121 protein-coding genes, 1 tRNA gene, 2 pseudogenes, 2 riboswitches and 1 other annotated feature (2 of these 127 cut by a window edge) are annotated in these 115,343 nt (G+C 38.9%); of the genes and pseudogenes, 19 read left to right on the plus strand and 105 right to left on the minus strand.

The features are described from left to right. The 3 genes in view from ACVIJU_RS13525 to lpdA are tightly spaced (at most 17 nt apart) and all read right to left on the minus strand, a layout consistent with a single transcriptional unit that may run on beyond the window. On the minus strand, positions 1–110 hold the beginning of the coding sequence (locus tag ACVIJU_RS13525) for an alpha-ketoacid dehydrogenase subunit beta (RefSeq protein ID WP_063388139.1). The gene continues 874 nt to the left of window position 1, outside the view; the window shows 110 of its 984 coding nt (coding positions 1–110); its start codon is at positions 108–110; its stop codon lies off the left edge, out of view. A 13-nt stretch (positions 111–123) separates the two neighbouring features. Next, a complete protein-coding gene (locus ACVIJU_RS13530; protein WP_063388138.1) occupies positions 124–1,116 on the minus strand; it encodes a thiamine pyrophosphate-dependent dehydrogenase E1 component subunit alpha in 993 nt (330 codons plus the stop codon). A gap of 17 nt (positions 1,117–1,133) precedes the next feature. Next, positions 1,134–2,555 carry a dihydrolipoyl dehydrogenase gene (gene lpdA / locus ACVIJU_RS13535; RefSeq protein WP_456687682.1) on the minus strand — a complete coding sequence of 474 codons (1,422 nt, stop codon included), beginning with the start codon at positions 2,553–2,555 and terminating at the stop codon, positions 1,134–1,136. Between the two features lie 211 nt (positions 2,556–2,766). Between lpdA and ACVIJU_RS13540 the strand changes: the two genes are divergently transcribed. Beyond that, positions 2,767–3,015 (plus strand): DUF2627 domain-containing protein, encoded by a 249-nt coding sequence (locus ACVIJU_RS13540; RefSeq protein ID WP_063388136.1) that lies wholly within the window; start codon positions 2,767–2,769, stop codon positions 3,013–3,015. Between the two features lie 19 nt (positions 3,016–3,034). Here the strand turns inward: ACVIJU_RS13540 and spo0A are convergent, their stop codons facing one another. The 27 genes from spo0A to ACVIJU_RS13675 all read right to left on the minus strand — a co-directional run bounded on the left by spo0A (position 3,035) and on the right by ACVIJU_RS13675 (position 26,788). Next, positions 3,035–3,829, minus strand: a complete 795-nt coding sequence (spo0A, locus tag ACVIJU_RS13545) for a sporulation transcription factor Spo0A (RefSeq protein WP_063388135.1) — start codon at positions 3,827–3,829, stop codon at positions 3,035–3,037. Positions 3,830–4,211: 382 nt separating this feature from the next. Next, positions 4,212–5,501: a SpoIVB peptidase gene (gene spoIVB, locus ACVIJU_RS13550; RefSeq protein ID WP_456687683.1), complete on the minus strand. Its 1,290-nt coding sequence runs from the start codon at positions 5,499–5,501 to the stop codon at positions 4,212–4,214. 115 nt (positions 5,502–5,616) lie between these two features. Next, entirely contained in the window at positions 5,617–7,341 is a 1,725-nt protein-coding gene (gene recN / locus ACVIJU_RS13555) for a DNA repair protein RecN (protein ID WP_063388133.1), read from the minus strand. Between the two features lie 21 nt (positions 7,342–7,362). Further along, positions 7,363–7,812 (minus strand): transcriptional regulator AhrC/ArgR, encoded by a 450-nt coding sequence (ahrC, locus tag ACVIJU_RS13560; RefSeq protein WP_063388132.1) that lies wholly within the window; start codon positions 7,810–7,812, stop codon positions 7,363–7,365. A 67-nt stretch (positions 7,813–7,879) separates the two neighbouring features. Next, positions 7,880–8,713, minus strand: coding sequence for a TlyA family RNA methyltransferase (locus ACVIJU_RS13565; protein WP_063388131.1), 834 nt, complete (start codon positions 8,711–8,713; stop codon positions 7,880–7,882). Further along, positions 8,706–10,607, minus strand: a complete 1,902-nt coding sequence (dxs, locus tag ACVIJU_RS13570; RefSeq protein ID WP_063388130.1) for a 1-deoxy-D-xylulose-5-phosphate synthase — start codon at positions 10,605–10,607, stop codon at positions 8,706–8,708. Before dxs ends, ACVIJU_RS13565 begins: the two co-directional genes overlap by 8 nt. A 10-nt stretch (positions 10,608–10,617) precedes the next feature. Beyond that, complete coding sequence (locus ACVIJU_RS13575; protein WP_063388177.1) at positions 10,618–11,238, minus strand: CNNM metal transporter family protein; 621 nt, start codon at positions 11,236–11,238, stop codon at positions 10,618–10,620. A 763-nt stretch (positions 11,239–12,001) separates the two neighbouring features. Continuing rightward, on the minus strand, positions 12,002–12,880 hold the full coding sequence (locus ACVIJU_RS13580) for a polyprenyl synthetase family protein (RefSeq protein ID WP_063388129.1): 879 nt from the start codon (positions 12,878–12,880) through the stop codon (positions 12,002–12,004). Next, the gene (locus tag ACVIJU_RS13585) at positions 12,880–13,119 is read right to left on the minus strand and encodes an exodeoxyribonuclease VII small subunit (protein WP_063388128.1); all 240 of its coding nucleotides are present in this window, start codon (positions 13,117–13,119) and stop codon (positions 12,880–12,882) included. Before ACVIJU_RS13585 ends, ACVIJU_RS13580 begins: the two co-directional genes overlap by 1 nt. Beyond that, a complete protein-coding gene (gene xseA, locus ACVIJU_RS13590; protein ID WP_063388127.1) occupies positions 13,116–14,462 on the minus strand; it encodes an exodeoxyribonuclease VII large subunit in 1,347 nt (448 codons plus the stop codon). The genes ACVIJU_RS13585 and xseA overlap by 4 nt, the downstream gene beginning before the upstream one ends. 22 nt (positions 14,463–14,484) lie before the next feature. Further along, positions 14,485–15,339 (minus strand): bifunctional methylenetetrahydrofolate dehydrogenase/methenyltetrahydrofolate cyclohydrolase FolD, encoded by an 855-nt coding sequence (folD, locus tag ACVIJU_RS13595; protein WP_066247612.1) that lies wholly within the window; start codon positions 15,337–15,339, stop codon positions 14,485–14,487. Between the two features lie 10 nt (positions 15,340–15,349). Continuing rightward, positions 15,350–15,748: a transcription antitermination factor NusB gene (nusB, locus tag ACVIJU_RS13600; RefSeq protein WP_063388125.1), complete on the minus strand. Its 399-nt coding sequence runs from the start codon at positions 15,746–15,748 to the stop codon at positions 15,350–15,352. A gap of 158 nt (positions 15,749–15,906) precedes the next feature. Then, on the minus strand, positions 15,907–16,308 hold the full coding sequence (locus ACVIJU_RS13605; protein ID WP_063388124.1) for an Asp23/Gls24 family envelope stress response protein: 402 nt from the start codon (positions 16,306–16,308) through the stop codon (positions 15,907–15,909). Positions 16,309–16,325: 17 nt separating this feature from the next. Next, complete coding sequence (gene accC, locus ACVIJU_RS13610) at positions 16,326–17,675, minus strand: acetyl-CoA carboxylase biotin carboxylase subunit (RefSeq protein WP_063388123.1); 1,350 nt, start codon at positions 17,673–17,675, stop codon at positions 16,326–16,328. 10 nt (positions 17,676–17,685) lie between these two features. After that, on the minus strand, positions 17,686–18,177 hold the full coding sequence (accB, locus tag ACVIJU_RS13615; RefSeq protein ID WP_094246189.1) for an acetyl-CoA carboxylase biotin carboxyl carrier protein: 492 nt from the start codon (positions 18,175–18,177) through the stop codon (positions 17,686–17,688). A gap of 185 nt (positions 18,178–18,362) precedes the next feature. Continuing rightward, a complete protein-coding gene (locus tag ACVIJU_RS13620) occupies positions 18,363–18,983 on the minus strand; it encodes a SpoIIIAH-like family protein (RefSeq protein WP_066247608.1) in 621 nt (206 codons plus the stop codon). A 15-nt stretch (positions 18,984–18,998) separates the two neighbouring features. Then, positions 18,999–19,634 carry a stage III sporulation protein AG gene (spoIIIAG, locus tag ACVIJU_RS13625; RefSeq protein WP_232515569.1) on the minus strand — a complete coding sequence of 212 codons (636 nt, stop codon included), beginning with the start codon at positions 19,632–19,634 and terminating at the stop codon, positions 18,999–19,001. Then, complete coding sequence (gene spoIIIAF / locus ACVIJU_RS13630) at positions 19,627–20,244, minus strand: stage III sporulation protein AF (RefSeq protein ID WP_130156385.1); 618 nt, start codon at positions 20,242–20,244, stop codon at positions 19,627–19,629. Before spoIIIAF ends, spoIIIAG begins: the two co-directional genes overlap by 8 nt. 12 nt (positions 20,245–20,256) lie before the next feature. Then, positions 20,257–21,474 (minus strand): stage III sporulation protein AE, encoded by a 1,218-nt coding sequence (spoIIIAE, locus tag ACVIJU_RS13635; protein WP_063388119.1) that lies wholly within the window; start codon positions 21,472–21,474, stop codon positions 20,257–20,259. A gap of 13 nt (positions 21,475–21,487) precedes the next feature. Beyond that, the gene (gene spoIIIAD / locus ACVIJU_RS13640; protein ID WP_094246193.1) at positions 21,488–21,886 is read right to left on the minus strand and encodes a stage III sporulation protein AD; all 399 of its coding nucleotides are present in this window, start codon (positions 21,884–21,886) and stop codon (positions 21,488–21,490) included. Positions 21,887–21,892: 6 nt separating this feature from the next. Next, a complete protein-coding gene (gene spoIIIAC / locus ACVIJU_RS13645; RefSeq protein WP_063388118.1) occupies positions 21,893–22,099 on the minus strand; it encodes a stage III sporulation protein AC in 207 nt (68 codons plus the stop codon). Positions 22,100–22,126: 27 nt separating this feature from the next. Then, positions 22,127–22,639 (minus strand): stage III sporulation protein SpoIIIAB, encoded by a 513-nt coding sequence (gene spoIIIAB / locus ACVIJU_RS13650; protein WP_063388117.1) that lies wholly within the window; start codon positions 22,637–22,639, stop codon positions 22,127–22,129. Between the two features lie 2 nt (positions 22,640–22,641). After that, on the minus strand, positions 22,642–23,559 hold the full coding sequence (gene spoIIIAA, locus ACVIJU_RS13655; protein WP_327873846.1) for a stage III sporulation protein AA: 918 nt from the start codon (positions 23,557–23,559) through the stop codon (positions 22,642–22,644). A gap of 482 nt (positions 23,560–24,041) precedes the next feature. Then, positions 24,042–24,599 (minus strand): elongation factor P, encoded by a 558-nt coding sequence (gene efp, locus ACVIJU_RS13660; RefSeq protein WP_063388115.1) that lies wholly within the window; start codon positions 24,597–24,599, stop codon positions 24,042–24,044. Positions 24,600–24,649: 50 nt separating this feature from the next. Continuing rightward, positions 24,650–25,711, minus strand: a complete 1,062-nt coding sequence (locus tag ACVIJU_RS13665) for a M24 family metallopeptidase (protein ID WP_094246194.1) — start codon at positions 25,709–25,711, stop codon at positions 24,650–24,652. Further along, a complete protein-coding gene (gene aroQ / locus ACVIJU_RS13670) occupies positions 25,701–26,153 on the minus strand; it encodes a type II 3-dehydroquinate dehydratase (RefSeq protein ID WP_063388113.1) in 453 nt (150 codons plus the stop codon). Before aroQ ends, ACVIJU_RS13665 begins: the two co-directional genes overlap by 11 nt. Before the next feature lie 140 nt (positions 26,154–26,293). Continuing rightward, complete coding sequence (locus tag ACVIJU_RS13675) at positions 26,294–26,788, minus strand: YqhR family membrane protein (protein WP_340733988.1); 495 nt, start codon at positions 26,786–26,788, stop codon at positions 26,294–26,296. Between the two features lie 243 nt (positions 26,789–27,031). On the opposite strand from ACVIJU_RS13675, the gene ACVIJU_RS13680 reads away from it, so the two are divergent. Both ACVIJU_RS13680 and ACVIJU_RS13685 read left to right on the plus strand, forming a co-directional pair. After that, the gene (locus ACVIJU_RS13680; RefSeq protein WP_066247604.1) at positions 27,032–27,970 is read left to right on the plus strand and encodes a DUF1385 domain-containing protein; all 939 of its coding nucleotides are present in this window, start codon (positions 27,032–27,034) and stop codon (positions 27,968–27,970) included. Positions 27,971–28,027: 57 nt separating this feature from the next. After that, positions 28,028–28,399: an SA1362 family protein gene (locus ACVIJU_RS13685; RefSeq protein WP_456687684.1), complete on the plus strand. Its 372-nt coding sequence runs from the start codon at positions 28,028–28,030 to the stop codon at positions 28,397–28,399. Here ACVIJU_RS13685 and ACVIJU_RS13690 read toward each other — a convergent pair. The 3 genes from ACVIJU_RS13690 to ACVIJU_RS13700 all read right to left on the minus strand — a co-directional run bounded on the left by ACVIJU_RS13690 (position 28,396) and on the right by ACVIJU_RS13700 (position 33,206). Continuing rightward, a complete protein-coding gene (locus tag ACVIJU_RS13690; RefSeq protein ID WP_063388109.1) occupies positions 28,396–29,274 on the minus strand; it encodes a patatin-like phospholipase family protein in 879 nt (292 codons plus the stop codon). The genes ACVIJU_RS13685 and ACVIJU_RS13690 overlap by 4 nt on opposite strands. A 210-nt stretch (positions 29,275–29,484) precedes the next feature. Then, positions 29,485–32,046, minus strand: coding sequence for a vitamin B12-dependent ribonucleotide reductase (locus tag ACVIJU_RS13695; protein WP_063388108.1), 2,562 nt, complete (start codon positions 32,044–32,046; stop codon positions 29,485–29,487). A gap of 323 nt (positions 32,047–32,369) precedes the next feature. Next, complete coding sequence (locus ACVIJU_RS13700) at positions 32,370–33,206, minus strand: lipoate--protein ligase family protein (RefSeq protein ID WP_063388107.1); 837 nt, start codon at positions 33,204–33,206, stop codon at positions 32,370–32,372. Positions 33,207–33,399: 193 nt separating this feature from the next. Between ACVIJU_RS13700 and ACVIJU_RS13705 the strand changes: the two genes are divergently transcribed. After that, the gene (locus ACVIJU_RS13705) at positions 33,400–33,774 is read left to right on the plus strand and encodes a rhodanese-like domain-containing protein (protein WP_063388106.1); all 375 of its coding nucleotides are present in this window, start codon (positions 33,400–33,402) and stop codon (positions 33,772–33,774) included. A gap of 40 nt (positions 33,775–33,814) precedes the next feature. Here ACVIJU_RS13705 and gcvPB read toward each other — a convergent pair whose 3' ends face one another. The 3 genes from gcvPB to gcvT are packed head-to-tail and all read right to left on the minus strand — an operon-like array spanning position 33,815 to position 37,743. Then, entirely contained in the window at positions 33,815–35,275 is a 1,461-nt protein-coding gene (gcvPB, locus tag ACVIJU_RS13710) for an aminomethyl-transferring glycine dehydrogenase subunit GcvPB (protein WP_130156377.1), read from the minus strand. Continuing rightward, the gene (gene gcvPA, locus ACVIJU_RS13715; RefSeq protein WP_456687685.1) at positions 35,266–36,609 is read right to left on the minus strand and encodes an aminomethyl-transferring glycine dehydrogenase subunit GcvPA; all 1,344 of its coding nucleotides are present in this window, start codon (positions 36,607–36,609) and stop codon (positions 35,266–35,268) included. The genes gcvPB and gcvPA overlap by 10 nt, the downstream gene beginning before the upstream one ends. Positions 36,610–36,627: 18 nt before the next feature. After that, entirely contained in the window at positions 36,628–37,743 is a 1,116-nt protein-coding gene (gene gcvT, locus ACVIJU_RS13720; protein ID WP_082829399.1) for a glycine cleavage system aminomethyltransferase GcvT, read from the minus strand. 213 nt (positions 37,744–37,956) lie between these two features. Continuing rightward, positions 37,957–38,044: riboswitch (glycine riboswitch) on the minus strand. 284 nt (positions 38,045–38,328) lie between these two features. On the opposite strand from gcvT, the gene ACVIJU_RS13725 reads away from it, so the two are divergent. Both ACVIJU_RS13725 and ACVIJU_RS13730 read left to right on the plus strand, forming a co-directional pair. After that, the gene (locus ACVIJU_RS13725) at positions 38,329–39,996 is read left to right on the plus strand and encodes a DEAD/DEAH box helicase (RefSeq protein ID WP_456687686.1); all 1,668 of its coding nucleotides are present in this window, start codon (positions 38,329–38,331) and stop codon (positions 39,994–39,996) included. Positions 39,997–40,046: 50 nt separating this feature from the next. Next, positions 40,047–40,844 carry a YqhG family protein gene (locus tag ACVIJU_RS13730; RefSeq protein WP_327874155.1) on the plus strand — a complete coding sequence of 266 codons (798 nt, stop codon included), beginning with the start codon at positions 40,047–40,049 and terminating at the stop codon, positions 40,842–40,844. A 90-nt stretch (positions 40,845–40,934) separates the two neighbouring features. Here the strand turns inward: ACVIJU_RS13730 and ACVIJU_RS13735 are convergent, their stop codons facing one another. The 8 genes from ACVIJU_RS13735 to comGA all read right to left on the minus strand — a co-directional run bounded on the left by ACVIJU_RS13735 (position 40,935) and on the right by comGA (position 45,170). After that, positions 40,935–41,114 carry a YqzE family protein gene (locus tag ACVIJU_RS13735; protein ID WP_130156369.1) on the minus strand — a complete coding sequence of 60 codons (180 nt, stop codon included), beginning with the start codon at positions 41,112–41,114 and terminating at the stop codon, positions 40,935–40,937. Positions 41,115–41,233: 119 nt separating this feature from the next. Beyond that, a complete protein-coding gene (comGG, locus tag ACVIJU_RS13740; RefSeq protein ID WP_327874156.1) occupies positions 41,234–41,605 on the minus strand; it encodes a competence type IV pilus minor pilin ComGG in 372 nt (123 codons plus the stop codon). Then, the gene (comGF, locus tag ACVIJU_RS13745) at positions 41,602–42,093 is read right to left on the minus strand and encodes a competence type IV pilus minor pilin ComGF (protein ID WP_133309105.1); all 492 of its coding nucleotides are present in this window, start codon (positions 42,091–42,093) and stop codon (positions 41,602–41,604) included. The genes comGG and comGF overlap by 4 nt, the downstream gene beginning before the upstream one ends. Next, positions 42,023–42,349, minus strand: coding sequence for a hypothetical protein (locus tag ACVIJU_RS13750; protein ID WP_063388097.1), 327 nt, complete (start codon positions 42,347–42,349; stop codon positions 42,023–42,025). Before ACVIJU_RS13750 ends, comGF begins: the two co-directional genes overlap by 71 nt. Beyond that, the gene (gene comGD / locus ACVIJU_RS13755) at positions 42,333–42,794 is read right to left on the minus strand and encodes a competence type IV pilus minor pilin ComGD (protein WP_066247587.1); all 462 of its coding nucleotides are present in this window, start codon (positions 42,792–42,794) and stop codon (positions 42,333–42,335) included. Before comGD ends, ACVIJU_RS13750 begins: the two co-directional genes overlap by 17 nt. Beyond that, a complete protein-coding gene (gene comGC, locus ACVIJU_RS13760; protein WP_063388095.1) occupies positions 42,763–43,074 on the minus strand; it encodes a competence type IV pilus major pilin ComGC in 312 nt (103 codons plus the stop codon). The genes comGD and comGC overlap by 32 nt, the downstream gene beginning before the upstream one ends. Positions 43,075–43,078: 4 nt before the next feature. Further along, a complete protein-coding gene (gene comGB, locus ACVIJU_RS13765; RefSeq protein WP_456687687.1) occupies positions 43,079–44,110 on the minus strand; it encodes a competence type IV pilus assembly protein ComGB in 1,032 nt (343 codons plus the stop codon). Further along, positions 44,103–45,170: a competence type IV pilus ATPase ComGA gene (comGA, locus tag ACVIJU_RS13770; RefSeq protein ID WP_066247583.1), complete on the minus strand. Its 1,068-nt coding sequence runs from the start codon at positions 45,168–45,170 to the stop codon at positions 44,103–44,105. The genes comGB and comGA overlap by 8 nt, the downstream gene beginning before the upstream one ends. A gap of 316 nt (positions 45,171–45,486) precedes the next feature. Between comGA and ACVIJU_RS13775 the strand changes: the two genes are divergently transcribed. After that, complete coding sequence (locus tag ACVIJU_RS13775; protein WP_456687688.1) at positions 45,487–45,732, plus strand: DUF2626 domain-containing protein; 246 nt, start codon at positions 45,487–45,489, stop codon at positions 45,730–45,732. 54 nt (positions 45,733–45,786) lie between these two features. Here ACVIJU_RS13775 and ACVIJU_RS13780 read toward each other — a convergent pair whose 3' ends face one another. Beyond that, positions 45,787–46,431: an MBL fold metallo-hydrolase gene (locus ACVIJU_RS13780; RefSeq protein WP_327863174.1), complete on the minus strand. Its 645-nt coding sequence runs from the start codon at positions 46,429–46,431 to the stop codon at positions 45,787–45,789. Positions 46,432–46,677: 246 nt separating this feature from the next. Between ACVIJU_RS13780 and ACVIJU_RS13785 the strand changes: the two genes are divergently transcribed. Next, complete coding sequence (locus ACVIJU_RS13785) at positions 46,678–46,851, plus strand: DUF2759 domain-containing protein (RefSeq protein ID WP_065095533.1); 174 nt, start codon at positions 46,678–46,680, stop codon at positions 46,849–46,851. A gap of 116 nt (positions 46,852–46,967) precedes the next feature. Here the strand turns inward: ACVIJU_RS13785 and ACVIJU_RS13790 are convergent, their stop codons facing one another. The 9 genes from ACVIJU_RS13790 to rpmG form a co-directional block, all read right to left on the minus strand. After that, positions 46,968–48,086 (minus strand): YqgU-like beta propeller domain-containing protein, encoded by a 1,119-nt coding sequence (locus tag ACVIJU_RS13790; RefSeq protein ID WP_456687689.1) that lies wholly within the window; start codon positions 48,084–48,086, stop codon positions 46,968–46,970. A 70-nt stretch (positions 48,087–48,156) separates the two neighbouring features. Then, entirely contained in the window at positions 48,157–49,278 is a 1,122-nt protein-coding gene (locus ACVIJU_RS13795; protein ID WP_094246210.1) for a M14 family metallopeptidase, read from the minus strand. A gap of 109 nt (positions 49,279–49,387) precedes the next feature. After that, complete coding sequence (locus ACVIJU_RS13800; RefSeq protein WP_066247574.1) at positions 49,388–51,298, minus strand: LTA synthase family protein; 1,911 nt, start codon at positions 51,296–51,298, stop codon at positions 49,388–49,390. 494 nt (positions 51,299–51,792) lie between these two features. Next, positions 51,793–52,761 (minus strand): ROK family glucokinase, encoded by a 969-nt coding sequence (locus ACVIJU_RS13805; RefSeq protein WP_063388087.1) that lies wholly within the window; start codon positions 52,759–52,761, stop codon positions 51,793–51,795. Continuing rightward, positions 52,751–52,981, minus strand: coding sequence for a YqgQ family protein (locus ACVIJU_RS13810; protein WP_066247571.1), 231 nt, complete (start codon positions 52,979–52,981; stop codon positions 52,751–52,753). Before ACVIJU_RS13810 ends, ACVIJU_RS13805 begins: the two co-directional genes overlap by 11 nt. Positions 52,982–53,067: 86 nt before the next feature. Next, on the minus strand, positions 53,068–54,597 hold the full coding sequence (locus ACVIJU_RS13815; RefSeq protein ID WP_456687690.1) for a rhomboid family intramembrane serine protease: 1,530 nt from the start codon (positions 54,595–54,597) through the stop codon (positions 53,068–53,070). Between the two features lie 310 nt (positions 54,598–54,907). After that, positions 54,908–55,699 (minus strand): DUF92 domain-containing protein, encoded by a 792-nt coding sequence (locus ACVIJU_RS13820; RefSeq protein WP_327856458.1) that lies wholly within the window; start codon positions 55,697–55,699, stop codon positions 54,908–54,910. Next, on the minus strand, positions 55,696–56,265 hold the full coding sequence (locus ACVIJU_RS13825; RefSeq protein WP_240326721.1) for a 5-formyltetrahydrofolate cyclo-ligase: 570 nt from the start codon (positions 56,263–56,265) through the stop codon (positions 55,696–55,698). The genes ACVIJU_RS13820 and ACVIJU_RS13825 overlap by 4 nt, the downstream gene beginning before the upstream one ends. Before the next feature lie 67 nt (positions 56,266–56,332). Continuing rightward, entirely contained in the window at positions 56,333–56,482 is a 150-nt protein-coding gene (gene rpmG / locus ACVIJU_RS13830; RefSeq protein WP_063388082.1) for a 50S ribosomal protein L33, read from the minus strand. 219 nt (positions 56,483–56,701) lie between these two features. Between rpmG and ACVIJU_RS13835 the strand changes: the two genes are divergently transcribed. Continuing rightward, a complete protein-coding gene (locus tag ACVIJU_RS13835; protein WP_063388081.1) occupies positions 56,702–57,067 on the plus strand; it encodes a DUF6115 domain-containing protein in 366 nt (121 codons plus the stop codon). Then, entirely contained in the window at positions 57,064–57,594 is a 531-nt protein-coding gene (locus ACVIJU_RS13840) for an endolytic transglycosylase MltG (protein WP_063388080.1), read from the plus strand. The genes ACVIJU_RS13835 and ACVIJU_RS13840 overlap by 4 nt, the downstream gene beginning before the upstream one ends. 543 nt (positions 57,595–58,137) lie before the next feature. Here the strand turns inward: ACVIJU_RS13840 and phoU are convergent. From phoU to ACVIJU_RS13890, 10 genes and pseudogenes are all read right to left on the minus strand, one after another. Continuing rightward, positions 58,138–58,791, minus strand: a complete 654-nt coding sequence (phoU, locus tag ACVIJU_RS13845) for a phosphate signaling complex protein PhoU (protein WP_063388079.1) — start codon at positions 58,789–58,791, stop codon at positions 58,138–58,140. 41 nt (positions 58,792–58,832) lie between these two features. Next, on the minus strand, positions 58,833–59,624 hold the full coding sequence (pstB, locus tag ACVIJU_RS13850; protein WP_269467022.1) for a phosphate ABC transporter ATP-binding protein PstB: 792 nt from the start codon (positions 59,622–59,624) through the stop codon (positions 58,833–58,835). An 84-nt stretch (positions 59,625–59,708) separates the two neighbouring features. Continuing rightward, the gene (pstA, locus tag ACVIJU_RS13855) at positions 59,709–60,587 is read right to left on the minus strand and encodes a phosphate ABC transporter permease PstA (protein WP_063388078.1); all 879 of its coding nucleotides are present in this window, start codon (positions 60,585–60,587) and stop codon (positions 59,709–59,711) included. A 1-nt stretch (position 60,588) separates the two neighbouring features. Continuing rightward, positions 60,589–61,531: pseudogene (pstC, locus tag ACVIJU_RS13860) on the minus strand (phosphate ABC transporter permease subunit PstC). Positions 61,532–61,604: 73 nt separating this feature from the next. After that, complete coding sequence (locus ACVIJU_RS13865) at positions 61,605–62,591, minus strand: PstS family phosphate ABC transporter substrate-binding protein (RefSeq protein WP_063388076.1); 987 nt, start codon at positions 62,589–62,591, stop codon at positions 61,605–61,607. A 161-nt stretch (positions 62,592–62,752) separates the two neighbouring features. After that, positions 62,753–64,033 (minus strand): MFS transporter, encoded by a 1,281-nt coding sequence (locus tag ACVIJU_RS13870; protein ID WP_429652709.1) that lies wholly within the window; start codon positions 64,031–64,033, stop codon positions 62,753–62,755. Positions 64,034–64,437: 404 nt separating this feature from the next. Beyond that, positions 64,438–65,046, minus strand: coding sequence for a superoxide dismutase SodA (sodA, locus tag ACVIJU_RS13875; protein ID WP_063388074.1), 609 nt, complete (start codon positions 65,044–65,046; stop codon positions 64,438–64,440). Between the two features lie 138 nt (positions 65,047–65,184). Beyond that, a tRNA-Ile gene (locus ACVIJU_RS13880) sits at positions 65,185–65,258 on the minus strand. 56 nt (positions 65,259–65,314) lie between these two features. Continuing rightward, on the minus strand, positions 65,315–65,797 hold the full coding sequence (locus tag ACVIJU_RS13885; protein WP_063388073.1) for a DUF456 domain-containing protein: 483 nt from the start codon (positions 65,795–65,797) through the stop codon (positions 65,315–65,317). A 56-nt stretch (positions 65,798–65,853) separates the two neighbouring features. Further along, a complete protein-coding gene (locus tag ACVIJU_RS13890; protein ID WP_339210114.1) occupies positions 65,854–67,485 on the minus strand; it encodes a Na/Pi cotransporter family protein in 1,632 nt (543 codons plus the stop codon). Positions 67,486–67,846: 361 nt separating this feature from the next. Between ACVIJU_RS13890 and ACVIJU_RS13895 the strand changes: the two genes are divergently transcribed. Continuing rightward, positions 67,847–68,629 (plus strand): DUF1189 domain-containing protein, encoded by a 783-nt coding sequence (locus tag ACVIJU_RS13895; RefSeq protein ID WP_094246219.1) that lies wholly within the window; start codon positions 67,847–67,849, stop codon positions 68,627–68,629. 52 nt (positions 68,630–68,681) lie between these two features. Here the strand turns inward: ACVIJU_RS13895 and ACVIJU_RS13900 are convergent, their stop codons facing one another. Then, positions 68,682–70,379 carry a methyl-accepting chemotaxis protein gene (locus ACVIJU_RS13900; protein ID WP_456687691.1) on the minus strand — a complete coding sequence of 566 codons (1,698 nt, stop codon included), beginning with the start codon at positions 70,377–70,379 and terminating at the stop codon, positions 68,682–68,684. A 77-nt stretch (positions 70,380–70,456) separates the two neighbouring features. Further along, the gene (locus tag ACVIJU_RS13905; protein ID WP_456687692.1) at positions 70,457–71,671 is read right to left on the minus strand and encodes an MFS transporter; all 1,215 of its coding nucleotides are present in this window, start codon (positions 71,669–71,671) and stop codon (positions 70,457–70,459) included. Between the two features lie 490 nt (positions 71,672–72,161). On the opposite strand from ACVIJU_RS13905, the gene ACVIJU_RS13910 reads away from it, so the two are divergent. Together ACVIJU_RS13910 and ispG are read left to right on the plus strand one after the other, a co-directional pair. Further along, the gene (locus ACVIJU_RS13910) at positions 72,162–72,464 is read left to right on the plus strand and encodes a hypothetical protein (RefSeq protein ID WP_063388069.1); all 303 of its coding nucleotides are present in this window, start codon (positions 72,162–72,164) and stop codon (positions 72,462–72,464) included. Positions 72,465–72,559: 95 nt separating this feature from the next. Continuing rightward, the gene (gene ispG / locus ACVIJU_RS13915) at positions 72,560–73,666 is read left to right on the plus strand and encodes a flavodoxin-dependent (E)-4-hydroxy-3-methylbut-2-enyl-diphosphate synthase (RefSeq protein WP_094246222.1); all 1,107 of its coding nucleotides are present in this window, start codon (positions 72,560–72,562) and stop codon (positions 73,664–73,666) included. Between the two features lie 35 nt (positions 73,667–73,701). On the opposite strand, the gene ACVIJU_RS13920 is transcribed toward ispG, so the two are convergent. The 5 genes from ACVIJU_RS13920 to ACVIJU_RS13940 all read right to left on the minus strand — a co-directional run bounded on the left by ACVIJU_RS13920 (position 73,702) and on the right by ACVIJU_RS13940 (position 77,358). Further along, on the minus strand, positions 73,702–74,088 hold the full coding sequence (locus ACVIJU_RS13920; RefSeq protein WP_063388067.1) for a hypothetical protein: 387 nt from the start codon (positions 74,086–74,088) through the stop codon (positions 73,702–73,704). A 241-nt stretch (positions 74,089–74,329) separates the two neighbouring features. Then, positions 74,330–74,752, minus strand: a complete 423-nt coding sequence (locus tag ACVIJU_RS13925) for a Fur family transcriptional regulator (protein ID WP_063388066.1) — start codon at positions 74,750–74,752, stop codon at positions 74,330–74,332. Continuing rightward, positions 74,749–75,588 carry a metal ABC transporter permease gene (locus ACVIJU_RS13930; RefSeq protein ID WP_063388065.1) on the minus strand — a complete coding sequence of 280 codons (840 nt, stop codon included), beginning with the start codon at positions 75,586–75,588 and terminating at the stop codon, positions 74,749–74,751. Before ACVIJU_RS13930 ends, ACVIJU_RS13925 begins: the two co-directional genes overlap by 4 nt. A 15-nt stretch (positions 75,589–75,603) precedes the next feature. Beyond that, complete coding sequence (locus tag ACVIJU_RS13935; RefSeq protein ID WP_066247563.1) at positions 75,604–76,362, minus strand: metal ABC transporter ATP-binding protein; 759 nt, start codon at positions 76,360–76,362, stop codon at positions 75,604–75,606. 114 nt (positions 76,363–76,476) lie between these two features. Continuing rightward, positions 76,477–77,358 carry a YitT family protein gene (locus tag ACVIJU_RS13940; RefSeq protein WP_063388063.1) on the minus strand — a complete coding sequence of 294 codons (882 nt, stop codon included), beginning with the start codon at positions 77,356–77,358 and terminating at the stop codon, positions 76,477–76,479. Between the two features lie 145 nt (positions 77,359–77,503). Between ACVIJU_RS13940 and ACVIJU_RS13945 the strand changes: the two genes are divergently transcribed. Then, complete coding sequence (locus ACVIJU_RS13945) at positions 77,504–77,770, plus strand: DUF2624 domain-containing protein (RefSeq protein ID WP_063388062.1); 267 nt, start codon at positions 77,504–77,506, stop codon at positions 77,768–77,770. Between the two features lie 38 nt (positions 77,771–77,808). On the opposite strand, the gene ACVIJU_RS13950 is transcribed toward ACVIJU_RS13945, so the two are convergent. Both ACVIJU_RS13950 and ACVIJU_RS13955 read right to left on the minus strand, forming a co-directional pair. Continuing rightward, on the minus strand, positions 77,809–78,702 hold the full coding sequence (locus ACVIJU_RS13950) for a deoxyribonuclease IV (protein WP_063388061.1): 894 nt from the start codon (positions 78,700–78,702) through the stop codon (positions 77,809–77,811). Positions 78,703–78,725: 23 nt separating this feature from the next. Continuing rightward, the gene (locus ACVIJU_RS13955; RefSeq protein ID WP_063388060.1) at positions 78,726–80,027 is read right to left on the minus strand and encodes a DEAD/DEAH box helicase; all 1,302 of its coding nucleotides are present in this window, start codon (positions 80,025–80,027) and stop codon (positions 78,726–78,728) included. 123 nt (positions 80,028–80,150) lie between these two features. On the opposite strand from ACVIJU_RS13955, the pseudogene vrrA reads away from it, so the two are divergent. Together vrrA and ACVIJU_RS13965 are read left to right on the plus strand one after the other, a co-directional pair. Next, a pseudogene (vrrA, locus tag ACVIJU_RS13960) lies at positions 80,151–80,666 on the plus strand (VrrA/YqfQ family protein); the annotation flags it as partial. Between the two features lie 104 nt (positions 80,667–80,770). After that, positions 80,771–81,733 (plus strand): 4-hydroxy-3-methylbut-2-enyl diphosphate reductase, encoded by a 963-nt coding sequence (locus ACVIJU_RS13965; RefSeq protein ID WP_063388058.1) that lies wholly within the window; start codon positions 80,771–80,773, stop codon positions 81,731–81,733. Positions 81,734–81,780: 47 nt separating this feature from the next. Here the strand turns inward: ACVIJU_RS13965 and ACVIJU_RS13970 are convergent, their stop codons facing one another. The 23 genes from ACVIJU_RS13970 to ACVIJU_RS14080 all read right to left on the minus strand — a co-directional run bounded on the left by ACVIJU_RS13970 (position 81,781) and on the right by ACVIJU_RS14080 (position 103,690). Continuing rightward, positions 81,781–82,902: a Nif3-like dinuclear metal center hexameric protein gene (locus tag ACVIJU_RS13970; RefSeq protein ID WP_063388057.1), complete on the minus strand. Its 1,122-nt coding sequence runs from the start codon at positions 82,900–82,902 to the stop codon at positions 81,781–81,783. Next, positions 82,903–83,613 (minus strand): tRNA (adenine(22)-N(1))-methyltransferase, encoded by a 711-nt coding sequence (locus tag ACVIJU_RS13975; RefSeq protein WP_063388056.1) that lies wholly within the window; start codon positions 83,611–83,613, stop codon positions 82,903–82,905. 89 nt (positions 83,614–83,702) lie between these two features. After that, the gene (gene cccA / locus ACVIJU_RS13980; RefSeq protein WP_063388055.1) at positions 83,703–84,068 is read right to left on the minus strand and encodes a cytochrome c550; all 366 of its coding nucleotides are present in this window, start codon (positions 84,066–84,068) and stop codon (positions 83,703–83,705) included. Positions 84,069–84,389: 321 nt separating this feature from the next. Continuing rightward, complete coding sequence (rpoD, locus tag ACVIJU_RS13985; protein ID WP_063388054.1) at positions 84,390–85,517, minus strand: RNA polymerase sigma factor RpoD; 1,128 nt, start codon at positions 85,515–85,517, stop codon at positions 84,390–84,392. A 32-nt stretch (positions 85,518–85,549) separates the two neighbouring features. Next, positions 85,550–87,346 (minus strand): DNA primase, encoded by a 1,797-nt coding sequence (gene dnaG, locus ACVIJU_RS13990; protein WP_063388053.1) that lies wholly within the window; start codon positions 87,344–87,346, stop codon positions 85,550–85,552. Between the two features lie 24 nt (positions 87,347–87,370). Beyond that, positions 87,371–87,859 (minus strand): YaiI/YqxD family protein, encoded by a 489-nt coding sequence (locus tag ACVIJU_RS13995; RefSeq protein ID WP_063388052.1) that lies wholly within the window; start codon positions 87,857–87,859, stop codon positions 87,371–87,373. A gap of 260 nt (positions 87,860–88,119) precedes the next feature. Beyond that, positions 88,120–88,929, minus strand: a complete 810-nt coding sequence (locus tag ACVIJU_RS14000) for a pyruvate, water dikinase regulatory protein (RefSeq protein ID WP_063388051.1) — start codon at positions 88,927–88,929, stop codon at positions 88,120–88,122. A gap of 15 nt (positions 88,930–88,944) precedes the next feature. Then, positions 88,945–89,583: a helix-turn-helix transcriptional regulator gene (locus ACVIJU_RS14005; RefSeq protein ID WP_094246231.1), complete on the minus strand. Its 639-nt coding sequence runs from the start codon at positions 89,581–89,583 to the stop codon at positions 88,945–88,947. 125 nt (positions 89,584–89,708) lie between these two features. Continuing rightward, positions 89,709–91,772 carry a glycine--tRNA ligase subunit beta gene (gene glyS / locus ACVIJU_RS14010; RefSeq protein ID WP_144596771.1) on the minus strand — a complete coding sequence of 688 codons (2,064 nt, stop codon included), beginning with the start codon at positions 91,770–91,772 and terminating at the stop codon, positions 89,709–89,711. Beyond that, entirely contained in the window at positions 91,765–92,655 is an 891-nt protein-coding gene (glyQ, locus tag ACVIJU_RS14015) for a glycine--tRNA ligase subunit alpha (RefSeq protein WP_456687693.1), read from the minus strand. Before glyQ ends, glyS begins: the two co-directional genes overlap by 8 nt. 69 nt (positions 92,656–92,724) lie before the next feature. Then, positions 92,725–92,898: a binding site (T-box leader), on the minus strand. Positions 92,899–93,014: 116 nt separating this feature from the next. Further along, complete coding sequence (recO, locus tag ACVIJU_RS14020; protein ID WP_066247548.1) at positions 93,015–93,767, minus strand: DNA repair protein RecO; 753 nt, start codon at positions 93,765–93,767, stop codon at positions 93,015–93,017. Between the two features lie 30 nt (positions 93,768–93,797). Next, positions 93,798–93,938, minus strand: coding sequence for a YqzL family protein (locus ACVIJU_RS14025; protein ID WP_065095532.1), 141 nt, complete (start codon positions 93,936–93,938; stop codon positions 93,798–93,800). Between the two features lie 112 nt (positions 93,939–94,050). Then, a complete protein-coding gene (era, locus tag ACVIJU_RS14030; protein ID WP_063388046.1) occupies positions 94,051–94,956 on the minus strand; it encodes a GTPase Era in 906 nt (301 codons plus the stop codon). Then, on the minus strand, positions 94,949–95,347 hold the full coding sequence (locus ACVIJU_RS14035; RefSeq protein WP_063388045.1) for a cytidine deaminase: 399 nt from the start codon (positions 95,345–95,347) through the stop codon (positions 94,949–94,951). Before ACVIJU_RS14035 ends, era begins: the two co-directional genes overlap by 8 nt. 98 nt (positions 95,348–95,445) lie before the next feature. Then, complete coding sequence (locus ACVIJU_RS14040; protein WP_066247547.1) at positions 95,446–95,805, minus strand: diacylglycerol kinase family protein; 360 nt, start codon at positions 95,803–95,805, stop codon at positions 95,446–95,448. Between the two features lie 2 nt (positions 95,806–95,807). After that, positions 95,808–96,284 carry an rRNA maturation RNase YbeY gene (gene ybeY / locus ACVIJU_RS14045; protein ID WP_066247546.1) on the minus strand — a complete coding sequence of 159 codons (477 nt, stop codon included), beginning with the start codon at positions 96,282–96,284 and terminating at the stop codon, positions 95,808–95,810. Next, positions 96,281–98,413 carry an HD family phosphohydrolase gene (locus ACVIJU_RS14050; RefSeq protein WP_063388042.1) on the minus strand — a complete coding sequence of 711 codons (2,133 nt, stop codon included), beginning with the start codon at positions 98,411–98,413 and terminating at the stop codon, positions 96,281–96,283. Before ACVIJU_RS14050 ends, ybeY begins: the two co-directional genes overlap by 4 nt. Before the next feature lie 60 nt (positions 98,414–98,473). After that, positions 98,474–99,436: a PhoH family protein gene (locus ACVIJU_RS14055; protein WP_063388041.1), complete on the minus strand. Its 963-nt coding sequence runs from the start codon at positions 99,434–99,436 to the stop codon at positions 98,474–98,476. Between the two features lie 3 nt (positions 99,437–99,439). Continuing rightward, the gene (gene yqfD, locus ACVIJU_RS14060; RefSeq protein ID WP_063388040.1) at positions 99,440–100,633 is read right to left on the minus strand and encodes a sporulation protein YqfD; all 1,194 of its coding nucleotides are present in this window, start codon (positions 100,631–100,633) and stop codon (positions 99,440–99,442) included. A gap of 10 nt (positions 100,634–100,643) precedes the next feature. Then, on the minus strand, positions 100,644–100,928 hold the full coding sequence (gene yqfC / locus ACVIJU_RS14065) for a sporulation protein YqfC (RefSeq protein ID WP_456687694.1): 285 nt from the start codon (positions 100,926–100,928) through the stop codon (positions 100,644–100,646). A 63-nt stretch (positions 100,929–100,991) separates the two neighbouring features. After that, the gene (locus tag ACVIJU_RS14070; RefSeq protein WP_144596765.1) at positions 100,992–101,369 is read right to left on the minus strand and encodes a hypothetical protein; all 378 of its coding nucleotides are present in this window, start codon (positions 101,367–101,369) and stop codon (positions 100,992–100,994) included. A 28-nt stretch (positions 101,370–101,397) separates the two neighbouring features. Beyond that, on the minus strand, positions 101,398–102,390 hold the full coding sequence (floA, locus tag ACVIJU_RS14075; protein ID WP_066247540.1) for a flotillin-like protein FloA: 993 nt from the start codon (positions 102,388–102,390) through the stop codon (positions 101,398–101,400). A 16-nt stretch (positions 102,391–102,406) separates the two neighbouring features. Further along, on the minus strand, positions 102,407–103,690 hold the full coding sequence (locus ACVIJU_RS14080) for an NfeD family protein (protein ID WP_456687695.1): 1,284 nt from the start codon (positions 103,688–103,690) through the stop codon (positions 102,407–102,409). A gap of 192 nt (positions 103,691–103,882) precedes the next feature. Continuing rightward, positions 103,883–103,998, plus strand: a riboswitch (TPP riboswitch). Between the two features lie 135 nt (positions 103,999–104,133). On the opposite strand from ACVIJU_RS14080, the gene thiC reads away from it, so the two are divergent. Next, a complete protein-coding gene (gene thiC / locus ACVIJU_RS14085) occupies positions 104,134–105,876 on the plus strand; it encodes a phosphomethylpyrimidine synthase ThiC (protein ID WP_063388035.1) in 1,743 nt (580 codons plus the stop codon). A 47-nt stretch (positions 105,877–105,923) separates the two neighbouring features. Here the strand turns inward: thiC and ACVIJU_RS14090 are convergent, their stop codons facing one another. After that, positions 105,924–107,033, minus strand: a complete 1,110-nt coding sequence (locus tag ACVIJU_RS14090) for an MGDG synthase family glycosyltransferase (protein ID WP_144596761.1) — start codon at positions 107,031–107,033, stop codon at positions 105,924–105,926. 142 nt (positions 107,034–107,175) lie between these two features. Here ACVIJU_RS14090 and ACVIJU_RS14095 point away from each other — a divergent pair, with 142 nt between their 5' ends. Continuing rightward, positions 107,176–107,730, plus strand: a complete 555-nt coding sequence (locus tag ACVIJU_RS14095) for a YkoP family protein (RefSeq protein ID WP_094246242.1) — start codon at positions 107,176–107,178, stop codon at positions 107,728–107,730. 478 nt (positions 107,731–108,208) lie between these two features. On the opposite strand, the gene ACVIJU_RS14100 is transcribed toward ACVIJU_RS14095, so the two are convergent. Next, positions 108,209–108,655, minus strand: a complete 447-nt coding sequence (locus ACVIJU_RS14100; RefSeq protein ID WP_063388172.1) for a GatB/YqeY domain-containing protein — start codon at positions 108,653–108,655, stop codon at positions 108,209–108,211. 19 nt (positions 108,656–108,674) lie between these two features. Then, on the minus strand, positions 108,675–108,848 hold the full coding sequence (gene rpsU / locus ACVIJU_RS14105; protein ID WP_063388032.1) for a 30S ribosomal protein S21: 174 nt from the start codon (positions 108,846–108,848) through the stop codon (positions 108,675–108,677). 342 nt (positions 108,849–109,190) lie between these two features. On the opposite strand from rpsU, the gene ACVIJU_RS14110 reads away from it, so the two are divergent. Beyond that, positions 109,191–110,138, plus strand: coding sequence for a Na/Pi symporter (locus ACVIJU_RS14110; protein ID WP_456687696.1), 948 nt, complete (start codon positions 109,191–109,193; stop codon positions 110,136–110,138). Positions 110,139–110,212: 74 nt separating this feature from the next. Here the strand turns inward: ACVIJU_RS14110 and deoC are convergent, their stop codons facing one another. The 6 genes from deoC to dnaK all read right to left on the minus strand — a co-directional run. Next, a complete protein-coding gene (gene deoC, locus ACVIJU_RS14115) occupies positions 110,213–110,872 on the minus strand; it encodes a deoxyribose-phosphate aldolase (RefSeq protein ID WP_063388030.1) in 660 nt (219 codons plus the stop codon). Positions 110,873–110,941: 69 nt separating this feature from the next. Continuing rightward, positions 110,942–112,288: a tRNA (N(6)-L-threonylcarbamoyladenosine(37)-C(2))-methylthiotransferase MtaB gene (gene mtaB / locus ACVIJU_RS14120; RefSeq protein WP_063388029.1), complete on the minus strand. Its 1,347-nt coding sequence runs from the start codon at positions 112,286–112,288 to the stop codon at positions 110,942–110,944. A gap of 5 nt (positions 112,289–112,293) precedes the next feature. Continuing rightward, complete coding sequence (locus ACVIJU_RS14125; RefSeq protein ID WP_066250567.1) at positions 112,294–113,049, minus strand: 16S rRNA (uracil(1498)-N(3))-methyltransferase; 756 nt, start codon at positions 113,047–113,049, stop codon at positions 112,294–112,296. 11 nt (positions 113,050–113,060) lie between these two features. Beyond that, positions 113,061–113,996: a 50S ribosomal protein L11 methyltransferase gene (prmA, locus tag ACVIJU_RS14130; RefSeq protein ID WP_063388027.1), complete on the minus strand. Its 936-nt coding sequence runs from the start codon at positions 113,994–113,996 to the stop codon at positions 113,061–113,063. A gap of 18 nt (positions 113,997–114,014) precedes the next feature. Beyond that, positions 114,015–115,145, minus strand: a complete 1,131-nt coding sequence (gene dnaJ / locus ACVIJU_RS14135) for a molecular chaperone DnaJ (RefSeq protein WP_063388026.1) — start codon at positions 115,143–115,145, stop codon at positions 114,015–114,017. Positions 115,146–115,287: 142 nt separating this feature from the next. Further along, on the minus strand, positions 115,288–115,343 hold the final stretch of the coding sequence (gene dnaK / locus ACVIJU_RS14140; RefSeq protein WP_063388025.1) for a molecular chaperone DnaK. 1,777 nt of this gene lie beyond the right edge of the window; 56 of the gene's 1,833 nt are visible here — the last part of the coding sequence; its start codon lies off the right edge, out of view — the gene reads right to left on this strand; the stop codon is at positions 115,288–115,290.

A 115,343-nucleotide genomic window follows, 5' to 3' on the forward strand; every position in this document is an offset into this window, starting at 1 on the left:
ACTCCTCCTTTTTTCCCGACATCTTCTCCTAGTAGAAATACTTTTTCATCTCGCTCCATTTCCTCACGAAGTGCAGCTGTAACTGCTTCGATATATGACATAATTGGCATCTTTTTTCCTCCTTCAGTTTCCATACACATGTTTCAGTGCATGTTCCGGAGCCGCATAAGGCGCATTTTCTGCATAATCAGTTGCTTCATCGATTATGCTTGCAATTTTCGTCTGCATATTTTGTTCCAATTCCTCTGTTAACAATCCAATTTCTTTTAAATAGGATGCAAACGTATAAATCGGATCTTTTTTCTTAGCTTCTTCGATTTCTTCTTTTGTCCGGTAGCTCCGATCATCATCATCGCTCGAATGGGGTGTAAGGCGGTGCACAAGCGTTTCAACCAATGTCGGTCCCTCTCCTCGGACAGCTCTTTCTCTCGCTTCCTTCACAACTTTATACACTTCAAGAGGATCGTTTCCATCTACAGTCACCCCGTGCATGCCGTACCCTGCTGCTCTGTCTGACACTTTTTCGCAAGCTAATTGCTTTTGAATCGGAACGCTGATGGCGTATTGGTTATTTTCACACATCAAAATGACAGGTAATTTATGTACTCCAGCAAAATTCGCCCCTTCATGAAAATCTCCTTGGTTCGATGATCCTTCCCCAAAGGAAACAAATGTGACAAAATCCTTTTTATCGATTTTTCCTGCTAAGGCGATCCCAGCTGCATGAGGAACTTGAGTTGTAACAGGGGATGAACCAGTTACAATCCGATTTTTCTTTTGGCCGAAATGTCCTGGCATTTGCCTGCCCCCGGAATTCGGGTCTTCCGCTTTTGCAAATGCTGATAGCATTAATTCTTTTACGGTCATTCCAAAGTGCAGGACAACGCCTACATCACGGTAGTAAGGCAAGATATAATCCTTTGTTTTGTCCAAGGCAAAGGCTGCACCAACTTGAGCGCCTTCATGCCCTTGACATGAGATGACAAATGGGATTTTTCCTGCTCGGTTTAAAAGCCACATCCGTTCGTCCACTTTTCTTGCAAGAAGCATCGTTTCATACATGTTTAATACGTCCTGATCCGTTAAACCTAAAGACTGATGACGATTTTTGGGCATGACAAGACCTCCCTAGCTTATATATGTATTGCTTTGCCATTTACCGCAAGAGCCGCTTCCATTATCCCTTCTGACAATGTTGGATGGGCATGAATCGTACGGGAGAGTTCCCAAGAGCTTGCATCGAGAAAGCTTGCTAAACTTCCTTCAGAAATCAGCTCTGTTGCATTTGGTCCGATAATATGAATTCCTAAAAGATCATCGGTCTTTTCATCTGCGACAATTTTGACAAACCCTTGCGGTTCTCCATAAATGAGCGCTTTTCCAACTCCTTGAAAAGGAAATTTTCCGATTTTGATGGTATAGCCTTTTTCCCTCGCTTCTTGTTCTGTTAAACCGATACTTGCAGCTGCAGGATTCGAATAAATACATTTAGGGACTTTTTTGTAGTCAATTGGCAAAACATTCTCTCCTGCAATATGTTCTACGGCGCGTATTCCTTCTTGCGATGCGACATAGGCAAGCTGAAGACCGCCGATGACATCACCGACTGCATAGATGTTTGATTCCTTTGTTTGATAAAACTCGTTTGTCACAATATAGCCATTATGGATTTCAATTTCGGTATTTTCCAATCCAATTCCTTCTGTGTTCCCTTTTCTCCCTATTGACAACAGCAGTTTTTCACTGTGCAAACTGATTTCTTGTCCATCCTGTTCGATGAACACTGTGATTCCGTTTTGTATTTCTGTTTTTTCAGGCAAAATCGATATATTCGTAAAAATGCGGACTCCTTTTTTCCTCATTAGCCGTTCCATTTCTTTACTTATTTCAATATCTTCTGACGGCAAAATTCGATCCGCCATTTCAAGGATCGTGACTTCAACTCCGAAATCAGAGAGCATAGATGCCCATTCCATTCCAATCACTCCGCCGCCCACAATGATCATAGATGAAGGAAGGCGTTGTAATTGCAATGCTTCATCTGACGTCAAAATAGTCTCGCCGTCAATCGTTAATCCAGGCAATTCACGAGGGCGCGATCCAGTTGCAATAATAACGTATTTCGGAAGTAAAATTTGGTTTTCCTCCCCGTTTTCCATCTCTACAGAAACTGTTCCTGGCTGCGGAGAAAAGATGGACGCACCTAAAATTCGTCCGATGCCATGAAACACATCGATCTTTCCCTTTTTGACTAATTGCCTGACCCCTTGATAAAGTTGAGAAACTATCTTTTCCTTCCGCTCCTGCACTTTATCAAAATTGACTTGAACATTGGACAGCTCGATTCCAAAGTCGCTGCTTTTTTTTGATTGAGCAAATATTTCAGCGCTTCGCAATAAAACTTTGCTCGGGATGCAGCCCGAATGCAAACAGGTCCCTCCAAGCTTTGATTTTTCAACAATAGCTGTTTTCATTCCGAGCTGGGATGCCCGGATCGCTGTAACATATCCTGCCGTTCCTCCTCCTAAAATCACTACATCATATTCTTTGGCCATGAAACTCTCCTTCCTTCATCTCTTCTATGTATGCTAAAAAACCGATTTTTAAAAATATTTATATAGAAAAGACGTATGCTCCTTGTCCATTCATCGTTAATAAAATGGCATATCTTCATCATAACATGTTTATTTGTATTGACAAATTGTAATATGATCGTAAAAATGAAATTGATTCGCTCTATTTTAACAGAAAGGGATATAAAGTCAAATGATAAGGCTTATTGCATTGTTGATTATGGTGATTCCAGGGATCCTGGCGGTTTACGGAATTAAATTAATGAGAGACATGCTTTTTGGCATTTTACAGCCCCCGTTTCCTTACTTATGGCTGCAATTTTTAATGGGTTTATTATTTTTCCTAGCAGGATTGTTCTTTATAGGAGGATTTATTTTGCATAGAGATAGAAAACGCAATCGAGTTCAGCCGCGTTTTCAGAAAAAAAGTAACCGCCGTTAGGCTCAGCGGTTACTTTTTTTCAGGAGGCCTTATGCTCCAATCTCAATTTATCTGCCACCATTGCAATAAATTCCGAGTTCGTCGGTTTGGCTTTTGACATGCTGACTGTGTAGCCAAACAGCGATGAGATAGATTCAATGTTGCCGCGGCTCCATGCTACTTCAATAGCATGGCGGATAGCACGTTCCACACGGCTTGCCGTTGTGTTAAATTTTTTCGCAATATCTGGATAAAGCACTTTTGTAATCGATCCTAACAGCTCGATATCATTATAAACCATGGAAATCGCTTCTCTTAAATATAAATATCCTTTGATGTGCGCAGGAACCCCGATTTCATGAATAATGCTTGTAATACTAGCGTCTAGATTGTCATTTTTATTTTCAGAAACAGCAGAGCCAGATTTATGTAAAGATATATTTTTCATTAGAGGCGAAGGCTTTCCACTCACTTGACGAATATTTCCAGCCAGCTGTTCCATATCGAACGGTTTTAAAATAAAATAAGCAGCCCCTAGGTCGACCGCTTTTTTCGTTACATCCTCCTGGCCAAAAGCAGTTAACATGATTACGTTCGGCTTTTTCGCTTTGTTTAGCTCCTTGAGCTTTTGCAGTACTGCTAATCCATCTAAATGGGGCATAATGATATCCAAAACAAGGACGTCCGGGCTTTTTTCATTCAAAATATTTAAACATTCCTGACCATTGTAAGCAACGCCGATTACTTCCATATCCTCCTGGCTGGATAAATATTCATCCAAAAGGGCAACAAGCTCTCGATTATCATCAACGATACATACTTTAATTTTTTCCACACGCACTCCTCCCAATCCTCTTTACAAAATTATACATTGTTTGATCTACAAGATATTTTCGACAACTTTACAGAGAATCCTTTTCCTTTTTTAAAAAAAGTGAAAAATTATGTGTTTTTTCAAAGTTCTTCTTATTATGAATAAAGTTTTCGATTTCAAGCAAAATTCTCCTCTAACAAACATAAACAGCGTTTTTGTAATAAATATGTATGTCGAATTAAATAAGTTTATACATAAATTTTCGCTTGATTGAGCCAGTACACTTCCCTTGCTTTTAAAGCAAACAGCCCACTTCACAAAATTCCTTTATGTGAACGTGACGTTTTTCGCAAAAGGATTTATGTCAGAACGCTGCATCATGTAATAAGAAAAAGCGAGTGCGTTAACTCGCTTTTTGCTGCTTTTCGTCAATACTAATCCCTGCGTCTTGCAGCATCCATTCAATGTGAACACCGTAACCAGATGTCGGATCATTGACAAATACATGAGTCACAGCGCCAACCAGCTTTCCATCTTGAATGATTGGACTGCCGCTCATTCCTTGAACAATGCCTCCTGTTTTCTTAAGCAATTCCTTATCTGTCACTTTTATGACCATACCTTTTGTTGCAGGAAACTTTTGATTAACGGTACTGACAATTTCTACATCAAATGCTTCCACTTTATTTTGATCTACCACTGTTAAAATTTGTGCAGGACCTTCTTTCACTTGATGTGAAAAAGCAACTGGTATCGGTTTGTCCATAATTCCGTTTTTCACTTCTTGATTCAGCCTGCCAAATATGCCGAATGGACTGTTTTTTGAAATAGAGCCGATCACTTCATGTTTTTCTGAAAATCTTGCTAATTTTTCACCTGGACTTCCGCCTCTTCCTTTTTCAATCGACGTTACCGTAGACCGGACAATTTTTCCGTTTTCAACCACAATCGGTTTTTTTGTATCCATATCTGATATAACGTGCCCAAGAGCACCGTATTTTTTTGATTTCGGATCATAAAACGTCATCGTTCCAATGCCTGCTGCAGAATCCCGTATATAGAGACCGATACGATACGTTTTGTCGCTTTTGTCTTTGACTGGTGTCAATTTCGTGTTGAGAACTTTGTTGTTGCGTTTTACTTCGATCGCTAAAGGGCGGCCTGTTCTTCCTGCTTCTTGTATAAATGGAATAATATCACTCAATTTTTCTATTTTTGTCCCATTAATTTTTGTTATCATATCGCCGACTTCTACACCTGCCGATTCACCCGGTGATTTTTTTCCGGCTTCAGTTTCAATTTGGTGAAAGCCGACTACTAAAACACCAAGTGTATTTAACTTAACACCGATCGATTGGCCTCCAGGAATTACCTTTAATTCCGGGAGAACTTTGACATTCACGTTTTTAACCGGCATGCCTTTTATTTCATAGAGAATTTGTCCATCTCCAGATTTCGTGCCTTTTAGCTGCAATTCGTCCCCGCTTTCCGACACTTTGAAAGCGTTTTGAACATCCTGAACTTGAGCTTGAGCTGGAATAACATTTTTTTCTATTGTATAAACGTCATTTTCAAAAATGGTGATTGTTTTCGGAATGTGTAAATATTGTCGCACCTCTTTTGAAAAGCCTAAACTGATTAAAGAAACAAGGAGAATCGTACCAATTATTTTTCTGATGTATTCTAAAGTCATTTCTTCACTCTCCTCGCTCCTAACCCACACCATATGACTATTTCACATGGCTACATCTAATAATTTTTCCTTGAGCGAGGTCATTTATAACTTTTTCTTAAAGAAATTATTTCCGCTAGGAGGATTTCACCGATATAGCCAGATCCAACAGCTCTTTTGCATGCTGCTTCGACAATTCCGTCACTTCTGCTCCAGCAATCATCCGGCCGATTTCTGCAATTTTTTCTTTTTCAGAAAGCGGAATAACCTTTGTTTTCGTTCTTCCCTCTTTGCTTACTTCCTTAGCAATTAATAGATGGTTGTCAGCCATCGCTGCAACTTGAGGAAGATGCGTGATGCATAGCACTTGAGAGTTAATCGACACCTGATAAATTTTTTCTCCGATCGCTTGGGCGACACGGCCGCTTACACCAGTATCCACCTCGTCAAATATGATGGAAGTAATTCCTTGATGCTTGGAAAAAATCGTTTTTAAGGCAAGCATGATTCTTGATAATTCCCCGCCGGAAGCAATTTTCGCAAGAGGCTTAAGAGGTTCGCCTGGATTGGTGGAAATGTAAAATTCCACAAAATCCATGCCGTCACTTCCAAATTTCGCTGGAATTCCATCGATCAAAGCGGAATCTTGGGCCTCTTTCTGCGAAAATTGAACCTTAAATGTAGTTTTATCCATGTACAGCTGTTTTAATTCAGATGTGATTTGAGCAGTTAGCTTGTTTGCATATTTTTTTCTTATTGCCGTTAAATGTTGGGATTTTGTCAGCAGTTCTTCGACGACAGATTTAAGCTCATTTCTAAGCGTTTGAATATGGCTATCACGGTTTTCAATCGTATCGATCTCTTTTTCAATTTCATCTCTATATTGCAAAATGTCTTTGATTGTTTGCCCGTACTTTCGTTTTAACCGATGAATGACATGGAGGCGGTCCTCTATCATATTTAACCGATCAGGATTAAATTCCATGCGTTCTAATTCATTTCTAAGCTGAAACGTTAAATCCTCTACAACGTAAAAACTGTTCGACAGCGTTTCGGACATTTCTTTTAACTGTTTATTAAATTCTGCTGCTTCTTCTAAATGATTCATGGCAAGTCGTAAAAAATCAAGCCCACGCTGCTCTCCTTGCAGCGATTCATAGCTATTTTTCAAGGCTTCATAAATTTTTTCAAAATTTAACATTTCCTGCCGTTCTTCCTGAAGCTTTATATCTTCATCCATTTTTAAATCGGCATCGTCAATTTCCTTTAATTGAAACTTCAATAAATCCAATCGATGCGCCATCTGCTGCTCATTTTCTGAAAGGGCTTTTAACCGCTTTGTTAAGTCCGCGTATTTTTTATAAAGCTTTACGTATGCATCCTTTGCTTTTTTCACTTCTTCGCCGCCATATTCGTCGAGAAGATGAAGATGCTTTTGCTCGTCCATCAGCTCTTGATGATCGTGCTGTCCGTGTATATCGACTAATGTGCTCCCAATATCCCGGAGAATTCCGATTGTGACAAGCTTTCCATTAATTCTGCAAATGCTTTTTCCGTTAGCGGAGATATTCCGGTTTAAAACAATCATGCCTTCACTAGCATCTATTCCTAATTCATGGCACTTTTTCAAGCACGGATGGTCCTCTTCTTCCAATATAAACAACCCTTCCAATTCAGCGCGCTTTTCACCGGCTCGGACAAATTCAGAAGAACCGCGTCCTCCTACAAGAAGAGATATAGCATCAATAATGATCGATTTCCCAGCACCTGTTTCTCCCGTCAGCACTGTCAGCCCTTTTTCAAAAGAAAGAGATAGGGATTCAATAATGGCAAAATTTTTAATCGACAATTCCGCTAACATCGCATTTTCACCCCAAACTTGTTAAAGCATGTCCAAAAATTTTTCCGTCAACGTTTTGGTGTCTTCATTCTTCCTGCATATAATTAAAATCGTGTCATCGCCGCAAATTGTCCCTAATATTTCTTCCCAGTCCAAATTATCAATTAATGCACCGATTGCATGAGCATTTCCCGGCATTGTTTTCATCACAAGCAAATGTCCGGCAGAATCGATTTTAACAAATGCATCCATCAATGCTCTTTTCAGCTTTTGATGGGGATTGAAGCGCTGATCTGCGGGCAGGCTGTATTTATAACGTCCATCAGATGTCGGAACCTTCACTAAATGGAGCTCTTTGATGTCGCGGGATACGGTTGCTTGGGTGACATTAAAACCTAAATTTTTCAGCATTTCAACTAGTTCATCCTGCGTTTCGATTTCGTAATTTGTGACAAGCTCTCTAATTTTAATAAGACGCTGTCCTTTTGTCATTAGCGACCACCCCTATTCTCTTTCCTGTTATGATATCTCATAGAAAAACAGGAATAACTTGTATTCGTTATCCCTGTCTCTTTATTTTTAACGTCGAATGAGCGTTTTTCACAATTTCTTCAATTGTTTCCGTAAATTTTATGTCACCTTTTTCTTTTGCCCCTCCCCAATACAAATGGAGCAAAAACTCTATATTCCCGTTGCTGCCAGTGATCGGAGAGTACGATAAATGTAAGCAATCAAATCCTTCACTGATTGCAAAGGCCGTTATGTCATGCAAAACTTCCTCATGAACCCGAGCATCCTTCACAATTCCTTTTTTCCCGACTTTTTCTTTTCCTGCTTCAAATTGCGGCTTAATTAGCGCGACGCATTCACCAGTGGGCACCAAAATGGTTTTTAAAACAGGGAGGATCAATTTTAAAGAGATAAACGATACATCAATGGTAGCAAATTCCGGAAGCCCCTTTTGAAAATCCTCCGGCTTTACATAACGGAAGTTTGTCCGTTCCATCACGATGACACGTTCATCTTGACGCAGCTTCCAATCCAATTGATTATACCCGACATCCACCGCATAACATAATTTTGCGCCGTTCTGCAAGGCGCAGTCGGTAAATCCTCCCGTAGAAGAGCCGACATCTACCATAATTTTTCCTGCCACACTGATTTCAAATTGTTTCAATGCCTTTTCCAGCTTTAAACCGCCTCTTGAAACATAAGGGATCGCATCTCCCTTTACAGTTAACGGGATGTCGCGATCAATTTTTTCGCCAGGCTTATCCAATCGTTTTTCATTTGAATAAACAAGCCCGGCCATAACGGCCCTTTTTGCTTTTTCTCTCGTTTCTGCAAGTCCTCTTTCTACAAGCAATACATCTAAACGTTCCTTTTTACCCATATTTGATTCCTTTTTCTTTTTTTGGTATTACTTCGAGCACATTTTTTATTATTCCTTCTTTTGTTAATCCAATCTCTTCTAATAGTTTTTCCACGCTTCCATGCTCGATAAAGCGATCTGGAATTCCCATTCTTTTCATTGTAAGATTTGTAAAGCCATGCTTTTCAGCAAATTCTAATACCGAGCTGCCAAAACCGCCTTCAAGAACTGCTTCCTCTACTGTTAAAATCGGTATTCCTTCGTTGAAAATCTCAAGAAGCATTTTCTCATCAAGCGGCTTTAAAAAGCGGGCATTGACGACTCGAACGGAAACATTATTTTTGGCAAGTGCTTTCGCTGCATCCAATGCCATTTTAATCGTCGTTCCAAATGTTAAAATGACAGCATCTTTACCTTGTAAAAGAACTTCCCACGTACCGATCGGAATTTCTTTCAGCTCAGGATCAAGAGGCACACCCAATCCTGTTCCTCTCGGATAGCGAAGAGCGATCGGCCCTTCATCGTACTTCAGAGCCGTATAAACCATATGCTGTCCTTCATTTTCGTCTTTCGCCATCATTAATACAATGTTTGGTATATGGCGCAAAAAAGCGATGTCAAATACTCCCTGATGGGTTTCTCCGTCAGCTCCGACGAGTCCTGCGCGGTCAATTCCGAAAAACACATTTAAGTTTTGTCGGCAAATGTCATGAACCATTTGGTCATAACCGCGCTGCAAAAAGGTTGAATAGATTGCCAAAAACGGCTTCATATTGGCAGCAGCAAGTCCTCCTGCAAGCGTCACCGCATGCTGCTCTGCAATACCGACATCAAACATTCTGTCCGGAAATTCTTCTCGGAATTTTTCAAGTTTCGAACCAACCGGCATGGCTGGTGTAATTGCAACAATTCTTTCATCGTTTCTCGCTAATTTTCGAACTGTTTCACTTACTAATTCACTCCAAGACGGAGCCGATATTTTCGGTTTAACAAAATCGCCTGTTTCAATTTTATACGGGCCTGTTCCATGCCATGTTCCAACCTTGTCTTTTTCGGCAGGCAAATAGCCCTTTCCTTTTTTCGTGATAACATGCAGCAAAACAGGGCCTTTTGTTTTTTTGGCATAACTAATGTTTTCCATCAATGCCTGAAAATCATGTCCGTCAATCGGTCCAAAATAGGTAAAGCCAAGCTCCTCAAAAAACATGCCCGAAACGAATAAATATTTCAGACTGTCTTTAAGCCGTTCTGCTGTTGAGGCAAGCTTTCCTCCGACAGCTGGAATTTTTTTCAACAAGTATTCCAACTCTTCTTTTACCCAGTGATATTTGCCTGTTGTTCTTAATCTTCCAAGTATATGATGAAGAGCACCGACGTTTGGAGCAATAGACATTTCATTATCGTTTAACACAACAATAATATCCTTTTGTTCATGGCCGATGTGATTCAATGCTTCAAGCGCCATGCCTCCTGTTAAAGCACCGTCGCCGATAATCGGCACAATATATTCATCCGTTCCTTTTAAATCGCGGGCAATAACCATTCCCATTGCCGCAGAAAGTGAAGTTGAACTGTGCCCCGTTTCCCAAACATCGTGCTCGCTTTCTGAACGCTTCGGAAAACCGGACAATCCTTTATACTGCCTCAACGTATCAAACTCTTTCGCCCTGCCTGTCAAAATTTTATGAACGTACGCCTGGTGACCTACATCCCAAATAAATTTATCTTTCGGGCTGTCAAACATTTTATGTAAAGATATTGTCAGCTCAACTACTCCTAAATTTGGTCCAATATGTCCGCCGGTCACTGACAGCTTTTCAATTAAAAATTGGCGAATTTCCGCGCTCAATTGCTCCAGTTCTTTTATTGAAAACTTTTTCAGAAATTTTGGATTTTCGATGGACAATAGATCCAAAACGGATCACTCACTTTCGCTTTTTAGATATGCTTGCTTTTTTATGATTCTTTCCTTTTTTCTCTTTCATCAAAACAATATTAAATCTTTTTTCAAAAAAATAAAATATCTTTCCGACATAAAAAATAATCGGAGTTGAAAAACGGATTGCAAACGCCTTTCCAAACGCTTTTCCTCCGACAGTAAGAGCGGCTACAATGCTTGTGAATACGATTGAAATCGTAAACTCAAGCGCCGAAGTTTGACGGTCGGCAAACGTCACCGCCAGCTGCACTACGACAACAGCTGAAGCTGTTCCGCTGATTATGCCGGAAATATCGCCAATAACATCGTTGCAAAAGTTCGAAAAGCGATCGGCATTTCGGATAATTTGAATGGCATGCTTGGCACCGCTCACACGCTTTGACGCCATCGCATGAAACGGAACCTCATCTGCTGATGTCGCAGCAATGCCGAGCATATCAAAAAAAATGCCGATTAAAACGATCACAAAAACGATCATCATACCGGCAGCCCATCCGACGCCTTTCAGGAGAACAGTTGATACAATTGAAAAAAGAGCCGCTAACACGAATGTGATAACGGCAATTCCTAAACTCCATCGTATTGAATATCGAATTAGCTCTTTCATCATGAAATGCATAACACCTGATTTCTATGTAAAAACTATATATAACGAAATGGAGTGGTCATATATAGAGTAAACATTACGGCTTAGGTCCAGTAGGTTTTCCCAGTCAAGTACCAGGCGTTGCCGCCCCGGCGGTTTCCCTTTAAACCTGACTTAGCGCTGTCGCCAAACGCTAGACTGGATTGCCACTTAGTCCGTACTACAATCCTCTATATATGTCATGTGAACAGTCTAGGAGTTTTCCTCAAACAGCCTTTAGCCGGTTCCTAGCCTCTTTTGCAGAGCCGATTTCATATGTCACATAAGAAACTCTTTCATTGGCCATATGAAAAAGTTCCTTGTTTCCATAATCCCCTCGGCCTCCACTCAAGGCAGGCTACGCTGTCCGCGCCTCATTGCACTATGAAGCGCGTAGACAGGTTCATACCCATTTTGCACATAAAATGGGCCTCCGCGGAAAGAGGGTCAACGCCCACATGCCATTGTGGATCGCCCTCTAACCTTAACCCCCAGCATCAACCCAAGGCTGGGCGCCTCAAGCCAACACCAGGAACTTCATCGATGTGCCCTTTAGCGGATTTTTAGGCCCGCCTTCAGAACCGGAGGGCTGACTAGAATACTGCACCACTCCATCATGTTTTCTGACAGAATTATATCATATAGGAGTGTTTTCCTCAACTTGTTGGAGAATGCACACATTCAAATGCGAATCCCGTTCCTCACATTTTGTCGACCCGTTGGAGGTGCACCGAATTTTCATCGTTTAATGTTCGCGCTCCCCAATTAAATCACAAAACGATAATAGAAGCTCATTGTTTATGGAACATGTTTGCAAAATAGCCTTTGATGTTTCAATATGCTCCGACAATTTTTCCTTTGCGCCTTCCAAAGACAGTACGGACAAATACGTTGTTTTTTTATTCTCTTCATCGGAACCAACAGGCTTTCCGATCTTTTCTTCGTCTCCTTCAACATCTAATATGTCATCTTTAATTTGGAAGGCAATGCCTATATGGTATGCGAATTCCTTTAATTTATTTATTTCTTCAATCGACGCCTCAGCAATGATGGCACCTGCAATAATACTGAAAGCCAGAAGCTTTGCTGTTTTATGCTCATGAATATATTCAAGCTGTTTTAAAGTTAATTGTTTGTTTTCTCCTTCCATGTCGGCAACTTGTCCGCCAACCATTCCTTCTGCACCAGCCGCCTTTGAAAGCTCTGAAATGAGCGTCAATTTTACGCGATCTGAAAGCTCTTCAGCATCAGCAATCAGCCGAAAGCTTTCAGTCAGTAATCCGTCACCTGCCAGCACGGCTATGGCTTCTCCATATACTTTATGATTGGTCGGCTTTCCTCTTCTAAAATCATCATTGTCCATGCATGGAAGGTCATCATGAATGAGCGAATACGTATGAATCAATTCCACCGCACATGCGACCGGGTAACCAATTTTCTCTTCTTTTCCATACGAATGGAGAACGGCAAGCAAGAGCATAGGGCGCAGACGTTTCCCGCCGGCATTTAAGGAATAAAGCATCGATTCTTTAATAATTTTCGGGGCATTTAATCTTTCAATATATGTGGGAAGAACGGAATCAATGGCAGCTTTGCGCGTTTTTAAGTATTCCGGAAAAGACATCACTTTTGTTCTTCCTCCTGTGCTTGGAAAGGTTTGATCGTTCCATCTTCATCAAGAATAAAATCCAATTGCTTTTCAGCTTGCGTTAATTTTTCATGGCAAAGCTTTGAAAGCTTCATTCCTTCTTGAAAATATTGGATTGCCTGTTCTAATGGAACATCCCCGTCTTCTAATTTTAAAACAATTGCTTCCAGCTCTTTCATTGCTTCTTCAAACGTTAATTCTTTTTGATCATTCATGATCTTCTCTCCTCAATTTCAGATACTTCACAATGGATGGTCCCGTCCTGCAATTTAATTTGAATAAAATCCCCTTCAGCCGTTTGTTTTACGCTCTTTACCAGCTTATCTTGTTTATACACAAGGCTGTATCCACGTTCCATAATCTTTAATGGGCTGAGTGCATCAAGTTTAGAAGCCAATGCTTGAAAGCGATTCAGCTTCTGTTGATATAAAGCTGTCATCTCGCGCAGCATTTTTTTGTCCAGATCCTTCATTCTTGTCTTCGCCCGCTCAATTTGGTCATATGGAAGTTCGTTTTTAAGACGATTCGTCAATAACAAGTATCGGTTCGTTTGATCGCTTAAGTAACGTTTTCCTGCTTTTTTAAACCTTTCGAATAAAATGTCCAGCTCCTGTTCCTTTTGCATATAAAGCTTTTTCGGATATTTGAATGCATATGAGTTGGTTAAGCGGAAAAGCTTGAGCTTTTCCTTTTTGATCCGTTCCTTTAAAGCGTTCGTCATTCTAATGTTCCGTTCCCGGATCTTTTCGATTAAATCCGTTATATTAGGAACAGCCAGCTCTGCTGCTCCGGTTGGAGTCGGCGCCCGAAGATCGGCGACAAAATCTGCGATTGTATAATCTGTTTCATGGCCTACAGCAGATATAACGGGTATTTTTGATTTAAAAATTTCCCTTGCCACCATCTCTTCATTGAAAGCCCACAACTCTTCAATCGATCCGCCTCCTCTTCCAACAATGAGGACATCGAAATAACCGAGGGAGTTGGCAAGCTGTATTTTATTCACAATCGATTTTCCCGCTTGTACACCTTGAACAATTGCGGGAATAACCACCACTTTTGCCACAGGGTATCTTCGTTTGATCGTTGTGATGATATCCCTGACGGCTGCACCTGTCGGCGATGTGATCACACCGATCGTCTTTGGAAAGGCAGGAATCGTTTTTTTATGCTTGACATCGAACAGCCCTTCTTGCTCCAATTTTTTTTTCAGCTGCTCGAATGCAAGATAAAGCCCTCCTACTCCATCAGGCTCCATTTCCTTTGCATAAATTTGGTATATTCCTCCGGGCTGGTAAATGGTAATTTCACCGCGTACCAATACGTTCATCCCGTCCTCTGGGCGAAATGGAAGAGAACGGTTAAAACTTGAAAACATAACCGCCTGTATTCTGGCATGCTCGTCCTTTAACGTAAAATAAATATGTCCGCTGTCATGAATTTTTACGTTTGATAATTCGCCTTTTACCCAAATATCGCGCAAATGTGGATCAACATCAAATTTTCGCTTAAGGTATTTTGTTAACGCCGAAACGGTTACAAATTTTTTGTTACTCATGAACAACTCCTTTAAAGCAAGTTTATGGACGTACCCGCTTCTTTGCGGATTTAACCGTATTATAAACCAGCATCGTAATCGTCATTGGACCTACTCCGCCGGGAACAGGAGTAATGGCGCTTGCTTTTTCTTTTGCCTCATCAAATTTTACATCGCCTACAAGTTTTCCGTTCTCAAGTCTATTGACGCCAACATCTATTACGACTGCACCTTCTTTAATATGATCAGCACCTATGAAATGAGGACGCCCGACAGCAACGATTAAAATATCTCCTTGGATCGTATGCTCCCGTAAATTTTTCGTTTTCGAATGGCAATATGTAACCGTTGCATTTTCGTTTAGAAGCAATTGTCCGACCGGTTTTCCGACAATATTGCTTCTGCCAACAACGACAACATGCTTTCCGGGAATTTCGATATTTGCAGATTTGATCATTTCAACAATTCCGGCCGGTGTGCACGGCAAAAACGCATCCTGTCCCGTCATCATGCGTCCAACATTAATCGGATGAAAGCCATCCACATCTTTTTCTGGAGAAATTTTTTCAATGACTGCTGTTTCATCAATATGGTCAGGTAACGGAAGCTGAACAAGAATTCCGTCATAACGATCGTCCTGATTATATTTTTCTATCACTTCAAGCAGTTCTTCTTGTGAAATCGACTCCTCCAAATGTTCCAGCTTAAAAGAAACGCCGATTTCCTCCGAAGCTTTTTGCTTCCCCTTAATGTAAGAAAGGGAAGCAGGATTATTCCCAACTAAAATAATGGCAAGGCCGGGTGTTACCCCTTTTTCCTTTAATTGTTCCACTTCTTTCTTTAACTCGCTTCGCATTTCTTTTGCCAATTCTTTTCCGTCAATAATCGTCGCCACCATCTTTTTCCTCCTAAGCTTTTTTTTCTAACTCTTCTTTTATACTTGAGAGGACACCATTTACAAATTTGCTCGACTGAACATCTCCGAACATTTTAGCAAGTTCAATCGCTTCATCAATTGTTACATTGAACGGAATATCCGGTTCATATTTCATCTCATATACAGCTAAACGCAAAATGGCACGGTCAATGTTAGCCAACCTTTCCAATTTCCAATTGGTTAAATTCCTTTTTATCAATTCGTCAATTTCGTTTTGATGTTCAACCGTTCCGAGTACAAGCTTATTTAAAAATGGATCATGTTCATTACCGTCCAAAACATGATTGATGGCTTCCTCAGGAAGGGCTTCAGCCAAGTCAATTTGAAACAGTGCCTGCAATGCCTTTTTCCTAGCTGTTCTCCGTTTCATCTTTTTGCTCCTTTTTTCAAACTATGTCGAAATGTCATATATGAATCATATCATAACTGCCTCTTGTATCACATATGAAAGTTTATCCGAAAAGAAATTTCAGAATCTTTCTTATTATTCTTTATTTTAAACAAAAAAGGGGAGGATATCCTCCGCCTTTACATTTCCTCTTGAATTTCAGGCTCTTCCGTCTTCGTTTCAAACTGAATGCCCACTACATGAATGTTGATTTCGTTGATTTCAAGCGCCGTCATCGTTAAAAGCGTTTGACGAATGTTTTCTTGTACTTTCTGTGCAACAGCCGGAATGGAAACCCCGAAATTCATGACACAATATACATCAATGACAATGCCTTCTTCACCTAAGTCTACTTTTACGCCTTTACCATGATTTTTTTTGCCAAAGCGTTCAGCGACTCCTGAAGCGAAATTGCCGCGCATTTGGGCTACCCCTTCTATTTCAGATGCGGCAATTCCGGCGATGACTTCAATGACTTCCGGAGCGATTTCCACTTTTCCAAAGCTTGCTTCATGATTCATTTCCAATCCTGTATCTTTCAAATAGTACACCTCCAAAATTATGACATGATTTTATAATTTTCAAGAAATCTAGTGTTGAACTCCCCGCTGATAAATTTTTCATGATCCATTAATTTCAGGTGGAAAGGTATGGTTGTATGCACTCCTTCTATAACAAATTCACTTAAAGCTCTTTTCATTTTGGCTATCGCTTCTTCCCTTGTCGCTCCGTGTGTAATCAGCTTTGCGACCATTGAATCATAATATGGCGGAATGGAATAGCCAGGGTAGCAGGCAGAATCAATGCGGACACCCGGTCCGCCCGGAGGCAGGTACATTTCGATTTTACCAGCTGAAGGCATAAAATTCTTTTCTGGGTTTTCTGCGTTAATTCTACATTCGATCGCCCAGCCGTTAAATGTAATGTCTTTCTGTTCAAAGCTTAGTGGTTCGTTTGCTGCAATCTTGATCTGCTCTTTGATCAGGTCAATGCCTGTGACCATTTCAGTAACAGGATGCTCAACTTGAATGCGGGTATTCATTTCCATGAAATAAAATTGCTCATTTTTATAATCAAAAATGAATTCCACTGTACCTGCACCGGAATAACGCACCGCTTTGGCTGCTTTTACAGCCGCTTCCCCCATTTTATGTCGCATTTTATCAGATAGTGCAGGAGAAGGAGTTTCTTCCACCAGCTTTTGTAAGCGCCTTTGAATGCTGCAGTCCCTTTCACCTAAATGAACGACGTTTCCATGGTGATCGGCAAGAATTTGGATTTCAACATGGCGGAAATCTTCAATACATTTTTCAATGTAAACGCCTGGGTTTCCAAATGCTGTTTGCGCTTCCTGCTGAGTAATTTGGATCCCTTTCCGCAAGCTTTCTTCGTCATTCGCAACGCGTATTCCTTTTCCTCCGCCTCCGGCGGCTGCTTTAATAATGACTGGATAACCGATTTGATTTGCGATCTCAACTGCTTCCTCTTCGCTTTTAATGATCCCTTTTGACCCAGGCACAATCGGAACACCCGCCTGCCGCATTGTTTCCCTAGCAACATCTTTTTTTCCCATTTTTGTGATTGCTTCTGGACTAGGGCCTACAAAAACAATGTTGCAATCATTGCAAAGCTCGGCGAAATCAGCGTTTTCTGCCAAAAATCCGTAGCCTGGATGAATGGCTTCTGATCCAGTCAGCGTCGCTACACTCACGATGTTCGTAAAGTTTAAATAGCTGTCTTTAGATGCAGTCGGTCCTATGCAATACGCTTCATCTGCAAGCTGAACATGCAAGGAGTCTTTATCCGCCTCAGAATATATGGCGACTGTTTCGATCCCTAATTCCTTGCAGGCGCGTATGATTCTTACTGCAATTTCTCCTCTGTTTGCTATCAGCAATTTTTTAAACATTTTCTTTCCCTCACTCTGGTTTTACAAGGAATAATGGTTGTCCGTATTCAACAAGCTGACCGTTCTCAACTAAAATGTCGACAATTTCGCCTTTTACTTCCGCTTCAATCTCATTAAATAATTTCATTGCCTCTACAATGCAAACAACGGTATTCTCTTTTACTTTTGATCCTATTGTAACATAAGGATCTGCATCTGGGTTTGGAGCAGCATAAAATGTGCCGACCATCGGCGAAGTAATTTTATGTAAATTTTCTGTTTCCTGCTCGCTTTCTTCTTTCGGCAAATGCACCTCTTTTTTCGGCTGTTCTAAAGATTCAGCAGCTGGCTGCTTTGGCAAAGCTTGAATTTCAGAAGCATTGTTATAGACAACATGCTGATTAGCGCGAGCCGCAGTTTTTTTTAATTGGACCTTTGCCCCTTCGCTTTCATATGTAAATTCATCAATGGATGAATCATCGATCAATTTGATGATTTCCTTTATTTCCTTAAAATTTAACATGAAAAAACACTCCTTAAAATGAATTCCAATTTGCTAGATATTATCATCAAGTATTAAAAGTAACTATCATTTATGATACGATAACTTTTTGCTAAAATTCAATAACTATTAAAAATATGAGCAAACAATTCAAAGCAGCTTTTTCTTCACATGAAAAAATCCCCGATTTTTCTCGGGGAGTCATGTTACTTTGCTATTTCAAATGTTACGGCAACATCTTGCATGGACTGGATTTCATCCTTCACCAATTGAATCAGTTCGTTTGCTTGCTGCGGGGAGTGTTCTTTCGCTTTTACGGTAATTCTCACCTTGTCTCCATCAGCGCGAACTAATGCATCCTCGTAGCCTTTTGTTTTGATAAGTGTTTCTAATACCTTCTCTTTCTCTGACAGCTTGGATAATTCGCGCATCTCCTCATATGCATTGTTTTTTTCCTCAGATGAGACATCATTGGACCCAATAATTGTCTCCAGCTCCTGCTTGCGTTCACTTCTTTCATCTTCCACTTCCATTCTCAGCGCAGTAAATAAATCATCGTCCGTTATTGTGGAGACTACCGATCCATCTTCTGAGCTGGACTGCTTGCTCGATTGTTCTTTTTCTTGCTGCTTCGCATCAGTTTTTTGCTGCTCTGTTTGTTCTTTATTATTGTCATTTCCGCTTTCTTTTTCATTCGAATTCGTCTCTGTATCCGTCAACACCACATCAGGGGAAGATCCTCCTTCAGGAGATGTAATGTAATAAACGGACAGCACAACAACTAAACTTAACATGGTTAATAACCAAACAGTTTGTTTTTTTAACATGTCAAGCATCCTCCTTTACTTTTTTGGCAATACGGCTACTCTATGACTATCAACATCAAGCACCCTTGTAACTGCATCGGTGATCATTTTTTTAATTTGAACGTTTTCAGCACCTTTTGCTACTACTAACACTCCGCGTATTTTCGGCTTTTCGGTTTTTACAACGATGGGCGATTCTTGATCCCCTTTTCGAATGATTACCACTTGTTCGTCAACAGATTTATCTTCCACCTGCCGCTTTCCGCCTTCACGGTCCGTCTCATCTGTCGTTTGGTTTTGAATCGAGCGATTTTTTTCCAACACACTTTCAGATGAAGAGTCAACATTGACAATAACTTCTACCTCACCTACGCCTGAAATGGACTGAAGCGCTCCTTTTAGCTCATTTGCATACTGCTGTTCATAACGTTCAATTGTTCCTTTTTCACTTGTTGTTTGTTTAAATGCGGGCTCAACATCCTCTTCTTCTGCAGCGGTGTTTATCGTTTCTACTGTTTTGCTTTCGCCGGATAAAAAACTGCCGATCAGCATAAAAGCGATTCCAAGCGTCAAAAGTATAAGCATGAATGGATAGGTGGCTGATTTTTTGAGCATATCTCGTCCGGGAAGAAGAGAGGCTAGTCGCTGCAAAAAATTTTTCCTATCATTCACTTAGGCCGCCTCCTTCCATTTCAATCGAAATTTTTTCTTTCGATACTCCCCATGTTTCTGCAAGCTGGGCAATTATTTCGTTTTCATTTGCGAGCATTTTTTTGTCTTCTTCGTTCATGTTGATTTGAACCGGTTTAACCGTTTCAACCGTGTGGGGAAGATCTTTTTCTTCCACGAAAACTGTAACTTGCTTTAAATCGTTTTCTGATTCAATCTTCTCTTTTGTTTCATCAACCGAAAGATGAATTTTTTGAACCTTTAAACCATAGTTTTCTACCAGCTCCTCTTCCGCTAAATTTTTCATTTGGACAGCCATTTGTTCTAAAATATATGCACGGTTGTTAGCTTGTATTTCATTTTTCTTAAATTCTATTGATTTTTTTATTGAATCTTCTTTTGCTTCCGAGTTCAGCAGCTCCTCGGATAACAAGTTCGGAAAATCATAGGAAAATATTTTTAAAATCGGCGTAAGAATGACAGACACTAATAATAAACTAACAACGACTTTTACATATTTTTGCATTGCGGATCTCGGCAGCAGCATATCTAAAATAATGGCAATAAAAATAAATAATATGATATTAGTGACCCATTCGGTGATGAATGACATATACCACCACTCCTATCGAACCATCATGGTGACATTGCTCGCTGCGATAATAACTGTAATGCTTAAAAAAAACATGAACGATACAAGGATCAGTGCCGCTAGTATATAGATGATGCTCTTGGAGATGATGTCTAAACAGGAGATAATCTCTCCCGGCCCTAAAGGCTGCAAAACGGCTGCGGCAAATTTATAGATGAAGGCAATCGCCAGTACTTTCATTGCCGGAAAAATGGTGATCAAAAAGAGAATGGCAACACCAATGACGCCAATTGTGTTTTTTAACAGCATCGATGCGCTGAAGAGCGTATCAGCCGCTTCCGTAAACATTTTTCCAAGCACAGGTATAAAGTTTCCCGTTATAAACTTTGTCGTCCGCAAGGCGATCCCGTCTGTCACAGCTGCCGTCGCCCCCTGGACAGAAATCACTCCTAAAAAAATGGTTAAGAAAATGCCTAAAAGCCAGATGCTAATGCTTCTGAACAGCTGAGCTAGCTGAGTAACTTTATATTGATCCGTCATCGTGCTGATTAAAAATAACAAAGAAGACAAAAACAGCAGAGGGAGAACAATTTTTTCAATCAACAAACCGCTTCCGTTCATCAAGAAAATGGTAATGGGGTGAAAAAATGCAGCCGAAGCAACTCCTCCAGATGACGCCATTAAAGCTATTAACATCGGAATTAAGGCTAGAAGAAAGCTTGTCATCCCGTTAATCGCATTCGTTGCATAGGAAATGGCTACGTGAAAACTGTTTAAAGCTAAAATGACAAGCACCATATAAACAATGGAGTAAGCAACTTTGCTCACATTTTTTTCTTCAAAGGCGTTTTGTAAATGCTGGAGAAGAACGCTAAATATCGTTAAAATGATAATGGTTCCAAGAAGCTTTCCGTTTGCCAAGATTTCATGTAAAAGAAATTTCAAAATGCCAACGGCCCACTCTTTTATAGAAAATTGTTTTTCACCTTTAATAAAATCCATCAAGCTTCCCTTCTGGCTTTCCGGAAGAAGTCCTCCGTATGTCGTCATAATGTCATTCCAAAAATTTTTAATTTCCTCAATCCCAAGCTCGTCCATTTGTTCTGCCATATATTCTTGTTGAATCGCTTCTTCTTTTGGAGGATCTGCCGATGAATTTTGTTCTTGAGAGGCTTGTACCATGTTTGGCACAGCGAAAGCAAAAAACGCCAAAAAAAGGATGCCGCGAAAAAATGATAACTGAATCCCCATCACCCCCTAAAACTTATATATTTGGGAGAAGCTTAATCATCGTTTGTATAATCACCGTCATGATCGGAATTGCCATAGATAAGATTAAAATTTTCCCTGCCAATTCAATTTTGGATGCAATGGAGCCTTGTCCGGCATCTTTCGTAATTTGCGCACCAAATTCAGCAATATAGGCAATTCCGATGATTTTTAAAATGGTTTCGACATAAATCAAATCAATGCTTGCTTCATTCGCAATTCTTTCGACCATTCGAATCAATTCATAAATTTGATCCACTAAAAAAAGAAAAATGGAGACACCGGTAAAGACGATTAATAGAAAGGCAAAGGTCGGCTTTTGTTCTTTTATGACAAGAGCGAGCAAAGTTGCAATCAATCCTAGCCCGACAATTTGAAAAATTTCAATCTCCAAAACCTCCTATCCTTGAAAAAGAAAAACCGCTTTAATTTTTTGGAACAAATCGTTGACAATGGAAGCAACCATAAAAAGTATGTAAATAAACCCCAACAATGTAACCCATTGGGCGTACTCTTTCTTCCCCATTTGATCTAAAATGGTATGAAGAAACGCAACGATAATTCCGATTCCAGCGATTTGGAAAATTGTGTTGACGTCAACACCCATGTCCCTTTCTCCTCCCAGCTTATATCGCTACATCAAAAGAATGATAATGAGCAATCCCGCTAAAAATCCTAAGCTTTTCGTCATTTTTCCGTAATGCTCTTGATTAAACAGCGCTTCTTTTTCTTCTTTTTCCAAATGAGCCATTGTCAATTTAATATGCTTTTGCTGGCTGATTAAATCATGCTGCCCCAATGTTTCTCCAAATTGCTTTAAAACTTCCAATTCCCCTTCCTTCAGCGATGTATAAGGCCATATTTCAAGCAGGCTGCTTTCCCATGCGCTTTTCACATCAATGTCGCCTTGCGATAATTTCTCAGAAAATAATGTAAATAGATTAGAAAGCGGAGGGGCTGCCTGTTTGGCAATATGAAGCGATGCATCCTGCAATGGTGTGTGGCCGTACATGATCTCAGCTTCCAAGCTTTGCAAAGAAACCTTTAATTGCCGCAATTGTCTTGTCCGCTCTGTCAATCGTTTAGCCGAATCAAACCCAATCCATGTTGTTGCTAATAAGATGAATAAAGACCCTAGCAATTTCATCGCTATTTCACACCTGCTTTATACACAATCTCTTTTTCTTTTTTTCCAAATATACGGGAAACCGTCCCTGGAGTACCTTTTTTCTCCAATTCCATGTATCGGTCAAAAATGCCTAATTGAATAAGTTCTCTTAAGGTCGGACGGTGCAGCAAATCTTCAAAGCATTCGCCATGAGCGCTCACAAACAGCTGAACACCGCTGTTCACAGCTTCCATTAATGCATCGGTATCTTCCTTACGCCCTATTTCATCAGCAATAATGATGTCAGGGCTCATCGAACGGATCAACATCATCATCCCTTCTGCTTTCGGGCATCCGTCCAATACATCAATGCGAAGACCAAAAGTAAATTGCGGAATTCCTTTTACACTGCCGGCTATTTCTGATCTTTCATCCACAATGCCGACCTTTTGAGGCGGAATCGTTTTAACCCCAGTACTTATGATCCGGGCAAAATCGCGCAGCAGCGTCGTTTTTCCTGATTGGGGAGGTCCAAAAATAAGCGTATTTAACCATTTTTTTTCATATACATAAGGAATATATTGCTCAGCCAGGCCTATTTTCTCCCTTGCTATCCGAATATTAAAAGATGTAACGTGCCGTATGGCTTTGACATTGCCGTTTTCTGTAATCACTTTTCCAGCAAGGCCGATCCGGTGCCCTCCTCCAATCGTAATAAAACCTCTCTTTAATTCTTCCTCCAGTGTGTAAATCGAATATTGGCTGATCTTGTTTAAAATCATCATCCCGTCTTCTTTTGTCGCCTCGTAGTGAAGAAAGTGCGGTTTGCCGAAAACGATGATTTCAATCGGCTTGTACAAACGTATGCGAATTTCTTCCATCTGTTCAAAAAAAGAAGAAGGAAGCTGCTTTAATTCATTTGCAATTGTTTCGGGAAAAATTGAGATGATTTCTTTCAATCTTCCTTCCCCCTTTAATACCTTATTTATTTTCAATGTATGCAAGCTTGGCCACTTTATGACTACCGTTTCTCTTATTCCTTTTTTTGCATTTATCATTTCAATAGAATTTTGATAGAATTTTCTGATTTTAACAGTTATAATGGAGTTAGGGGGTGGTGAGTGAATGTTGGTTCAAATTTATGATGGACTTGTATGGCTTCTTGCGGCTTTTATTTATATTGTTATACCTTTTGCCGTTTTCAGTGAATTGAGGAAAAAGAAAAAAGCGTGGATGGATCATTAAAGGTGGACAAGCTGTAATTGAATCCTGTTCAAAAAAAGGCCAGGTTGGAAAGCTTGTGTATTCTGGTCTTTTATAAACGATTGCGAAAATAGCTATAAAATCTTTCTTTTCAAAAAAATAACCCACAGAAATCAGTTATGAATTCTGCGGGTCTTTTCGTTTTCTTTGACTTTTTTCATTATTTTTTTAAGAATAATTACGCACGGGAAACATAAGAACCATCAGAAGTATTGACGATAATAACGTCCCCTTCATTAACGAAAAACGGCACTTGCACGACAAGCCCTGTTTCAAGCGTAGCCGGTTTAGAGCCGCCTGATGCAGTGTCCCCTTTAATGCCAGGTTCTGTTTCCGTAACAGTTAATTCAACCGTGTTCGGAAGCTCAATTCCGATTGTTTCGCCTTGATACATCATGATGTATACTTCCATATTTTCTTTCAAAAACTTCAACTCATATTCAATTTGTTTTGAAGTAAGCTCAATTTGTTCATACGATTCTGTGTCCATGAAAACGTGCTGATCGCCATTTGCATACAAATATTGCATTTTCCGGGTGTCAATTTGAGCACGTGCTACTTTTTCGCCAGCCCGAAACGTTTTTTCTTGGATGGCACCTGTCCGAAGGTTGCGCAATTTTGAACGAACGAACGCCGCCCCTTTACCAGGCTTTACATGCTGGAATTCAAGAACGCGCCAAATCCCCCCATCGACTTCAATCGTTAAACCTGTACGAAAATCATTTACAGAAATCATATTTGGTCCTCCTATTACATTTTCTTTAACAACATTGATTGGGGCACTCGCTAGAGAATGATGAGCTCTTTCTTCGAATGAGTCAACACTTCATTTCCGTGCTCAGTGATCAAAATATCATCCTCAATTCTTACCCCGCCTTTTCCTGGAAGGTATATACCAGGTTCAACCGTGACCACCATGCCTGGCTGAAGAACGGTATCAGAGCGAGCGGACAGTGTCGGTCCTTCATGGATTTCAAGTCCGATTCCATGTCCAGTTGAATGACCGAAATATTCCCCGTATCCTTTATCCTCAATGTAGGTACGTGTGACAGCATCCGCTTCCCTTCCAGTCATTCCAGACTTGATTTCGCGCACGCCTTTCTTTTGCGCTTCAAGCACGATGTTATAAATTTCTTTCATTTCATCTCCAGGATCTCCAACAGCAATTGTCCGCGTCATATCTGAACAGTATCCTTTATAATAGGCGCCAAAGTCAAACGTTACAAGCTCTCCCTTTTCAATTGGTTTTTCACTTGCTACACCATGGGGAAGGGCTGACCGATAGCCTGACGCGACAATCGTATCGAAAGATGAGGAAGCTGCTCCTTTTTTTCGCATAAAAAATTCGAGCTCATTCGCTAGTTCAATCTCTCTCACACCTGGACGGATCATATGTAAAATGTGTGTAAAGGCAGCATCAACGATTTCAGCGGCTTCCTTTAATATCTTAATCTCTTCATCAGTCTTTATCAAGCGCAACTTTTCCACAATATTTGAGACAGGAACGAATTCAATCCCTTTTAAAACATCCTTGTACGATGTGTATGTTGAATAAGAAAGATGATCCTGCTCAAACCCGAGCGTTTTGATCCCCATTTTCTTCGCCTGCGCAGCGACTTCTTCAAAAATCGATCCTGAATGCTGCACGATTCTAAAATGCTTTACTTGTTTTTTTGACTGTTCTACATACCGGAAATCGGTAATAAAGCATGCATCCTCTTTTGCCACCAGTGCGACCCCGGCCGTACCTGTAAATCCCGTCAAATAGCGGCGGTTATATTCGTTTGTAATGAGCATGCCGTCAATATTTAACTGTTCCATTTGTGAACGAACTTTTTCAAGCTTCATGTGTTTCCTCCCTGATCAAATGTAGTAAAGATAAAGCTGCCAATTGATAGCCGTAAAACCCTAAGCCAATTATTTGCCCTTGTGTCACCGGTGCTGTGACAGAATGATGCCGGAACGGTTCCCGTTGATTTGTATTGGAGATATGGACTTCAATTACCGGTTTTGAAATGCTGGCAATTGCATCCCGTATCGCATAGCTGTAATGAGTAAAAGCTCCTGGATTTAAAATCACTCCATCAAATTGTTGATCGGCTTCATAAAGCTTATCGATAATCTCTCCTTCATGATTCGATTGAAAAAAAGAAAATTGAACTTGTTTTTTTTCACCGAGAGATTTCAATTCATTTTCCAAATCTGCCAATGTTTTTTTTCCGTAAATATGCGGCTCCCTCACGCCTAAATAATTTAAATTCGGGCCATTGATCACAAGTATTCTCTCCATCGATTACACCTTTCTATCATGTATTAAAAAAGAATGTCCAGTATTATGAACATTCTACCATAAGATTCTTGATCTCTCATCATTTAGTTTATGATTGGATCTTGTGACCCTGACACAGTTCTATAATCTCATCATTTAGTTTATGATTGACGTTCCCTATATTCGTAGGAAATGGAATACCCGACAAAAACGCCAAACAGCACATACAAGCAGATGGAGGTGACAATGGTATTTGTACCAAGCCGACCGAGCGGATCGATTTTTAGAAAAGCCGGTCCTAGCCAGCAAAAAACAACGGCCCACAGCGCGACTCCGAAAACAATGCCTCCCCATATTGACCGAACTTTTTTGAACAGAACATAATATAAAAATGCAGTAAGTATAGAAATGATGCCTATGAAGGCAGCTCCCGCAAAATGCCCAGCGACTCCGTTCTTCCAATTATCAAAGGCAAATAACATGAGAGCTCGATTTGGCCCGATTTTCGTAAAGTTCAACACATACGCTAAATATCCTATCAAACTCCATAATACTCCGCCAGTAAAACCAATGACAACAATTTTCAGAAAAAAGGATCGGAATGGTTCTTTTTTCTTTTCCTTACCAGTAGAATTCTTTTTTTCGCTGTTAAGCATCCGTCCACCTCCCTTTTTTAATATGTCCACTTTTCTTTTCTTGATGAATTTTTCATGAAAAGTTTATTTTTTGTATAAAAAAATTTATTTCATTCATACTAAATAATGATAAAGTTTTTCACGCCGCCCTATTGGAAAAAAGACACATCCAACCTAGAGGTTTCATCTAATTTTTTGTAGAATAGTAATAAATAAAACTTTTCAATAGCTTTTTTATTATATAGATAGGCAGGTTGGTGCGTCATGAAAAACGAAAAGACTATGTATGGCGGGCAAGCGGTAATTGAAGGAGTTATGTTTGGAGGGAAGCATCATTTCGTCACAGCGATCAGGAGAAAAGACAATTCAATTGATTTTTTTCAATTGCCGCGAAAAAAACATCCTATATTATCCCGCTTCAAAAAAATTCCTTTTATTCGCGGAATTGCCGCCATTATTGAAGCAAGCGCAAACGGCTCCAAGCATTTAAGCTATTCTTCAGATCGATACGATGTTGATCCAGCCGATGATGAAAAATTATTGTCAGAAGAAAAAAAAGAGTCGAAGCTTTCACTCATTTTAGGAGCTGCTGCTGTCGGAGTGCTGTCATTTTTGCTTGGCAAATTTATCTTTACTTTAATTCCAGTGTTTATCGCAGAATGGTTCAGGCCGATCATCTCATCGGATGTGGGGCAAATTTTGCTCGAAGGCTTTTTTAAGCTTTTGCTGTTGCTTGCTTATATTTATTTCATCTCGATGACTCCTTTAGTAAAGCGTGTTTTTCAATACCATGGGGCTGAGCATAAAGTGATTAACGCCTATGAAAACGGGCTCGCTTTAACTGTTGAAAATGTACAAAAACAATCAAGACTTCATTATCGATGCGGTTCCAGTTTCATTTTGTTTACGGTTATTGTTGGAGTATTTGTGTATCTGCTCGTTCCGACAGACCCGCTTTGGCTTCGCGTTGTTGACCGAATCGCTCTTATACCGGTTGTTCTCGGCATTTCATTTGAAGTATTGCAGTTTACAAATAAGCTGCGGCATAAGCCTGTTTTAAAATATCTTGGTTATCCAGGACTTTGGCTTCAGCTGCTGACGACAAAAGAACCTACAGACGATCAAGTGGAAGTAGCGATTGCAAGCTTTCAAAAGCTGCTTTTATTGGAAGAAGAGACGGAAAAAATGGAGCGTATTGGTTGATTTGATAAACGAGAGCTTTTCTTTTTCTTGAAAATGACTGATGGAGGTGGCCTTTAGATGAATCGTTTTCCCGTCCATCCCGTATTCGCCGTTATCGCTACTTTAGAAGGTTTAGGGCTTATTTATATGCTCTTTTTCAATCCAAAGACTTTTTTCAAATTGTTTATTTGGGCGGTTGTCATCGGGATCATCATCCTCATTTATCGCTTAGTGATGAAAAAACGTACAAATAATGAGTATTCACAGTTTTTAAAAGCTGCGAAAAGATCGAAAAAAAGATTTAAAGACAAAAAGATACATCATGCTCAAAAGCACGTACTCCACAAAAAAAACAAAACGGCTATCTCTGCTAAAAGGCGGAGAGAAAACAATCATTTGACAGTCATCGAAGGTAAAAAAGGAAAAAAGAAAAATAGAGCTCTTTTCTAATAGGACCATTTTTTTAAAAAGGTTTCCGTTTTTTCTTTGCCGAGCTGAATTAATTCCTGTTTCTTCTCATTCGTAATTTTAAATTCCGTCGTTAAAATATTTTCAACCGGAATAAAAACGATGCTGCGTTCATGCCTTGTGGCAATATGCCTTGCATCGTGCGCTTCCTTCATCGTTTCAAATAACGCATGAAACATTGATAAAGCGTTTTTAATTTCATTTTTTGGCCTTTCCTCTATATGCGCGCTAAGCTGAAAACCGAGGATCGGTCTTTTTTTTATTTTTCCATCAAAAAGCCAAATCGGGAAATTGCTGAGCACTCCTCCATCGACAACAATACTGACGCCATCCTTCGTCCATAGTTTGACAGGTTCAAAAAAATACGGGAGGCATGAGCTCATTCTGACTGCCTTTGCAACAGAAAATCTATTAGGATTGATTCCATATTTGCTTAAATCGTCCGGCAATACAACAATTTTTCCGTTCGTAAGGTCGGAGGCAATCACACGAAGCTTTCCTTTCGGCAAATCTGCAAATGTTGAAACTCCTTTTGCTTTTAATTTTTCTTCCATCCATTCTTCTAAAAATTGTCCTTTATATAGTCCCATCCGCCAATAAACACTGATCCATTTCATGAGCATAAATGACATAATTCCTTTTCTTTTATCTAAAAACTTTCGCAGCTCTAAGCTGTCCATCAAAGAAAGGATTTCATCACTTTTGTAGCCGGCTGCAATGAGAGCGGCAATGATCGAACCGGCGCTCGTGCCAGCAACCCTGGCGAATTCAAATCCTTTTTCCTCCAAGGCCTTGTATGCTCCAATAAAAGCGAAGCCTTTGATCCCTCCACCAGAAAAAACACCGTCAATTTTCAAAGCATTCCCTCCTTACTATTCCGTTACTACATTTTAAGAAGGGAAAACGATGTTTAGAAGTTTGTTTTCAATAAAAGAATAAAGGGGGTGTCTAATAAGTCGTTTTTACGGCTTATGGACGCCCCCATTAATGTTTTAGAAACGTTGATATATCGGTGTTTATGATTTTTTGTTTTCAATGGGGATCTGACTTTCTGGACAGCCCCTTTATTATAATCCACATTTCAATTGGGCACCACATTTTGTACAAGTATTGCAGCCGCCGATTTCTTGAACCTTCCCTTCCCGGCAAACAGGACATGTATTGCCGACTTCGTTGCCATATGTGACATCAGTTGAGCGCAAATCTTGAACAGTGTTCATTAACACAACTTTGCCTTCATTTTCTTTCGTCGATTCCGGAATGTCGTCATTCAATACATTTTCTTCCGCTTTTAATGTCAGGACTTGGGTATCACGGCTTCCGTCTACATAAACAGTTCCGCCTTTTGCTCCGCCCTTCCATAGGCGCTCATATACTTTTTGCACTTGATCAACTGTATAGCCTTTCGGCGCATTTACTGTTTTGGAAAGGCTTGAATCGACCCATCGTTGAATGATGCATTGCACATCAGCATGAGCTTCAGGCGACAAGTCCATCGCTGACACAAACCAATGCGGTAAATGATTCGGATCAGCTTCCGGATGTTCATTTAAATATTCTTGAACGATATCCGCTTTTACTTCAATAAATTTGCCAAGACGCCCGCTTCGGTAGTATGAGAAGGAGAAATATGGCTCAAGACCTGTAGAAACGCCAACCATGGTGCCAGTTGATCCTGTCGGTGCTACCGTCAGCAAATGCGAGTTGCGAATACCATATTTTAAAATGTTTTCGCGAATATCTTCCGGCATTTTTTTCATATATCCTGTATTAATGAAGGCTTGTCTTAATTTTTGCGTCTCTTCTTCCGTTTCGCCGACTAGGAACGGGAAGCTGCCTTTTTCTTTTGCCAGTTCTATTGATGCCCGGTATGCGGTCGTTGCAATTACCTTAAACACTTCATCAACAAGCTTGTTGCCGTCCTCTGCTCCATATTCTTTTTCACAGTAGATAAGCAAGTCCGCCAAACCCATAACGCCTAAGCCGATGCGCCGTTCACCCAGCGCTTGCTTTTTGTTTTCTTCGAGAAAATAAGGCGTAGCATCAATGACATTATCTTGCATTCTGACGCCGATTTCCACAGTTCGTTTGAGCTTTTCATAGTCAACAGCTTTCTTTTCCTTGTCGACCATCTTCGCCAAGTTTACTGCTGCTAAGTTGCAGACGGAATATGGTGCAAGAGGCTGTTCACCGCACGGATTTGTTGCAACAACCTTTTGTCCGTATGCTCTTGCGTTCGTCATATCATTGGCATTGTCAATGAAGAAAATACCTGGCTCCGCTGAATAGGTTGCACAAATGTTAATCAGCTTCCAAAGCTCTCTTGCGCGAATTTTGCGGTACACGCGCACGCGATGCCCCATTTTCTCCCACTCGCGCACATCGCCAACTTTATGCCATTCTTCATTGTAAATCTTCATTTCTTCATCATTGTAGCTTTCCACATCTGGGAAGCGAAGCTCATACTCCCGATCTTCTTCCACTGCTTCCATAAACTCTTTCGTCAAGCAGACAGAAATGTTAGCGCCTGTTAAAAATTCCGGATTATGAACAGTATATGTTCCTCCGACTCGAAGCTTTAATTCCGCCTCTCTAATAACAGCGTCTGAAAAGCCTCCTTTGCCCGGAACATTTTTAAAGTTGACAATTCCTTGATACATGTCGCGCTCTTGCTGTGTAAGAGGAACAAATTTGAGCTTGTCTTCAGCCGCCTTCTTAATTCCTTCATCATTTGTATTTTCAATTAAGTAGCGCAAAATGCGCGGGTTTTGCATTTTGGAAACGATAAATTCAATGATGTCAGGATGCCAGTCGGCCAGCATAATCATTTGGGCTCCTCGCCGTGAGCCACCTTGTTCAACAAGATGGGTTAATTTTGCAATGTCATCCAGCCACGACACAGATCCTGATGATTTGCCGTTTACACCACGAGCTAATGTGTTTCTTGGTCTCAATGTTGAACCGTTCGTGCCGACACCGCCTCCGCGGCTCATAATTTCCATTACTTGTTTGCGGTGTTCAGAGATCCCTTCACGGGAATCTTTTACAAAGGGCATGACATAGCAGTTAAAATACGTCACTTCGGTTCCTGCTCCAGCGCCGTAAAGAACCCGGCCAGCCGGAATAAAATGCAGATTGACGAGCTCTTGATAAAATTTTTCAAACCATTCTTTTCTTTTTTCTTCTGTTTTTTCAACAGCAGCAAGACCTGTTGCATTTCTTTTAGCAATTTGTTCATAAAAAATTTCAAGCGGTTTTTCGATGACATCTAAAGAACGAACGATGATTCCCGTCTCCCGTTCTTCAGGCTTTTCAAGAGTATGACGAAACTCTTCTTCGACCTGAACCTTTGCCTTTTTATTTTCCCAATCAATTTCTTTAATGTAGCCTAGCCCTCTTGCAGGAAATTTTGGATCTTCCTTGATCGTCAGCACTACAAAATCGCCTTCAGATAGCGTAATTTTTTCAGTGTCTTTAAATGAATACCTGTCCAGCATTACAAGGCGCGAAACACCTTTGTGCGTGATTTTCATATCTTCCGTAATCGGATGCACCTGCGGGAAAAGGCTGATATCTTTATTCAGCTTCTCCACATCAATTTTCATTTTCTCATTCAGCGCCACTGTCATATTCACAACTCCCTTAAAAATATCGTACTTGATATACGTTACCACATTTAGATGATATTATCAACGAAAAAATTACAATATATTGTGCTAAAGAACATTTGTTTGCTCTATATATTGTATGATATACGCTATATTATGAAAATGTCAAATGTAAAACTAACCAAAAAAAGAAGCAAGGAAAAGAAAATCAATGATCTTAGAATCATTCCGGCGGTATTTGAAGAAATTTGTCAGTTGCAGTTTTTGAAAACACATCGGCACCTTAATTTACAAGCAACGATCCATTTCATTTTGATCATACAAAAAACGGCATGTTCGCCGCTTTATCTTCTAAAATTCCATTCTTCTGTTTCATATTTCTCTTTAGCCAGTTTTTTCACATACTCTTCTTGTTCGCTAGACAATTGGTACGGTCTCAGCTCAATATCAAGCCCGTATTCAAACCCTTTTTTAAAGGCGCTCCATGCCTCTTCCATTGTGACGGGAGTTTCTCTAAGGTCGTTGATCGCCACCGCTTTATTTTTAAAGTTTTTCTCTAATCTTTCCCTGACTCGCTCATTAGGATATTTAAACAAGTCGAACAGCAGCTTTTCATCTAAATCTAGCAATATCGAGCCGTGCTGCAGGATAACGCCTTTCTGGCGAGTTTGGGCACTCCCGGCAACTTTTCTTCCTTCAACTACCAGCTCATACCAAGACGGTGCATCAAAGCATACAGATGACCGCGGATTTTTCAAATGCTGTTTTTCTTCATCCGTTCTTGGAATTGCAAAATGAGCGTCTAAGCCTAACAAGCGAAATCCATGCAAAATTCCTTCCGAAATTACACGATAAGCCTCTGTCACGGTTTTGGGCATTCGCGGATGATCTTCGGATACGATGACGCTATATGTAAGCTCCTTGTCATGCAGCACGCCCCTTCCGCCTGTTGGTCTTCGTACAAAGCCAAGGCCGTGCCGTCTTACAGCATCCATATCAATTTCTTTTTCAACCTTTTGAAAATAGCCGATGGATAATGTCGGCGGATTCCATCCGTAAAAACGAATCGTCGGAGCGATTTTTCCTTCACTGTGCCAGTCCAATAAAGCTTCATCAAGAGCCATATTGTAAAAAGGGGATGAAAAGCCAGAATCAATATAATTCCATATTTCTTTTCCCATATCGCAACCCTCTTTATTTTATATTTGCTTTTTTAGTCTATCAAATGAAGAGGATATTGTTAAATAAAACGCCCGAAAAGAAATGACATTTCCATTCTTGTTTTATATAATAAATGTTGTCCAACAATCGTATGTATGTTCACATGAACTTCAAACAAATAAATTCAAACAAAGAAAAAGGAGTCGAACAAGCGTGGAATGGTCATTGCTCATTCTTGCAGCTATTATCATTTATTTTTTGGCCACATTTTTATATCAAAAAAAGATTATGAAAGGATTAACGGAGGAAGAATTTAAAGCCGGCTATCGGAAAGCGCAGCTCATCGATGTGCGGGAGCCGAATGAATTTGAAGGTGGCCACATTTTAGGAGCAAGAAATATTCCCCTTTCCCAATTGAGACAGCGCTATAAAGAAATCCGCCCAGACAAACCGGTTTATTTATATTGCCAGTCAAGTGCAAGAAGCGGGCGAGCCGCACAAATGCTGAAGAAAAAAGGCTATCAGGAGCTCTATTATTTAAAGGGCGGCTTTAAAAAGTGGACTGGAAAAATTAAAAAGGGGAAATAAAATCAAGTATAAAAGATAAGGATTCGCAAAACGCGAATCCTTACTTTTTTTCATATTTTAATATCGGATTTCTTGCTGCGAGTGTTTCATCGAGCCTTTTGACGACTGTTGTATGAGGAGCTTCTTGAACGATTTCCGGTTCTTCCTCCGCTTCTTTAGCAATTTGAATCATCGCTTCGATAAAGGCATCCAATGTTTCCTTCGATTCCGTTTCAGTCGGTTCAATCATCATGCATTCTTCAACATTGAGCGGAAAATAAATTGTCGGCGGATGATACCCGAAATCGAGAAGCCTTTTTGCAATATCAAGCGCACGGACACCGAGCTTCTTTTGCCGTTTCGCAGATAAGACAAATTCGTGTTTACAAATGCGGTCATACGGCATTTCGTAATAAGGCGCTAATTTTTTCAGCATATAATTCGCATTTAATACCGCATTTTCAGAAACCGCCTTTAAACCGTCCGGACCCATGGAGCGGATGTATGTGTATGCCCGCACATTGATTCCAAAATTTCCATAAAATGATTTTACTCGTCCGATCGATTGCGGCCTGTCTTCGTCGAAACGAAATCCATTTTCATCCTTAACGAGCACAGGCTTCGGCAAAAAAGGAATTAACTCTTTTTTCACACCGACAGGTCCTGAACCGGGACCCCCTCCCCCGTGGGGGCCTGTAAACGTTTTATGAAGATTTAAATGAACGACATCAAAGCCCATATCCCCTGGTCTCGCTTTGCCTAAAATTGCATTTAAATTCGCTCCGTCATAATACAATTTTCCTCCAACTGAATGAACAATCTCCGCCATCTCTACAATATGCTCTTCAAACAAACCGAGCGTATTTGGGTTTGTTAACATAAGAGCAGCTGTATTTTCTCCTACCACTCTCTTTAAGTCGTCTAAGTCGACAAGTCCGTTTTGATCAGATCGCACCGTGACAGTTTCAAAACCGGCAACGGTCGCTGAAGCAGGATTTGTTCCATGGGCTGAATCAGGTACAATCACTTGTGTTCGATGTTTTTCTCCATTTGCCTCATGGTAGGCGCGAATCATCATGAGCCCCGTCCACTCTCCGTGCGCCCCTGCAGACGGCTGCAATGTAACAGCATCCATACCTGTAATTTCTTTTAAATGTTCTGATAAATCATACATTAATTCCATTGCTCCTTGAACCGTCGCTTCATCCTGTAATGGATGAATATAAGAAAAGCCAGTTAATCTTGCCACATTTTCATTTATTTTCGGATTATATTTCATTGTACAGGAACCAAGCGGATAAAAACCGGAATCCACACCGTGGTTCCGCTTCGACAAAGCAGTATAATGGCGCATAATGTCAAGTTCTGATACTTCCGGCAGCTCGGCATCTTCTGTCCGCAAATAGTCACTAGGAATCAGCTGATCAATATTTTCCTCCGGTACGTCTAAATCAGGCAGGCTGTATCCGATCCGTCCCGGTTTTGATATTTCAAAAATTAACGGTTGATCCTTCATTGCCATCCCTCCAACTCGTTCACAAATAAATCGATTTCTTCTTTCGAACGAAGCTCTGTTACCGCTACAAGCATATGTTTTTCAAGTTCCGGATACGTTCTGCCAAGGTCGTAGCCGCCGATGATTCCCTTTTCGAGCAGCTTTTTATTGGCCAAAGAAACTGGTTTGGACAGCTTCACGACAAACTCATTAAATATTGGACCTTGAAACGGAATGGAAAAACCTTTCTTCTCAAACATCTTTTTCGCATAGTTTGCTTTTTGGATATTTTGATAAGCCATTTCTTTTACACCTGTTTTTCCAAGAGCAGTCATGGCAACAGAAGAGGCAAGAGCATTTAACGCTTGGTTGGAGCAAATGTTTGATGTAGCTTTATCCCTTCTGATATGCTGCTCCCTTGCCTGCAGAGTGAGAACAAAGCCTCGTTTCCCCTCTTCATCTACTGTTTGACCGACGAGTCGCCCAGGAATTTTTCTCATCAGCTCTTTTTTTACGGCGAAATATCCACAAGTTGGACCGCCAAAAGACATTGGAATTCCAAACGGTTGAACATCGCCTACTACGATATCCGCACCAAATGAACCAGGCGGTGAAAGCACACCTAAAGCAAGAGGATTGCTTGAAACGATCAATAAGCTTTTCTCGGAATGGGAGATCTCTTCGATTTGGTGAAGCGGTTCAAGTTGGCCGAAAAAATTTGGATGCTGTACAATGACTGATGCTACTTCGGCGTTCATCATTTCTTTTAATGCCTCTACATCGGTCACTCCGTTTCGGTAAGGGATTTCCACTACCTCAACGTTTTGTCCTTTTGCATAAGTTTTTAGCACATCTCTCGTTTCAGGATGCACCGTTTGCGAAACGAGCACCTTTTTCTTTTTTGTTTGACCTGCAGCTAATAATGCAGCTTCTGCTAAAGCTGTCCCTCCGTCGTACATCGACGAGTTGGCGACATCCATTCCTGTCAATTCACAAATCATTGTTTGAAATTCGAATATTGCTTGGAGCTCGCCTTGAGAAATTTCTGGCTGGTATGGCGTATAAGCCGTATAAAACTCTGATCGGGAAATGACATGATCGACAATTGCCGGAATATAATGGTCATACACTCCAGCTCCCAAAAAGGAAACGTTTGTTTTTACATCTTTATTTTTGGCAGCAAGTTGAGATAGCTCGCGAAACAGCTCGGTTTCCGGTTTCGCAGCCTTTATGTTGTATTTTCCTTTAAACCGTACACTTTCTGGAATGTCGGCAAACAGGTCATCGATCGATTCGACTCCGATCGCCTCCAACATCTCTTTTCGATCAGTTTCTGTCATCGGTAAATAGCGATGCTTCATCGAAAGCTTCTCCTTTCTTTATTTTCCATTTTTTGTTGGTCGTTTATAAAATGGAGTTGGTACTACTCTTGCTTTTAATCGTTTTGTCCGAACTTCCACCTCGATTTCATTCCCGATCTCCGAAAATTCTTTCTTGACGAGAGCGATTCCAATGCTTTTATTCAAAGTAGGAGAGTGCGTCCCTGATGTAACAACTCCAATTTGTTGATTTCCAGAAAACAATTTATAGCCTGAACGGGGAATGCCTTTTTCGATCATTTCCAAGCCGACCGCCAGCCTCGATACCCCTTGTTCTTTTTGTATTTGCAATACATCTTTTCCGATAAAATTCTCTTTTTTCGTAAGCTTCACTGCAAATCCGACTCCTGCTTCTATCGGAGTAATGTCTTCCGAAAGATCTTGACCGTACAACGGCAAAGCTGCTTCCAGCCGCAAAGTATCACGAGCGCCCAATCCGCATGGAACAACTTTTTCTTTATCTCCTGCTTGCAAAATCTTCTCCCATAAATAAACGGCGTCCTCACTTTGGCAATAGATTTCAAAGCCGTCTTCCCCGGTATAACCAGTTCGGGCAATGAGCGCTTTTTTACCTGCGATCTCAGCACTTTCAATAAATTCAAAAAATTTCAACTCAGATAAGTGTACGTCTGTTAAAGTTTGCAGCACCTTTTCCGCTTTCTGGCCTTGCAATGCAAGGAGAGCACAGCTTTCAGAAATATTTTGCAATTCAACATCTCCGTGTTTTTGAGACATGAGCCATTGAAAATCTTTTTGAATATTCGCTGCATTGACTACTAAAAGATATTTTTCCTCGTTTAGCCGATAAACGATTAAATCGTCTACACAGCCTCCATCTTCATAACACATAATTGTGTATTGAGCCTTTCCATCCCGAAGCTTTGAAACATCATTAGTTAATACCTTTTGCAAAAACTGAAGACTGTCTTTCCCTTTTACAATGATTTCTCCCATATGAGAAACATCAAATAGACCTGCATTGGTGCGGACAGCGTAATGCTCCTCTTTAATGGAAGTAAATTGCACAGGTAATTCCCATCCTCCAAAATTGATCGTCTTTGCTCGATATTGTTTATACACTTCAAAAAGAGGAGTGCGTTTTAATTCATTCATCATTTCCCCTCCTGATCTATTTTTTGCATCTAGTTTCTCTCAAAATTTTTTAGCTTAAAAAGCAGAAAAAAGGACAGAAAACGGCCTAGTATCGTCTTGTCTATTCCGATCGACAAGATTTTGCTACACCGTCTCTGTCCTTGCACCTGAAAGTTTACCTTAAAAAGGCTTTCCCCTTTGGTGGTTTGCACAATATGCAAACACTCTCCAGAGCTGCGTCAAACAAGAGTCTTTTTGCCTGAGAGATTCACATATGCTTGCTCCTTCGGCGCCTCACAAAGGAGGTCTCTCCCCTTGCTCTCATCCGCACATATTTTCTTGTAAATTGTGAAAAAATAACAAATGACATATTCGACAAAAAGGAAAAAGATGAGTAGAAAACAAAAGAAAAAGACTTCAAACGTATTTTAATCGTATCATCTTTAAACGGTTTCAGCAATACCTTTCCCAAATAATTTTAAAAAATCATTGTTAATTGTTCGTGTTTATAAAAATTTATAATCAAAAAACGGGACGGTTTTTGAATTAGCGATAAAAAAAAATGAACATTTCACTTTGAATATAAAAATAAAGGATAGGGTGTGGGCAATGAATATAAACATCCGCTATAAAACAACATGGGAAGAAGAATTTTTGCAAAGATTAAAGGAAGACGGTCCGTGGGCAAACTGGGAATTATACAAATTAGCTTATGAAGTTACGAATTATTTGTCCATTCCATCATTTGAAGGTTTAGTAGCTCCTTTGCATCTTGATCATGTAACCCCTCTTCCCCACCAATTGGAGGTCGCACAAACAGTAGTAGAAAAATTAAACGGAAAAGCTATATTAGCTGATGAAGTCGGTCTCGGCAAAACAATTGAAGCCGGATTAATATTAAAAGAATATATGATTCGCGGACTTGTCAAAAAAGTGCTCATCTTAGTTCCAGCTTCACTCGTCTCCCAATGGGTGAGGGAATTAAATGAAAAATTTTACATTCCTGCCGTTGAGCAAAAGAAAAGCTATGTTTGGGAGCAATGCGATGTTGTCGTATCTTCCCTTGATACAGCAAAAAGAAGCCCCCATAAAGAAATTATTCACAGATTGGATTATGACATGGTCATCATTGATGAAGCGCATAAATTAAAAAATAACAAAACAAAAAACTATGAGTTTGTTCAAAATTTAAAGAAAAAATTTTGTTTATTATTGACGGCAACGCCTATTCAAAATCGCATTGAAGAAATTTTCAACCTTGTTTCTCTTTTAAAACCTGGACATCTCGGCAATGAACAGCTCTTTCACGATATGTTTAAGAAAAAAGGACGGAATATTCGTGACGATGAGCATTTACGAGAACTTGTCAATAAAGTTATGATACGAAACCGCCGCATTGATACAGGAATTGAATGGTCAAAAAGACATGTGGAAACGATTTGGATTCAATTTTCGGAAGCTGAAAAGGCTTTATATGATGCCATCAGTCAAATTCGGTCGTCATTCTCTATTCCGACAAGCAGTTTCTCCATTTTAACGCTTCAGCGTGAAGCATGTTCGAGCAGAGAAGCAGTGTACATAACATTAAAAAAAATGCTTGATAAAAAGGATGAAGCTCCACAATTGCCTGAAAAGATCATTCGCAATCTAATGGGCTATATCGATCAAGTAACAAAAAATTCGAAAGCAGAAAAAACGGTCGAACTCATTCAAAACATTAACGATAAAGTGATTATTTTTACCGAATACCGGGCAACACAATTATATTTACAATGGTTTTTAAAACAGCACGGCATAACATCTGTTCCGTTCCGCGGCGGATTTAAACGCGGTAAAAAGGATTGGATGAAGGATTTATTTAAAAATAGAGCGCAAGTACTGATCGCGACAGAGGCAGGAGGGGAAGGGATAAATTTGCAGTTTTGCAATCATATCATTAATTATGATCTGCCTTGGAACCCGATGCGTTTGGAGCAGCGAATCGGGCGCATCCACCGTCTCGGACAAGAACGGGATGTGTTCATTTATAACATGGCGACAAAAAATACAGTAGAGGAGCATATCTTAAAGCTATTATATGAAAAAATAAATCTGTTTGAACGTGTTATTGGGGAATTGGACAGTATTTTAGCAAAACTTGACCTCCGCAATATTCATGAACATATAGAAGATATTATGATTCAGTCGAGTTCGGAAGGAGAAATGAAAATTAAAATGGAAAATTTAGCGGCTATTCTTAACTTTGGTGAACAATTACAACAGGCCGAGAATAACTGATTTCTTTTTTTCATAGCTGCTTGCAAAATTTTTAAATAGGAGGCGGAATGATGCAGCAGGCTCAAATTTCCACATTTTTAAAACGCTTTTTTCAGGCGACCAATTGTCCAATTATTGAAGAAAAAAACGGATATTTTACCGTTCAATTAACTGTTGAAATGGATAAAGAATTAATGAATCGGCCTTTTTACTGGCATTATTTAGAAAAAACCGGCGGAACTCCAAATCCGATGAAACTTACTTTCATCACGGATTCAAAGGAGGCTCCGGAAGATGTAAAAGGTGAATGGATTCATTTCGGATCGCCGAGACTGCACCAAATTTTTGCGGCAACGAAGAAAATGTCTTCTTATATTCGGTTATATGAACAGACAGCAGCTTCCAAAGCAAACGTGCCGCTGCACCCTTGGATTGGGATGAATGTAACGATTTCGTATATTTGTGACAAAAAGAAGGATCAAACTTATTCATTAGGACTGCATTTAATCAACGGAAGGATTGTTGAAAATTTTCAGGAGCAGCTAGAAAAAATTCATTTGACACCGAAAATTCCTGATTTTTGTTTTACCATTACGCCATTAATTACACCAAAAAGCGGATTAACTCGATTGAAGCATTACGTGATAAAAAAAATTGAAGAAGATGACCATCGGTGGGCGGAAGAAGCGAAAGAACGAATGAATGCCGATTTAGCATTGTTGGAGCATTTTTATGAAGATCTAGATGAAAAACCTTCTGTTTATTGGACAGAAAAGAAGGCGATTCAAGAGCTGTATGAACCGCGCATTGAAATAGAAGTCCACAATGGAGGAATTTTTTATTTATCATCGGATTCTATAATTCATTAAAATAAAATCAAGACGCAGAAAATACGCTCGAAATTGAATGATCTCATCACTTTTCAATAAAAAAGGAGCTGGTGAACGGCTCCTTTTCCTTTATTTCTTTTTCTTGATCAAAATTAAAAACGCCATCGGCAAAAATCCAAACCATCTCATTGATAATGGAAGACGATCTTTTTTCCGTTCCTCACGCCTTTGTTTCCTTGTTTCTTTTGGGGTGTCGATAAACTTTACAAACTGTTCGGTTACATATTTCACATAATCATTACCAGACATAAGCGGGCACCTCGAAATAAAATTTTTTTATATTATTTCCTAAACTCTGTTCATTTAAACAGACATTCTGGCAAATAAACGATTGGTTGAAGCTTTGATAAGGCGCTGAACGATGAAAGCTATGAATATTCATTCCAGCTCATAATCTGTTGATTGTTCAAATCATAATGAAAGTTTGCCGTATACTCGGTTCCTTTTATCGTCTTGCATGTAATGGAAATATTGACGATTCCGTTTTCTTTTTTCGTTCGTTTATACGAAATGGTTCCATTTGGGAGTTCAAGTATTTCCTGGGTATCAGAATAGTCAGCTTTTTTCAGCGAATATTGAACACCGGCAAGCATTAACGTTTCCTGCAAATAAAACTCTTTCGCATCATGCCGAAATCTTTGCTCTTGAATATATGAGGAAGCATATGCGGTAAGAATCATTATGCAAAGCAGAAATATGCCGATCGTCATTGGAAAAATATGACCATCTTCATTTTTCAATCAGGAATCACTCCTTTCACATCGCGAATGGTTCCTTCAAACCGCTTACCTTCTAAGCTTGTGATTTCAATTTTCACACCATGTGTTATTGGAATAAAATGAGCGGCTTGAACACCGCGCAGCACAATAACATGTCCTTTTCCGTCAACCTGATAGCGCAGCAAATCATTATATTGACTGAGTGTGACTACTTCTCCTTTTTGATTTTTATATTGTAAAACATTTTGCTTCACCATTATTTGTTGAGATGTTTTGATTTCACGATGAAGCTCAATTAGAAATAAATTCCACTCGCTTGGATGTAAATCTTGCTGCCTCGTATTCAATTTGAGAAAAAATGAGAGCATGGGTGCAAAGGAAGAGATGATGATGGTTGTCGCTAGAAAGGCTATCAGCATGTTTGCTGCCGTATATCCTTTATTGTTCATAAATGTAGCCGCAAACCTTTTGTTCTGCATTTTCATCCGAAAGAACACATAATTCAGCAAATTGCCCCTCCTTTCCCCACACCAGTTCGAACATCATCCCTTGCCGCTCAACTTGGCCATTTGTTTTTTTCTTTTCAAATACAAAACGTTCAAGTTCTTCTTTGAGCAGTTGATAAGCCAGCACAGATGCTGCTGCTTCTTTTTGCTGTTTCAATAAGGCTGTTGACACAGGGACCAGCGTCAGCGAAAGCAAACACCATATGGAAAATGCTATTAATATTTCTGTGATCGTATATCCGCTATAATTTTTCCACACGGAACCTTCCTCTCCCTAAATTAAAAATGATTTTGTACGTTTTTTTATCATACGAAATGAAGATTGTTCCAGCTTGATAAAAATAGCCGGAAGGAGAGTACTCGATTGGAAATTTTATGTTTCCTGATTCGACTTTTATGTTTTGATCGTATGCTCTTTCAAACAGTTCCCCTTTAAAGCCGGATCGTTCAGCTTCGTAGTAATGTTTGTCAGGATACCAAAACAAATAAATTTTTTCTTTATTAACGAATGCGTGCTGTTGTACATATAGCAAATCTTTTTCCAGTTGAACGAAAAATTGATCGATGACTTTTTCTCTGTAAATATTTGCTGCTCCAATCCATATAAAAGAGCTGATCAATAAAAAGATCGAAAGAACAAGAAGCATCTCCAGAACAGTAAAACCACTTTGCCTAGTTGCTCTTAATGACGTTTCCATTTGCATCAATTTCAATCTCATCACCATTTGGACATTTTCCAGAATTATTCGGCAAGTACCCTTTAGTGATTAAATCATTAATTGTTGGTGTTTGATGAAACTCCATTTCATATGCGACGACTTGACCCTGCACCATATCAATTAAACCTTCGCACCCTTTATTTTGAATATTTTTATTATGAGCCATAACATTCGGAATCGTTATAATAAGCAAAATCGAGATCACTAACAGTACAACCAGCATTTCCACCAATGTAAATCCATGTTCATTTTTCACTATTTTCATCCTCCTATACTTGACCCATCATTTGGTACATTGGAAGCAAAATCGATAAATAAATGATCAATACGAAGACCCCGATCATCAGAAAAACGACCGGCTGAATATAACTAATGATTCTCATTATTTTTTGTTCCATCCGCTCCAATACGAACCGGCTGTACATATACAACTCTTTAGACAATTGACCGACGGCTTGTCCATGTTGAACAACAGAGGAAAGTTCCTGTTCAAAAAATGGACTTTCAGCAAATATTATCTCTAGCGATTCTCCTTTCTTTAATTTCTCGATAAACAGATTGGCCTCTTCCCTATAAAAATGGAGAAAATGTTGTTCTTGAAACAGAGTAAAGCATTCAAAAACGGACAATCCTCCCTTCAACAAATTGCTCATTTGCAAAGAAAAATAGTAGCTGTGAAATAACCGCAAACCTTTTGACACGATCGGAATTTTCATAAGCAGCTTCTGTTTTTCAAGCGGAGGCTTTTTTCGGAAAGAGACCCAATAGTAGAAAAAAAGGAGCAATAAGAAACTAAACAAAATGAAAAAAAACGTTTTGATCCCTTGAATGGTAAACATGACAAATGTCAGAAAGAAGGAGGCGTTCAAATCAACTGCTTCATACATATACGAAAATTGCGGGGTAACGACTGCTTGGATGACAAATAAAATAATTAAAAGAAGAGCAATTAAAAAGAGCGGATAGCGGAGAACTTGAATAAATTTTTCCAAATGGAGGAGTTGTTTTTCCAGCATTACTGAGCTTTCTTTTAAAGCAAAATGTATATCACCATGCTTTTCAGCAAAGAAAAGATAGCTTAGTACATCTTGATGAAATCCAAGCTTCTCAAAAGCCGTGTATAGCGAATTTCCTTTCGTCAACATCTGTATACAAGTCTCAATATCTTGTCGGTATTTTTCTTTTACATGAAAACTCATAAAGCGAATAGCTTCATTTAATGCATACCCTTCTGAAAGCAGCTCACTCACTTTCTTCAAAAATTGTGCCTGCATCTTTTTGTTCCATCGATGCCTATTCATATTCAAACACCCAACGATCATATATGTCCGGATATAAATACCCAAGAGCGATTCCTTTTTTAATTACATCTTTTAACTTCATATAATCTAACTCACTCTGCTCCTCTCCTTTTGCTTCCCGAATAGCGGCGGTTAAATTTTTGCCGTAAAGAAGTTCATAGACCCCAATTCTCCTAATTTCCTTTAATTTTTTGCAATAAGGCGGGCAATTCCCTTTGCAAAACGGGCATATTAAATGAACGAGACGCTGCGCAGCAACAGCGATCAAAGTTTGCTCAATTTCGGAAAAGGTTACACCAAATTCTAATAATCGATAAATAGCTCCCTTTGCATCCCGCGTATGCATGGTGGTCAGTACTAAATGTCCGCTAAGCCCAGCCCGGACCGCAATCCTTGCTGTCTCATGATCCCGAATTTCACCGACCATAATGACATCCGGATCATGTCTTAATATTGCTTTTAACCCATTTGCATACGTAATTCCAGCTTTTTCATTGATCTGCACTTGAAGCATTTCATCGCTTTTCGTTTCCACAGGATCTTCAAGTGTGATGATGTTTCTTTTAAAATGTTTTTTTGCATAATGGAGAAGCGAATAAAGAGTGGTCGTTTTTCCCGAACCGGTCGGACCGGTAAGGATCAGGAGACCGTGAGAATGCTTTAAAAATGAAAGCATTTTTTTGGATTCTGACGGGAACAATGAAAGTTTTTCAGGCGATTGAATCGATTGCTCTAGCAATATTCGGATGACTAGACTTTCATCGAATACTGTAGGCAATGTCGATAAACGAAGATGCACCTCTCCGTAAATCGTATGGAAGGAGTAAGCACCGTTTTGCGGACGCCTTTTTTCGCCAATATCCATTTGGGCCATAAATTTAAAATGAGAAATTAAGCGTTCACAAATAGCTTTAGGCAGATGAAATATTTCTTTGATGTCATCGTCAATTCGAAATTGAATAACTGCTTTTTTCTTTTTCGGAACAATATGGATGTCTGAGGCACTAAATGAACACGCCAGTTCAATCAGTTTTTCGCTAAGCTTTTCAATTTCAATCATTCCATATCCCCCCTTTCTTTTCTTAGGATTCATCTTAACGAATTGAAGAGAAAAATGCGAACGTAGATAATGGATTTTTCTTTTCCCTTTCCTTTTGCAAAATTTAATTGAACATAACCGAAAAATAACAATTGTTTGCAAAGACTGTTTAGAAAACAATTTTTTGCTATAAACTCATAATTTTTGAACATTTTTTTACAACATGTTTGAAAACAAAGTGGATACAATAACAATTGGAAACGGTATATTTACAATGTATCAAGCTGTACATTATAATATAAAAAGCGACCGATTGAGGGAAAAGGAGGGAAACACAATGGATCGCATGTTCCGTGTACTCGGTTTTTGGACAGGTATTTTTGCTGTTATGTTTTATTTAGGCGATATGAAGACGACGTCTTTACTTTTCTTTGGTCAAACTGGATTTTTTGTTTTACTATCTTATTTAAAATTAACTGAACGTATGTATATTTATATTTTCGGAGCATATTTGACCATTTTCTTCGTCGGGTTTACATATTGGACGACGTTTATGATGGTCCCTGGACAAGGCGGCCATTAATAAAAACAGGCAATTCCGCAATGGAATTGCCTGTTTTTTGACCTTCTTCAATTTTTACGAAAGCGAAAATCCATTTAAAAAAGGATTTGTTTCCATTTCTTCTATAATGGTTGTTTCTGAACCGTGGCCAGGCAACACAATGGTTTCTTCCGGCAGCACTAGCAGTTTTTCATGAATGCTTTTCAGCAGTTCTTCATGATTCCCTCCAAGCAAATCCGTACGGCCAATGCTTCCTTTAAATAATACGTCGCCTGAAAAAACAGCATTTGCTTCTTCTAAATAGTAGGAGATGCTTCCAGGAGAATGCCCCGGTGTTTCAAATAAAGAGAACTGGAAAGAACCAATTGTCAAGCTTCCTTCTTCCCGAATGATTTCGTCCGCTTCCTCTACCGTAACATTTTTTCCATTCATAAAATGACCAGATCCATTTAAAGAAGGATCGCCAAGCCATTTTTGTTCTTTTTCGTGGACATATACTGGAATATTCCAAACTTTTCGAACATCATCAATCGCTCCGATGTGATCAAAATGTGCATGTGTCAACAAAATGGCAAGGGGAGTCAACTGATGTTTGCGCAATACTTCAATTAGCTTTTCTCCTTCATCGCCTGGATCAAATAAAATACACTCATTTTTGTCATCTGTTAAAATATACGCATTTGTTTGCAGCAATCCGAGCGGGATTCTCATCCATTTCATGCTCTCACCTCAGGTCATTTTCTTTTCAATTTCCATCATACAAAACATTCTTTTTTGGCGCAAAAGGAATAGTTAGAAAATTTTTGGCCAAACCTAAAATGTGCAGGACATACCGTTCATAAAATTGACATAGTCATTTTATGCAAACGTACCGTTCCTACCTCGACAAATCTAGTAAAAGAGATTAAAATATGAAGGGGAAGATATTTGCCGCACTTCAACGTATAAAAGATTGGGGGCTATACAATGGGTACTGTCATTATCTTTACTTTAGTAACTTTGCTTGGTATCTATGCTATTTTCCGTTCTTTAAAACAAAAAAACATTTTGGGAATTTTGTTTGCGCTTGGAACAGTCGCTGTTTTTGGATGGTTTACCTATAAAACGATTGTTCACCACGGTATACCAGTGCCACACTAAAAAAGAAAGAATGGCGGGGCCATTCTTTTTTTTATGAATAAATAAACATTCAGTTGTCACACACCCGTCTTTTAACCTCCGCTTCATATTACCAAAAAAGATGCTTTCACTCCTGTTTATTTTACAATCTCCTGAATCTTTTCCTTCCTTAAATCCATGATTTTTTCCAATCTCGGCCCATACAAAGCATAATGACCTGATGGCGAAATGAGGATAGGATCGTTTGTCACGTTTTTGAAGATGGTTTCTTTTTTCTTAGTGATAAGGTTAAATCTTTGCAGTTCAAAGGAACCGTCCTGGGATTTGGCAACGGGCACAAATGTATAAAACTGCTGATTTTGAGCATTGAAGTCATAGTAGGGAAAAATCCATTGAGAGTAATCGGAAGCCAAAGGGACACGAAATGTAGACAACACTTTTTTTGATGAAGAATTTATAAAAACATATTGACCGAATCCTTTTTCCTGTTGATTTTCCTGCAAATACATGACAATCGATGAAAAATTTCCATTTCCGATGACATGATCAGCGATTTTTTTTTCGTGATGTTTCATTAAGTTCGCTTCATAAAGCGGAGCGCTTAACTCAGGCTCATCGTTATTCCATTTTACATATGTAATGCGATCTTCATCTGTCCATTGAGAAAAAGGTATTTGATAGGGACTATCCACCACTTTTTTCTCTTTCAAATCAAGCAAATAAGTCTTATATGACCAATCTTCAGCAAATGCTGTAACCATCAGCTCGTTTTCATTATAGGGATTCCATGTATATTGAAGTTCAAACGCATTGATTTCCCAATGAAATAATTCCTCTCCTTCGGTGTTTACAAATGTCAGGATGGCTTGATTGGTTTCAGGGCTTGAATGAATGAGAAAAATTGTTCGACGATCATTGGGCACTGTTTGAATAATCGGATGTTTTGTCTGAAAAAATAGTTCATCTTTTCCGATTTGAAGATCGTGACAAATAACTTCCGAACGGTCTTCAAGATTTTTAATGTAAAGCACAGCCGTTTCATGAAACCATCCAGTAATATTTTGAAAGGTATTTTCCTCTGCTTCAATCGGTTGAATGTTCTCTAAAAGATTCTGTTCTGCTTTAAAGTTTTCAAACTCATTTTCCATTTTTTTCTCTTTTGTCACTTGTTTCTTTTCATTCGTAAGCTGATGAAATTCACAAGACGACAAAAGGAGAATCGGAAAGCACATGACGAAAAAAAAGGCTGCCCTCATCACCCTCATCCTTCTCATCCAATTTTCACTTATAATTTACGAATTTTTCAAAAAAAATGTTTCAAAAAATTTATTTGCACAGCAAATAAAGCGACGCCCAAAATATTCCCTTTGCTTTCCGATAAATTTCATCAAATTGGTCAAGCGGCAAAGGGTTCCTTCCTCTGCCTAATTCAACGGTAAATCCCGGCTTTCTGTATTCTTTAATAAACCAATCGCGAAAACCGGCATGACTATCAATCATTCGGATTCCTTTATATCCGCTTAACAACTCATACTCTTTTACGATTTCTTCCGACTTCTCTGGTTCATAGTTTAAATACCCCCAATATATTTCTTCTCCTTGTGTGTGGAAGGCTACGATGAGTTCAAATTGAGACTGCTTGACTAGTTCACTCATAGCAATTGCTTCCGGCTCTGAGAGAGGATAATCACCTGGATAATCACGAGGAGCCGGGGATTTTGGGCTTTTTCTTTCTTTTTCAATTTCCCAAAAGGCAGGAAATTGATTGTTCAGATCAACGCCGCGAATATTTGCTTTCCAATCGGAAAAATCTTCACAGTTATTATTTAACTTGACGGCCTGTTCTTTCACTTGAGGATCGAACGATTCAGCTGCTAAAACAAGATTCACTCCATCCGGATTCACCATCGGAACAAACGATAAAGTAATCTGCTCATAAAGCTGTCTTACAGAAATTCCATTAATCGATTCGTTTAAAATAAGCTTCCGAACATACTCATTGAGCCATTTCATCATAATGGCTGTCGTAATCCACTCATTTGCATGAAACGAACCGTTCATATGAACTTTTTTCGTTCCGGAACCGATAAGAAGTTCAACTAAAGGATTCCCTAGAACACTGCGGCCGATAATCCTCTCTTTAATAAATGGGTAATTTTTTTTTAACACCTTAATATCGCTTGTCAAAGCAAAAAAATGATAGGGCCGTTTGGGATCAATTACAGGCCATGAAATTGGGACAGCATTGTATGTATTTTTAGTCAAGCTTGGTGAAGGATGAAACGGATTATTTTGTACGAAACCCCATCCGGGGATGACGATTTTTTCCCCTTTAAAGATTTTTTCGTTTTCGAAGAAGGGATTTGAATCCAACAACAATCGTTTCGAAAGTTGATATTTTTTTTCCAAGTACTCCAAATCCGCTGTTTCATTCATACAGATTTCCATAAAAAACCCCTCTCCCCTTTTTATTCAGTACATAACATATTATATGAACGACATCATGTTTCATTAATAAAACGTATAAAAAAAGCTCTGACCTAATGGCCAGAGCCTTTTACTGTTTTTTTGCAGCTTGCTGCTCGGTTGAATTCGGAGATGATTCATCCTCTTTGTCAAAAAACCGCAGCAGGTCACCATAAATAATTTCATCCGAATAATCAAGCTCATTTTTCGCTTTTTCCATATATGGTTCACATGCATTTTTATCCTCAACAGCTTCGCCTGTTGATTTGTCATAGCATATTCCTCTTGTATACACATATTGATCCGTAATAAAGCTGCCGTCCCTTAACACAGCAAACGGAATACGGTCTTTTGAAAAAATATCTGTACCAAATTCGATATCGTTTTTCGTATCAATGCCTAGCAGGTTTAAAATAGTTGGCTTCAAGTCAATTTGCCCGGCGACTTGATGGAACACTTTCGGATTTTTATCGGTAACCCCTGGAATATGGATAATTAACGGAACTTTTTGCAGCTGAATCGTATCAAGCGGCGTAATTTCCTCTTTCCCTAAAAATTGCGCCATCGCTTTGTTATGGTTTTCGGAAATACCGTAATGGTCGCCGTACAATATAATAATTGAATTTTCATATAGTCCAGCTTTTTTTAGATCTTCGATGAACACTTTCAAGGCTTCATCTGTATAACGAACCGTCGTAAAATAGCGATTCACGACTCCATCTTCGGAATCAAATTCATCAATCAATTTATCTTCTTCACCCAACTCAAACGGAAAATGGTTCGTTAATGTAATATATTTCGTATAAAAAGGCTGAGGAACATTTTTCAATAATTGTACCGACTGCTTAAAGAAGTCAATATCCTTCAATCCCCATCCTACCGAATTTTCTTCCGTCACATTATAATCTCTGACATCAAAGAAACGGTCGTATCCGAGAGAATTATACATCACATCGCGATTCCAGAATGTGCGGTTATTTGCATGAAATACAGCTGTGTAATAACCGTAATCCTTTAAAATTTCCGGAGTTGCATTGTACTCATTGTTCGCATTTGTAAAGAAGACTGAGCCTCTTCCCAACGGATACAAAGAATTTTCCAATAAAAATTCTGAATCTGATGTTTTGCCTTGTCCTGTTTGATGGTAAAAATTATCAAAATAGTAGCTTTGTTTAATAAAATCATTTAAAAACGGAGTAATTTCTTGTCCGTTCAATTTCTGATTGATAACAAAGTTTTGGAACGACTCCATAGAGACGATAATGACATTTCTACCCTTTGCAATTCCATTCATTTCTTTACTAGGTTCTTTTTTGTTCGCATTTAAATAATTTTGAATTTCGACCAAGTTATTGCTGTCAGCTAACGCACGTTGTGCAGACGTTTTGGACTGCAGCAAAGAATCGTAAATATGAAAATTGTATACACCAATATTTTTGACGAGCATCTCCCTGTCAAACGTTCTTGTTAAAAGCTGCGGACGCTCTGTTTCAGCCAATCCAAGATTAAAGAAAAACACAGCTGCAACCATTAAATAATATGCTGTTTTTTCTTTGCGCATTAATTTTTCCTGTTTGCGGAAAACAGGTCTCCGTGAAAGCCAAATTAAAATGGCTATATCAACAAACATTAATATATCGACAGGTTGAATCAGCTCGGTTATGCTGCTTCCCAAATCTCCCATATTGCTAGCTTGGAAGAGCACGGGAATAGTCAAAAAGTCGTTATAAAACCGATAAAAAACAACATTAGCTAATAAGAGAAAGGTCATCACAATGCTGGCACCGATCACCCAGCGATTCCGGTTTTTGTCTTTCATAAATAATCCAATACCAAAAACAAACAGCAAAAAGCTCAGCGGATTGATGAATAAAATAATCTCTTGCTTGAAATTTTCTATTTTTATATCAAAGCTAGTTTTGTAGACAATGTACGTTTTAATCCACATAAAAAATGTCGCTAATAACAAAAAAGAAATTTTTGAAAATGTGCTTTTACGCATTTTTTTACCTCCTCAAACGGTGGACCTGCGCATTTCTACACTTAAGTGTTTTTTTCCATTTTTTAGGCATCTTAGTGAATAACTAAAGATTATCTTAATACTTCTTCCAAAAAAAATCAATGTTTTTTTACAATATATTTACAATAAGATGCTAGCTTTTTATATATTATTTTATCTCAGTACCTATTATGTTTAGACGGACAAAAATTAAAAAAGTTTCATATAAACAGAATTTGTTATAATCCAAATTTAGCTGCCAAAAAAATAGCGCCTTTTTTAAAAGCGCTATCAGATTTTCTTTGCTGGACCTCGACAAGGTACATGTCGAGTTTGGGATTGTGGCTTTAGCGCACACATACTGAAAGGAGCCGGCATCCGCCAGCTACTTTCAGATGAAAATCGAACAAATATAAAAGCAAGTGGAGAGAAACACATTGTTTTTCTCCACTTGCTTCATTTTAGGGGCTTATCGGACAATTCCTTTTTAGTCTTCCTCAATTTTCAAGTATGTACGTTTTAACCAGCCATGCGCCGCCAATTACACCTGCATCATTGCCAAGCGTTGCAAGAGCAATATCTGCTGCGGAAGCTTCATGAAAAACGAACTGTTGAAAAACATTTTTAACTCTTTTTATTAAAAATTCCCCAGCCTTTGATACTCCACCGCCAATGATAATTTTGGCAGGATTTAAAGCAGTAGCCAAGTTGGCAAGAGCAAGACCAAGATGCATCGTCATGTCGTCGACAACCTGCAATGCCATCTCATCGCCGTTTTTCGCAGCATCAAACACATCTTTTGCAGTGATCGATCCTTTTCTTTCCAATTCCCGATTCAGCGTTGATCTCCCATTAAACTCTTCCATTTTGGCTATAGCCATTCGAACTATTCCAGTTGCAGAGGCGACCGTTTCCAGGCAGCCCGTTTTTCCGCAGTTGCACGGAAAACCTCCATGCAAAACGGAAGTTATATGGCCGATTTCTCCGCCTGCGCTATTTTTCCCATGGATTATTTCTCCATTTGCAATGATTCCTCCGCCGACTCCCGTTCCGAGTGTGACGCATATTAAATCCCTTTCTCCATTCCCCGCTCCTTTCCACATTTCACCAAGAGCTGCAAGGTTGGCATCATTATCAACGATTACTTGCAAACCAGTTTCTTTTTCAAGATTTTTCTTAAGCGGATAATTATTTTCCCATCCAATATTGACAGTTCTAGAAATGATTCCCTCTGTTAAATCGACAGGGCCAGGCGCCCCCATGCCGATTCCAATCAGCTTTTGCTTCGATTCACCAAGTTCTTTCAACTTTTCGTATATAGATTGAGAAATATCACTAACAATATTTTTTCCTGATTTATCGGTAGGGATTTCCCATTTTTCAATAATATCTCCATTTATATTGATAAATGCAATTTTTATCGTAGTTCCCCCTAAGTCCACACCAACTAGCCAATTATCGATCATATTTTTCATCCTTTACTCTTTTTCTCTTATCTTTTTCTATCATTATTTCTCGTCTTAACAATAGCATGGCCATTTCAAATTCTTTTGCGTCAATCAGCTGCGACTCAAACAGCTGCTTCACCTCCTCCTCCATTAATTCAAGATCAGCCACACGATCCCCGATGTATATGATAGTACCGAAACGTTTTAAAAGCTGTTGTATGTCGTAAATCGTTTTCAAAAACATCACCTTCTAAATAAAAATGCGGATAAGCTGCACATATTGCTAAAGTTCTTTTTTTGAAAACTTCCGAACAAGTCATCGAGCTATAGATTGTCAAGCTGTTGTTTTAGCTGCTGATATTCCGCTTTTCCCGGATCAAGCTTCAATGCCTTATCAATCGCTTCTTGTGCTTTCACAACATCATTCTGTTCCGCATATATTAGGCTAAGTACATAATAAGCTTGATGAAATGTCGGATCTTTTTCCAATACATTGTTTAAATATTCAATTGAGCTTGCCACATTGTTCAAACGATATTCCGTATAAGCAAGTAAATAGATGATTTCAACTTTTGCATCATCAAGCTCCTTCGCTTCCGAAAGCACTTCGGAAGCCTTTTGGAACTCCTTGTTCTCAATTAGTGCCTGCGCCCTTGCTAAAGCCATTTCCGAATTGCGCTTAGGGGCTATTTCATATCCATAATACCCAAGACCGAAAACGAAGATGATCGATAAAATAAGCCCCACTGCTCTCGTGAAAAATTTGGACATCCTTGGAATCTGAAGAACAAAAGCTGCCAGAAATCCGCCAATTAAACCGCCTATATGACCAGCGTTGTCCACATTCGGAATCGCCCAGCCAAGCATTAAGTTAATTAAAACTACAATCAAGATGTTGGGTCCTATTGTACGGAAAAACAATTTAGGGTTTAACACTCCTAAAAACAAGAGCGCACCGAACAAGCCGAATATCGCACCTGATGCACCTGCGGACAAAAAGGGGCTGAAAGCAAAGCTTGCAAGCGAACCAGTAAATCCGGCAAACAAGTATATAAGCAAAAATCGAATCGAACCATACATTTTTTCAACAGTCATTCCAATATAATAAAGGGCTAAAGAGTTCATAATCAAATGCAAAAAACCGATATGCAATAAAATTGGTGAAAAAAATCTCCACCATTCGCCATCGTAAATGGCAGGATTGTATTTCGCTCCAAATTTTATAAGAGTATCAGAATTTGTGCTTCCCCCGTACCATTCAAGAAGAAAAAACATCACAATTTGTGCTGTTAAAAAAACATATGTAAAGAAAGGCCTGCCATTTTCAAAAAAGGAGCGTTCCAGCCTTTCCTGCCTTTTTATATAAGAAAATATTTCTTCTTTTATTCGTTCAACTGATTCAAAATTTGATTCTTCTGCTGCATAATCAAGTTTTTTCAACGAAGCCGAAAGAGCATCTTCCAAATCACCTGTTTTTTCCATTATATGCTCTTGATCCAGCAGCATTGTTTTGACGACTGTTTTCCCATGCGCAAAAGGTTCTTTAATCCGAAATTCCCAATCATCAACAGGAGGAAATGTGGTCACATAAATGTTAAGAATATTTAAGTCCCTTCTCATAGATTGTTTTCGGATCGTTTCAAAAATATGCGCCGTATGTTCAATGTCTTGAGAGATCCAATTTCCCCAGTCAATATCTTTTCTGACAAATCGTACAAGCTGAAAATATTTGTTGCGAAACGGCTCAAACCAAACCTCCGAATGATCGCCGGATATATTGATTAGCCTGTAATTATGCTCCACCACAAGACTTCGCAAAATTTTCCAAAAAATAAAATCTAGCTGAGTCCCCATTTAAAATCTCTCCGCATGTTTTTCCTTTATTATACCAATGTGGAAGGGCAGTTTGAAGAAAAAAGCTGAATCAAAAACGATTCAGCTTTCCATTTCCACCTATTTAAAAGCACCTTGGAGAAATTTCCTGCCAATTAGCGGTATCTGCATTGTCAGTTGAATAAATTTCTCACGCATCCATTTGCTTTTTAGGCATACGTTCATAATTTTGTATCGATTTGAATATATGAAGAAAATGCCGAATACTAGAAGAATTCTTTTTAATCGCTTCATAATTTAATCCCTCCATTAATTAAAATAAACTTTTTGCTCAATTTTTATCCAAAATAAAATACGCAATTACTGTTGCAATGAAAATTGATAAAAAATTGACTGCGTCATTATTCATCCAGACAAAACCTTTCGTCTTTACCGTATATTCCCCGCAATGTATTCTTTTTTCCGTTTCAGCATGGCAGACGAGACATTTATTTTTTCGTTGAAAAAAGCATCCGAACAGCGTGTCAATCAAAGCTCCAATAAATCCAAATAATATAATGAAAGGCAAAATTTGAGCATCATTTTTTATAAAAAAAGAACTCCCCAGCGCAACAAACGAAGAACCGAGGATGGAAGCAAAAGTTCCGAGAACGGTAACAGCACCTGATGTTCCTTTTTCGACAAATTTTGGAGGAAATAAAAGAATCGGTTTTATTCGGCTTAAGCTGCCAATTTCGGAAGCCCATGTGTCCGCGTTGGCGCAAGCGAATGAAATGGTTAAAAGAATGAACCAAAAATTGCGGTCATCATGATCCACTATATTGAAAATGCTGATCAATACTGGAATCCCGCCATTTGCCAGCACTTGAACATAGTCGCGTCTTTCCCCTTTTTCAAGAATTGATGCCATTTGCGCTTTTCGTTCCTTCTTCCATTTACTGATCATGCTTGATGACGCAAAAAATAATCCAAGGGGGACCAGCCCTGGAAAACCAAAACTAAAATAGATGCTGGCGCCGACAAATACGGAGCTTATTGCTCCAGAAATCGACAAAGCTTTTGACTTATAGGAAATATAAGCGATAGTCGCAATAAAAATAGTGAACAATAAAGGAATGATCATTTCCTGCACTCCACCAATTCTTTTTCAGTAATGATGATATCAACCGGAATATCATGGGATTCAATCGGCACTTCCTCAACTATTTGAAAGGAAAAAGCAAGCGCAATAGTTACATTAGCGTATTTATGTAAATAACGATCAAAATAACCCCCGCCATATCCGATCCTGTGCCCACGCCGGTCGAAGCAGATGCCAGGGACGATAAGCAAGTCGATTTCTTTTGGCGTTATGAGTGTTGTTTGCTCAAAGATCGGCTCCTGTAAATCTAAATAAACATTCTCTAATTGATCAAACGATTTTATTTCCCTGAACTCCATTTCTTTTATATTTGGGTCGCATTTAGGCACAGCTGTTTTTTTCTTTTCCTGCCAGCAGCGAAAAAATAAACTTTTTGTATCGACCTCGAAGCCTTTGGATACTGTAAGGCCAATGGTATTCGCCTCCTGCCAATAGTCTGTTTCAAAAAGAGTTTCAGCAATTTTGTTTGACCATTCCGCATGCAATTCATGCCCCATGTTTTTTAACATCCGTTTCACTTCATTTCTGATTTCAAATTTTTTTTCCAACTTAAAAATTCCTCCCATTTACCTTTTTTATAATAAAAAAACAGCAGGAAATATCTTCCCACTGCTTTTACTTCGTTTCACGATGCAAAGCATGACTTTTGCATCTTGGACAATATTTTTTCAATTCGATGCGTTCTGTGTTTGTACGTTTATTTTTTGTAGAGATATAATTTCTATCGCCGCATTCTGTGCAAGCAAGAGTAATATTTACGCGCATATCTTTCCCTCCAAACTATTTCATGTTCAAATTCAGACTTTTATATAATATCATTTTTGCATTGTAAAATCTACATTATGTTTATTTTTGAACACAAAGTTTCAAGTCGTTTCAAATTACATTTTTTTTAAGTTAACATGAAATTTCGTTAAAAGCCGTTTTGTTCTATTAAAATATATGATATAACAATAAAGGGACAACTAATGGAAGGTGAGATGCATGGAAATTGTGATTATTATTCTTTTCCTTGTCAGCATTGCTTTATTAGGAATTGCTTATACTCAGCGTGACGATATAAAAGAGTTGGAACAAGAAGTTGAGCATTTATCCGTTTCTGCGATGCAAGAAATATACAAAATGAAAAAGAAAATGAGGGTATTGGAAGAAGAATTGCTGCAAGGAACAAACACAAAGCCTGTTTCGCAAGACACACAGTCCGTTATACACTTTGATTATTACACGAAAAACAAAATTCTATCAAAATATCAGCAAGGCATGTCAATTGCTGAAATTGCAAAATCGGAAAATGCCACAACCGATGAAGTAAAGCTAATAATCGAACAAAATAAGAGGGAACTATCATGAATAAACGAATTTTACAAGCATTCTCAGCAGGGATGATCGTTTCCACCTCAATTTTGACCCTCACTTTTTATTTAGGGAACTATGATCAAAAGGTTGTGGCTGAAAAAGAGTTGACGGACAAATCAGTTAACGAGTATTTAGCTCAAAATAATAAAATTGCTGTATCCAATAAAGAATATGAAGAATTTCTTTCTTACAAAGATACAAAAGTAAAAAATCTGAATAAAACACCTCAACAAAATGAACAGCAGCAGAAGCAGCAAAATCAAAATGCACAAAATCAAAACCAAGAACAAAAGAACAATAACCAACAAACTGAGGTAAAACCTGTAAAAGTAAATATTAAAGAAGGCATGACGACAAGCGACGTATCAAAAATACTTGAACAATCGGGCATTATTGATTCCGCCTCCAAATTTAATCAATACTTAATTAAACACGATTATCATAAGCGTGTACAAATTGGAACTTTTGAAGTAAAAAAAGGGATGAGCTACTACGAGATCGCAGAAGCCCTTACAAGATAAAAGGGGCTGCGATCCGTTTTTTTATAAATAAGGTTTGAAACCAGCCGTTTGTAAAAAAAGGAAGTTTTTCAAAACTCAAAATGGTGAAGTTCAGAACCACAAAAAGATTGCCCTTATCATTTTTCTCCCATTCCCGACCGTGTTGATTATTGTCATTCCAAGATCATTGTCCCAGCCTCAATTTTGTGCTTTTCTCGGCTTTTAAATTGTCTTTTTTTAATCAATAGTACTTATAAAAGCCCACCAAAATTTTATGCCTTTTCTTTCACAAAATTGCCCTATGCTCTGCCCGAAATTTTTCCATAACACTTGTCTCTTATATTTCAGACATAGACACGATATAATACTTACAATTCCATTTTATATGCGATAAACTATTTAAATCGAAAGACATAAAAAGTTCACTTCCTATTTAGATAAATTTGGGCGGCGAACCAAAATTTATTTTAGCACTAGAGGGGCTTTTTAGTATCGCGGAACCATTTACGAATAACATAGCGATTTTATTTATATAAAAAAAGTTTGCCTGAAAACGGCAAACCTTTAATCATTTAAAGCATAATGGCGGCCTTTAACTAAATATAAAACATTTTCCGCGATATTCGTTGCATGGTCAGCAGTACGTTCAATAAATCTTGCTACAAGAGAGAGCTGGGTAATTTGATTCATATACTCTAAGTTCTCAGGAATAATTTGCAAAAGCTCCTTAATTGCTTCACCATATAAATCATCTACTTCATCGTCTATTTCGGCTATTTTTCTTGCTAATGCAACATCTTCCTCATGGTAAGCTTTCAGCGATAAAGACAGCATTTCTGATGCCAGCTTGTGCATTTTTGTGATTTGTTCAAGCGGTTTTATAAGCGGTTCATTTCCAATTCGAATTGCTGATTTTGCGATGTTGACTGCGTTATCTGCCATTCGTTCGATATCAGCAGCTATTTTAATGGAAACAATGATTCTTCTTAGATCAATCGCAACGGGCTGCTGCTTTGCAATTAAAAGAATTGCAAAGTCATTAATTTCCTCTTCGAGCTGATCGACATTCACATCTTGCTCTAATACTTCAATAGCCAAATCGATATCCTGCTTTTCTAATGCGCGGATTGATTTGCCTAATGCAACTTCCGTCAAACTGCCGATTTCAATTAACTTGGTGTGTAACGTGTTCAAGTCAAGTTCGAATTTTTCTCTCATTTTTTTTCCTCCAACATGAACCGTGTTATTCAAAACAATTATTATCCGAAGCGTCCTGTAATATAATCTTCCGTCCGCTTATCTGACGGATTAGAAAAGATTTGGTCGGTTTCGCCAAATTCGATAACTTCTCCGTTTAAGAAAAAGGCAGTTTTATCAGATATACGTGCAGCTTGCTGCATGTTATGCGTTACAATAATAATGCTGTAATCTTTCTTTAATTCTTGAACCAATTCCTCAATTTTCAACGTAGAAATCGGATCAAGCGCTGACGTTGGTTCGTCCATCAAAATCACATCAGGTTCAATTGCTAAACAACGCGCAATACATAAACGCTGCTGTTGTCCTCCTGACAGGCCATACGCGTTTTCCTTCAACCGATCTTTTACTTCATCCCATATAGCCGCGCCTCTTAAACTTTTTTCGACGATTTCATCCAATATTTTTTTATCACGGATGCCGTGTATTCTCGGTCCATACGCAATATTGTCATAAATAGATTTCGGAAACGGGTTCGGCTTTTGGAAAACCATGCCGACTTGAGTGCGCAGTTCTTCAACACGATAAGATTTATCAAATATATTTTTTCCGCGATATAATATTTCACCGTTGATTCGAACGGATGGAATCAGCTCGACCATTCGATTCAATGTTTTGATATAAGTCGACTTTCCGCACCCAGAAGGACCGATGATTGCAGTTACTTCATTTTCATAAATGTCTAAATCAATGTTTTTTAGAGCTTGATCATCACCGTACCATAAATTTAAGCCGTTCGTTTTATAGACAATTTTCTTTTCATTCTTGTCTTCGCTATTTTGTTCATAAACAATTTCTTGTTCTTTTTTCAGTTCAGTTTTTTTCAATTCAGTAATTGCCAAAATAAAAACCTCCTTCATCCTTTTAGGAAAACCCATTTAATAACGCTTTTGAAATTTGTTTCGAATCAACACCGCAACCGAATTCATTACTATTAAGAAAATAAACAACACAATGATTCCGGCAGCTGCTACATTTTGAAATTCTGCTTGAGGTCGCGACGCCCAATTGTAAATTTGAATCGGCATAACCGTATAGGAGCTTAATAAATTCTCTGGTAAATAGTTAACAAATACAAATGCACCCGCCACAAGAAGAGGGGCTGTTTCTCCAATAGCTCGTGAAAAAGCTAAAATGCTTCCGGTAAGAATTCCAGGAATTGCAGCTGGAAGAACAATTCGATAAATTGTTTGCCATTTCGTTGCTCCCATTCCATAAGAAGCTTCACGTAACTCTTTCGGAACCGAACGGATCGCTTCTTGTGCCGCCACGACAATAACTGGCAATATTAATAAACTCATCGTTAAACCGCCTGCCAAAATGCTTCTGCCTAAATCCATTCCCCGAACAAATACTGTAAGCCCCAACAAACCAAAAACAATAGATGGGACACCCGCCAAATTCGAAATATTCGCCTGAATAAAATTTGTAAGTTTATTTTTTTTCGCATATTCCTCTAAATAGATAGCTGTTCCTACACCAAGCAGGAGGGAAATTGGAATGACCACTCCCATAACCCAAATTGAGCCGACCAGGGCTGCTTTTATTCCTGATGCAGAAGCTCTTCTAGAGGCAAAATTTTGGAAAAACTCCGGTGTTACATAACTAATTCCTTGAGTGAATATTCGGTATAACAGAATAGCAAGGACTACTAAAGCGAAGATGGTAGATACAAAAAACAGTGTTTGAAAAAAACGATTTTTCATGGCCCTTTTGCCCATCATTTTTCGAACAACCGTTTGATCAATGTACTTCATGTTAATATTCCTCCCTGAATCGGCGCGAGATAAATTGAGCTAATAAATTCATCAGCATTGTAAAGACAAAAAGCGTGGCCACCGACAGCATAAATGCTGTAATAGATTGTTGTTCCGTATCCCGCATCGCCCGTGCTGACTTGAACGATATAAGCCGTCATCGTTTGAATAGATTCAGTTGGATCAAACGTTAATTTTGGAGTGGCTCCTCCAGCCAATGTGACAATCATTGTTTCGCCAATCGCACGGGAAATTCCTAGTACGAACGAGGCAACGACTCCCGATGTGGCAGCAGGAAGTACTACTTTTAAAGCCACCTCAAATTTTGTCGCACCTAAAGCAAGTGCGCCTTCTCGAATGGAATTCGGAACAGAGCTCATCGCATCTTCTGAAAGGGAAGCAATCATCGGAATAATCATAATTCCAACAACAATGCCCGGGCTTAATGCATTGAAAAAGCCAATATCAGGGATCAATTTTTGCAAGAGAGGAGTAACAAACGTCAGAGCAAAAAAACCATATACAATAGTTGGAATTCCTGCCAAAACCTCTAAAATCGGTTTGATAATCCTTCTTGTCCGATCTGACGCATACTCACTCAAAAAAATAGCAGATGCAAGACCGACTGGAAGCGCAACAATCATGGCAATAACCGTTACTAAAAGCGTGCCAGAAACAAGAGCCATGATTCCATATGAGGCATCATCTTTTAAAAACGGATACCATTCTTTTTCAGTGATAAATTCAAAAAAAGAAACTCGTGAAAAAAACATGATTGTTTCTGTAGCAAGAGTAGCAATGATTCCGATAGTTGTTAAGATGGAAATAGCTGCTGCAACAAATAAAACGGCTGGGACCATTTTTTCCATAAAATCGCGCGTGGATTTTTTTGTTTTTTTCTCTTTGATCATTTCCCGAACCGATTTTCCTGCAGATAAAGCCATCATGAAAACCCCTTTCATGCCCATAGGAAGATGAGAAGCAAGGATGCTTCTCATCCAACCAGTCTATTTATTTTTATTTTAAACCTTCAAGCGTTTTTAACTGTTCATCATATTGCTCTTGCGGAAGTTTTACATAGCCAACTTCCTCTGCCAATTGCCCAGCGTTTTCCAAGGCAAACTTCACGTATTCATACACTTGCGGCTTTTCTTTTAATGATTTGTTGTTCACATAAAAGAATAGCGGACGGGAAAGCGGTTCATAAGTTCCTTTTTCAATCGTTTCATTTGTCGGCTCGACTGCTTCCCCTTTAGAGTTTACAATCGGTACAACTTTCAACTGGTCTTTATTTTCTAAATAGTATGCATAGCCGAAATAACCTATTGCATTTTTATCGTTAGCGACTCCTTTTACAAGTACGTTATCGTCTTCGGACAATGTCGCATCTTTTACAATCGGCTCACCGCCTAAAACAACTTCATCAAAATAATCATACGTACCGGAATCTGTACCAGGCGAGAAGTATTTAATTTTTTCATCCGGCCACTCAGGGTTGATGTCAGACCATTTTTTCGGCTCGCCTTTCCAAATTTTTGCTAAATCTTCGATCGTAAGTTTATCGACCCAGTCATTTTCTTTGTTTACAACAACGGATAAACCGTCAAAAGCAATTTTGAATTCTGTATATTCAATACCATTTTCTTCAGCAACTTTTTTCTCTTCGTCTTTAATTGGGCGAGATGCGTTAGAAATATCAGTTTCACCAGCTGTAAATTTTTCAAAGCCCCCGCCTGTTCCTGAAATTCCAATTGGAGCTTTTACATCAGGATGTTCTGCAGCAAATTCTTCAGAAACAGCTTCCATTATCGGACCAACAGTTGATGATCCATCAATAGCGATTTCACCTTCTAATTTTTGCTCGCTTGATCCGCTTTCTGAAGATGATTGCTGTCCGGAGTTTGAACCATTTGTGTTTGCATCATCCGAATTACCGCAGGCTGCTGCAAAAGCTAATACAGAACTGATCATAATGGATGACGCCAAAAATTTAAAATTTTTCATTCGGTTACTTCCCCCTATTATTTCGTGATCTCATCTTACGTATATAAGATTAACTTTCAAGTATTAAACAAGTTTTAATAGAATGTAAAGCTTTTGTAAAGCTTGTTTTTTGTGTGTATAAAAAACAGATGATGCTGCGTAAACGGCATTCCGCATTTATTTTATCCCTTCTCTCCATCCGCTAGATTTGGCCTGTGTATGCGCTTTTCTTGTTTTAACGGGCGGTTGCTTTCTTTCAGCCTAATTTGTTTAACAAACAGATATATGAACGCATGGCCTGAACCTATTAAGAGCAATAAAAAAGGAATGGTTTTTGTTTCATTTGTCAAAGCAACTGTAAAAATAAAAAAGAGGATCGATAGGATTCTTCCTGCATTTAGAAAAATTTCTCGAACAACAATATATTCGATCCTTGCTTGCGCAATATTCCACCCTTTTCCAATCACATCATACGTGATCGAAGAGTACGGAACAAGCAAAATTGGATAGGCAATTCCGATTGCAATAGCATATATTAACAATCTTTCATAGGAAATTTGAAATAAAATGAGAAACAAGGAAAAGTATAGCATAAGCCCGCCGGCTAGAATAGCTTTTTTCCTCATTTTTTTCGTAATCCACCGAGAAGCCACAATATAAGTGAAAAAGGCTACGAAAGAATTTAGAAAACTAAATGTACCTAAAGCCATCTCACTTTTGGTCACGATGTATACAAACACATTAATGAAAAATGTAAATGTTCCTTCACGCAATCCTTGAAACACATGAGCGTTTGTAATTAATCGCCAATTTTTATTTCTTTTTCTTTCTTGAATGATTTTCAATAAAATGTAATCTCCGTGAGCTTTTCTAGACGTAAAAAAGAAGCTCAACATGACAGCAACAGTAAATAACATTAACGAAACTGCAAAAATCACTTTATACCCAATAGTATTTGTAAGTCTTGAAATAATCAGACCGGCTAACATCGGTCCAATCATCCCTGAAAGGGAAGTTAATATCCCAAGAAAGCCATTAAAAAAGTCCCGTGTTTCCGGTTCAGTAATTTCAAATGTCAACACATTAAAGGCCAGCCAATAAAAACCGTAGCCGATGCCAATGATTGCACCTAACAAATACATGTAGTTGACAGCTTGATCTTTTAAAACTAAAACGGTTAGAAAAAATGCGGCTAAAAACGACACTCCTAGGCGAAGTACAACGACTCGATCAATTTTTTTGGATACTTTCCCAGCAATAATGAAAGCAAGCGGCTGAAAAATGACAATAAATAAATTGTATAATCCTAAATCAATCAATTCCCCTGACTGTTTCCATAAATAAACATTTACGAACGTATTCGAAAGTGCAATGCTTAATGAATAAAAACCGCCGATCATCAACAGCAGCATGAAATCATGGTCTGTTTTTCTTGATCCAATCCATTTTTTGACGTTTATCATATAAAACTCCCCTTTACTTGCTACTACTATTTTTCCTAGCTAAAGGGGAGTTATGTATTAAGAAAGGTGTTTTCGTTACCTTTCAGTGATCAACCTCAAAAAAATGCACAGAAACCGCTGAAACGCAAATTATGTCAGTCATTTCCAAAAAATAGTAGAGTAGAAAACTGATTTCAAGGGGCTGTCCAGAAAGTCAAATCCGTTTGTGTCGTCCCATAGGCTGACCAGTTTGGATTTTTCTTTGTTGATTTCAAGGTCTAGTTTCTCCACCAGTTGCCTATCAGCTACCGAGCGTCCTGGCATTTACTCGAGTTGGACTTGCACCAACTAGCAGATAACAGCTTCGCTGGGCGCGCCAAATAAAAAAAGGCTGAGATTCGAATATCTCAGCCTCTTATAACAGTTTATTTTGCAGCGCTGTAGCGTTTTGCTACTTCGTCCCAATTCACAACATTCCAAAACGCTGCAATATATTCAGGACGACGGTTTTGGTATTTTAAGTAATAAGCATGCTCCCAAACATCAAGACCTAAAATTGGAGTTTTCCCTTCCATAAGAGGATTGTCTTGGTTTGGAGTGCTTGTAATTTCAAGCTCGCCGTTGTTTACAACCAACCATGCCCAGCCGGAGCCAAAACGACCAGCAGCAGCTTTAGCAAATTCTTCTTTAAAAGCTTCAAAACTTCCAAATTTTTTGTTAATTGCTTCTGCTAATTCTCCAGTTGGCTCGCCGCCTCCATTCGGTGAGAGGATGGTCCAGAACAAGCTGTGATTTGCATGCCCTCCGCCATTATTTCGAACAGCTGTACGAACAGATTCAGGAACAGCGTCTAAATTAGAGATTAAGTCTTCTACACTTTTAGATAAAAGTTCAGTTTGACCTTCCAAAGCAGCGTTCAAGTTCGTCACATATGTGTTATGATGTTTTGTGTGGTGAATCGTCATTGTTTCTTTGTCAATATGAGGTTCCAATGCATCATAGTCGTATGGCAATTTAGGTAATTCATAAGCCATAATGAATCTCCTCCTTAATGATTAATATGTACTAAATGCTTTCTTCCTTGAAGCTTTCATATTCAGATTACCAAACTTATTAAAATGATGCAATTAATGTGCAATTAAAAAAGCGGTTACATTATTCGACTAATTTTATGGACCCTGCAGGATTCGAACCTGCGACCGGACGGTTATGAGCCGTCTGCTCTAACCAGCTGAGCTAAGGGTCCTTTTTCAAACACATAAGTAAATTATCACTAAATAGCTATTGAAGTCAATGGCTAATTTAGAATATTGTATAAAGAAAATGAATGATCATCAACAGCTGAATCAGCCCTTTTGCTACTGTGCTCGCCAACAACCCCAATAAAGAACCGACTCCAACCTTTACAGCCTCGCTAAATGTTTTGCGGTGTACGAGAAGCTCTGCCGCAACAGCCCCTAAAAAAGGTCCTAAAATAATGCCAACAAACGGGATGATAAATGGCCCGGCAATTAAACCAATCGTACTTCCCCATCCGGCTGCTTTACTTCCACCAAACCGTTTAACTCCTACCATATTTGCCAAATAATCCGATAGGAATAAAAGAATGATGAACATACTTTCAACAACCCAAAATGAAATGGTTAACTGGCTGAAGCTAAAACAAATCCCATAGATAAAAAAGGCTGCTACAATCAATAACGCTGATGGTAAAATGGGGAAAAGCAGCCCGACAAAAGATAAGATAAAAAGAGCAATGATCAAAATCCAAATGATTACATCCATTTGCTTATCCTCCTAGAAATTAGAAATCAATGAACAATTTAATTCACTTGAAACGATTATTGACGGTATCCTAAAACAGCTTCCGCAATATTCACCGAGTGGTCGCCAATTCGTTCTAAGTTGCTGATAATATCTACATATACTATTCCGCCTTGTCCGGTACAAATCCCTTCATTAATGCGGATAATATGTTTTTTGCGTAAAGTGCGTTCCATTCTATCGATTTTTTCTTCAGATCTCAATACTTTTTTTGCTAATACAACATCGTTATCATCTAAAGCGTCGATCGCATCCTTCACATTTTGCAAGGTAATTTCAAACATTTCCAATAAATCTTCCAATGCCTGCTCAGTAATGGTGACTTTATTATTATTTTTATAATCAATAAGCTCCACTATATTTTCAAAATGGTCGCCGATTCGTTCAATATCTCGAACAGTATCCATTAAAATGGAATGTCGGCGTGAATCATTTTGCGACATATCTTTTCCAGAAATCAATACGAGATAATCTGTTATTTTCCTATCTAAATTATTGATCGCCTCTTCAAGCTGCATCGCCATTTGTGCGTGCTTCTGCTGATTTGTCATCAAAAATTGTCTCGTTTCCTCTAACCCTAATGATGCATATTGACCCATCCGAATCACTTCTTCCTTCGCTTGCCCTAAAGCAATGGTTGGTGACTGTTCAATAAAAATTGGATCCAAATGCTTCGCTTTATACTCTATCGCTAAATCTTCACCAGGTATAACTTTTGTGACAAGCAGTGCAAGTGCACCGATGAACGGCGCTTGAACGATCGTATTGACAACATTAAATATTCCATGAGCAAAGGCAATGGTCATTTCAGGATTTAAATACAAATGGGCTTGCAATGATTCGATAAAATATTTGAAAATTGGTAAAATAATTAGAAAAATTGCCGTTCCGATTAAATTAAACATTACATGCGTCAAAGCAGCCCGTTTGGCAGCAATCGATGCTCCAATTGATGCCAAAACTGCTGTGATGGTTGTTCCGATATTATCACCGAATAATAAAGGCAGCGCAGCGTTGAGATCAATTAACCCTTGTGAAAACATCATTTGCAAAATCCCAATCGTCGCACTTGAACTTTGAACGATGATTGTAAAAACGGTTCCAATTACAACGCCAAGCAGCGGATTTGCACTTATGCTGACAGTCAAGTCATGAAAAATTTCTAATGATCTTAACGGCTTCATGCCGTCTCCCATCAATTCAAGCCCAAAAAACAAAGCGCCAAATCCAAAGATCACCTGCCCGATGCTGTTTATTTTTTTGTTTTTAGAAAAAAATAAAAGAACAGAACCTATAAATAAAATTGGCAAGGCATAAGCTTCGATATCGAATCCGATAATAAATGCCGTAACAGTCGTTCCGATATTTGCTCCCATGATCACGCCTATTGCTTGCTTTAAGCTCATGAAGCCGGCAGAAACGAGACCAACCGTTAAAACAGTTGTACCGCTGCTTGATTGAATTAACATTGTCACAAACATCCCAGCAAAAATACCCATAATAGGGTTTGTCGTAAACTTATCCAAAATATCTCGTAATTTATCTCCGGAGAATTTTTGCATACCTTCTCCCATACTTTTAATCGCAAATAAAAAAATTCCAATCCCGCCAAGAAATTCAAATAATATTTTTTGAACATCTACATCCACTCGTTTCACCTCCTTATTTTTCCAAATATATTAACGGTTAAATCATTTTTGAAAAAGAAACGTTTACATTTCCCATTACCAAATTCCTTCAAATCAAATTTTTTATTTTGCAATCGGTGCAGGCTCCTGCAGCTTCTATCTATAATAATGGACGAAACCGATATGCCCCGCAAATAAAATTAATTTTTAACATGTCCCTCCCACACATGTTACTTTTATATTTTAAATTTAACAAAAAAATTTTACATTTTGTTCACAATTGTTATTCTTATTGCCGAATCGCCTATATAACTTATTTTCATTATTTTTGTTTCATTGGTACAATCAAATAGAAATGTTATAAAAGGAAGTGTTTCGATCAATGAATTTATTTGTCCTCCTTTTTAAAAGCATATACTCTCCAAAAACGATCGCTCTTACAAGATTTCAAAAAATCGGCAAACCCATTCTTTATGGATTTTTATTGGCCTTTCTTGCCGCCCTGCCCAATTGCATATATTTAAACTTAGCTATTGTAAATGCTATAAACGGGCTTGACCAAACGATAAATGAAAAAATCCCTGAATTCACCATTCATAACGGAACTTTAAAATCCGAGGAAAATGCGGTTGTGAAAGCAAAGCATGATCAATATACAATTATTTTTGACCCAAAAGGAACTTTCACAAGGGATGACTTGAAATGGCAGGAAAACGTCATCGGCATCTTATCGAATGAATTTGTTTTCGTTTCCAATGGCGCAATGCAGCAGCTCGAGTATAACTTTTTTCAGGAAACAGAGATAACAAAAGAGGATTTGACATCTGCCATCAAACAGCTGTCTGAAGTTGCTCCGATTATCATTCCCGTGATATCTGTCACACTATTTGCGATGTCAGCCACTTCTAAATTTGTGGAAATTACGTTTTTAGCTATTGTCGGGCTGTTGTTTAAAAAGAGGATGGGAAAAAGATTAAATTTTAAACAGCTTTGGACTATTTCAGCCTACAGCGTCACGCTTGCAACCGTGTTTTTTGCCATTATGAACTTTTTTCTCATCGATATATCCTTTGCTCTTTATATAAACTGGTTTGTACATATAAGTGTTTTATATCTTGTATTAAAAGAAATCCCGAGCCCGAAACAGCCAGTAAAAGCTGCATAGAAAAACCCCTTAAGGCAGAATTTCCAACTCTGCCTTAAGGGGGTTATTAACACTATGATTTAAACTGAAATTTGTTTGTAGTGGACTTTAGAGATTCGGACAGTTCCATTAAAGTTAGTCCAATAGCATGGGTTTCGCGAATTTGTTCCATCTGTACTTTTGCGACAGATTGCATTTGCTCTGCACTGGCAAACGTTTCTTGAGAGACTGATAAAAAATTTTCAGCAGATTGCTCCATTTTAGGGAGCCAATCATCTAAAGTATGTAAGCTGTGTCTTGTTTCAGACAATATTTCATTCACTTTTCCAATCTCATCTACTAGTTGATCAAATGAAAGCCGCGATTTACCTGCAACTTCTAAATGGTTTTGCACAAGCTCCAAAATTAGCTTAAACTGCTGATAAGCGCTCTGAGAAATATCATCCATCATTTTTACAGACTGTGCTATGTCTTCCGTCGCTTTGGATGACTGTTCAGCCAATTTTCGGACTTCCTCAGCAACGATAGCAAATCCTTTGCCTTCTTCTCCAGCTCTTGCTGCTTCAATTGTTGCATTTAATGACAATAGCTTTGTTTTCTCAGATATTGCATATATCATTTCCACAACCTTTTCAATCGCCGTCGAATGATCTCGAACACTTTGGATCGTTTTAGACATAGTTTTGCATTCTTTTTCAAAGCGATTTAACGATTCGATCATCTGTCTCATGTTTTGTTCTCCCGTGTTGGCTGATCGGTTCATGCCCTGTACGCTTGAGAAAAGGCGCTCTATTCTCTCCAGCACAGTTTGAACTGTATTTTTCATGGAATGAAATACTTTTGCGCTTTCTTCAGAGCTTGAAGCTGTTTGCTTCGCACCGTTTTTCACCATTTCAATCGCTTCAACAAGATTCGTATGTAATGTTAATACGTCATCAGAAGAGTGTTTAAGCTTCCGGCCTGTCGAAAACAAATTTTCTGTCGTGGTATTAATCCTTTGAATCATCATCCCCAAATAGCCTGCCAATTGCTTAAAGCTTTTGATGAGCGAAAGGATTTCTGGAAGATTTGTATTTATGTTTAAATCAAGCTGAATATCTCCTTCACGCATTTTTCTCATTTTTTCCCTCAAAATCGTCAACGGTTTTGTCATACTTCTGACAGCTAAAAACAAAATTCCCATCATAAAAAGGACGCTGATTATTCCAATCCAGATTGTATTGTAAGCTAGTTCATGCACAGGCTTAATATAGCTTTCTGTCGGAACGGCAAGCAAAAAAATTCCTTTCAATTCCTGCATTTCTTTAAAGGCCAACGTATAATCTTGTCCATTGAAAGATTTATGAATAATTCCACTATTTTTTTTCGTTATTTCCTTTACAATTGCAGCTGGGATTTGAGTTTTTGTTTTAACGCTAACCGAAAATGGTGTGGCCTTTTCATTTCGAACGAAAAAAAAGTCAGCATTTAAACCGTCCTGAATCAGCTGGGAGGATTGCCTTTGAACGACTTCTTTATCAAATCTTTCGAAAAAATCATCAGAGCTATTTACATAAGCATACAGAAGATTGCTGGCAGCAATCTCTGTCATATATACTTCCCTTTTTAATCGATCCTCTATCAAATTAAAAGTTGTTTCACTTGCTTTTTGGTAAGCAGTATAACCGACAACAGTTATCGAACTAATAAGAAGTATGAGCGCAAACAAAATCAATCTTACAGATAGAGGTATTCGCTCTCCTATCGACATGTTCTTTCTCTTCTTTTTCACTATTATGATTTCCCCCTTTATAAGCTTAACAGCATTATGACAAAAGATTATTAAGGGAATTTAAAGTTTTTTTATTTTTATTGTAAATTCCTCCACATTTTGCTACATACTATTTTCCAATCATTTTTAAATACGTATAGGAGTAAACATTGAACGAGCGACAACATAAAAAATAAAAGCTTAAACAACAACTGTTCATTGCCAATCCACAAGCTAAAAACAACCGGTCCGAGCGCAACCCCTAAAAAACGCGCCATCCCGTATAAGCTAACTACAATCCCTCTTTCTGCATCATCAACACTTGATATAATCAACGAATTAATAACCGGCAGCACAAAACCTAAGCCGCCAAATGAAATAGTGATAAAAAACAAAAATAGCGAAAACTGTTGAAAAATCAAAAAACTGAAAAATGATAAAAACGTCATGAACATCCCTACCAATAAAAAAAGAAAACGTTTTTTTACATAGTCCAATCGCTTTCCTGTCCAATAAGACGATATAGATAATGCACCTAACGGAAAAGAGTATACAAATCCTTTAAAGAATCCATCGATATGATATAACTCTTCAATTAAATAGGCTAAGTAATACAGCAGCCCAAAAAGCAAAAACATACTTGTACCGCCATACAGGTAAAGAGATAACAATCGCGCTTTTTGCACCTTTAACACATCAGCTATTCTTTGCACATATTCGTGAAGCGATATTTTTTCCTCGCCTGATGGAGAAGTCTTTATAAAAAAAAGAATGAAAAAAAGCAAGAGGGTTCCAATAATAGGGAAAAGAATGAATGGAAAATACCATGCTACAAGGGCTAACAAAGCCCCTAAAATGGGAGCGGCTACTTTTGCAGTTCCGTTGAACACTTCTAAAACGGCAAGAGCTCGATCCCGTTTTTCGCCCGTAAACATGTCTCCTGCTAATGACATGGCTAGAGACGATATTCCTCCTGTGCCAAGCCCTTGCACCAAACGTCCAGCTAACAATGTCCAAAAAGCAATAGATTTGTTGACAAAACCGCTGAAAAAACAGATAGCCCCCCCTATGATCAGCAATAAAAGCGACCATAAAATAAATGTTTTTCGGCCGTAACGGTCGGAAAGGAAACCTACGATTGGGATGATGATCGCTGCAGGTATATTAAATATGCTTAAAATAAAGCTCGTCTGTGCAGCTGTAATTTCAAGCGCTTGTCCAAATTCCGGCAATATCGGGATCAGCATCGAATTTCCTAGCACCATCATAAACGGAAGCATCCCTAATAACATAATGATGATATGCTCTCTCATATTTATCTCCCTTCGTTTACTCGAATTTCGAATTGATGCATGAATTCATTGTTGACAGCAGGGAATGCGTTAAACCGAAGAATATCTTGGACGTTTTCAAAATGCTCTTCGATCGTAAAGCAGCTTCTACCCTTTAGGTTTAACTGAGCTTCCCTCTCGCATTAATTCAGGCACTGGCTTCAGCTTGAACATATTTTCGGAAAGAATAGCTGGAAAGGATCTGAATTCATAAATTTGAGCCCGCATTGCCTGAAAGTTTTAATCTGTATAAATTTTCCATTCGAGAAGGAAGAAAGATCGAAAGAAGCATCGAACTCGCTTTGCAACAGCTTCAGCAGCTTGTCTCAAGCGAGAAAAGAGATGTTGATTTCTCCCCAGGTCCTCCGAACTTGCTAACTTTTCACTTGTGTATGCCAGCAAAGACATAATTGGTATGTTTGTACATAAAAAACATATATGTTAATAAAGAACAAAACGGGGGAACATAGAGATGAAACGTTTATTTTCCGCTTTACTAGTTATCTTTTTCAGTTTTGTTATTTATTATGATTTAAAAAACGGTACATTACCTGTATCTTCCATACAAAATGAACAGCATGCTGAAGAACAATTTATGGAGGTAAAAGTGAAGGAAGGAGATACGGTTCTTTCCATTGTTGAAAAAATACACAATAAGCCTGTTCCAGCAAGCATTGAAGAGATTATTAAAGATTTTGGGGAATTAAATTCAAATGAAGATGTGTACAGTATACAAGCAGGAAAAACATACAAATTCCCCTTATATAACAATTAGTTAAAGTTTTTAATTCTTGTCATTGCTTGGCTATGATTGGTACAATATCATAGGATGGCAAATGTTCCATCAAACGTATTTATATTTAAGGAGCGATAAACGTGGGCGAAATCACACATCGTACGAAAACACGTCCAGTCAAAGTAGGCAACATTCAAATTGGCGGAAATAATGAAGTAGTCATTCAAAGCATGACCACAACGAAAACGCATGATGTTGAAGCCACAGTAAAAGAAATTCACAGACTGGAAGAAGCAGGTTGTCAAATCGTTCGTGTTGCTTGTCCTGATGAACGGGCTGCAAATGCAATTCCAGAAATCAAAAAACGCATTAACATTCCTCTAGTTGTCGATATACATTTTGATTACCGGCTCGCTTTAAAAGCGATTGAAGGCGGAGCAGATAAAATACGGATTAACCCAGGGAACATCGGGCGAAGGGAAAAAGTAGAAGCCGTTGTGAAGGCTGCGAAAGAAAGAAACATTCCAATCAGAATTGGAGTAAACGCCGGTTCACTTGAAAAAAGGATTTTAGAAAAGTACGGCTATCCTACTGCTGACGGAATGGTTGAAAGTGCATTGCATCACATAAAAATTTTAGAGGATCTTGATTTTCACGATATTATCGTTTCTTTAAAAGCGTCTGATGTACGGCTTTCAATCGAAGCATATGAAAAAGCTGCAAAAGCGTTTGATTATCCGCTCCATTTAGGGATTACCGAATCTGGCACTTTGTTTGCGGGAACAATCAAAAGCGCTGCCGGCCTTGGAGCCATTTTAAGCAAAGGCATCGGCAATACTTTGCGTATATCATTAAGCGCTGATCCCGTCGAAGAGGTGAAGGTTGCCCGGGAATTGCTGAAATCATTCGGCCTGGCTGCCAATGCAGCAACACTTATTTCATGCCCTACATGCGGAAGAATTGAAATAGATCTCATTAAAATCGCGAATGAAGTCGAAGAATATATTTCAAAAATTCGTGCGCCAATCAAAGTAGCTGTTTTAGGATGCGCAGTAAACGGTCCAGGCGAAGCGAGAGAAGCCGATATTGGAATTGCTGGTGCACGAGGCGAAGGATTGCTTTTTAGAAAAGGAAAAATTGTTCGGAAAGTTCCGGAAGAAACAATGGTCGAAGAATTAAAAAAAGAAGTGGATTTAATCGCTGAAGAATATTTCAAAAAACAAGAAAAGGAAAAAGTTTAAAGCTTGGAGCACATGCCCCAAGCTTTTTGTTTTTGTTAAAAAAACGGCAATACGAAAATTCCAAGCAGCAAGGAAACGATACCTATTCCGATCGCCCATGCTCCCAGATTTTCCGCACCGCGCCGACGGGCGATAAACCCTATAATGATACCCGATGCTCCTAATAAAACGGGCAAAACAAATAAAGAAATAATCGATAGTGCCAGCGCCAGCCATCCTAAATTGCGGCCGCCAGCTTCATCGGCGTCATTATTATAATTATATGTTTCATTTGTATTTCTAGATTCAACTGCTCCAGCTTCTGCTGCGGTTTCTTCTAGATAATCTCGGTTTTCATTATTCCGGTTTTCAAAATTTCGGTTTTCCTGAATGGCATTTATTTCAGTTGATTTGCCGGCATGTGGGAAATTTTTGTTTGCCATTGCCATATCCCTCGCTTTCAAAAGATAGGAGCATTTATAGTATAAGCAAATCAATTCCCATTATTATGGAAATGTTTTCAAATAGGATCTAATGTTGGATCAGAGGACGGGAAGCAATATGTTGATCCTTTATTTTTTTACTATTTGTGAAATTTTATTCTTTTTTTAAGAAATGACAAAACTCGAGTTCATCCCTTCTTATCACGAATTCCCATAAAAAAACAAACCTTGTGATCAAATTTCACAAGGTTTGTTCATGGCAATTCGGGCATAACCCATAAATTTCAAATTTATGTCCATTAATTTTATATCCGTCCAAATACTCCTCTATCGTATTCATTGGGCATGATTCGATCTCTTTCGTTTTTCCGCATTCCATACAAATAAAATGGTGGTGATGATGTCCTAAGTCACAATGAAAGCGAAAGTGCTTTTCACCTGAAAGCTCTGTCGTTTCCAATATACCCAACTCTGCAAACAATGATAAATTCCGGTAAATCGTATCAAAACTTAAACCGGGATAGCGCTTATTCATTTTTTCCAAAACATCTTTAGCTGTCAAATATTTATCAGAATCGGCAATTAGTTGAAGCATTTCTTTCCTTTTGGATGTATATTTATATCCCTTTTCTTTTAAATATTGTAAAGCTTGTTCGACATTCATATTTTGCCCCTCCTAGCTTTTGACAAAATAATGGAAAAAATCAAAGCCAATACCTCTAAAATGACAATTGTTCCTCCCGGAGCAATATCTAAATAATAAGATAATACTAAACCGATTAAAACGGAAGCTTCTCCTATTATAACGGAAAGAAAAATTGTCTTTTTAAAACCGGTTGCTATTCTAATACTTGCAGCAACAGGAAGGGTCATAAGCGAGGAAACTAACAAAATTCCAACAACTCTCATGGAAACGCTTATCACTAGGGCAACTGTTAAAATAAACAAAAGATGCAAGCCTTTTGCCGGCAGCCCTAAAGCAGATGCATATTCTTCATCAAACGACAGTAAAAACAATTCTTTATAAAACAATACGATCAATAAAATAACCAATGCTGCAACACCAGTAATAATATATAAATCCGTCCTGGAAACCGCACTAACACTTCCAAATAAGTAATTAAAAAGATCTGTATTAAACCCGTCTGCCAAAGAGATAAATACAACGCTAAAACCGATCCCAGCCGACATAATTATCGGAATGGCCAATTCCGCATAAAATTTATAAAAAGCTCGCAGCTTTTCAATCACAAGTGAGCCTAAAACAGAAAAACCCATTCCGACATAAATTGGATTCAATGAAGAAAAGAAGGATATTTTTGAAGATAAAAAAAGACCGCCCGCAATTCCAGCCAAGGTCACATGACTCAGTGCATCTGCAATTAGTGATAATCGTCTGACCACCACAAAAACACCTAAAAGAGGTGCGATAAAACCGATTAAAATACCTGAAAGAAATGCATTTTGCAAAAACTCAAATTGTAAAATACTGCTAAACATCTTCATTTCCTCCATCTACTCATGATCATGCGTTATTAACTGAACTGGATGCCCGTACAATGAGGTCAATTCCGTTTCTTTCAGGCGTTCAAATTCGTCTTTATTTCCATGGAAATAAAGTTGTTTGTTCAAGCAAGCAACATGCGTAACTTTATCTGTAATAGCTCCAATATCATGGGTAACAAGTATTAGTGTGATTTCCAATTCTTTATTCAAATGATGCAAAAGCTGATAAAAATGATTGACTGTCTGACTATCTACACCTACAGTTGGTTCATCTAAAATCAATAATTTAGGTTCACTGACAAGTGCACGAGCAATAAATACCCTTTGCTGCTGTCCTCCTGAAAGCTCACCAATATTTTGGTGAACTGCCTTTTCCATTCCAACTGCCCGGATCGCTTCCATTACCTTTTCCCGATCAGCTTTTTTCATTTTTTTAAACAAACCGAGTTTGGGAGTCAAGCCGCTCGCTACTACTTCAAAAACAGTAGCTGGGAACGAAGAGTTAAAGCTGTTTGCCTTTTGAGAAACGTAGCCAATTTTATGCCAATCGTTAAATTGATGAATATCTTCACCAAATAAATGAATCGTCCCTTTCTGAGGCTTTAAAAGCCCAAGCAGACATTTCAATAATGTCGATTTTCCGGAGCCGTTCGGCCCAACTAAACCTAAAAATGCTCCTTTTTCAATGGAAATATTGATATTTTCGAGCACATATTTTCTCTCATATTGAAAAAAAAGGTTCTTTACTTCTACTATTTTTTCCCCCATGCTTCTCACCTATTTAATTAGGAATCATTACGATTTATTTTTATCATTAAATTATACAGGAGAAGAGCACATTTGTAAAGAAAAATGTGTTCTCCCTCTACTTCAATGTGTTGATTAATGGATGGCAGATTTAAATTTTCCGCCTTTCGTTTCTTGTGTATTCATAATGGTAATAAACGCGTTCGGGTCAATCTCATGTACAATCGATTTTAATTTTGCCACTTCAAGCCTTGTAACAACTGCATAAATGACGTCTTTTTCCGTATCCGTGTATCCGCCTTTTCCCTTTAATTTTGTCGTTCCGCGTCCTAAGCGTGACAATATAGCATCAGACACTTCATCGTAATGATCAGATATAATGATGGCGGCCTTTGTTTCATCAAGACCTTGAACAACCGCATCAATTGTTTTAAAGGCAATATAATATGTAAAGATGGAATACATGGCTTGCTCTATCCCGAAGACAAACGCTGCGCTTCCAAAAATGAAAATATTCAAAAACATCACGATTTCGCCAACGGAAAAGGGAATTTTTTTCGTTAAAAGAATTCCTAAAATTTCTGTCCCGTCCAGAGATCCTCCGTGTCGGATGACAAGTCCCACTCCTGCACCGAGCAAAAAACCACCAAATACAGTGGCTAGTAAAGGCTCTGTAGTAAAGGCCTCAAAATCATGGGCCAGCCTTTCCGCAATGGCCAAACAAATGATGCCAAATATGGACGAAAACATAAATGTCTTCCCAATCTGCTTATAACCGGAATACATAAAAGGAAGGTTTAACACAATAACTAATGTAGCGAAATTGATGATTTTAATATGATTCGAAAATATGTGGTCTAAAATAAGCGAAATGCCGATGATACCGCCATCAATCATATGATTTGGGACTAAAAACAGCTCGATGCTTACGGCTGCCAGAACAGCTCCGATCACAATCATTAACAATCGATAAATGATGTGTCTTAAGCTTTCTTTTTTATGATGTTTTTTACTCATCTCGTCCTCCTAGTTTTTTTTAATCATATTGTATTATAAAAATTTTGCTGAGACGATATTTATGTGATTTTCTCCACCCATTTTTTTTAAAAAAAGGCAACTATCTCCCCCTCTGTTCATACGAATAAGAGGGGAGGCGAGATCTTTGATTTTATTTGAAAAAATTATTCAACAAAAAATTAACAGTTTAAAACCTGAAGAACTTGTGTCATATGCAAAGCAATATGATATATCCATTTCGATTAACGAAGCAAAACAGCTGCTTCAACTCGTACAGGGAAAAAAAATCAACGTGTTTCATGAAGAAGAAAGAATTGCTTTGTTAAAACAAATTGCCAAAATCACTTCGCCGGAAACAGCCAAAAAAGCAAATCAATTATTTTTGCAATTCTTCAATGGCAATTGGAAATAAAAAAGGCAAGTTCCCTAAAAAAGGGAGCTTGTCCTTTTTTATTGATTTGCTATTTTTTCCAAAACATTTTCATCAAACGTCTTGTTCTTCAGCATGTCAATTTCAAATTTATAAGGCGGCTTTTTATTTTTTTTGTCGTCACCGACATACGGAGTTTCTAAAATTTTTGGCAAGTCTTTTAATTGCGGATGGTGGACGATATAATTGATTGCTTTAAATCCTATGTGGCCGAATCCGATATTTTCATGACGGTCTTTTTGTGCCCCACGCGGATTTTTGCTGTCGTTTATATGAACAACTTTCAAACGGTCGATACCGATGATTTTATCAAATTGATTTAAAACCCCATCAAAATCATTGACAATATCATAACCGGCATCATGAGTATGGCAAGTGTCGAAACAAACGGATAAATGTTCATTGTAGGTAACACCATCAATGATCATCGCAAGCTCCTCAAACGTTCTTCCGCATTCTGAACCTTTGCCGGCCATCGTTTCAAGGGCGATTTGCACTTTTTGCCCCCTCTCCAGCACTTCATTTAAACCTTCAATAATTTTTTTAATTCCGGCTTCTGCACCGGCTCCAACGTGAGCTCCCGGATGGAGCACGATTTGTTTTGCACCGATTGCTTCCGTGCGCTCAATTTCCGATTTTAAAAAATCAACGCCAAGCTGGAAGGTCGCTAAATTTGTTGTATTGCCAATGTTAATAATATATGGTGCGTGAACGACAATTTCTTCGATGCCATGCTCTCTCATATGCGCCAAACCTGCTTCGATATTTAAATCTTCAATTTTTTTTCTTCTCGTGTTTTGCGGGGCTCCTGTATAAATCATAAACGTATTAGCGCCGTATGAAACTGCCTCTTCACTTGCCGCAAGCAACATTTTCTTGCCGCTCATCGATACATGCGAGCCAATTTTTAACATGTTTTTCCTCTCCTTACAACCTTTTATTTATTTTTTCTTGCTTGCTTTTTCTTTAGCTTTTCGATTTGTTCTTTCATCTTTTTTTTGTATCCTGGTTTTACCGATTTTGGCTTTTTGATGATTCCGATAAACGCGTTTGTTTCCATAGGTTGTTTTTTTCTTTTTTGTCTGCGATTTCGGTCATCGAGCGTTTTCCATATTCCGTTTTCAATATCTCGATTTTCAAAGATTATCCCCATTTTTTCAAGCTTTTGCAGCATTTGTTCATCATCGTCTTCATAGATTGTATAGGCAAATCCTGAAAAGCCAGCCCGAGCCGTTCTTCCGGTTCGGTGAATATAAAAATCTAAATCAGTCGGCAGCTCGGCATTGATTACATGGGAAACACCTTCAATATCAATTCCTCTTGCAGCTAAATCAGTTGCTACTACAACTTGATAGGCAAGATCCTTAATTTGACGCATTTCTTTTTTCCGTTCACGCGGGGTAAGACCGCCGTGGATTTGCCCAACCTTTAATCCCTTTTCGGCAAGACCGTATGCCACATCTTGGGCATTCGCTTTTGTATTCACAAAAATTAACGCTAAATAAGGGTTTAAGGAAACTACCATATTGTATAAAAGATCTATTTTGTTTCGATGCCTCAGCGGAACAAGAACATGCGTGATGTTTTTGGCATGTACTTGTTTTGGAGATACATGAACATACTCAGGATTTTCCATATATTTTTTTAAAAAAGGCTTTAATTTTTCAGGAATGGTGGCAGAAAACACAAGCATTTGCAGTTCTTTTTTCATGCGGCTAGCTATTTGGTCGACCTCATAAATAAAGCCTAAATCAAGCATTAAATCGGCTTCATCCACAACTATGCTTTTGGTCGAATATAAATCTAGCGCCCCTTCCTTGACAAGATCAAGAATTCTCCCAGGTGTTCCGATCACAAGATGGGGCTGAGTTTTTAGCTTTTCGATCGCCCGCATTTTATCTGTACCGCCAATAAAAAGTTTTGCATGTAATTCTTTTTCCGGCGGGGCAAATTTTATGATTTTTAACGCTTCTTCGTAAATTTGAGTCGCAAGCTCTCTCGTCGGTGCTAAAACAACAACTTGGACACGCTTTTCCTCTCCGCAAATACTGTTGATTAACGGTAGCAAATAAGCATGTGTTTTGCCTGTACCTGTTTGTGATTGGCCGATGGCACTTGCTCCTCTTAATATGATTGGGATCATTTGTGCTTGAATTTCAGTCGGTTCTTTAAAACCTAACGACTGAACGGCATCTATAATAAAATCTTGAAATGGAAAATCTTTAAAGTCAGCTGCCATTGCAAAACAACTCCTTCATAATCAATCAACCCATTTTTTGATTATAAACAATATAATGGAAAAACTCCAATTTTAATAAAACATTTTCCTAAAACGCCGCATAGTTTAATGTAGGTAAAACAGCAAAAGAAAGGGGAAAAGTTTATGCATCCTTATCGAGCTTTTCCTCCCTTCCGGCAGCAGCCATTGATCCGCCCTTTTTTTGGCGGAGGCTACCATCCTTTTTGGGGGCAGCCACCTGTTCAGCAATGGCCGGTTCCGCCTAGGGGAGGATTACAATCGCTTTTTTCGCGTTTTCTTCCATCGAGCACAATGCATGCAGGAAGTATACCGTCAAGCGGTGCTGTTCAAAGTTTAACAAACCCTGCCAATCTTTCAAACATGTTGACGAATGTCCAAAAAGTTCTCGGTGTCGCTCAGCAAGTCACACCGATGGTTCAGCAATACGGTCCTCTGATCCGTAATCTCCCGGCAATGTTCAAAATTTATAGAGAATTGAAAAATGCTGATACAGACAGTAGCGAAGAAGATGATATAAAAGAAAATTCGTCTTCTAAAAGATTGAAGGAACAGACAGCCGATGACAGCCCTTCAGATGAAAATACGTCGGGCGAATCAAAACCTAAGCTTTATATTTAATTGTGTTTTGTTTTCTTCCTCCATGTTAGGTATAATGATGTTAGATAGTCAAGCCGCTTGACGGCTTTTTTATTTTCCTTTACTAAATATCAGGAGGAAAAAACATGGAGGTTATTAAAATTTCCCCTCGAGGATACTGCTATGGTGTTGTTGATGCAATGGTGATAGCCAAAAATGCAGCAATGGATAAATCACTGCCTAGACCGATCTATATTTTAGGAATGATCGTTCATAATAAACATGTAACAGATGCTTTTGAAAAAGAAGGGATTATTACGTTAGACGGAAAAAATCGACTTGAGATTTTGAAAAAAGTCGATAAAGGAACCGTTATTTTCACTGCTCACGGCGTTTCGCCAGAAGTGCGCAGAATAGCGAAGGAAAAAGGGCTTGTCACGATCGATGCTACATGCCCTGACGTCACAAAAACTCATGAACTTATTAAACAAAAAAAAGAAGAAGGGTATGACGTCATTTATATTGGAAAAAAAGGGCATCCGGAACCGGAAGGAGCAGTAGGTGTAGCGCCGGATATCGTTCATTTAGTCGAGACTGTCAACGATGTTGAAGAGCTCGATATTTCCAACGACAAAATCATTGTTACGAACCAAACGACAATGAGCCAATGGGACGTAGCTGATATAATGGAAAAAGTGAAGGAAAAATATCCGCATGTCGAGTTTCATAAAGAAATTTGCCTCGCAACACAAGTTCGCCAGGAAGCTGTGGCCGAACAAGCAAAAGAAGCTGATTTAACCATTGTCGTCGGCGATCCGCGCAGCAACAATTCAAACCGGCTTGCGCAAGTATCTGAAGAGATTGCGGGCACGAAAGCTTATCGTGTGGCGAATGTAAGTGAAATCAAACTGGAATGGCTTAAAGACGTTAAAAAAGTTGCCGTTACAGCCGGTGCATCAACCCCAACGCCGATTGTCAAAGAGGTCATTCGATTTTTGGAGAATTATGATCCAGAAAATCCAGAAACATGGGATTTAACTTCAAATGTCCCTCTTGAAAAAATATTGCCAAAGGTAAAAGTCAAAAAATCATCGACAAAACCTTTTTAATGATTAAAGGGGATCGGTCCGCTAAAAAGGACTGATCCCCCATTTAATTATAGAAACTTGAACGGATCTGTATGGACGCGGGAAGGAATAATTTCTACTTCCAGATTTTCTTCAGCACACAGCTTTGTTAGTTTTTCCGCCACTCCCTCTTTCATCACCTTTTCAATGTTGTGACCTGGATCAACTACATGTAAGCCAAGCATCATAGCATCGTGAGCTGTGTGGTAATATACATCACCAGTTACATAAACATCTGCGCCTCTCATTTTTGCCTGATAAATGTATTTATTTCCGTCTCCGCCTAAAACGGCTACTTTTTTTATAGTTGCCTGTAAATCCCCTACTACTCTTACTTTTTCCACTTCTAAAGCTTTCTTAACATGCTCTGCAAATTCCTTCAATGTCATTTCTTTTTCAAGCTCTCCAATTTTCCCTAATCCAAGCTGTTTCCCTTCGTTTTCTAATGGATAAATGTCATAAGCAACTTCTTCATAAGGATGCGCCTTCAACATCGCTTGAATGACTTTCTTTTGGATTGACTGCGGGAAGATCGTTTCAATTTTGACTTCTTCAACCATTTCAAGCTTTCCAGTATCTCCGATAAAGGGATTTGCATTCTCCAAAGGTAAAAATGTTCCTGTTCCTGACGAGGAAAAAGTGCAATAACTGTAGTTGCCGATAAATCCAGCACCCGCTTTGCCAAGCGCCTCCCGAACGTCCCCCTCATAGTCTTTTGGTACAAATACAGCAAGCTTTTTTAATGGGTCTTGATAAGTTGGGACAAGTATTTTTTGATTCACCAATTGTAAGCGGTCGGCCAAAAGATCATTCACTCCGCCTGGAGCCACATCCAAATTTGTATGGGCCGCATAAACGGCAATTTCATGCTTAATGCATTTTTCTATAATACGCCCTGCCGGATCATCTGTTCTAATATGCTTTAAAGGATGAAAAATGGGAGGATGATGAGCGATAATTAAATCAACCTTTTGATTGATTGCTTCATCAACGACTTCCTCCAAAACATCCAGAGCGACCATAATTTTTCGGACAGGCTTGTTTAATGTGCCGATTTGCAGCCCGATCTTGTCTCCTTCCAATGCATAATGCTTTGGAGAAAACCGTTCAAATAATTGAATAATATGTTGGCCGTTAGCGATTTTCTTCATTTATTTTATGACCTCCTCAATGATCTCAATCACCTTTTTTATTTCTTCTTTTTTTTGCATAAGCTGTTCATTTCCGTTGGATTGCTCCAGCTGCCGTAGAATGTCCTTCCGATGAGAAAGCTCGTGTTTCCATTTTTTAAAAAAAACGTTGTTCTTTTCTTTTAACAAAAATGGACCCATTAACAAAGCTGCTTCAAATGGCAAAGCTTCGTACGGTTTCATTGCATTTCCACGCTTAGCGGACAGCACCTCATATATTTTTCCGCTCTCTTCAAGAATTGTTTCTCCTTCGAGCTCCCAACCATTGTCAATCAGCCATTTTCGAACTTCAATTGCATGAATATTCGGCTGAAGTACAAGCCGTTCAACCTTCCCGAGCTTCTCTTTTCCTTCCTCCAAAATCGTTTTAATAAGCGAGCCGCCCATGCCAGCAATCGTGATGCATGTTGCCTCATCCTTTTGTAATACGGACAATCCGTCCCCTTTCCGAACGGAAATTACATGCTGGAGCCCGTTTTTTTCCACTTGCTTTTTTGCCGCTTGAAAAGGGCCTTCATTGATTTCACCGGCAATCGCTTTCACTGTTTTTTTGGCAAGCACTAAATAACATGGCAAATATGCATGATCTGATCCAATATCTGCTGTCACCTGATTATTCGGAACAAATTCTGCCACAGCCGACAGTCTTTTTGAAAGTTGGACACTGTTCAATTTCTTTCACCCTTTATTCCAATTTGGTAAACATGAAAATACGAAAAAAGTCCCCCAAAAGGAAGACTTTTCAACCAATATGTTTTTTATTATTTAATTTTAGAAACCCATTCGGCCATTTCATCAAGCTTTTCTTCAGGTACTAGCCCGCCAGGCATCGCACCGCGGCCGTTTTTAATTGTTTCTTTAATTTCATCAACAGACAATTTGTCGCCAACACCTTTTAATGAAGGACCTGCTCCGCCTTCAAAGTTTTGACCGTGACAGCTTGCACAGCTTTGCTTGAATATATCCTCCGGCTTTGCATTAGCGACGTCTTCCGTTTTTTGTCCGCCCCCCTCTTTTTCTTCAGCCATCTCTTTCATATTATCCAGTCCGATGAAAGAAAATGCAACCATTAGTCCAATTCCAAACACAATGATTAATGCAAATGGAATAAGCGGATTACGATTCATTTTGTAACCTCCCTTATGTATAACCGTACATTTGCTTTTTTCGCTCAACATGGACGAGCTGAAACTAACCTAAACAATCTCTATTGTACTTTAATTTTCTTTGAAGGAAAAGTCTTTCTATATAAGTTCCTTGTGATGTTCACGAATTAGACAAAAAAACAATTTAAAAAGATCTTATGTTTTTTCAACAAATGTCATTTGCAAAATGAAAGAAGATTCAGTAAAATATAGTACAAATAGTTATTGTTGTTAGCGTTTACATATATTGAAGGGAAGGCAGACGAATAAGTCTGCCCAAGGAAAGAAAAAAACATTTTTATTTTATTCCAAAAAGTCTTTCAGCCGCTTGCTTCGGCTTGGATGGCGCAATTTTCGCAGAGCCTTCGCTTCAATTTGCCGAATGCGTTCTCGAGTGACACCGAAAACTTTTCCTACTTCTTCCAGAGTCCGAGTTCTTCCATCGTCCAGTCCAAAACGAAGGCGCAGAACGTTTTCTTCCCTGTCTGTAAGGGTATCGAGAACATCTTCAAGCTGCTCCTTTAATAATTCATATGCAGCATGCTCTGATGGAGAAGTAGCCTCTTGGTCTTCAATAAAATCACCTAAGTGCGAATCGTCTTCTTCGCCAATCGGTGTTTCTAATGATACAGGTTCTTGGGCAATTTTTAAGATTTCTCTAACTTTTTCAGGAGTCAAATCCATATCTTCAGCGATCTCTTCTGGTGTCGGTTCACGACCCAAATCTTGAAGCAATTGGCGTTGGACTCGAATTAACTTATTGATTGTCTCAACCATATGGACAGGGATGCGGATCGTTCTCGCCTGATCTGCAATTGCCCGTGTAATTGCCTGGCGAATCCACCATGTTGCATATGTGCTGAATTTGTATCCTTTTCGATAATCAAATTTTTCAACAGCTTTCATCAGCCCCATGTTGCCTTCCTGTATGAGATCGAGGAAGAGCATTCCGCGGCCGACGTAGCGTTTTGCAATGCTGACGACTAGGCGCAGGTTGGCTTCTGCAAGCCTTCTTTTCGCTTCTTCGTCCCCTTGTTCAATACGCTTGGCAAGTTCGATTTCTTCATCAGCCGATAAGAGATCAACCCGGCCGATTTCTTTTAAATACATTCGAACCGGATCATTTATTTTCACACCCGGCGGTACACTAAGATCATTTAGATCAAATTCTTCTTCATCTTCTTTGTCTAAATCCGGCAAATTGGAATCAACATCTTCGTTTTCGCTAATTAATTCGATTCCTTGCTCATTAACGTATTCATAAAACTCATCCATTTGATCTGAATCAATATCGAAATTTGCCATTTTCTCAGCAATTTCTTCATATGTTAATACTCCGCGTTTCTTTCCTAATTGAATAAGCTGATTTTTCACTTCCTCAACAGTTCCATCAGCTTCTAAATCTTTTGAATGGGCTTGTTTTTCAGCCATTGGATCCCCTCCTTCCAGAGTTATACAAGCTTTCACATTAATCCTTTTTTCAGCTGAATTACTTCCATTGCAATTTCGGCAGCTTTTACATAATCTTTTCGTTTTTCAGCCTCTTTCTTCTCAGCTTCCTTTTCCTTTAGGATGAGCATTTTTTGATGGTTCAAGATATGTTTTACATAGTCTTGAAGCTCTTGCTCAGTCAATTGTTCGCCAATTGTCATCATGGCAATTTCCGATACAATTCGGCTTAATGAAGGATCTTTGAGCTTCGTCAAAAAGTGGCTTATGTCCGGATCGTTCCCTTCCTCATAATAAGCGTATAAATAGGATGAAATAGCCCGATGCTCCTCCACGTTAAAATTTCCACCAATCGCATGAAGAACCTTTTCTGCCACTTCCCTGCTTTTCAACATATGAGCAATTAGAAGGCGTTCTGCCTTTTGATAAGCAGGCATCAGTGCATTCCGTTGTAATGCATCAGTCTTGAGGCTCGTTTTTTCTGGTCTTCTTCTTTTCCGCTTATTTATATTCCGAAGCTCTGCCATTAACGTTTCTTTTAATACGGAAAATTCTTCAGAAAGCTGCGTGATATACAGCTCTTGTTCGATCCCGCTCGGAAGGCTGCTTAATTCGTTAAGCACTTCTTGAATGTATCTCGCTCGGTCCCCTTCATCCTGGAGATTTTTCCCCTTTCGAAAATATTCCATCTTAAATGCCATTAATGAGAGACTTGCCCCTATTACATCGTTTTTGAATTTTTCCTTTCCGTATGTCCGAATGTAGTCATCAGGGTCTAACCCTTCAGGCATTTTAGCAATCCTTACATTACATCCTGCTTCAACAAGCAATTTAGAAGCTCTGAAGGCAGCTTCAATTCCAGCGGAATCGGAATCGTAGCAAATGACAACTGTTCCTCCGCTTCTGGCTAAGAGCTTGACCTGTTCTTCCGTCAGCGCTGTTCCCATTGTTGCTACACTATGCTCGATTCCTGCATGAACGGACGATATAACATCCGCAAACCCTTCAAACAACACCGCTTCCTGTTTTCGTCTAATGAAAGGTCTTGCTTGGTGGAAATTATAAAGAATCCGTCCTTTGTTAAATATTTTTGTCTCAGGGCTGTTTAAATATTTTGGCTGTTTGTTTCCTAGCGACCTTCCGGAAAAAGCGACTGTACGGCCTTGTGCATCTTTAACCGGAAACATGATCCGATTGCGAAACCGATCAAAAAAAGAACCGTTAGATTCGCTTCGGATAATTAATCCTGTTTTTTCTAATAACGGAAGTTCAAAACCTTTTTTCAGCAAATACTTTAAAGAAAAGTCCCAAGAATCTAAAGCGTAGCCAATCTCAAATTGATCGATCAATTCTTTCGTAAAACCCCGATGAAGCAAATAATTTAACGCGTTTTGCCCTTCTTTTGTATTTAGTAATAAATGATGGTACATTTTTTTCAGCAGTTCATGCACTTTAATCATTTTCTCTGCTTCGCTGTTGTTTGGGTATGTCGATTCTTGAGAAAGTGCCGAGCCCCCTGGAATGTCCAAACCAGCTTTTTTTGCTGTCATTTGTACAGCTTCTGTAAAGCTGCATCCTTCAATTTGCATGAGAAAGGTAAAAACATTTCCGCCAGAACCGCAGCCAAAGCAGTGGAAAATTTGTTTTTCAGGTGAAACAGAAAATGAAGGTGTATTTTCGCCGTGAAAAGGACATAGTCCAAAAAAGTTTCGACCCTGCTTCTTTAATTGAACATATTCACTCACAACATCTACTATATCAACAGCATGTTGTACTTTTTCTATAAATTCCTCGGGAAGCATTTTCCCCATATGAACAACTCCGTGCCTTAAAATTTATTCAATATGAATTTTAAAATTTCCTGCATAATTCGACAATATTTTTTCAAGTGCTGTGATAAAATGATGACGATCTTTATCTTGGAATTTTTTTGGCCCTTTGATATAATTGCCGTTTCTTCTTTCCCTTGCCGAAATATACCGGAGATGGAGAACAGAGTCGATTGTATCTTCTGTAAACAGCATTCCTCTTGGAGAGAGAACATGTGTGCATTTCTTAAGCAGCATACCGGCTAGTCCGATATCTTGTGTAATGATGATGTCATGTTTTTTTGAGTTGTTAAAAATGTATAAGTCGACAGATTCCTTTTCTTGATCGACAAATACCCAGCTATTCCCGTCATCCTTTTTACCTACATGAGCATATGATGCAATGAAACAAACCGGGACTTTATATTTTTTTGCGACTGATGCAATTTCTTCTTTGACGGGGCATGCATCAGCATCGACAAAAATAGTGATATTTTTCCCATCATATTTCTCTATTCTTCATCACCTCAAAGAATCCTGCCAGCAATTTAAACTTTTTACAAAAAGCGATTTGTCGAATTTTCTTTCTCCAACCCCCTTGACATCTTCCTGTAAATAGTTTATTCGTATTTTTTTTAGTCTAAACCTAAAAAGCATAATTTTATCACAATTTTTTATTATAATACAATACACTGCATTATTCCATCATTTTATCTTTCACCATGAAAAAAACCTACTATATTCTTAAGATCGGAATAAGCAGGTTTTATCACATGTTATTTTTTTAAGAATAAATTTTGGATATGATTGGCTGTTTCTTCAACTGCTTTGTTCGATACATCTATAACTGGACAGCCGATTTTTTGAACAATTTTTTCAAAATAAGCTAATTCTTCTTTAATTCTGTCTATATTGGCATATATAGCCTGATCATTAAGCCCGAGTTGCTTTAATCTTTCCTTTCGGATATAATTCAGCTTTTCCGGACTGATTTTTAGACCGACGCATTTCTCTTTGGAAACTTTAAAAAGTTCTTCAGGGGGTTCTACTTCTGGAACAATAGGAACATTAGCTACTTTTAATCGTTTTAGCGCCAAATATTGCGACAAAGGCGTTTTGGAAGTCCGCGATACACCGATCAAAACAATATCGGCTTTCAAAATTCCTCTCGGATCGCGGCCGTCATCATATTTAACAGCAAACTCAATTGCTTCTACTTTTTTGAAATAGTCTTCATCAAGCTTCCGAACTCTTCCGGGCTCATACTTCGCTTTTATTCCATATGACGTTTCCATTTTATCAATTAAAGGACCAATGATATCGTGGTAGATCACACCTTCTTTTTCCGCTTCTTGAATAAGAAGATTCCTAAGTTCGGGGACAACGATTGTGAAGCAAATGATCGCATTATCCATTTTCGCCAATGCGACAACTTCTTTGATTGTATTTGCATCCTCCACATAAGGCACCCTTTTCACATTCGTTTCATATTGAGAGCCGTTAAATTGACTGATAGCTGCTTTTACAACGAGATCTGCCGTTTCCCCGACTGAGTCTGAAACAATATAGATCGTACGATTATTCATTCGGATCCCCCATTCTTACATAATATCGTCATCAACTAATCTTACCAATATTTTTGTAATGTTTGTTTTCGTAATTCTTCCTATCACTTCAAAACCGCCGTCCACTTCTTTTACAACGGGCAGTGCATCGATTTGCTTTTCAATTAAAATCCTTGCTACATCAATAATAAGATCTTCCTTTTTGCATACGGTTATATTTGGCATTCTAGTCATAATAATATTGACGGGGATTTGGGTTAATTCCTGTTTGCCGATGCTTGCCCGGAGGAGATCTTTTCTCGACAGCACTCCCACTAGCAACGATTGATTATCTACCACAAATAATGTCCCGACATCTTCCAAAAACATTGTACAAATTGCATCATAAACAGAAACATTATCGTTGACAACGACTGGGATCGACTGAAAATCTTTTACTTGGAGCTTTTTTAATTTCTCTGCAAGCAAATTGGCGCCTGATTTCCCTGTATAAAAATAGCCGACTCGCGGCCTTGCGTCAAGGTATCCAGCCATTGTTAAAATTGCTAAATCAGGTCTTAGCGTAGCTCTTGTCAAGTTTAAACGATCTGCAATATGTTCACCTGTAATTGGCCCATGCTCCTTAACGATTTGCAATATTTGTTCTTGCCGTTTATTAAGCTCTATTGTCCTCACCACCTTGAAAAAGAGGCTGCATTATAAAAATATTATATATGATTTCAATATTTTGAAAAGGTTTTCTATTGCTCATTACGGCGAAAGGAAAGACGATTATCCTCGGGATAATCGTCCATTTGCATTTATTTTACGATAATTTCATTCACTTTGGCAAAAGATGTGATTATTTTTGTTAATTGTACCATTTGGGACAGCCTGTTTTGTTTAACCGACTCATCCTCTGCCATTACCATAATATTATCAAAATAACGATCAATCACCGGCTTTAAAGCTTTCATTTCCAAAAATGCTTCTTTAAAATTACCCTCTTTTTGCAATTTTACAAAATTTTCTTCAAGCCGTAAATACGCTTGATACAATGTTTTTTCTTCTTCCTTCTCGAACAGCTCTTCTTTAATATTGCCCTCTTGGCCCTTAGACGAGATGTTGACAACACGAGACAGCGATTCAATTACTTCTTTAAAGTCACCCTTTTGGCTTTCTTCTGACAGAACGGCAGCCCGCTCGAAATATGCATTAACTTCATGGTAATTGGATTGTAATACCGATTCAATTATATCATGGCGGACATTTTCTTCATGAAGCGCAAATTTGACTCTCATTTGGAAGAACGACAGCAATTCTTTTCTCAAATTGTCTTTATTTTCTAAACCATATACATTTATAGCAAGGTCGAACAATTCCTCCAATTCAAGCCGCCATTGTTTTGCTCGAAGAATTTGAACAATGCCGCTTGCTTGTCTTCTTAATGCATACGGATCTTGTGAGCCAGTTGGAATCAAACCGATCGAAAAAAATCCTGCAATTGTATCCAGCTTGTCCGCAAGCCCTACAATGGCTCCGCTCAACGTTTCAGGCGTCTTGTCGGAAGCATGCCGCGGCATATAATGCTCATTTATTCCTTTTGCAACCTCTTCCTGTTCACCCTTTAAAAGAGCGTATTTTTCTCCCATAATTCCTTGAAGCTCTGGAAATTCATAAACCATTTGCGTAACAATGTCAAATTTGCAAATGGAAGCAGTCCGTTTAATATAAGCTTTCTCCTCATTGGAGCATTCAAGCTTTTCGCTAAGCTTTTCTGATAATTTTACAATTCGGCGAACCTTGTCACCGATGGAACCCAGTTCTTCATGAAAAACAATTTTTTCAAGCTTCTCCAGTGCGGTATCGATGGCAAGCTTTTTGTCTTCTTCGTAAAAGAAATTTGCATCGGAAAGTCTTGCCCGAAGGACCTTTTCATTCCCCTTGGCAATCGTTTCAATGTTTTGATCATTCCCGTTTTTTACGGTAACAAAAAACGGAAGCAGCTTTCCATCTTTATTTTTGACAGGAAAATATCGCTGATGCTCCTTCATCGTCGTCACTAACACTTCTTCAGGCAATGTTAAAAACTGGTCTTCGAATGAACCGTACAGGGCGGTCGGATATTCCACCAAGTTTGTAACTTCCTCGAGCAAATCTTCATCAACAGGGATGATCCAGTTTTCCTTTCTTTCCAGTTCCTCCAGCTGTTGAATGATCATTTGTTTTCGTTTTTCATAATCGGCGACAACAAACTGGTTCAACAAAGTATTTTCATAATCGCGTGGAGTGGAAATTTCCGCTTTCGTTCCTAAAAAGCGATGGCCATACGTAACATTTCCTGTCGGAACATCGGTAATGGAAAACGGAATGATGTCTTGTCCAAATAAGACAACTAACCATTGGATCGGACGGATATAGCGAAGATTCCAATTTCCCCAACGCATATTTTTCGGAAAATGGATGGTTTGAATAATCTCTTCTAACCCTGGGAGCAGTTCTTTCGTTTCTTTCCCTTTTTGAAATGTTTGAACAAAAGCGTACTCAACACCGTTTACTTCTTTAAAGGATATGTCGTTTGTGGAAGCTCCTTGGCTCCGTGCAAAGCCTAACGCTGCTTTTGTCCAATTTCCATTCTCATCAACCGCAATCTTTTTTGCCGGTCCTTTTGCTTCGCCAAGCAAATCTTCCTGTTTTTCATTTACATCCTCTACAAGGACGGCAAGACGTCTAGGAGTTGAATATTTTTTTATTTTGGCGTAAGAAATGCGATGTTCATCCAGCCAAGCTCCTACTTTGTCAGCCAGCTGATCAATCGAAGACAGGATGACGCCGGCAGGCATTTCTTCAAGCCCGATTTCGATAAGTAAATCCCGTTTATTCATGATTTTCGGCCCCCTTGTTTTTCAGCATTGGAAAACCGAGTTTTTCCCGTTCTTCATAAAACGTTTTGGCAACTTTTCTTGCCAGCTTTCTCACTCTGCCAATATATCCGGTTCGTTCTGTAACAGAAATAGCTCCTTTTGCGTCAAGCAAATTAAATGTGTGCGAGCATTTTAAAACGTAGTCGTACGCTGGATGAACGAGACCTAATTCCATCTGTCTGTGCGCTTCTTTTTCGTACGTATTAAACAGTTCAAATAGCATGTTTGTATCGGAAGTTTCGAACGTATACTTGGAATTCTCATATTCAGGCTGATAAAAAATGTCCCGGTATGTAAATCCGTTTGTCCATTCAAGGTCAAATACATTTTCTTTTTCTTGAATATAAGACGCCAAACGCTCTATTCCATAAGTAATTTCAACAGAAATCGGTTTGCATTCCAGTCCTCCGACCTGCTGAAAATACGTGAATTGAGTAATTTCCATTCCGTCAAGCCAAACTTCCCAGCCAAGCCCTGCGCAGCCGAGAGAAGGATTTTCCCAGTTATCTTCCACAAAGCGGATGTCATGTTCAAGCGGATCAATTCCAAGAGCCTTTAATGAATCTAAATAAATTTCTTGTATGTTTTTCGGAGACGGCTTCATAATGACTTGGAATTGATGGTGTTGATAAAGGCGGTTCGGATTTTCCCCATACCTTCCGTCAGCAGGTCTTCTTGACGGCTCTACGTAAGCAACATTCCACGGTTCTGGCCCGATGGAGCGAAGAAATGTGTATGGGCTCATGGTTCCGGCACCTTTTTCTACATCATATGCCTGCATCAAAATACATCCATGATCGGCCCAATGCTTTTGCAGCGTCAAAATCATTTCTTGAATGTTCATTCATCATGCACCTCCACAATTAAGTTATGTTCGAACAAAATAAAAACCGTCCCTAATGCAACAAAGTTGCATAGGGACGGGATGACCCGCGGTTCCACCCTATTTGCTGAAAAACGTTTCAGCCTCTCGTAAACCGTTATTGCTCTGGAACGCCGTTCCCTGCATCCTCATACCTTAGCTCGCACCATCCTAAGGTCGCTTTCTATGAAGATTGCAGGTACTCTTTTCCTTCATCGCATTTTATTATTCAATTTGACATGTATCATTTCCGCTCATTACATGACATTAAATCGCTTTTTCTAACAGCATGAGGGGGGATAAATCCTTCATTTGAAAGGTTTCACATCCATGTATATGGTTTACAACATTTCTTTTAAACTGTCAAGCTGATTTAAAAATTTTTTCGATTTCAGCGATAAACCTGCATATTCCTGATAATATTGATCAAGAACAAATCTCAGTTCTTTTTTTGTTTCAGCAGAGACGGATATTTGACCAATGCGGTTTAAGTCAATAGAATAAAACAGCCGCAACAGCTTCACTGTCTTCTGAGAAATATTGAGCCTATAAGGATCTTTTTCAAAACAGCGGCTGCAAATCAATCCGTTTTCTTTTAATGAAAAATGAAACGGTCCGTTTGTTTCGCCGCTTACTGCACATTTGTTTAATTCGGGATATAAACCGAGAACGTTGAGCATCTTTATTTCAAATATATTGGTCAAAATTTCCGCATCCTTTTCTTCATTCAGCAGATGAAGTGTTTGAAATAAGAGCTCAAACAAAAAAGGGTTTCTGTCTTTTTCATCTGTTCCTTTATCAAGGAGCTCTACAATATATGAAGCATATGCAGTCAAAAAAATATTTTCCTTAATCTCTCTAAAAGCGGAAATGATTTCTCCTTGGCTTAAATTGCCCAATCCAGAAGATTGATGATACAAAAAATTTCCATACGTAAAAAGTTGGGTAACAGCTGCGAGGCGGCTGTTCGGTTTATTTGCGCCCCGTGCCATTACACCAACTTTCCCAAACTCCCTTGTATATATTGTAACAACTTTATTGGTCTCACCATATTCCGTTGTACGAATGACAATTCCTTCCGTCTTTACAAGCATTTCTCCACCATCCTATTGGATACAGCACTACTAAACAGGGAGATCAACCTCAGTCCGCTCTTCTTCCTTCATTTGACAATCTTTCGTGCGCTCCTTTTCAAGCTCTTTAAAAAGGAGATATGTGTCAATATTACCTGTAAACGTGAATACTTTCCAGGTAAAATCTAACATATTGTCCCCACCTTTCTGTCGTTGTTCCTAAGCTATATCCAATTCATTGTTATCATAGCCTTTTTGACTCATTTTCATGTTTTGAAAATATTTCTAACTTCCTTCAAGTCAATTAATATTCGTCTTCCCTAAATCCAAAATCTCGCAATTGCGACAGGCGATTTCTCCAATCTTTTTGCACTTTGACCCACAGCTCTAAAAAGACTTTTGATCCGAGCAAGTTTTCAATGTCAACCCTTGCCCTTTTCCCAATTTCTTTCAACATTCTTCCTTGCTTCCCAATGATAATACCTTTTTGAGAGTTGCGTTCCACAACAATTGTTGCAGCTATATATACTGCATGGTTTTCTCTTTTTTCAATAGAATCAACAACAACTGCGACAGAATGCGGGATCTCTTCTCTTGTCAAATGCAATACTTTTTCGCGAACTAGTTCAGAAATGATAAAACGTTCCGGGTGATCTGTCACCTGATCACTAGGATAATATTGCGGACCTTCCGGCAAATACGCTTCAATTTGCCCTAGCAACGTTTCAATGTTGTTTCCTTGCAGGGCAGAAATTGGAACAATTTCCTGAAACTCGAACTTTTCCCTGTATTGGTCAATAAGCGGCAATAAATCATCAGGATGAACCCGATCGATTTTATTGACAACTAAAAATACAGGAGTATCGGTTTCCTTCAATCGTTCCATGATATATTCATCACCGCGGCCTAATCCTTCTTCAGCATTAATCATAAACAGAATTAGATCCACTTCTTTGAGCGTATTTTGAGCGACTTTCATCATAAAATCGCCCAATTTATGCTTTGGTTTATGAATACCGGGAGTGTCGATAAAAATAATTTGTGAGTTTTCCGTCGTATAAACCCCTTGTATTTTGTTTCTCGTTGTTTGAGGTTTATCGCTCATAATCGCAATTTTTTGACCGATTACACGGTTAATAAAAGTCGATTTGCCGACATTCGGACGGCCGATGATTGATACAAATCCTGATTTAAATTTTGTCTTATTCATGTAAATCCTCCGATGTAAATGCTTCTGGTAATAGTTGTTCAACTGTTAGCTCGTTATAGTCTCCGTTAAGATTCGCCAAAATCACCTTCATATTTTTAGGACAGAGCTCTGCTATGACTTGCCTGCAAGCGCCGCATGGCGATACAGGGCGCTTTGTATCCGCAACTATGGCAATAGCTGCGAATTCATTTTCACCTTCTGAAACCGCTTTATATATAGCAGTGCGCTCGGCACAATTGCACATGGAATAAGCTGCGTTTTCAATATTGCATCCTTTGTATACTTTTCCATCCTTTGTCAGAAGTGCTGCACCTACTTTAAATCGAGAGTAAGGTGCATAAGCAAATTCTCTTGCTCTTTTTGCTTCTTCAATCAGTTGATGGGAGTCCATAGCTTCCTTCCTTTCGTTTACGTTGCAGCTTATACTCATTATTTTACATCATTTTTCATTTAATTTCACGTTTATTTTTTCAGAAAATTCTACATTTTTCACGAAAAAACTTCAATTATTTTGGGGGCAAAAATGATGAATCCGATGACAACCGAAACGGCTGCATAAACCAATACTGCTCCTGCAGCTGCATCTTTTGCAGTTTTAAGCAGAGGATGAAATTCTTTCGACACAGCATCAGCGATTCGTTCAATGGCAGTATTGACCAGCTCTAAAGCTAACATTCCGCCAATTAATAGGAGAATGACAATCCATTCAATTAAGCTAATGTTGAAAAATAATCCGGCTGCGATCACGATGATCGCAGCTGTCACATGAATTCTAAAGTTCCGCTCGGATTGGAAGGCTGCAGCTATTCCTTGTACGGCAAAACAAAAACTTTTCAACAAAGTCTTCATGTTTATCCTGTTCTTTTCAATCCAAATTTCTCTAAAATTTCCTTTTGCCTTGAAAACATTTTTTCTTCTTCTTCTTTTGTCATATGATCATAACCTAATAAATGCAAAAAGCCGTGAACAGATAAAAATCCGAGCTCTCTCATAAATGAGTGGCCGTATTCTTCTGCTTGCTCTTTCGCTTTTTCTATTGAGATAATGATATCCCCTAAATGAGGGGGGAGATCAGCACCTTGGATCTCCACTTCATCTTCTCCTGTTTCTTCAAGCGCAAATGAAATCACATCAGTCGGCTGATCTTTTCCCCGGTAATCCCGATTGATCTCTTGAATGTCTTTATTAGTAACAAAGGTTACAGATACTTCCGAATCTTTGGGAACACGTTCTTCTAAAGCAGCAAATTGCAGCAAATTTTCGATCGTTTCTATTTCCTCAGAAGAGAGTGTTTCCGTCTGGTCGAAAATGTCAATGGATAATGTCATGTTTTCTTCACCTTCTTTTCATGAAATTCCGGATATTCAATTCTTGAATGAAAAATCCCCTTCAATGTTTCACACAATATTTTTGCCACCGTTTCAAGCTCTTTAAACGTTATATCACATTCATCGAATTGCCCGTCTTGAAGTTTATCTTTTATGATGGAACGAACAAGCTTTTCAATTTTTTCGGGCATCGGATTTTTCATTGAACGAACAGCTGCTTCTACACTGTCAGCGATACAAATAACGGCAATCTCCCGCGTTTGCGGCTTCGGACCCGGATATCTAAACTCACTTTCCAAAATAGGCTGATCACTATTTTCTTGGGCTTTATGGTAGAAAAATTTTAAAAGCGATGTTCCATGATGCTGCAGAGCAATATCGATAAATTCTTTCGGCATTTTATGCTTCCTTAACATTTCTGCTCCCTCTTCAGCATGAGCAATAATAATGTTTTTGCTTAGCTGAGGGGACAATTTATCATGCGGATTTTCCATGTTCATTTGGTTTTCAATAAAATAGCGCGGCCGTTTCGTCTTGCCGATATCGTGATAGTAGCTTCCAACCCTTGCCAACAATCCATTCGCACCGATCGCTTCGCAAGCAGCCTCGGCTAGATTGGCCACCATTACACTGTGATGATAAGTACCAGGCGCCTCCGTTAATATTTTCCTTAATAAAGGATGATTCGGATTCGACAGTTCAATCAGCTTCATCGTCGATAAAATGCCAAAACCTGATTCAAAAAAAGGCATTAAACCGATTGTCAAGACGGAAGAGATAACACCTGATACAATCGCCATAAGAAAATAAGAACCGATCTCTAGATTCGAATAAATTCCATTTTGAATGAATAAAATAGCGGTGATCACAACAATATTAACAGCCGAAACGAAAAGACCAGCTTGTAAAATTTTCGAACGGACGTTATGTTCCCCTAGAAACAGAATGGCTGCGATGCACCCGCATAAGTAGTAAAGACCAATTGTAAAATTAAATGTGCCAGTGACTCCATCATTAAAAATCAAGCTTCCGCAAAAAGCATATATAATGCTTGTCACGAACGCAAGGCGGTCATTAATCAAAAGCTTTGTCAACATGACTCCCATCAGCACCGGGACAATAAAGCCGATATGAGAATAGTCCATTTTTTGAAATAAGCTGATAATCTTCATGACCGTTAACGTTATCGCTAGGATGATGGTAAAGAGAAGCAATGACTGGTTTTTACTCGTAAAGAACGAGTTCTTTTCTTTTTCAAAAAAATATGCAAGATAGATCATCACTAATAAGACTAAAATGAAAAGACCAATGATCGGCTGAAATGTGTACTTATTATCTAAAAGGCCCAACAATTCCAGCTTTCTATATACTTCCCTGTCAATTAATTGGCCCTCTTCGACTATAATTTGACCTTGCTTAATTTGAACCTCCTGCACTTTTTCTTTTGCTTCTTCCCGCTTTTCATCTGTTGATTTTGGGTCAAATACATAATTGGAAATAATTGCGCTGCGTCCAATCTCTTCAGCTGCTGAGCGTATCTTATCCGGCAAATTCACGTTTTGAAGCCGTTCTTTCACTTTGTTTCTCGCTTCTTCTAATTTTTCAGCCGGAATCGGCTCGCTCATCGTTTCATTGACAGCCGTAACAACCGCATCTTTCGCCAGCGTAAGCTGTCCTTCATTTGCACTTAACAACGATGTATATACGCTTTCAGGATATTTATCATACATATCTCCTAAACTGCTTTTAAGCCTGTCAAGCTTCTCTTTGCTGCTCATTTCGGCATTAGAAGAAGCCTCCATGATGGCATCAAATAAAGATTCGACCAAATCCACACTGTTGTCCGCATATTCTTTTTTTAGCACATATTGATCTTCCACGCTTTCAGCAGCTTCTTCTCTTCTCTTTTCCGTCATTTCCTTATCGACAACGGTAACAGGTGCGTAAATCGTTTGGTCGGATACTGAAAATAATTTGGCATCAAACGTGTCCGGTTCTACATTGCTGTATAAAACGGTAAACAAAATTACTCCAATAACGGGATATAAGAAAAGATGAAGGGATTGCATTTTTTTCAAAAAATGGAATATCGGCTGTTTCCTGTCTTTGCGATCCATTTTTCTTTTCATTTGTCACAGCACCTCCGATCAATTCTATGCAAAAAATGACCCGGTCATGATGAGCGGGTCTTACTGATCATCTTTTTCATAAGCCTCAATAATTTTTGAAACGAGCGGGTGCCGCACGACATCAGTTTCCTTTAAATATACGAATGAAATGCCCCGAATGCCTGATAATTTTTCATTCGCTTCAAGCAGTCCTGATTTTACTCCTTTTGGCAAATCCACTTGTGTCAGGTCGCCTGTAATGACCATTTTGGATCCAAAGCCTAAACGGGTTAGAAACATTTTCATTTGCTGAGTTGTTGTATTTTGCGCTTCATCTAAAATAACGAACGCATCCTCAAGTGTTCTTCCGCGCATATACGCCAATGGAGCAATTTCAATAACTCCTCTTTCTAACAAGCGCTCCGTATGGTCCACGCCTAAAATATCGTGTAGAGCATCATATAAAGGTCTTAAATAAGGATCTACCTTTTCTTTTAAATCGCCGGGCAAAAAACCTAAATTTTCACCAGCTTCAACGGCCGGCCGCGTTAATATGATTTTATTTACAAGCCCATTTTTCAAGCAATGGACGGCCATGACAACAGCGAGAAACGTTTTTCCTGTTCCTGCTGGACCGATTCCAAATACTAAATCATGCGTTTTAATTGCTTGAAAATACTTTCGTTGACCTAGCGTTTTTACACGAATGGTTTTTCCTTTTGCATTTTTCGCAACTTCTTCATCGTATAGGGATTCAAATTCATCGATCTTCCCACTTTTCGCCATTTTTGTTGCATAAAGTACGTCTTGTTCGTTAATCGAAATTCCTTTTCGAATAACCGAAAGAAGGGATTTCAAGATGTCTTCAACCAGTTCAGCTTTTTCTTTATCTCCTGAAACATATACCGCTTCACCGCGCGAAATGATCGATACGTTTAACTCTTCTTCAATTCTTTTTAAATGAACATCATGAATCCCAAATAAATTAATGGCTTCATTCGGATTTTCTAAACTCTGGCTGATTGTGACTAAATCTTCTGTCATTCTCTAATCTCCCTGAACCCGTTTTATTTTTACAATGTTTTCAATAACTTGGAAGTGTATTTTCAATCTTACTTTACCATTCTCGACGTCTTCGTGCAAAACTTTTTCGCCAACAATTTTGACATCTTTTCCAAGTTTTCGAAATAAGTCATTTTTCCCGGCAGCAATCGCTTGCCGTTTCGCTTCATCCACAGAATATTTTCTGTGAAAGGTTTCCGTCTCACGAATCGTTTCTTTCTTATAGTTAACTGGAAGATCCCATTTTAAAAATTTTAATGGACGCTCGTCTCTCTCCACCGCATATTGCGGATATTCCGATTCATCATTGCGAAACATCCCCCAAATAGGAAGGGAAAAAGAACGAAAGGAGAGAAAATGCTTCGTGACTGACTTTCCTGAAAATAACTGGAAAGTTGTTTGAAGCGGCACCTCCACTGTTGAAATATACCAAGTTTCGCCTAATATTTCTCCGTCTGCTGCCACTTTTCGTATTTTATCACCTTCTCCAACTACACCGGAAACTAATATTTGTCCTTTTCTAACAAAATCATGAACGTCTACTAAAGGTTGTCCTTTTTCAACATACATTTTTGCTATAACAGCTTCCTTCGCGGCCACTAAATGCCTCGGCCCCTCCACTTTGCTTTTTTGCTCTTTTTTCTTTTCGGCTACTTCCAGAGAATATGTCGTTCCTTTTAATTTGACACCGATCCATGTTATATCATCTATTTGGCTCATCAAACGATTTTGAACTGTTTGATTGCTCGATGTCAAAAACTGAAACGTCCCTCTTTTAATTCCTATTTTGTCCAATTCTTTTTGTATTAAATGCTCTGTTTTCGGACTAGCCCCTTTTATTTCAATATGCCAAATCATGTTGGATAAAAGAAATGTAATGGCAATGAACAGAACAATTCCAATAACAAAACCAAAATTTCTCCATGATTTTTTTAATAAAAATGGAAATCCTATCCTTTGGTGAAAGGTGCACTTACATTCATGTTTACGAACTACTTTTCGTAAAGCCTGTACATCTTTAAGGCGTATAAAAAAAGAAATTGCACCGTTTTCCAGCCGCTTTACATTTATTGTGACAATGCCAAGCCGCGTGCAATCGTTCAACATTCTTTCTGAGCCGGTTCCTTCCGCTATTACCTGAACGAAGCCTGTAAAATATAACAACCAATTGTTCCGCATCCCGATCCCCCTACTGATCAATATATAATACTTGTTCAATTTTCCCTTCTACAAGGAGCTCTTCTGGCAATATCACTTTCATCACAAAATCGCTTCCTTTAATGAGCATCTGGCCTTGCTGCAGCAAAACTCGAATCTCTTTATCTGTAAAAGAAAGCAGTCCTTTATGATTTTCTATATATATATGCAATGTACCGATCATCGTAACACGGGGAAGATCCATCATGACGTCAGCTGGTATTTGCAATCCTTCTGTCAATATGCTTTTTATTCGCTGATGCCATTTTTTGCCCATAAAAGAACCCCCTTCATCCTCATATTTATGAGAGACAAAAGGGGATTAACACCATTAATTCATTTATTTTATGAAATTCGACCGATGGGGCTTTTTGGATCGGGGTTCATCTAAAATGACGCTCCAAATGACTCCTTTTGCAGCTGAATGCATGTGTAAAGCTGATGGTTTCTGTTTTTTATTTTTATTATGAAAAGATTTCATATTCGATTTGTCTTTTTCAGCTTTTTTTAGTTGGCTGGATAGGCCTGTGTGTACATTTTGAATTTGATTCCATTCATTTGGAGGGCTTGTCGAAACATTTTTAACCCTTTGTTTTATTTGTTTTGCAGCTTGTTTCCTTTTTTTCTGCTGCTCTTGATCTTTTTTATTTCTGCCAAACAAAGAAGAAATAATCCCGATTAAAATAACAATGAACAGCGGATTTTCAAATATTTCCATATGACACCTCCTTTGATGGACAGAAAGATCATTCTTCTTCATCACCAGCAGAGTTTTTTGTCATTTTTCCGATAGAATCACGCATATTTGTATCAGCGGTAATGTTTTTGATGTTCATATAATCCATAACTCCAATATTTCCTGATTTTAAAGCTTCCGCCATTGCCAGCGGAACTTGCGCTTCCGCCTCAACAACTTTTGCCCGCATTTCTTCAACTTTAGCGCGCATCTCCTGCTCTCTTGCCACCGCCATCGCCCTGCGTTCCTCCGCTTTAGCTTGCGCGATGTTTTTGTCTGCTTCCGCTTGATCTGTCTGCAGGATCGCACCGATGTTTTTGCCGATGTCAACGTCCGCGATGTCGATGGATAAAATTTCAAAGGCTGTTCCTGAATCGAGTCCTTTGTTTAAAACTGTTTGCGAAATCATATCAGGGTTTTCCAGCACTTTTTTATGATCATCAGAAGAACCAATGGTGCTGACAATTCCTTCACCTACACGTGCGATAATCGTTTCTTCCCCGGCACCGCCAACAAGCCGGTCGATATTGGCTCGCACCGTGATGCGGGCTTTTGCTTTCACTTCAATTCCGTCCATGGCAACCCCTGCAATAAACGGGGTTTCGATTACTTTCGGATTTACGCTCATTTGAACGGCTTCAAGCACGTCTCTTCCCGCTAAATCAATCGCAGCACAACGTTCAAAGCTCAATTCAATATTAGCTCTTTCAGCTGCAATTAATGCGTTGACAACTCGATCAACATTCCCTCCTGCCAAATAATGGCTTTCCAATTGATTTGTTGTGACATCAAGGCCGGCTTTATGCGCTTTAATTAACGGATTGATCACTCGACTTGGAATGACTCTGCGCAGCCTCATTCCAATAAGAGTCAAAATACTGATGCGAACGCCAGCTGCCAGAGCGGAAATCCAGAGCATAATCGGCACAAAAGAGAACAAGATGCCAAGCAAAATAAGACCTAATACGATAAGACCTAGTAAAAGAAAAAATGATACATCCATGTGACATACCTACCTCCTATTCATTTTCATTAATAGCTCTCACAACAATTCGTGAGCCTTCTACTTTAACAATTTTCACTTTTTTTCCTTTCTCAATATACGTCCCTTCTGTCACAACATCCAATCTTTCCTCTCCATCGGTCATTACTGTTCCTGCCGGCCGTAAAGCAGTCACAGTTACACCCGTTTTCCCAATTAAATCTGTACGATTTTGATTGGATACATAACCTTTCTCCGTGCTGATTGAATCATTTAAAATAATTTTTTTAAACCATTTCATACGCTTACCAATCACCTTTGACAAAATGAATATTGTGAATATCGAAATGGAACCGGCAATAAAAAGAGAAACCGCCATATGTCCTATATGATCAGCTGCTAAAAATAAACTTAAAAGGACTGAAAGAAAACCGATTGCTCCAATAATTCCTCCTGGAACAAACAACTCTGCAATTATAAGCAGAACCCCAAGCACGAACAAAACAACCGTTTCCAATCCCGCAAGCCCTGCAATAAAATGACCGAAGAAAAACAAAAACAGCGCCAATAGTCCAATAAAACCAGGAATGCCAAACCCAGGAGTGTACAATTCTAACACAAATCCTAAACCGCTAATCGTTAATAATATCGGAATGGTATACATGTTTGTTACAAAATGGGCTATTTTTTCAGCAAACGTCTCCTCAGTCTCTTGGATTTTTGCACCTTCCATTCCGATCGATTTCAAAAGCTCTGCCCGGCTTTTGGCGATGCCTTCACCATACCCGACTTCCATCGCTTGTTTTGCTGTTAATGTTAGTAATTCTCCTTTTTCTGCACCATATTCGGGCATATTCAAGCTGCTGTCTACCATCGCCTCAGCGAACATAGGGTCTCTGCCATGAAGCTCAGCAGCATTTCTCATCTCTGCTTTCCAAAACGATTGCACTTTTACTTCTGCAGCATTGCCATTGGAGTCAATGACAGCCGCTGACCCAATGGTACCGCCAGGATGGTAATATATTTGATCAGCCCTTAATGCTATATAAGCCCCTGCAGAAATCGCATGTTTATTTACATAAGCGATTGTTTTGATATCTGTATCCATAATCATTTTGCCTATTTCTATCGCTGCCTCTAAAGCACCGCCAGGAGTGTTCAATTCAAAAACAATGACATCCGCCTTTTCTTTTTCCGCCTCCTGAATGGATCGTTTAATAAAATGCACCAATCCTTTTTCAATTGTATTTTCAATCGGAATAAAATAAACGGTTTTCCCTTCAGCTGATTTGGCATCAAAAGACGCACAAATAATCGACAAGATGAGCAGCAGAGCGCAAATAGCGAAAAACTTATTGTTTGATTTCAGGCCTCTCCCCCCTTATTTTTTGCCTAATATTATTACGGACAATTGCGCAGAAAGTTTCAAAAATCAACAATTCTACAAACATCATGAAACGAAAAAATATTTTCATTATTTTTCATATTATGTTACTATTAAAAAAAATATATAACCATCTACTAGGGGTGTCCAATTAGCTGGACTGAGAGAAGAACGCGCCTGAAGTTCTTCAACCCTTTGAACCTGATCTGGATGATGCCAGCGTAGGGAAGTAGGTAGCGGGAGTATTTGTATTGCCTTCTTTTTCTATATTGAATTGATCGGGTTCGTGCTAAAGCGAACCCGTTTTTATTTTTCACATCCCATCTCCCCTCCTATTTTTCTATGCACATCTTCAGATAAAAAAATGGAGGAGGAGAAAAATGAAACATTATTTCGAAAACATGCAGTTTCCAGCAAGCAAAAAAATTTATGTGACTGGGTCAAGACCCGATATTCGGGTTCCGATGAGGGAAATTCAATTAACTCCCACGAAAACGGAAGCGGGAACGTTTGAAAATGAACCTGTAAAGGTTTATGACACGAGCGGTCCCTATACAGATCCTGATTTTCAGGCAGATATTCATAAAGGTTTGCCGGCTGTACGCAAACAGTGGATTTTAGACCGTCATGATGTTGTAGAATATGACGGGCGCCAGGTAAAGCCTGAAGATAATGGATTTCGCAATTGGGAAGATCACAATATTGCCACACCTTTTCATCGAAAGCCTTTCAAAGCAAAAAAAGGTGCTGTCGTTACACAAATGCACTATGCAAAAAAGGGGATCATCACCCCAGAGATGGAGTTTGTGGCGATTCGTGAAAACATGGATCCTGAATTCGTTCGTCAAGAAGTCGCTGCCGGCAGGGCCATTATTCCGTCCAACATTAATCACCCGGAAAGTGAACCGATGATCATCGGCCGGAACTTTCATGTAAAAATTAATGCCAACATTGGCAATTCAGCTGTAACATCGTCAATCGAAGAAGAAGTTGAGAAGATGCTTTGGGCCATCCGCTGGGGCGCTGACACAATTATGGACCTGTCAACAGGAAAAAATATTCATGCAACAAGAGAATTTATCATCCGCAACTCGCCCGTGCCGGTTGGAACCGTCCCGATTTACCAAGCGCTCGAAAAAGTTAATGGTGTTGCTGAAGAGTTAACATGGGAAATTTACCGTGATACATTAATTGAGCAAGCAGAACAAGGGGTCGATTATTTTACTATACATGCCGGCGTGCTGCTTCGCTATATCCCTTTGACCGTCAAACGGACGACCGGAATCGTATCCCGCGGCGGTTCGATCATGGCGCAGTGGTGTATGGCGCATCATCAAGAAAACTTTTTATACACTCATTTTGAAGAGATTTGCGAAATTTTAAAAACATATGATATTGCCGTTTCATTAGGTGACGGCTTGCGTCCCGGATCTATTCGAGATGCCAATGATGAAGCGCAATTTGCCGAATTGAAAACGCTCGGTGAATTGACGGAAATCGCCTGGAAACATGATGTCCAAGTCATGATCGAAGGCCCTGGGCACATTCCGATGCATAAAATTAAAGAAAATGTTGATTTAGAAAATGAAATTTGCAAGGGGGCTCCTTTTTATACCCTCGGTCCATTAACAACCGATATTGCTCCCGGCTATGATCATATTACGTCAGCCATTGGAGCAGCCATGATCGGCTGGTACGGAACGGCCATGCTATGTTATGTAACTCCGAAAGAGCATTTAGGCCTTCCCAATAAAGAGGATGTGCGCCAAGGTGTTGTTGCTTATAAAATTGCAGCCCATGCCGCAGATTTGGCAAAAGGGCATCCAGGCGCCCAAATAAGGGATGATGCTTTATCAAAAGCCCGTTTTGAATTTCGCTGGAACGACCAATTTAATCTTTCTCTCGATCCTGAACGGGCACGCGAATATCATGACGAAACTTTGCCGGCAGAAGGAGCGAAAATTGCCCATTTTTGTTCTATGTGCGGTCCAAAATTTTGCTCGATGAAAATTTCCCACAATTTAAGAAAAATGGCCGGTTCAAGTGATTCTGATTTCGTTCAGGAAGGTTTGAGGCAAAAAGCAAAAGAATTTATAGAGGGCGGGTCATCCCTTTATCGATAAATAATTTTCAAACTAATGCTCCTAGAAGCTTTAATGGCTTCCAGGAGCTATTCATTCATTAAACGTTTGATCAATCCCGCTGGTTCAATCGGAGCTAAACTTTTATGATATTCATCCACTTTCGATAAAAATTTTGATAGCTGCTTAGATTGCAGCGCTCGAATAATGGAGGCCGAAATATTTGTTTCCTCTTGCCAATTTCGAAAATCAAACACCATCCCGAATTTTGTTAATTTCTCCAAATTTATTTCTTCCTGTCCTGGAAGAGTGTGGTATACAAATATAGGAATTTTTTTGTATAAACATTCGCTGATTGTCACACCCCCGGGCTTTGTCATGATAAAATCGACGCGATTGTACAGATCGTTCATTTGTTCTCTTGAAGAGATGTAAGGTAAAGGAGTAATTCGTGGATGGTTTTGTTTTATTAATCGATCATAAAGCTTTCTGTTTTTTCCGCATAACACCATATAATGGATATCATCATCGCGGCTGATTTTTTCCGTTATCTTCTCTATTGAACCGACGCCTGAACTTCCTCCCGAAATTAATCCTCGATAAAAGCGCATGCTATGTACATGTTCATCTTTCCTTTTTGTAAAATTTGGGTGAATAGGAATCCCTGTAACAAAAATCTGTTCTTTTTTTATACCTTTTTCGAGCAAATAATCTTTCATATATGAGTGACCGACAAAATGATAGTCAATTTCTCTTTTTCCCCAAAGGTGATGAATAAAAAAATCTGTGTATACATTGATAACAGGGATGTTGATTTGAGAAGAGGCTTTCAGCCTGGCAAGTAAGTAGGAAGGAAGAGCATGGGTACAAACAATCATTTTCGGATTCAATTCATCAATGATCTTTTTTAAATGCCGGAGAAAAAGTGCCTCATAATGGAAAAACCTTTTGGCGCTCTTTTGTTCCGCGAGCACTGACCTGTGGTACATATGGCTGTATGATTTAGGAAAACGGCCAATCCATTGCAAATAAAAGGAAGATATCAGCCTTTCTATTTTTCCAAATTTCGATGACAAAAGGTCCATTTTTTCGCAATGAATGTCAGGATCAAGCCGTAACAACCCTTCCATTAGGGCATCAGCTGTTTGATGATGGCCTGAAGGTATGGTCAAAAAAGGAAGATATAAAATTTTTTTCATATCGCTCACCATTGTTATTGATGGAGTTCTTTAAAAGTTTTTTCTTAATTTCGCATGGCTATTCGAAAAAAATTTTTTATAAATAAAAACAATTCGTATGCTAAAAAATAAACTGTAAGAAAAAAAGTGAAAGGTGTTGCAAATGGGAAGGTTGAGATATTGTTTTTTTAAGTTTTGGTGCCTATTGGATCCCATTTATTACCTTTGTTCGCGGCTTGAGTATGTGAGGGACAAGGAGAATAATCGTGACATTTTCCGGGTTCGATTGACAAAATATAAAGGAAGGGAAATAATTCTTTCAGACGGTACAAAAATTAAAAAAAATGATCTTCTGTTAAAAATACATCTTCATAACGTCTATTTAATGAAGGAACTGAATCATTTTAAGAGCGAAATTCAAAAAGGAAGATACATTTACTCTAAAACAGAAAAAGGGCTGCCAAATATCGTTCAATACTTGCGGAATCATTCACAATTTCACAATGTGAAAGGGATTATTGGAATAACTATTTTAAATAAAGGCTCTGAACGGCTGGGCTTTGAAACGTTTGCCATTCAAAATCCATTTTATAAATGGTATAAGCTTTTGACATTTACCCCTATGTATTTAATCATTCAATATCGTTTCGATAGCTTGAAGCGGCCGCCGAAATATTTAATGATGTCAAAAGAAAAACTGCTCAAACTATATGGATAGAACGGTTTTCCCTTCATCAAAAAAGAGCGTATGAACAGCTCAGGCGCCGCTTATACGCTCCGTCATGTTGATCCCATTGAGGTTTCAATGAAAATATTTGGGTTAACTCCGAAATAAATCCTTTCCCTTTCAGAGCAAATAGTGCTGTCGTTTTTCCCTGTTCTCACAGCTAGATAGACGTGTGCTCTTTTCGATAGGTTTTCCTTTATTGCCGCCGTATTTTCCCGATAATCTTCATTGAGATCAGCGATCTTTCCGAATGTTTTCCTTCATTGTTGCCCTCTGCTCAATTTTTTGCGGACATTTGCATAGCAGCTATATTCTTTCGCCGACAAGCTTGCTATCAACAACTGAACCACTATTGATGAATTGCAAGGCAGCTACATTCATTAATCGACTGCCGCAGTCCATAGGATGAATCCGCTGCAAAAACTTAAAAGCTTGCCGCACATAGAAAGCGGCAAGCTTTTTACTCGAATTATGAAAGCAAATCCTGAACCAATTTATTGACAAGCGAGCCATCTGCTTTTCCTTTTACTTTTGGCATAACGGCTCCCATTACTTTCCCCATATCGGATTTGGACGTTGCGTTCACTTCCGAAATTGTTGTTTTAATAATTTGTATTAATTCCTCTTCAGATAATTGCTCAGGCATATATTCAGTTATTACTGCAATTTCAGCTTTCACTTTTTCAACTAAATCTGAACGACCTGCATTTTCAAATTCTTGGAGGGAGTCTTTACGTTGCTTTAATTCTCGAGAAAGTACCGTTAATTCCTCTTCTTCAGTCAACTCACTTTTTCCGAGTTTAATCGCTTCATTTTGCAAGGATGCTTTTACCATGCGAATGACTGAAAGGCGATCTTTCTCTTTATTTTTCATCGCTTGCTTCATATCTTGATTTAAACGCTCAAGAAGACCCATAATTAATATACACCCTCTTTTAATATTTACGCTTTCTTGCAGCTTCAGATTTTTTCTTGCGTCTTACGCTAGGCTTCTCATAAAATTCGCGCTTTCTATATTCCTGCAAAGTACCAGTTTTTGATACTTGGCGTCTGAAGCGGCGAAGAGCATCCTCAAGCGATTCGTTTTTACGTACGATCGTTTTAGACATCCTTTTTCCCTCCCTCCGAACAAAGCCAGTTCATGTTCCTTATCAAAAAGAACATTTACTAAGTTAGTATAATATAATCGATTTATTTGGTCAATGTTCAAAACATCTTTCCTATTCCTTATGACTTTTTTTTACCGGACAGGTTTACAAGACTGTTTTATATCAGCTTTTGTATGGAAGAATTTCCAAATTCATCATGTATATGAGGAAATGATTCAAGATCGTTTGAAAGCCGCTAAACAGCTGTCTGAAAAAATATAACTAGTTCGATTGAAAAAAATTACTCGTTCATAAGGTCTTATTGTGACACCTTGTCCATAGACTGTTGATGAGGTGGTTTTCATGGGAATGCAATTGCTGTTATTATGTTTTTCTTGTTTCCTTTTATTTTTTTGCGGAATGGCAATGATGAAATACGGATTTCAGCAAATGTCCCATAGGCAGCTAGAGAAATGGCTGTACAACTGCACGAATGCCCCAATCAAATCCTTTCTAACCGGCATGATTGCAACAGCTCTTGTTCATAGCAGTTCTCTAGTGATGGTGATTACAGTTAGTTTTGTTTCCGCTGGTTTGTTAAAGTTTAAAGATGCAATTGGAATTATTTTAGGTTCCAATGTCGGGACGACCTTTACGACCGAATTTCTAGCCGTTGAAATAGATGACTATTTAGGGATGATGTTTGCAATTTCTCTTCTTCTCATGCTTTTTAAAAACAGAATTTTATTTTCATTAGGCTGTTCATGCTTCGGCATATCGTGTATTTTTTTAGCTTTGAACGGGTTTGAAAAAGCTGCTTCTCTTTTGTCTGACCTGCAGGTTATGTCTGATCTGCTTGCCAAATCGAGTGACCATTTGCTTTTTTCTGTCGGAATAAGCGCGGTCTTCACCGGAATTATTCAATCATCAACTGCATTAATCGGAATTGTCATGAGCTTTATGAACGAACAGCTGCTGCCATTAGAAACAGGATTAGCTTTTGTTCTCGGCGCAAATATCGGCACCTGCATTACAGCTTTATTGGCCTCGATCGGCTCTAAACAAGAAGCGAAATATACTGCTTTTGCCCATCTTTGGCTGAATGTGTTTGGAGTGATCCTGTTCGTTCCGCTTATTCCTTTTTTCGCAAATAATTTAAAATTGTTAACAAATGAACCAGATTTCCAAATCGCTCACTTTAGTCTGATTTTTAACCTGATAACTTCTTTAATCATTCTCCCGTTTGCGAATCAATATGCAAATTTTGTATTATGGTGGACAAAAACTATTTCAGCATGGATAAAAAAATAATCCCGCAACAAACTGCGGGAAAACTTTTTTTAAACTAAATGTAAAAAATCCAGCAATTCTGTGATTATAATAGATTAACGTTCACTTCCTTTTATAATCGCCACTCCAGAACTAGTACCAATTCTTGTCGCACCGGCTTCTATCATCATGATCGCAGTTTTATAATCGCGGATTCCGCCAGATGCTTTCACGCCGAATTTCGGACCTACTACTGCACGCATAAGCTTCACATCGTCAACTGTTGCACCACCGGTAGAAAATCCTGTCGATGTTTTGACAAAATCTGCTCCGGCTTTTACAGCTAGCTCACACGCTTTTCTTTTCTCATCAACATTTAATAGACATGTTTCAATAATCACCTTTATCAAAGCTTTTCCGTTTGCCGCTTCAACGACAGCACGAATATCTTCTTCAACTGCATGATAACGCTGATCCTTTAATGCGCTGATGTTTATCACCATATCTAATTCCGCTGCACCTTTTTGAACCAACTCTGTCGTTTCATATGCCTTTACTTCAGTAGTTGTTGCTCCAAGTGGAAAACCAATCACTGAGCAAACTTTCACATCTGATTTTTGCAGCAAATTAGCTGCTGTTTCCACCCATACGGGGTTAACACAGACAGATGCAAATCCGTACTCCTTCGCCTCAAAACAAAGCTTTTCAATATCTGCCTGCGTGACATCCGGCTTTAAAACAGTATGGTCAATATACTTCGCAATATCCCTTTTCATGAGAAGGCTCCCTTCATAAAAAGTGGTACAGCTTACATCAAAGTCTGTTTTACACAAGAAAAAGCTAGATTAAGAAGACTTCTGTAAATAGTCTTCATCGACTATACGGACTACTTGTCCTTCATTATATGGATAGCCAGCCTTAGTTAATTTCACCTTCACAATTTTCCCAACCATCTCTTTCGTCGCCGGAAAAACAACTTTTAAATAATTGTCCGTATATCCTTCATATTTGCCGCTGTCTGGAGCTTCTTTATAAGGTTCTTCTGGAATAACCTCCAGTACTTGTCCCTCAAATTTTGAGGCATATTCTTTTGCTAGTTGATCGCTTAATGCGATCAGCCGGTGTACGCGTTCGTTTTTTATGTCTTCGTCAACTTGATTTTCCATTCGGGCAGCTGGTGTTCCTGTCCGCTTCGAATAAGGGAAAACATGAAGCTCAGAATAACGGTGTTCTTTAACAAAGTTGTATGTTTCCATAAATTCTTCTTCCGTTTCACCCGGGAAACCTACAATCACATCAGAAGTTACCGCAAGCCCAGGCAAAGCTTCCCGCAGCCGTTTCAGACGCTCAGCATAAAATTCCGTCGTATATTTACGGCGCATCCGCTTTAAGACGCTGTTTGATCCTGATTGAAGCGGTATATGCAAATGGCGGACAATTTTATCGGACGTTTTCAGCACTTCAATTACTTCATCAGTTATTTGGCTCGCTTCAATTGAAGAAATTCTAAGCCGCTTTAATCCTTTCACTTCAGCATCAATATCGCGAAGAAGCTGCGCAAAATTATAATCTTTTAAATCTTCCCCATATCCTCCTGTATGGATGCCGGTTAAAACAATTTCTTTATATCCAGCATCCACCAGCTTTTGAGCCTGTTTAATCACTTCTTTTGGATCCCGGCTCCGCATGAGACCGCGTGCCCAAGGAATAATACAAAACGTGCAAAAATTATTGCAGCCTTCTTGTATTTTTAAAGACGCCCGCGTCCGGTCTGTAAAGGAAGGTACGTCCATCTCCTCGAATACCCGAGCTTTCATAATGTTTGTCACACCGTTGATCGGCTGGCGCTCCTTCTTAAACTGCTCAATATAATCGAGCATTTTTTTTCGATCTTGTGTACCGACAACGATATCAACCCCAGGAATAGCCATGACTTCTGCGGGTGCCGTTTGCGCATAACAACCTGTAACGCAAATAACACTGTCAGGGTTTTTGCGGATCGCTCTCCGTATTACTTGGCGGCTTTTTTTATCACCTGTATTCGTCACCGTACAAGTGTTAATGACATATACATCCGCAATCGCTTCAAAATCCCGGCGCTCATATCCCGCTTCTTTAAATAGCTGCCAAATAGCTTCTGTTTCATAATGATTTACCTTACATCCTAATGTATGAAAAGCAACAGTCGGCATGTTTTTCACCTCGACAGTTCAAAATGATAGGATACTGCAGATAATAAATAAAGAGGAGCCGTTTCCGCCCGCAATATTCTCGGACCTAGCCCGCATAAAAGAAAGCCGTTATCGGATAACTGCTTAATCTCCTCGGCTGTAAAACCTCCTTCTGGTCCAAAAACAGCGAATAATGATCCTCCCCGCTGCAAAGAATTTAAAGCACGAAATAAATTGCTCGTTTCACCTTTTTTTGCATGCTCTTCATAAGCGACAATTTTTACATCGGCTGATGCAGCATAAGAAATGACATCCTTTAATGAAGCTGGCTTCGTCACCTCAGGAATTATGGTCCGATGTGACTGTTCCGCAGCTTCTTTCGCAATTTTATTCCACCGCTCTAATTTTTTATTTATTTTACCTTCATTTAATTTTACAATTGAACGAGCAGCATTAAAAGGGATAAACTTGGAAGCACCAAGCTCCGTCCCTTTTTGAATGACGAGCTCCAATTTATCCCCTTTAGGCAGCCCATTCGCTAATATCACTTTTACCGGAAGCTCTGAATTGTTCTCGATCCACTCTAAAATGGAACAGCATACTTTATCGGCAGATATTTGAACAATTTGGCAAAGGGCTGAATATCCATCCTTTGTTACACATATAATTTGATCATTCTGTTTCATCCGCATCACCCGGGAAATGTGGTGGACATCTTCCCCGGTGATGTCAATAATATCAGTTAATTCTTTTTTTGCATAATGAATAAAATAACGCTGCATCTTCAATCCCTCTATTTTTTTGCGATAAAGGCGACCCAATCTTCCATCGTCATCGTCTCTTCAATCGTAAAACCAGCTTCGATTAAAGCTTGCTCCACTTCGTGTTTTTTGTTTTGAATAATTCCGGAAGTAATAAAATAACCGCCGTTTTCTAAACGCTCATGCGCATCACGAACAAATCGCAATATGACTTCAGCTAATATGTTTGCAACAATTACGTTCGCTTTAACATCGATATCGTCCAACAAATTGTTTTGCTTGACTTGAACAAGATGCTGCACTTTATTCAATTTAACATTTAATCGCGCGCTGTCCACTGCAACTGGATCCAAATCAAGTGCGATGACTTTATCGGCCCCCAGCAAAGCACTCGCGATGCTCAATACGCCTGACCCTGTACCGACATCAATTACAATATTTCCCTTTTGCACCTTTTTTTCAAGTGCTTGTATGCAGAGAACTGTTGTTGGATGGGTTCCAGTTCCAAACGCCATACCAGGATCCAATTCAATGATCAGTTCATCGGTGTGAGCAGGTTCATACAGCTCCCATGTGGGGACAATCGTAAATTTTTTTGAAACCTTCACAGGACGGTAATATTTCTTCCAAGCGGTAGCCCATTCTTCCTCATTAACTTCACTAATTGTAATATGGTTCCGCCCCAAATCAATATCATACAACAGCAGGTTATTTATCCGTTCTTTTATCCCTTCCACCGTCTCGCCTAAAAAGCTATTCACAGGAAGGTACGCTTTAATGATGACACCTTCATCAGGATAGTCTTCAGGATCAAGCTGATATATTTCTCCATATTGATCTTCTCTTTCTTTTATAAGATCATACGGATCTTCAATAACTACTCCACCAGCACCCGCTTCATGTAAAATATTAGAGATAGGTTCAACCGCTTCTTCCGTTGTATGGATGCTAATCTCTGACCACTTCATTTTAGTAACCCCAATCCTTTAATCTCCTTTAAACGCCCGCTTCACTTTATCAAAAAAACTTTCTTCCTGTACATCAGGTTGATTCCCGCTGATAGCCGCAAATTCCCGCAGCAATTCTTTTTGTTTTTCCGTAAGGTTAGTTGGTGTAACGACGCGAACAGTTACATATTGATCTCCTATGCCATGGCCGTGAACATTTTTGATCCCTTTTCCAGACAGTCTGAATTTTCGGCCTGTCTGCGTGCCTGCAGGTATTTTTAATTTCACTTTACCGTATAAAGTAGGAACTTCAATCTCATCTCCAAGCGCAGCTTGTGCGAATGTCAGCGGCATTTCACAATAGATGTCATCACCATCGCGGACGAAAAATTCGTGTTCCTGTACGTGGAAAACAATATATAAATCACCTGATGGACCGCCGTTAATTCCCGGCTCTCCTTTCCCTTGTATGCGGAGCTGCTGACCGTCATCTACACCAGCTGGAATTTTTACTTGGATTTTTCTGCGTTTCTTCACTTTTCCGCTGCCGCCACAAGTTGTACAGCGATGTCTGATAAATTTACCTGTTCCGTTACATTGATAACAAACGCGCCGATTCACAAAAACACCAAAAGCTGTTCGCTGCTCTGAGCTGATTTGACCCGAACCTCCGCAATGCGGACAAGTTTCCGGAGTAGTACCAGGTTTCGCTCCTGAACCGTGGCAAGTATCACATGTTTCTTCGCTAGGAATTTCAATTGTCGTTTCCTTTCCGAACGCAGCTTCTTCAAATGAAATCGTCATCGTATATTGAATATCTGCACCTGCTCGAGGAGCATTCGGATCTCTTCTTCTTCCTCCGCCAAAGATCGAACTGAATAAGTCATCAAATCCAAATCCCCCGAAATCCGCTTCAAATTCTTCACCGTTAAAGCCGCCGAAGCCTTGAGTAGCACCTGCATGACCGTAGCGGTCATATTGGGCTCTTTTTGTGTCGTCGCTTAACACTTCATACGCTTCTTTTACTTCTTTGAATTTTTCGGGCGCGTCTGGGTCTTTGTTAATATCCGGATGATATTTTTTGGACAGCTTGCGATAGGCTTTTTTAATCTCCTCTTTTGTTGCGTTCTTACTAACTCCAAGCACCTCATAGTAATCACGCTTCGCCATATATTCACACTCCCGATTTCTCACATAGAGTAAATTTTAACATTGACAAACGGAAGAAAGCAACTGTTAACCGCCTTTACTGAAAAAAGTCAAAGTCAAGACATGCCTGACTTTGACTTATCCATTTTCAGATTAAAACATTTTATTTGTCATCTACTTCTTTATATTCAGCGTCAATCACATCATCGTCATTTTTAT

This window comes from Aeribacillus sp. SP014, from assembly GCF_054055575.1.

Excerpts from the sequence above, each read along its gene's own strand:
- ACVIJU_RS13530 (WP_063388138.1), bottom strand. The coding sequence starts at position 1,116 with ATGCCCAAAAATCGTCATCAGTCTTTAGGTTTAACGGATCAGGACGTA.
- lpdA (WP_456687682.1), bottom strand. The coding sequence starts at position 2,555 with ATGGCCAAAGAATATGATGTAGTGATTTTAGGAGGAGGAACGGCAGGA.
- ACVIJU_RS13540 (WP_063388136.1), top strand. The coding sequence starts at position 2,767 with ATGATAAGGCTTATTGCATTGTTGATTATGGTGATTCCAGGGATCCTG.
- spoIVB (WP_456687683.1), bottom strand. The coding sequence starts at position 5,501 with ATGACTTTAGAATACATCAGAAAAATAATTGGTACGATTCTCCTTGTT.
- recN (WP_063388133.1), bottom strand. The coding sequence starts at position 7,341 with ATGTTAGCGGAATTGTCGATTAAAAATTTTGCCATTATTGAATCCCTA.
- ahrC (WP_063388132.1), bottom strand. The coding sequence starts at position 7,812 with ATGACAAAAGGACAGCGTCTTATTAAAATTAGAGAGCTTGTCACAAAT.
- ACVIJU_RS13565 (WP_063388131.1), bottom strand. The coding sequence starts at position 8,713 with ATGGGTAAAAAGGAACGTTTAGATGTATTGCTTGTAGAAAGAGGACTT.
- ACVIJU_RS13575 (WP_063388177.1), bottom strand. The coding sequence starts at position 11,238 with ATGAAAGAGCTAATTCGATATTCAATACGATGGAGTTTAGGAATTGCC.
- ACVIJU_RS13580 (WP_063388129.1), bottom strand. The coding sequence starts at position 12,880 with ATGTCTTTTCCGGAATACTTAAAAACGCGCAAAGCTGCCATTGATTCC.
- ACVIJU_RS13585 (WP_063388128.1), bottom strand. The coding sequence starts at position 13,119 with ATGAATGATCAAAAAGAATTAACGTTTGAAGAAGCAATGAAAGAGCTG.
- xseA (WP_063388127.1), bottom strand. The coding sequence starts at position 14,462 with ATGAGTAACAAAAAATTTGTAACCGTTTCGGCGTTAACAAAATACCTT.
- folD (WP_066247612.1), bottom strand. The coding sequence starts at position 15,339 with ATGGTGGCGACGATTATTGACGGAAAAGAATTGGCAAAAGAAATGCGA.
- nusB (WP_063388125.1), bottom strand. The coding sequence starts at position 15,748 with ATGAAACGGAGAACAGCTAGGAAAAAGGCATTGCAGGCACTGTTTCAA.
- accC (WP_063388123.1), bottom strand. The coding sequence starts at position 17,675 with ATGTTTAAAAAATTGCTGATAGCAAACAGAGGAGAAATTGCAGTAAGA.
- accB (WP_094246189.1), bottom strand. The coding sequence starts at position 18,177 with ATGTTAAATTTTAAGGAAATAAAGGAAATCATCAAATTGATCGATGAT.
- ACVIJU_RS13620 (WP_066247608.1), bottom strand. The coding sequence starts at position 18,983 with ATGTTAAAAAAACAAACTGTTTGGTTATTAACCATGTTAAGTTTAGTT.
- spoIIIAF (WP_130156385.1), bottom strand. The coding sequence starts at position 20,244 with ATGTCATTCATCACCGAATGGGTCACTAATATCATATTATTTATTTTT.
- spoIIIAE (WP_063388119.1), bottom strand. The coding sequence starts at position 21,474 with ATGGGGATTCAGTTATCATTTTTTCGCGGCATCCTTTTTTTGGCGTTT.
- spoIIIAC (WP_063388118.1), bottom strand. The coding sequence starts at position 22,099 with ATGGGTGTTGACGTCAACACAATTTTCCAAATCGCTGGAATCGGAATT.
- spoIIIAB (WP_063388117.1), bottom strand. The coding sequence starts at position 22,639 with ATGAAATTGCTAGGGTCTTTATTCATCTTATTAGCAACAACATGGATT.
- efp (WP_063388115.1), bottom strand. The coding sequence starts at position 24,599 with ATGATTTCTGTAAATGATTTTCGTACAGGTTTAACGATTGAAGTCGAT.
- ACVIJU_RS13665 (WP_094246194.1), bottom strand. The coding sequence starts at position 25,711 with ATGAAGCTTGAAAAAGTTCGTTCACAAATGGAACAGTTAAATATTGAC.
- aroQ (WP_063388113.1), bottom strand. The coding sequence starts at position 26,153 with ATGGAGAGAATACTTGTGATCAATGGCCCGAATTTAAATTATTTAGGC.
- ACVIJU_RS13675 (WP_340733988.1), bottom strand. The coding sequence starts at position 26,788 with ATGCTTAACAGCGAAAAAAAGAATTCTACTGGTAAGGAAAAGAAAAAA.
- ACVIJU_RS13680 (WP_066247604.1), top strand. The coding sequence starts at position 27,032 with ATGAAAAACGAAAAGACTATGTATGGCGGGCAAGCGGTAATTGAAGGA.
- ACVIJU_RS13685 (WP_456687684.1), top strand. The coding sequence starts at position 28,028 with ATGAATCGTTTTCCCGTCCATCCCGTATTCGCCGTTATCGCTACTTTA.
- ACVIJU_RS13695 (WP_063388108.1), bottom strand. The coding sequence starts at position 32,046 with ATGACAGTGGCGCTGAATGAGAAAATGAAAATTGATGTGGAGAAGCTG.
- ACVIJU_RS13700 (WP_063388107.1), bottom strand. The coding sequence starts at position 33,206 with ATGGGAAAAGAAATATGGAATTATATTGATTCTGGCTTTTCATCCCCT.
- gcvPB (WP_130156377.1), bottom strand. The coding sequence starts at position 35,275 with ATGGCAATGAAGGATCAACCGTTAATTTTTGAAATATCAAAACCGGGA.
- gcvPA (WP_456687685.1), bottom strand. The coding sequence starts at position 36,609 with ATGAAGCATCGCTATTTACCGATGACAGAAACTGATCGAAAAGAGATG.
- gcvT (WP_082829399.1), bottom strand. The coding sequence starts at position 37,743 with ATGATGAATGAATTAAAACGCACTCCTCTTTTTGAAGTGTATAAACAA.
- ACVIJU_RS13725 (WP_456687686.1), top strand. The coding sequence starts at position 38,329 with ATGAATATAAACATCCGCTATAAAACAACATGGGAAGAAGAATTTTTG.
- ACVIJU_RS13730 (WP_327874155.1), top strand. The coding sequence starts at position 40,047 with ATGCAGCAGGCTCAAATTTCCACATTTTTAAAACGCTTTTTTCAGGCG.
- ACVIJU_RS13735 (WP_130156369.1), bottom strand. The coding sequence starts at position 41,114 with ATGTCTGGTAATGATTATGTGAAATATGTAACCGAACAGTTTGTAAAG.
- comGD (WP_066247587.1), bottom strand. The coding sequence starts at position 42,794 with ATGCAAATGGAAACGTCATTAAGAGCAACTAGGCAAAGTGGTTTTACT.
- comGC (WP_063388095.1), bottom strand. The coding sequence starts at position 43,074 with ATGAAAATAGTGAAAAATGAACATGGATTTACATTGGTGGAAATGCTG.
- comGB (WP_456687687.1), bottom strand. The coding sequence starts at position 44,110 with ATGAATAGGCATCGATGGAACAAAAAGATGCAGGCACAATTTTTGAAG.
- comGA (WP_066247583.1), bottom strand. The coding sequence starts at position 45,170 with ATGATTGAAATTGAAAAGCTTAGCGAAAAACTGATTGAACTGGCGTGT.
- ACVIJU_RS13775 (WP_456687688.1), top strand. The coding sequence starts at position 45,487 with ATGGATCGCATGTTCCGTGTACTCGGTTTTTGGACAGGTATTTTTGCT.
- ACVIJU_RS13780 (WP_327863174.1), bottom strand. The coding sequence starts at position 46,431 with ATGAAATGGATGAGAATCCCGCTCGGATTGCTGCAAACAAATGCGTAT.
- ACVIJU_RS13785 (WP_065095533.1), top strand. The coding sequence starts at position 46,678 with ATGGGTACTGTCATTATCTTTACTTTAGTAACTTTGCTTGGTATCTAT.
- ACVIJU_RS13790 (WP_456687689.1), bottom strand. The coding sequence starts at position 48,086 with ATGAGGGCAGCCTTTTTTTTCGTCATGTGCTTTCCGATTCTCCTTTTG.
- ACVIJU_RS13795 (WP_094246210.1), bottom strand. The coding sequence starts at position 49,278 with ATGGAAATCTGTATGAATGAAACAGCGGATTTGGAGTACTTGGAAAAA.
- ACVIJU_RS13800 (WP_066247574.1), bottom strand. The coding sequence starts at position 51,298 with ATGCGTAAAAGCACATTTTCAAAAATTTCTTTTTTGTTATTAGCGACA.
- ACVIJU_RS13805 (WP_063388087.1), bottom strand. The coding sequence starts at position 52,761 with ATGATCGATAATTGGCTAGTTGGTGTGGACTTAGGGGGAACTACGATA.
- ACVIJU_RS13815 (WP_456687690.1), bottom strand. The coding sequence starts at position 54,597 with ATGGGGACTCAGCTAGATTTTATTTTTTGGAAAATTTTGCGAAGTCTT.
- ACVIJU_RS13820 (WP_327856458.1), bottom strand. The coding sequence starts at position 55,699 with ATGATCATTCCTTTATTGTTCACTATTTTTATTGCGACTATCGCTTAT.
- rpmG (WP_063388082.1), bottom strand. The coding sequence starts at position 56,482 with ATGCGCGTAAATATTACTCTTGCTTGCACAGAATGCGGCGATAGAAAT.
- ACVIJU_RS13835 (WP_063388081.1), top strand. The coding sequence starts at position 56,702 with ATGGAAATTGTGATTATTATTCTTTTCCTTGTCAGCATTGCTTTATTA.
- ACVIJU_RS13840 (WP_063388080.1), top strand. The coding sequence starts at position 57,064 with ATGAATAAACGAATTTTACAAGCATTCTCAGCAGGGATGATCGTTTCC.
- phoU (WP_063388079.1), bottom strand. The coding sequence starts at position 58,791 with ATGAGAGAAAAATTCGAACTTGACTTGAACACGTTACACACCAAGTTA.
- pstA (WP_063388078.1), bottom strand. The coding sequence starts at position 60,587 with ATGAAGTACATTGATCAAACGGTTGTTCGAAAAATGATGGGCAAAAGG.
- ACVIJU_RS13865 (WP_063388076.1), bottom strand. The coding sequence starts at position 62,591 with ATGAAAAATTTTAAATTTTTGGCGTCATCCATTATGATCAGTTCTGTA.
- ACVIJU_RS13870 (WP_429652709.1), bottom strand. The coding sequence starts at position 64,033 with ATGATAAACGTCAAAAAATGGATTGGATCAAGAAAAACAGACCATGAT.
- sodA (WP_063388074.1), bottom strand. The coding sequence starts at position 65,046 with ATGGCTTATGAATTACCTAAATTGCCATACGACTATGATGCATTGGAA.
- ACVIJU_RS13885 (WP_063388073.1), bottom strand. The coding sequence starts at position 65,797 with ATGGATGTAATCATTTGGATTTTGATCATTGCTCTTTTTATCTTATCT.
- ACVIJU_RS13895 (WP_094246219.1), top strand. The coding sequence starts at position 67,847 with ATGAATTTATTTGTCCTCCTTTTTAAAAGCATATACTCTCCAAAAACG.
- ACVIJU_RS13905 (WP_456687692.1), bottom strand. The coding sequence starts at position 71,671 with ATGAGAGAGCATATCATCATTATGTTATTAGGGATGCTTCCGTTTATG.
- ACVIJU_RS13910 (WP_063388069.1), top strand. The coding sequence starts at position 72,162 with ATGAAACGTTTATTTTCCGCTTTACTAGTTATCTTTTTCAGTTTTGTT.
- ACVIJU_RS13920 (WP_063388067.1), bottom strand. The coding sequence starts at position 74,088 with ATGGCAAACAAAAATTTCCCACATGCCGGCAAATCAACTGAAATAAAT.
- ACVIJU_RS13925 (WP_063388066.1), bottom strand. The coding sequence starts at position 74,752 with ATGAATGTCGAACAAGCTTTACAATATTTAAAAGAAAAGGGATATAAA.
- ACVIJU_RS13930 (WP_063388065.1), bottom strand. The coding sequence starts at position 75,588 with ATGTTTAGCAGTATTTTACAATTTGAGTTTTTGCAAAATGCATTTCTT.
- ACVIJU_RS13935 (WP_066247563.1), bottom strand. The coding sequence starts at position 76,362 with ATGGGGGAAAAAATAGTAGAAGTAAAGAACCTTTTTTTTCAATATGAG.
- ACVIJU_RS13940 (WP_063388063.1), bottom strand. The coding sequence starts at position 77,358 with ATGAGTAAAAAACATCATAAAAAAGAAAGCTTAAGACACATCATTTAT.
- ACVIJU_RS13950 (WP_063388061.1), bottom strand. The coding sequence starts at position 78,702 with ATGTTAAAAATTGGCTCGCATGTATCGATGAGCGGCAAGAAAATGTTG.
- ACVIJU_RS13955 (WP_063388060.1), bottom strand. The coding sequence starts at position 80,027 with ATGGCAGCTGACTTTAAAGATTTTCCATTTCAAGATTTTATTATAGAT.
- ACVIJU_RS13965 (WP_063388058.1), top strand. The coding sequence starts at position 80,771 with ATGGAGGTTATTAAAATTTCCCCTCGAGGATACTGCTATGGTGTTGTT.
- ACVIJU_RS13970 (WP_063388057.1), bottom strand. The coding sequence starts at position 82,902 with ATGAAGAAAATCGCTAACGGCCAACATATTATTCAATTATTTGAACGG.
- cccA (WP_063388055.1), bottom strand. The coding sequence starts at position 84,068 with ATGAATCGTAATCCGCTTATTCCATTTGCATTAATCATTGTGTTTGGA.
- rpoD (WP_063388054.1), bottom strand. The coding sequence starts at position 85,517 with ATGGCTGAAAAACAAGCCCATTCAAAAGATTTAGAAGCTGATGGAACT.
- dnaG (WP_063388053.1), bottom strand. The coding sequence starts at position 87,346 with ATGGGGAAAATGCTTCCCGAGGAATTTATAGAAAAAGTACAACATGCT.
- ACVIJU_RS14000 (WP_063388051.1), bottom strand. The coding sequence starts at position 88,929 with ATGAATAATCGTACGATCTATATTGTTTCAGACTCAGTCGGGGAAACG.
- glyS (WP_144596771.1), bottom strand. The coding sequence starts at position 91,772 with ATGAATAAACGGGATTTACTTATCGAAATCGGGCTTGAAGAAATGCCT.
- glyQ (WP_456687693.1), bottom strand. The coding sequence starts at position 92,655 with ATGAACATTCAAGAAATGATTTTGACGCTGCAAAAGCATTGGGCCGAT.
- recO (WP_066247548.1), bottom strand. The coding sequence starts at position 93,767 with ATGCTTGTAAAGACGGAAGGAATTGTCATTCGTACAACGGAATATGGT.
- ACVIJU_RS14025 (WP_065095532.1), bottom strand. The coding sequence starts at position 93,938 with ATGTTAGATTTTACCTGGAAAGTATTCACGTTTACAGGTAATATTGAC.
- era (WP_063388046.1), bottom strand. The coding sequence starts at position 94,956 with ATGAATAAGACAAAATTTAAATCAGGATTTGTATCAATCATCGGCCGT.
- ACVIJU_RS14035 (WP_063388045.1), bottom strand. The coding sequence starts at position 95,347 with ATGGACTCCCATCAACTGATTGAAGAAGCAAAAAGAGCAAGAGAATTT.
- ACVIJU_RS14040 (WP_066247547.1), bottom strand. The coding sequence starts at position 95,805 with ATGAAGACTTTGTTGAAAAGTTTTTGTTTTGCCGTACAAGGAATAGCT.
- ybeY (WP_066247546.1), bottom strand. The coding sequence starts at position 96,284 with ATGACATTATCCATTGACATTTTCGACCAGACGGAAACACTCTCTTCT.
- ACVIJU_RS14050 (WP_063388042.1), bottom strand. The coding sequence starts at position 98,413 with ATGAAAAGAAAAATGGATCGCAAAGACAGGAAACAGCCGATATTCCAT.
- ACVIJU_RS14055 (WP_063388041.1), bottom strand. The coding sequence starts at position 99,436 with ATGACAGAAGATTTAGTCACAATCAGCCAGAGTTTAGAAAATCCGAAT.
- yqfD (WP_063388040.1), bottom strand. The coding sequence starts at position 100,633 with ATGCGGAACAATTGGTTGTTATATTTTACAGGCTTCGTTCAGGTAATA.
- yqfC (WP_456687694.1), bottom strand. The coding sequence starts at position 100,928 with ATGGGCAAAAAATGGCATCAGCGAATAAAAAGCATATTGACAGAAGGA.
- ACVIJU_RS14070 (WP_144596765.1), bottom strand. The coding sequence starts at position 101,369 with ATGGAAATATTTGAAAATCCGCTGTTCATTGTTATTTTAATCGGGATT.
- floA (WP_066247540.1), bottom strand. The coding sequence starts at position 102,390 with ATGGATGTATCATTTTTTCTTTTACTAGGTCTTATCGTATTAGGTCTT.
- thiC (WP_063388035.1), top strand. The coding sequence starts at position 104,134 with ATGAAACATTATTTCGAAAACATGCAGTTTCCAGCAAGCAAAAAAATT.
- ACVIJU_RS14090 (WP_144596761.1), bottom strand. The coding sequence starts at position 107,033 with ATGAAAAAAATTTTATATCTTCCTTTTTTGACCATACCTTCAGGCCAT.
- ACVIJU_RS14095 (WP_094246242.1), top strand. The coding sequence starts at position 107,176 with ATGGGAAGGTTGAGATATTGTTTTTTTAAGTTTTGGTGCCTATTGGAT.
- ACVIJU_RS14100 (WP_063388172.1), bottom strand. The coding sequence starts at position 108,655 with ATGGGTCTTCTTGAGCGTTTAAATCAAGATATGAAGCAAGCGATGAAA.
- rpsU (WP_063388032.1), bottom strand. The coding sequence starts at position 108,848 with ATGTCTAAAACGATCGTACGTAAAAACGAATCGCTTGAGGATGCTCTT.
- ACVIJU_RS14110 (WP_456687696.1), top strand. The coding sequence starts at position 109,191 with ATGGGAATGCAATTGCTGTTATTATGTTTTTCTTGTTTCCTTTTATTT.
- deoC (WP_063388030.1), bottom strand. The coding sequence starts at position 110,872 with ATGAAAAGGGATATTGCGAAGTATATTGACCATACTGTTTTAAAGCCG.
- mtaB (WP_063388029.1), bottom strand. The coding sequence starts at position 112,288 with ATGCCGACTGTTGCTTTTCATACATTAGGATGTAAGGTAAATCATTAT.
- ACVIJU_RS14125 (WP_066250567.1), bottom strand. The coding sequence starts at position 113,049 with ATGCAGCGTTATTTTATTCATTATGCAAAAAAAGAATTAACTGATATT.
- prmA (WP_063388027.1), bottom strand. The coding sequence starts at position 113,996 with ATGAAGTGGTCAGAGATTAGCATCCATACAACGGAAGAAGCGGTTGAA.
- dnaJ (WP_063388026.1), bottom strand. The coding sequence starts at position 115,145 with ATGGCGAAGCGTGATTACTATGAGGTGCTTGGAGTTAGTAAGAACGCA.